Source organism: Burkholderia plantarii, assembly GCF_001411805.1.
GTDB lineage: Bacteria > Pseudomonadota > Gammaproteobacteria > Burkholderiales > Burkholderiaceae > Burkholderia > Burkholderia plantarii.
In genome coordinates this window covers 2225938-2341280 of record NZ_CP007212.1, presented here as the reverse complement: position 1 = coordinate 2341280, position 115343 = coordinate 2225938, and the positions used below count along the sequence as shown (strand labels likewise).

The 115343-nt window shown below is 70.3% G+C and carries 96 protein-coding genes and 4 pseudogenes (2 of these 100 only partly in view); 66 read left to right on the top strand and 34 right to left on the bottom strand.

Translation table 11 applies throughout. The annotated features are described in order from the left end of the window. The 4 genes from bpln_RS10005 to bpln_RS09990 all read right to left on the bottom strand — a co-directional run. Positions 1–1750, bottom strand: partial view of a xanthine dehydrogenase family protein molybdopterin-binding subunit gene (locus tag bpln_RS10005; RefSeq protein ID WP_055138722.1) — the 5' portion only. The gene continues 494 nt to the left of window position 1, outside the view; only the first 1750 of its 2244 coding nucleotides appear in the window; it begins with the start codon at positions 1748–1750; its stop codon lies off the left edge, out of view. Then, on the bottom strand, positions 1747–2172 hold the full coding sequence (locus bpln_RS10000) for a (2Fe-2S)-binding protein (RefSeq protein WP_042626628.1): 426 nt from the start codon (positions 2170–2172) through the stop codon (positions 1747–1749). The genes bpln_RS10005 and bpln_RS10000 overlap by 4 nt, the downstream gene beginning before the upstream one ends. A gap of 53 nt (positions 2173–2225) precedes the next feature. Then, positions 2226–3500 (bottom strand): cytochrome c, encoded by a 1275-nt coding sequence (locus tag bpln_RS09995; RefSeq protein ID WP_055139498.1) that lies wholly within the window; start codon positions 3498–3500, stop codon positions 2226–2228. A 141-nt stretch (positions 3501–3641) separates the two neighbouring features. Further along, positions 3642–4256, bottom strand: coding sequence for a P-loop nucleotide/nucleoside kinase family protein (locus bpln_RS09990; RefSeq protein ID WP_055138721.1), 615 nt, complete (start codon positions 4254–4256; stop codon positions 3642–3644). Between the two features lie 302 nt (positions 4257–4558). Here bpln_RS09990 and corA point away from each other — a divergent pair, with 302 nt between their 5' ends. Further along, on the top strand, positions 4559–5536 hold the full coding sequence (corA, locus tag bpln_RS09985) for a magnesium/cobalt transporter CorA (protein ID WP_042625095.1): 978 nt from the start codon (positions 4559–4561) through the stop codon (positions 5534–5536). A 58-nt stretch (positions 5537–5594) separates the two neighbouring features. Here corA and bpln_RS09980 read toward each other — a convergent pair whose 3' ends face one another. Beyond that, complete coding sequence (locus tag bpln_RS09980) at positions 5595–5882, bottom strand: YciI-like protein (protein WP_042625094.1); 288 nt, start codon at positions 5880–5882, stop codon at positions 5595–5597. Between the two features lie 209 nt (positions 5883–6091). On the opposite strand from bpln_RS09980, the gene bpln_RS09975 reads away from it, so the two are divergent. Continuing rightward, positions 6092–6535, top strand: a complete 444-nt coding sequence (locus bpln_RS09975) for a hypothetical protein (protein ID WP_055138720.1) — start codon at positions 6092–6094, stop codon at positions 6533–6535. Positions 6536–6610: 75 nt separating this feature from the next. On the opposite strand, the gene bpln_RS37315 is transcribed toward bpln_RS09975, so the two are convergent. From bpln_RS37315 to bpln_RS09960, 3 genes are all read right to left on the bottom strand, one after another. Next, positions 6611–6901, bottom strand: coding sequence for a hypothetical protein (locus bpln_RS37315; RefSeq protein ID WP_055138719.1), 291 nt, complete (start codon positions 6899–6901; stop codon positions 6611–6613). A gap of 130 nt (positions 6902–7031) precedes the next feature. Further along, positions 7032–7361 carry a hypothetical protein gene (locus tag bpln_RS36980; RefSeq protein WP_055138718.1) on the bottom strand — a complete coding sequence of 110 codons (330 nt, stop codon included), beginning with the start codon at positions 7359–7361 and terminating at the stop codon, positions 7032–7034. 134 nt (positions 7362–7495) lie between these two features. Continuing rightward, positions 7496–9925, bottom strand: coding sequence for a DUF3772 domain-containing protein (locus tag bpln_RS09960; protein WP_055139497.1), 2430 nt, complete (start codon positions 9923–9925; stop codon positions 7496–7498). Between the two features lie 696 nt (positions 9926–10621). On the opposite strand from bpln_RS09960, the gene bpln_RS09955 reads away from it, so the two are divergent. The 4 genes from bpln_RS09955 (at position 10622) to bpln_RS09940 (ending at position 17929) form a co-directional block, all read left to right on the top strand. Beyond that, positions 10622–12544 (top strand): acyltransferase family protein, encoded by a 1923-nt coding sequence (locus tag bpln_RS09955; protein WP_082465255.1) that lies wholly within the window; start codon positions 10622–10624, stop codon positions 12542–12544. 63 nt (positions 12545–12607) lie between these two features. Next, positions 12608–13426, top strand: coding sequence for an FkbM family methyltransferase (locus tag bpln_RS09950; protein ID WP_042626624.1), 819 nt, complete (start codon positions 12608–12610; stop codon positions 13424–13426). A 520-nt stretch (positions 13427–13946) separates the two neighbouring features. Beyond that, positions 13947–16535, top strand: coding sequence for a bifunctional lysylphosphatidylglycerol flippase/synthetase MprF (mprF, locus tag bpln_RS09945; RefSeq protein ID WP_042625090.1), 2589 nt, complete (start codon positions 13947–13949; stop codon positions 16533–16535). Beyond that, positions 16532–17929: an AcvB/VirJ family lysyl-phosphatidylglycerol hydrolase gene (locus bpln_RS09940; protein ID WP_055138717.1), complete on the top strand. Its 1398-nt coding sequence runs from the start codon at positions 16532–16534 to the stop codon at positions 17927–17929. The genes mprF and bpln_RS09940 overlap by 4 nt, the downstream gene beginning before the upstream one ends. 118 nt (positions 17930–18047) lie before the next feature. Here the strand turns inward: bpln_RS09940 and bpln_RS09935 are convergent, their stop codons facing one another. Next, a complete protein-coding gene (locus bpln_RS09935; RefSeq protein ID WP_123863513.1) occupies positions 18048–18569 on the bottom strand; it encodes a hypothetical protein in 522 nt (173 codons plus the stop codon). 244 nt (positions 18570–18813) lie between these two features. Continuing rightward, positions 18814–19608, bottom strand: a complete 795-nt coding sequence (locus tag bpln_RS09930; RefSeq protein ID WP_055138716.1) for an AraC family transcriptional regulator — start codon at positions 19606–19608, stop codon at positions 18814–18816. A 92-nt stretch (positions 19609–19700) separates the two neighbouring features. On the opposite strand from bpln_RS09930, the gene bpln_RS09925 reads away from it, so the two are divergent. The 8 genes from bpln_RS09925 (at position 19701) to bpln_RS09890 (ending at position 26001) form a co-directional block, all read left to right on the top strand. Continuing rightward, positions 19701–19952: a hypothetical protein gene (locus tag bpln_RS09925; protein ID WP_055138715.1), complete on the top strand. Its 252-nt coding sequence runs from the start codon at positions 19701–19703 to the stop codon at positions 19950–19952. Positions 19953–20041: 89 nt separating this feature from the next. Then, on the top strand, positions 20042–21004 hold the full coding sequence (locus bpln_RS09920) for a quinone oxidoreductase family protein (RefSeq protein WP_055138714.1): 963 nt from the start codon (positions 20042–20044) through the stop codon (positions 21002–21004). A gap of 252 nt (positions 21005–21256) precedes the next feature. Beyond that, positions 21257–22171, top strand: coding sequence for a LysR family transcriptional regulator (locus tag bpln_RS09915; RefSeq protein ID WP_042625084.1), 915 nt, complete (start codon positions 21257–21259; stop codon positions 22169–22171). Between the two features lie 198 nt (positions 22172–22369). After that, positions 22370–23053, top strand: coding sequence for a glutathione S-transferase family protein (locus bpln_RS09910; protein ID WP_055138713.1), 684 nt, complete (start codon positions 22370–22372; stop codon positions 23051–23053). A 236-nt stretch (positions 23054–23289) separates the two neighbouring features. Further along, positions 23290–23625 (top strand): DUF4148 domain-containing protein, encoded by a 336-nt coding sequence (locus bpln_RS09905; RefSeq protein ID WP_042625082.1) that lies wholly within the window; start codon positions 23290–23292, stop codon positions 23623–23625. Between the two features lie 93 nt (positions 23626–23718). After that, complete coding sequence (locus tag bpln_RS09900; protein ID WP_055138712.1) at positions 23719–24501, top strand: anti-sigma factor family protein; 783 nt, start codon at positions 23719–23721, stop codon at positions 24499–24501. A gap of 49 nt (positions 24502–24550) precedes the next feature. Continuing rightward, positions 24551–25069: an RNA polymerase sigma factor gene (locus bpln_RS09895; RefSeq protein ID WP_042625080.1), complete on the top strand. Its 519-nt coding sequence runs from the start codon at positions 24551–24553 to the stop codon at positions 25067–25069. Further along, positions 25066–26001, top strand: a complete 936-nt coding sequence (locus tag bpln_RS09890; protein WP_055138711.1) for an anti-sigma factor family protein — start codon at positions 25066–25068, stop codon at positions 25999–26001. The genes bpln_RS09895 and bpln_RS09890 overlap by 4 nt, the downstream gene beginning before the upstream one ends. Before the next feature lie 371 nt (positions 26002–26372). On the opposite strand, the gene bpln_RS09885 is transcribed toward bpln_RS09890, so the two are convergent. Further along, positions 26373–27563 carry an NAD(P)/FAD-dependent oxidoreductase gene (locus tag bpln_RS09885; protein ID WP_055138710.1) on the bottom strand — a complete coding sequence of 397 codons (1191 nt, stop codon included), beginning with the start codon at positions 27561–27563 and terminating at the stop codon, positions 26373–26375. Positions 27564–27806: 243 nt separating this feature from the next. On the opposite strand from bpln_RS09885, the gene bpln_RS09880 reads away from it, so the two are divergent. After that, the gene (locus bpln_RS09880; RefSeq protein WP_055138709.1) at positions 27807–28340 is read left to right on the top strand and encodes a GNAT family N-acetyltransferase; all 534 of its coding nucleotides are present in this window, start codon (positions 27807–27809) and stop codon (positions 28338–28340) included. Positions 28341–28521: 181 nt separating this feature from the next. On the opposite strand, the gene acuI is transcribed toward bpln_RS09880, so the two are convergent. The 3 genes from acuI to bpln_RS09865 form a co-directional block, all read right to left on the bottom strand. After that, the gene (acuI, locus tag bpln_RS09875; protein WP_042625077.1) at positions 28522–29508 is read right to left on the bottom strand and encodes an acrylyl-CoA reductase (NADPH); all 987 of its coding nucleotides are present in this window, start codon (positions 29506–29508) and stop codon (positions 28522–28524) included. Between the two features lie 21 nt (positions 29509–29529). Further along, on the bottom strand, positions 29530–30201 hold the full coding sequence (gene acuR, locus bpln_RS09870; protein ID WP_055138708.1) for an acrylate utilization transcriptional regulator AcuR: 672 nt from the start codon (positions 30199–30201) through the stop codon (positions 29530–29532). A 305-nt stretch (positions 30202–30506) separates the two neighbouring features. After that, positions 30507–31154: a GntR family transcriptional regulator gene (locus bpln_RS09865; protein WP_042625075.1), complete on the bottom strand. Its 648-nt coding sequence runs from the start codon at positions 31152–31154 to the stop codon at positions 30507–30509. Positions 31155–31438: 284 nt separating this feature from the next. Here bpln_RS09865 and bpln_RS09860 point away from each other — a divergent pair, with 284 nt between their 5' ends. The 9 genes from bpln_RS09860 (at position 31439) to bpln_RS09820 (ending at position 39618) form a co-directional block, all read left to right on the top strand. Beyond that, positions 31439–32572 carry a branched-chain amino acid ABC transporter substrate-binding protein gene (locus tag bpln_RS09860; RefSeq protein ID WP_123863617.1) on the top strand — a complete coding sequence of 378 codons (1134 nt, stop codon included), beginning with the start codon at positions 31439–31441 and terminating at the stop codon, positions 32570–32572. Positions 32573–32675: 103 nt separating this feature from the next. Continuing rightward, the gene (locus tag bpln_RS09855) at positions 32676–32957 is read left to right on the top strand and encodes a hypothetical protein (RefSeq protein ID WP_042625073.1); all 282 of its coding nucleotides are present in this window, start codon (positions 32676–32678) and stop codon (positions 32955–32957) included. A gap of 179 nt (positions 32958–33136) precedes the next feature. Further along, on the top strand, positions 33137–34096 hold the full coding sequence (locus bpln_RS09850) for a chlorinating enzyme (protein WP_042625072.1): 960 nt from the start codon (positions 33137–33139) through the stop codon (positions 34094–34096). A gap of 20 nt (positions 34097–34116) precedes the next feature. After that, positions 34117–34374 carry a phosphopantetheine-binding protein gene (locus bpln_RS09845; RefSeq protein ID WP_052498366.1) on the top strand — a complete coding sequence of 86 codons (258 nt, stop codon included), beginning with the start codon at positions 34117–34119 and terminating at the stop codon, positions 34372–34374. Further along, entirely contained in the window at positions 34371–35171 is an 801-nt protein-coding gene (locus bpln_RS09840; RefSeq protein WP_055138707.1) for a thioesterase II family protein, read from the top strand. Before bpln_RS09845 ends, bpln_RS09840 begins: the two co-directional genes overlap by 4 nt. After that, complete coding sequence (locus bpln_RS09835) at positions 35149–36714, top strand: amino acid adenylation domain-containing protein (RefSeq protein WP_055138706.1); 1566 nt, start codon at positions 35149–35151, stop codon at positions 36712–36714. Before bpln_RS09840 ends, bpln_RS09835 begins: the two co-directional genes overlap by 23 nt. A gap of 6 nt (positions 36715–36720) precedes the next feature. Continuing rightward, the gene (locus bpln_RS09830) at positions 36721–37194 is read left to right on the top strand and encodes a YbaK/EbsC family protein (protein WP_042625070.1); all 474 of its coding nucleotides are present in this window, start codon (positions 36721–36723) and stop codon (positions 37192–37194) included. 12 nt (positions 37195–37206) lie between these two features. Beyond that, a complete protein-coding gene (locus bpln_RS09825; protein WP_042625069.1) occupies positions 37207–38349 on the top strand; it encodes an acyl-CoA dehydrogenase family protein in 1143 nt (380 codons plus the stop codon). A 48-nt stretch (positions 38350–38397) separates the two neighbouring features. Further along, positions 38398–39618 carry a cation:proton antiporter gene (locus tag bpln_RS09820; protein ID WP_055138705.1) on the top strand — a complete coding sequence of 407 codons (1221 nt, stop codon included), beginning with the start codon at positions 38398–38400 and terminating at the stop codon, positions 39616–39618. Positions 39619–39793: 175 nt separating this feature from the next. On the opposite strand, the gene bpln_RS09815 is transcribed toward bpln_RS09820, so the two are convergent. The 5 genes from bpln_RS09815 to bpln_RS09795 form a co-directional block, all read right to left on the bottom strand. After that, positions 39794–40834, bottom strand: coding sequence for a succinylglutamate desuccinylase/aspartoacylase family protein (locus bpln_RS09815; RefSeq protein WP_055138704.1), 1041 nt, complete (start codon positions 40832–40834; stop codon positions 39794–39796). A gap of 162 nt (positions 40835–40996) precedes the next feature. After that, positions 40997–41896 carry a LysR family transcriptional regulator gene (locus bpln_RS09810; protein ID WP_055138703.1) on the bottom strand — a complete coding sequence of 300 codons (900 nt, stop codon included), beginning with the start codon at positions 41894–41896 and terminating at the stop codon, positions 40997–40999. A 97-nt stretch (positions 41897–41993) separates the two neighbouring features. Further along, the gene (locus tag bpln_RS09805; RefSeq protein ID WP_055138702.1) at positions 41994–43307 is read right to left on the bottom strand and encodes an MFS transporter; all 1314 of its coding nucleotides are present in this window, start codon (positions 43305–43307) and stop codon (positions 41994–41996) included. A gap of 439 nt (positions 43308–43746) precedes the next feature. Further along, entirely contained in the window at positions 43747–44580 is an 834-nt protein-coding gene (locus tag bpln_RS09800) for a metallophosphoesterase family protein (protein ID WP_055138701.1), read from the bottom strand. Next, the gene (locus bpln_RS09795; protein WP_420807337.1) at positions 44577–45545 is read right to left on the bottom strand and encodes a diacylglycerol/lipid kinase family protein; all 969 of its coding nucleotides are present in this window, start codon (positions 45543–45545) and stop codon (positions 44577–44579) included. The genes bpln_RS09800 and bpln_RS09795 overlap by 4 nt, the downstream gene beginning before the upstream one ends. A gap of 246 nt (positions 45546–45791) precedes the next feature. Here bpln_RS09795 and bpln_RS09790 point away from each other — a divergent pair, with 246 nt between their 5' ends. Then, complete coding sequence (locus bpln_RS09790) at positions 45792–46868, top strand: asparaginase (RefSeq protein WP_226993539.1); 1077 nt, start codon at positions 45792–45794, stop codon at positions 46866–46868. 155 nt (positions 46869–47023) lie between these two features. Here the strand turns inward: bpln_RS09790 and bpln_RS09785 are convergent, their stop codons facing one another. The 4 genes from bpln_RS09785 to bpln_RS09770 all read right to left on the bottom strand — a co-directional run bounded on the left by bpln_RS09785 (position 47024) and on the right by bpln_RS09770 (position 51427). Then, positions 47024–48559 carry an MFS transporter gene (locus bpln_RS09785; protein ID WP_055139496.1) on the bottom strand — a complete coding sequence of 512 codons (1536 nt, stop codon included), beginning with the start codon at positions 48557–48559 and terminating at the stop codon, positions 47024–47026. A gap of 304 nt (positions 48560–48863) precedes the next feature. After that, on the bottom strand, positions 48864–49184 hold the full coding sequence (locus bpln_RS09780; protein ID WP_055138699.1) for an EthD family reductase: 321 nt from the start codon (positions 49182–49184) through the stop codon (positions 48864–48866). A 37-nt stretch (positions 49185–49221) separates the two neighbouring features. Next, positions 49222–49971 (bottom strand): SDR family oxidoreductase, encoded by a 750-nt coding sequence (locus tag bpln_RS09775; protein WP_042625060.1) that lies wholly within the window; start codon positions 49969–49971, stop codon positions 49222–49224. Between the two features lie 49 nt (positions 49972–50020). Beyond that, a complete protein-coding gene (locus bpln_RS09770; RefSeq protein ID WP_082465253.1) occupies positions 50021–51427 on the bottom strand; it encodes an MFS transporter in 1407 nt (468 codons plus the stop codon). A 200-nt stretch (positions 51428–51627) separates the two neighbouring features. On the opposite strand from bpln_RS09770, the gene bpln_RS38165 reads away from it, so the two are divergent. Next, complete coding sequence (locus bpln_RS38165) at positions 51628–52224, top strand: NAD(P)-dependent oxidoreductase (protein WP_275472429.1); 597 nt, start codon at positions 51628–51630, stop codon at positions 52222–52224. Further along, positions 52167–52589, top strand: coding sequence for an NAD(P)-dependent oxidoreductase (locus bpln_RS38160; protein ID WP_275472428.1), 423 nt, complete (start codon positions 52167–52169; stop codon positions 52587–52589). The genes bpln_RS38165 and bpln_RS38160 overlap by 58 nt, the downstream gene beginning before the upstream one ends. A 281-nt stretch (positions 52590–52870) precedes the next feature. Here bpln_RS38160 and bpln_RS09760 read toward each other — a convergent pair whose 3' ends face one another. After that, positions 52871–53929 (bottom strand): LacI family DNA-binding transcriptional regulator, encoded by a 1059-nt coding sequence (locus bpln_RS09760; protein ID WP_042625058.1) that lies wholly within the window; start codon positions 53927–53929, stop codon positions 52871–52873. Positions 53930–54272: 343 nt separating this feature from the next. Here bpln_RS09760 and bpln_RS09755 point away from each other — a divergent pair, with 343 nt between their 5' ends. The 4 genes from bpln_RS09755 (at position 54273) to bpln_RS09740 (ending at position 57257) form a co-directional block, all read left to right on the top strand. Further along, the gene (locus bpln_RS09755; protein WP_055138698.1) at positions 54273–55172 is read left to right on the top strand and encodes a LysR family transcriptional regulator; all 900 of its coding nucleotides are present in this window, start codon (positions 54273–54275) and stop codon (positions 55170–55172) included. Between the two features lie 255 nt (positions 55173–55427). Further along, complete coding sequence (locus tag bpln_RS09750; RefSeq protein ID WP_042625056.1) at positions 55428–55958, top strand: DoxX family protein; 531 nt, start codon at positions 55428–55430, stop codon at positions 55956–55958. Between the two features lie 44 nt (positions 55959–56002). Beyond that, a complete protein-coding gene (locus tag bpln_RS09745; protein ID WP_055138697.1) occupies positions 56003–56629 on the top strand; it encodes a sigma-70 family RNA polymerase sigma factor in 627 nt (208 codons plus the stop codon). Continuing rightward, a complete protein-coding gene (locus bpln_RS09740) occupies positions 56616–57257 on the top strand; it encodes a DUF1109 domain-containing protein (protein WP_055138696.1) in 642 nt (213 codons plus the stop codon). The genes bpln_RS09745 and bpln_RS09740 overlap by 14 nt, the downstream gene beginning before the upstream one ends. 222 nt (positions 57258–57479) lie before the next feature. Here the strand turns inward: bpln_RS09740 and bpln_RS09735 are convergent, their stop codons facing one another. Continuing rightward, positions 57480–58181: a uracil-DNA glycosylase gene (locus bpln_RS09735; RefSeq protein ID WP_082465252.1), complete on the bottom strand. Its 702-nt coding sequence runs from the start codon at positions 58179–58181 to the stop codon at positions 57480–57482. 285 nt (positions 58182–58466) lie between these two features. On the opposite strand from bpln_RS09735, the gene bpln_RS09730 reads away from it, so the two are divergent. The 4 genes from bpln_RS09730 to bpln_RS09715 all read left to right on the top strand — a co-directional run bounded on the left by bpln_RS09730 (position 58467) and on the right by bpln_RS09715 (position 63165). Beyond that, a complete protein-coding gene (locus bpln_RS09730; protein ID WP_055138695.1) occupies positions 58467–58727 on the top strand; it encodes a hypothetical protein in 261 nt (86 codons plus the stop codon). A gap of 287 nt (positions 58728–59014) precedes the next feature. Next, positions 59015–60151: a glutathione-independent formaldehyde dehydrogenase gene (locus bpln_RS09725; RefSeq protein ID WP_042625052.1), complete on the top strand. Its 1137-nt coding sequence runs from the start codon at positions 59015–59017 to the stop codon at positions 60149–60151. 414 nt (positions 60152–60565) lie between these two features. Further along, positions 60566–62194 (top strand): glycogen synthase GlgA, encoded by a 1629-nt coding sequence (gene glgA / locus bpln_RS09720; RefSeq protein WP_055138694.1) that lies wholly within the window; start codon positions 60566–60568, stop codon positions 62192–62194. A gap of 494 nt (positions 62195–62688) precedes the next feature. Beyond that, entirely contained in the window at positions 62689–63165 is a 477-nt protein-coding gene (locus bpln_RS09715; RefSeq protein WP_055138693.1) for a hypothetical protein, read from the top strand. An 80-nt stretch (positions 63166–63245) separates the two neighbouring features. Here the strand turns inward: bpln_RS09715 and bpln_RS09710 are convergent, their stop codons facing one another. Then, positions 63246–64469: a hypothetical protein gene (locus tag bpln_RS09710; protein ID WP_209444921.1), complete on the bottom strand. Its 1224-nt coding sequence runs from the start codon at positions 64467–64469 to the stop codon at positions 63246–63248. 329 nt (positions 64470–64798) lie between these two features. Next, the gene (locus bpln_RS09705; protein WP_042625048.1) at positions 64799–66334 is read right to left on the bottom strand and encodes a S8 family peptidase; all 1536 of its coding nucleotides are present in this window, start codon (positions 66332–66334) and stop codon (positions 64799–64801) included. A 572-nt stretch (positions 66335–66906) separates the two neighbouring features. Between bpln_RS09705 and bpln_RS09700 the strand changes: the two genes are divergently transcribed. The 6 genes and pseudogenes from bpln_RS09700 to bpln_RS09680 all read left to right on the top strand — a co-directional run bounded on the left by bpln_RS09700 (position 66907) and on the right by bpln_RS09680 (position 74145). Beyond that, on the top strand, positions 66907–68019 hold the full coding sequence (locus bpln_RS09700; protein WP_055138691.1) for an acyltransferase family protein: 1113 nt from the start codon (positions 66907–66909) through the stop codon (positions 68017–68019). A gap of 68 nt (positions 68020–68087) precedes the next feature. Next, a pseudogene (locus bpln_RS33840) lies at positions 68088–68291 on the top strand (TolC family protein); the annotation flags it as partial. 318 nt (positions 68292–68609) lie between these two features. Beyond that, the gene (locus bpln_RS09695) at positions 68610–70166 is read left to right on the top strand and encodes a methyl-accepting chemotaxis protein (RefSeq protein ID WP_042625043.1); all 1557 of its coding nucleotides are present in this window, start codon (positions 68610–68612) and stop codon (positions 70164–70166) included. Between the two features lie 148 nt (positions 70167–70314). Beyond that, positions 70315–71049 (top strand): gluconate 2-dehydrogenase subunit 3 family protein, encoded by a 735-nt coding sequence (locus bpln_RS09690; protein ID WP_042625042.1) that lies wholly within the window; start codon positions 70315–70317, stop codon positions 71047–71049. A gap of 2 nt (positions 71050–71051) precedes the next feature. Then, positions 71052–72833: a GMC family oxidoreductase gene (locus tag bpln_RS09685; RefSeq protein ID WP_042625041.1), complete on the top strand. Its 1782-nt coding sequence runs from the start codon at positions 71052–71054 to the stop codon at positions 72831–72833. A gap of 13 nt (positions 72834–72846) precedes the next feature. Continuing rightward, positions 72847–74145 (top strand): cytochrome c, encoded by a 1299-nt coding sequence (locus bpln_RS09680; protein ID WP_063891212.1) that lies wholly within the window; start codon positions 72847–72849, stop codon positions 74143–74145. Positions 74146–74408: 263 nt separating this feature from the next. Here the strand turns inward: bpln_RS09680 and bpln_RS09675 are convergent, their stop codons facing one another. Genes bpln_RS09675 through bpln_RS09660 form a run of 4 tightly spaced genes read right to left on the bottom strand, consistent with a single transcriptional unit; the run spans position 74409 to position 78602 of the window. Further along, positions 74409–75878 carry an isochorismate synthase gene (locus tag bpln_RS09675; protein WP_082465250.1) on the bottom strand — a complete coding sequence of 490 codons (1470 nt, stop codon included), beginning with the start codon at positions 75876–75878 and terminating at the stop codon, positions 74409–74411. After that, positions 75875–76180, bottom strand: a complete 306-nt coding sequence (locus tag bpln_RS09670; RefSeq protein ID WP_042625040.1) for an isochorismate lyase — start codon at positions 76178–76180, stop codon at positions 75875–75877. Before bpln_RS09670 ends, bpln_RS09675 begins: the two co-directional genes overlap by 4 nt. Further along, on the bottom strand, positions 76177–76947 hold the full coding sequence (locus bpln_RS09665) for a thioesterase II family protein (protein ID WP_055138690.1): 771 nt from the start codon (positions 76945–76947) through the stop codon (positions 76177–76179). The genes bpln_RS09670 and bpln_RS09665 overlap by 4 nt, the downstream gene beginning before the upstream one ends. Then, positions 76944–78602, bottom strand: a complete 1659-nt coding sequence (locus tag bpln_RS09660) for a (2,3-dihydroxybenzoyl)adenylate synthase (RefSeq protein ID WP_055139494.1) — start codon at positions 78600–78602, stop codon at positions 76944–76946. Before bpln_RS09660 ends, bpln_RS09665 begins: the two co-directional genes overlap by 4 nt. Here bpln_RS09660 and bpln_RS37310 point away from each other — a divergent pair. The 10 genes and pseudogenes from bpln_RS37310 (at position 78601) to bpln_RS09615 (ending at position 97957) form a co-directional block, all read left to right on the top strand. Further along, positions 78601–78753, top strand: a complete 153-nt coding sequence (locus tag bpln_RS37310; RefSeq protein ID WP_209444920.1) for a hypothetical protein — start codon at positions 78601–78603, stop codon at positions 78751–78753. The genes bpln_RS09660 and bpln_RS37310 overlap by 2 nt on opposite strands. Positions 78754–78843: 90 nt before the next feature. Next, a complete protein-coding gene (locus tag bpln_RS09655; RefSeq protein WP_055138689.1) occupies positions 78844–79764 on the top strand; it encodes a helix-turn-helix transcriptional regulator in 921 nt (306 codons plus the stop codon). 141 nt (positions 79765–79905) lie between these two features. Then, positions 79906–84294 (top strand): non-ribosomal peptide synthetase, encoded by a 4389-nt coding sequence (locus bpln_RS09650; protein WP_055138688.1) that lies wholly within the window; start codon positions 79906–79908, stop codon positions 84292–84294. Then, positions 84291–89792 (top strand): non-ribosomal peptide synthetase, encoded by a 5502-nt coding sequence (locus bpln_RS09645; RefSeq protein ID WP_055138687.1) that lies wholly within the window; start codon positions 84291–84293, stop codon positions 89790–89792. The genes bpln_RS09650 and bpln_RS09645 overlap by 4 nt, the downstream gene beginning before the upstream one ends. Continuing rightward, positions 89789–90856, top strand: coding sequence for a Gfo/Idh/MocA family oxidoreductase (locus bpln_RS09640; RefSeq protein WP_055138686.1), 1068 nt, complete (start codon positions 89789–89791; stop codon positions 90854–90856). The genes bpln_RS09645 and bpln_RS09640 overlap by 4 nt, the downstream gene beginning before the upstream one ends. Further along, positions 90853–92589, top strand: a pseudogene (locus bpln_RS09635) (ABC transporter ATP-binding protein). The gene bpln_RS09640 and the pseudogene bpln_RS09635 overlap by 4 nt, the downstream one beginning before the upstream one ends. 108 nt (positions 92590–92697) lie before the next feature. Then, the gene (locus tag bpln_RS09630; protein ID WP_055138685.1) at positions 92698–94905 is read left to right on the top strand and encodes a TonB-dependent siderophore receptor; all 2208 of its coding nucleotides are present in this window, start codon (positions 92698–92700) and stop codon (positions 94903–94905) included. After that, positions 94905–95171 (top strand): hypothetical protein, encoded by a 267-nt coding sequence (locus bpln_RS09625; protein ID WP_055138684.1) that lies wholly within the window; start codon positions 94905–94907, stop codon positions 95169–95171. The genes bpln_RS09630 and bpln_RS09625 overlap by 1 nt, the downstream gene beginning before the upstream one ends. 1 nt (position 95172) lies before the next feature. Further along, positions 95173–96672, top strand: coding sequence for a PepSY-associated TM helix domain-containing protein (locus bpln_RS09620; protein WP_055138683.1), 1500 nt, complete (start codon positions 95173–95175; stop codon positions 96670–96672). 40 nt (positions 96673–96712) lie between these two features. Then, positions 96713–97957, top strand: coding sequence for a RhtX/FptX family siderophore transporter (locus bpln_RS09615; RefSeq protein ID WP_055138682.1), 1245 nt, complete (start codon positions 96713–96715; stop codon positions 97955–97957). A 207-nt stretch (positions 97958–98164) separates the two neighbouring features. On the opposite strand, the gene bpln_RS09610 is transcribed toward bpln_RS09615, so the two are convergent. After that, entirely contained in the window at positions 98165–98770 is a 606-nt protein-coding gene (locus bpln_RS09610; protein ID WP_208459476.1) for a LysE family translocator, read from the bottom strand. 145 nt (positions 98771–98915) lie between these two features. Between bpln_RS09610 and bpln_RS09605 the strand changes: the two genes are divergently transcribed. Further along, positions 98916–99866, top strand: coding sequence for a LysR substrate-binding domain-containing protein (locus bpln_RS09605; RefSeq protein ID WP_082465249.1), 951 nt, complete (start codon positions 98916–98918; stop codon positions 99864–99866). A gap of 144 nt (positions 99867–100010) precedes the next feature. Here the strand turns inward: bpln_RS09605 and bpln_RS09600 are convergent, their stop codons facing one another. Next, positions 100011–100610 carry a TetR/AcrR family transcriptional regulator gene (locus bpln_RS09600; protein WP_208459475.1) on the bottom strand — a complete coding sequence of 200 codons (600 nt, stop codon included), beginning with the start codon at positions 100608–100610 and terminating at the stop codon, positions 100011–100013. Positions 100611–100681: 71 nt separating this feature from the next. Between bpln_RS09600 and bdcA the strand changes: the two genes are divergently transcribed. The 6 genes and pseudogenes from bdcA to bpln_RS37670 all read left to right on the top strand — a co-directional run. Next, entirely contained in the window at positions 100682–101422 is a 741-nt protein-coding gene (gene bdcA, locus bpln_RS09595) for an SDR family oxidoreductase (RefSeq protein WP_244132054.1), read from the top strand. Next, positions 101422–101769 (top strand): EthD family reductase, encoded by a 348-nt coding sequence (locus bpln_RS09590; RefSeq protein WP_244132053.1) that lies wholly within the window; start codon positions 101422–101424, stop codon positions 101767–101769. The genes bdcA and bpln_RS09590 overlap by 1 nt, the downstream gene beginning before the upstream one ends. Next, positions 101766–102839 carry an alpha/beta hydrolase family protein gene (locus tag bpln_RS09585; protein ID WP_158512020.1) on the top strand — a complete coding sequence of 358 codons (1074 nt, stop codon included), beginning with the start codon at positions 101766–101768 and terminating at the stop codon, positions 102837–102839. Before bpln_RS09590 ends, bpln_RS09585 begins: the two co-directional genes overlap by 4 nt. After that, complete coding sequence (locus tag bpln_RS09580) at positions 102836–103702, top strand: NAD(P)-dependent oxidoreductase (RefSeq protein ID WP_055138679.1); 867 nt, start codon at positions 102836–102838, stop codon at positions 103700–103702. The genes bpln_RS09585 and bpln_RS09580 overlap by 4 nt, the downstream gene beginning before the upstream one ends. Before the next feature lie 71 nt (positions 103703–103773). Next, positions 103774–103962: pseudogene (locus bpln_RS38265) on the top strand (hypothetical protein); the annotation flags it as partial. Between the two features lie 703 nt (positions 103963–104665). Next, positions 104666–104953, top strand: a pseudogene (locus bpln_RS37670) (TonB-dependent siderophore receptor); the annotation flags it as partial. A gap of 336 nt (positions 104954–105289) precedes the next feature. Here the strand turns inward: bpln_RS37670 and bpln_RS09570 are convergent. Then, on the bottom strand, positions 105290–106357 hold the full coding sequence (locus tag bpln_RS09570) for an alpha/beta fold hydrolase (RefSeq protein WP_042625026.1): 1068 nt from the start codon (positions 106355–106357) through the stop codon (positions 105290–105292). Between the two features lie 1564 nt (positions 106358–107921). Here bpln_RS09570 and bpln_RS09565 point away from each other — a divergent pair. The 8 genes from bpln_RS09565 to bpln_RS09530 all read left to right on the top strand — a co-directional run. Further along, positions 107922–108635, top strand: a complete 714-nt coding sequence (locus bpln_RS09565; protein ID WP_042625025.1) for an autoinducer binding domain-containing protein — start codon at positions 107922–107924, stop codon at positions 108633–108635. A 290-nt stretch (positions 108636–108925) separates the two neighbouring features. Then, on the top strand, positions 108926–110794 hold the full coding sequence (locus tag bpln_RS09560) for a hypothetical protein (protein ID WP_226993534.1): 1869 nt from the start codon (positions 108926–108928) through the stop codon (positions 110792–110794). Then, entirely contained in the window at positions 110794–112353 is a 1560-nt protein-coding gene (locus tag bpln_RS09555) for an AMP-binding protein (RefSeq protein WP_055138677.1), read from the top strand. Before bpln_RS09560 ends, bpln_RS09555 begins: the two co-directional genes overlap by 1 nt. Further along, positions 112350–112607, top strand: a complete 258-nt coding sequence (locus tag bpln_RS09550) for a phosphopantetheine-binding protein (protein WP_052498323.1) — start codon at positions 112350–112352, stop codon at positions 112605–112607. Before bpln_RS09555 ends, bpln_RS09550 begins: the two co-directional genes overlap by 4 nt. Positions 112608–112623: 16 nt before the next feature. Then, a complete protein-coding gene (locus bpln_RS09545; protein WP_042625022.1) occupies positions 112624–113211 on the top strand; it encodes a GNAT family N-acetyltransferase in 588 nt (195 codons plus the stop codon). Continuing rightward, positions 113186–114298 (top strand): C45 family autoproteolytic acyltransferase/hydrolase, encoded by a 1113-nt coding sequence (locus bpln_RS09540; RefSeq protein WP_055138676.1) that lies wholly within the window; start codon positions 113186–113188, stop codon positions 114296–114298. The genes bpln_RS09545 and bpln_RS09540 overlap by 26 nt, the downstream gene beginning before the upstream one ends. A 96-nt stretch (positions 114299–114394) precedes the next feature. Then, positions 114395–114730: a ferredoxin FdxA gene (fdxA, locus tag bpln_RS09535; protein ID WP_042625020.1), complete on the top strand. Its 336-nt coding sequence runs from the start codon at positions 114395–114397 to the stop codon at positions 114728–114730. Between the two features lie 16 nt (positions 114731–114746). Next, positions 114747–115343: the beginning of an MFS transporter gene (locus bpln_RS09530; RefSeq protein ID WP_052498322.1), read on the top strand. The gene runs 894 nt beyond the window's last position; 597 of the gene's 1491 nt are visible here — the first part of the coding sequence; the start codon lies at positions 114747–114749; its stop codon lies beyond the right edge, outside the window.

Genomic DNA, 115343 nt, shown 5'->3' with positions numbered 1-115343 from the left:
CGGCGGTGAGCCGGATCACGTCGATCGCGCGCGCGTCGCCGAGATGCGCGAGGCGGAACGCGACGGGGTCGGCGTGTGCCGCGTGCGCGAGTTCGTCGATGAAGCTCTCGGTCGAGAACACGTTCATGTAGGCGCCGAGCCCGCGCATCGCCGAGACGCGGATCGGCGCGGTCTGGATGAAGTGGTCGGTCACGACGAGGTTCGGGATCGTATAGAGCGGGACGCTGTTGCGGTCCGCGCCGCCCTCCGGCATCGGGATCTCCTTTTGCGGCTTCGGCGTGAACGGTTGCGCGAGCAACCAAGTCGGCATCAGGCGCCCGGCGTTCTCCACGCGGTTGTTGTGGCCGTTGCTCCACAGTTCGTAATGCCAGCCGACGATGCGCCCGGCGGCGTCGAGCCCGGCCGAGACGCGCGTCGTCATGGCGGGGCCGAACGGCTCCCAGCCGTGTTCCTGCTCGCGCATCCACTGCACGCGCACCGGCCGGCCGGGTACGGCGCGTGCGATCAGCGCGGCATCCGCGGCGGCGTCGTCGGCGCCGTTGTGGCCGTAGCAGCCGGCGCCTTCCACGTGGATGCAATGGATCCGCTCGGGCGGCATCGACAGCATCTCGGCCAGGCCCGCGCGCAGCGGGAACACGCCCTGCGTGTGGGTCCAGACCGTCAGCGTGTCGCCGTCGAGATGGGCGACGGCGCAGGACGGCCCGATCGAGCCGTGCGAGAGATAGGGCTTGCGGTAGCGGGCCGAGCGCGTGGTCACGGCGGCGCCGGCCGGCGCGGCGCGCCCGGCCACGGCGATGTCCTCGGCGGGAAACGTCATCAGCAGGTCGTGGACGGTGGCCTGGTCCGGCAGCGCGGGGCCGGGCCGCCATTGCGCCGACGCCGACAGGGCGCGCATGGCTTGAATGGCTTCCCATTCGTCGCGGGCCACCACCGCCAGATAGCTGCCGTCGCGCACCACCGCGATCACGCCCGGCATCGCCCGCACCGCATCGAGATCGGCCGAGATCAGGCTCGCGCCATACGCGGGCGGGCGCACCACGCGCGCATGCACCATGCCGGGCAGGCGCAGGTCCTGCACGTAGCTGGGGCCGCCCGAGACCTTGCCCGGGATGTCCACGCGCGGCACCGGCTGCCCGACGACGCGCCAGGCAGAGGGCGCGCCGAGATCGGTGCGCGCGGCGGCGTTGCGATGCAGGTTCACGTCACGTACCACTTCGGCGTAACTCAGGGCGCGGCCGTCGTTCGCGACCACCTTGCCGTCGCCGGCGCGCAGCTCGGCGGGCGCCACGCCGAGCTTGTGCGCGGCCGCCTCGACCAGCAGCTCGCGGGCCTGCGCGGCGGCGTTGAAGATCGCGGTGCCGCTGTCGGCGATCGAATGGCTGCCGGCCGTGTAGCCCTCGTTCGGCGTGAGCCGCGTATCGGCGGTGACGAGCGTGACGGCATCGACGCCCACCCGCAGCTGCTCGGCCGCGAGCTGGATCATCGCCGTGCGGATGCCGGTGCCCAACTCCACCTTGCCGGTGCAGACGGTGATGCCGTGTTCGTCGATCCGGATCCAGGCGTCGAGCAGCGGCGCGAGCTTCAGGCTGCCGGGCAGCGTCGGCGCGCTGGCGGTGAAGCTGCCGGCCTCGGTGGTGGTCTTCTGCGCCACGGCGCGCAGCGCGGGCGCCAGCGTGAAGCCGACCACCAGCGCGCCCTCGGTCAGGAACCGGCGGCGCGCGGCGCTCGCCGGCGTCGCGAGCGGCTTCACGCGCCGCTCCTCGGCGGACGGGCGGCGGCGCCGGCCACGTCGCGCACGGCCGCGAGGATGCGCATGTGGGTGCCGCAGCGGCACAGGTTCGGCTGCATGTGCTCGCGGATTTCCGCGTCGCTCGGATGCGGATTCGCCTCGAGCAGCGCCTCGGCGCGCATGATCATGCCGGCGATGCAATAGCCGCACTGCGCGGCCTGCCGGTCGATGAAGGCCTGCTGCAGCCGGCCGGGGCGCGCGGCCGTGCCGAGCCCCTCGACGGTCCGGATCGCGCGGCCCGCCACGGCCGAGACCGGCAGCAGGCACGAGAACACGGCGTCGCGTTCGAGCATCACGGTGCAGGCGCCGCACTGGCCCAGCCCGCAGCCGAACTTGGCGCCGTTCAGGTCGAGATGATTGCGCAGCACGTACAGCAGCGGCATGGCGGGATCGACGTCCACCGTGCGCGGCTGGCCGTTGACGCTGAGGGTGAGGTTCACGGAGCGGTCTCCTTGCGCAGCCGCGCGACATACGCGGCGTCGAGGTCGGGCCAGGATTGGCCGGAGCCATGGCGATCATGCACGTAGCGCGCGAGCTGCGCGATCTGTTCGTCGGTCAGCAGGTTCGCGAAGCCCGGCATGTAATAGGCGCCGTGGCTGCCGTCCCAGCCGTTGCCGTCGAGGATCATCCGCACGGCGTTGCGCGGCGAGCCGGCATGCAGGCTCGTCGCGTTCGACAGCGGCGGCCGCGCGCCCGCGATCTGCATCGGCGAGCCGGCGGCATGACAGGACGCGCAGGCGCCTTCGAACAGCGGGTTCGGCGCGAGCGAACGCGGGCCGGGCGCGGGCGAGGGTGGCGCGGCCGGGCCGGGATCGAGCGACATCAGGTAGGCGGCGATCGCTTCCACCTCGGCGCGCGGCACCTGCCGCAGGCTGTCCGTGACCGGCCGCATCGGCCCGGCCGCCGCCCCATGCGCGGACGAGAAGCCGTCGTGCAGATAATCGGCCAGCTCGCTCGCGGTCCAGCGCGGTGCGCCGCTGCCGCCGCTGTTCAATGCGTTCAGCGCGGGCGCGTCCCAGCCGTCGATCAGGCCGCCGCGAAACGCGTGCGACGACTGCTCGGCGCCGAGCTGGTTCATCGGCGTATGGCAGGCGCCGCAGTGGCCGAGCGCGTCGACCAGATAGCGTCCGCGGTTCCAGTCGGCCGGGCGGGCCGGGTCCGGCGGCTGCGGGCCTTCATGGAGGAACAGCAGGTTCCAGAACGCGACGAGCGGCCGGTGATCGAACGGAAACGCCAGATGGTTGCGCGGCGGCGGCGCGACGGCCGGCCGGCGCGACATCAGGAACGCGTAGAGCGCCGCGATGTCGGCGTCGGACAGCTTCGTGAAGTGCGGATAGGGAAACGCCGGGTAGAGGTGGTGTCCGTCGCGGGAAATGCCGCGGCGCATCGCCCGCGCGAACGCTTCCACAGACCAGCGGCCGATGCCGGTGTCGGGGTCCGGCGTGATGTTGGTCGATTCGATCGCGCCGAACGGCGTGGCGAGCGGCCGGCCGCCCGCGTAGGGGCTGCCGTTGCGCGCGGTATGGCAGACCATGCAGTCGCCGGCCGCGGCCAGCACGGCGCCGCGCCGGGCCGGCTCCGACTGCGGCGACACCACGGGTACGCTCGCCAGCGCGTCGATCGGCCGGGGCCGCGCGAACCACCAGGCGACACCGGCCAGTACCACCAGGCAGGCAGCGAGCCACATCACCGTGCGCCATCTCGATCGCATCGTGTCTCCGTTGGTGGCGGCCATCGCAGGCCGGTGGCATGCCGGCCGCGCGGGCGCATCCCGTGCCGGGTGTGACCTCGATCGCGGCGCGCCGGTCCGGCACCGGCCCGCTTCGGCGCGAAGCGGGTGCCGCAATCGTGCCTATGCCGGCAGCGGCGGCACCATCGCGCCTCGCGCGGGCGGCACGATGCGGTGCATCAGCGCCTCGATGTCGGCACCGCCCGGCGCGCTGTTGTCGAACCTCAGCAGTCCTTCGCAAGCGGCACCGTCGGGCACGAAGCGGCGCTGCCGATATTCATCCCAATGCGCGAGCTTGTAGGCATCGTTCGGATTGCCGCGCGCGATGATGCGCTCGCGCGCGGTGTCCTCCGAGGTTTCCACCCACACCACGCGCAGCTCGATGTCGTGGCCGATGCCAAGCCATTGCCGGTTCAGCAGCCGCCCGTCGCGGATCTCGCGCGACAGCGGCGCCACCACCAGCACGCTGATGCCGAGTTCGAGGTTCTCGCGCGCGGTGTCGAGCAGGCCCTGGTACTCGGGGTCGCGCAGATGCTGCAGGTAGAGCGGGCTGTCGCGATCGTTCGGGTCCTGCGTGAGCGCGCCCATCGCGGCCGAACTGTAGCGGCCGTACAGCGTGTCCTTGTCGAGCAGGCAGAACGCCTCGCCCGTGGTCCGCATCAGCGGGCCGATCAACTGCTTGGCGAGCGTGGTCTTGCCGGTGCCGGCGTGACCACAGAAAAACACCAGGTATTTCACGAGCGCGGGCCTCCGGAAGTGGCGGCGGCAAACCGAACGGGAACGGCACGAACGCCATGACGACGGTGAATGCGAGACATGCGGGTGACGCGCGCCGCTTCCGGCCGAAAGCGCGCCGCATCCGCCGTGTCGGCGAAACGAAAGTCGCGGCCGGCCGCGCCGCCATGCATCCGCGATCATGACCGCGAACGGCGGGCCGTGCAAGCGCGCGCGGCGCGATGCGGGCGCCTGCGCGCGGGGAGGCAGAGCCGCTAAACTAGCGGATCGACTTCAAGACCGAAACGGACGTTTCCCACGACACAATGTTGATCAACTGCGTTGCGTATCAGAACGGCCAGAAGCTGGCCGACATCGAAATCGACGACATCAGCGACTTCGTCGCGCGCCCCGAGTGCTTCGTCTGGGTCGCGCTCAAGGAGCCGACCCCGGAGGAGCTCGAGCGCATGGGCGAGGAGTTCGGCCTGCACGAGCTGGCGCTGGAGGATGCGCGCAACGGTCACCAGCGCCCCAAGATCGAGGAGTACGGCGATTCGCTGTTCGCGGTGATGCACACGGTGGAGTTCGATGCCGACGACGAGTTCGAGGTCGGCGAGCTCAACGTGTTCGTCGGCTCGAACTACATCCTGTCGATCCGCAATCACACCTCGCACGGCTTCCAGGACGTGCGCCTGCGCTGCGAGCGCGAGCCGCACCTGTTGAAGGAGGGCTCGGCGTTCGTGTTCTACGCGCTGATGGATCAGGTCGTCGACCGCTACTTCCCGACCATCGAGCGGCTCGGCGCGGAACTGGAGGCGCTCGAGGACCGCATCTTCGACAAGTCGTCGCCGGCCGCCGCGCGCGCGGTCATCCAGGACCTCTATTCGCTCAAGCGCCGCCTCATGACCGTCTACCAGCACACGGCGCCGCTGCTCGAACCGCTCTCGAAGCTGGTGGGCGGGCGCACGCCGCAGGTCTGCAGCGGCATGGAGCATTATTTCCGCGACGTGTACGACCACCTGCTGCGCATCACCAAGACGCTGGAGGCGCGGCGCGAAATGGTGGTGACGGCGGTGCAGGTGGACCTCGGCATGATCTCGCTCGCCGAGAGCGAGGTGACCAAGCGGCTCGGCTCGTTCGCCGCGCTGTTCGCGATCCCGACCATGGTCGCCGGCATCTACGGGATGAACTTCAACAACATTCCGGAGCTGCACTGGCGCTTCGGTTTCTATGCCTGCCTCGGCGTGATGGCGGTGGCCGATCTCGCGCTGTGGTGGCGCTTCCGGCGCGCCGGCTGGCTGTGAGCGCCGGCGGCCGGCCCGCCTGGGCGGGGGGCGGGCACGGGTGGCGTCGGGCGCGCGATCAGAGCTTCGCGTAATGGCCGGCGGCGACGTTCCAGAGCCGCACCTGCCACTGCCGCACGAGCCCGTTGCGCACGTAGGGGTCCGCCGCCGCGAACGCCTCGGCGGCGGCCGGCGTGTCGCCCGTGAACAGCAGCACCGCGCAGTCGGCCGGGTCGGCAAGCGCGCCGCCGAGCAGCAGCTCGCCGCGCGCGGTCGCGGCCTCCGCGAGCGCGAGGTGTTCCTCGCGATACATGCCGCGGCGTTCGGGATAGTTGTCGACCAGATCGTAGGTCAGCAGATAGAACATCGGGCCTCCTGTGGCGGGATCGGGGCGGTGGTGCCGCGGGCCGGCCGGCGGCCGGGAACGTCCAGTATAGGCGCCGCGCCGGTGCCGGCGAACAAATGCTTACGATTCGATACGGCAGCGCTCCGCGTGCCGGGGCACACTGCGCCCGCAGCCCGGCCGGGCGCGTCGCGAGGGGCGGCGCGCGGCGGGCGGCTCGAAGGATCCAGTCGATGAAAGTTCGTACCCTGTTGCTCGCCGGCGCGCTCGCGCCGCTGATGGCCGCCTGCGGCTGGTTTCACGACGGCCCCGCGCCGGCCGATATCGACGCCGCGGTGCGCCAGGCGCTCGACGCCGAGAATCACGGCCCCGTGAACGCGTTCCTCGGGCGGCCGCTGCCGGTGGCCGCCGACATCGCCTCGATCCGCGAGGACGGGCCTTGCCGCAAGACGGCCGAGCACGCCTATACCTGCGAGGTGGTGATCGCGTGGCACTCGGGCAAGGCCGACGACGCGTCGTCGGCGCGCGCCTCGCTGGTGTTCTCGAAGAACGGGCAGGACGAGTGGCAGACCGATGGCGTCGATACGGCGATCGTGGCGGGCGCCGCGCAGGCGCTGGTCGACGGCGTCCGGCAGGCGTTGCCGGGCAGCGCGGCGTCGGGGGCCGATGCACGGTAGCGCGAGGGCGTCCGGCGCGGTGATTCGCGCCGGACGCCCGTGCATGCCGATGCGCCGGATATCCGGCGCGTTGCGTCAGTGATGCGAGTAGGCGGGCGGCGGCGCGGCGTGATGCGTGCGGCGGGCCCGATGCCGGCTGCGCGCATGCGTCGGCCGATGGGCCGGTGCACGATGCGCGCCGGGGGCCGGCTGGGGCCGCGGCCGCGCGGCGTTGCCGTCCGCGTGCTGGCCCGGCAGCGTCGACTGGCCTTCGCCGAAATGGAACGTCCGGGTTTGCGCCGACGCGGCGTGACTCGTGGCCAGCGCGGCCAGCGTGGCGAACGCGAGCAGCGTGCGCAACAGCGGATTCAGGGTGGGGAGGGTCATCGCGGGAGTGGAAGGAGCGGGTCGGGAAGGCAGGCGCGACGCGCGAGTTTCATGACGAACGAAGCGAGGCGCGCGAGAGGGGTGGTCGGTCGGGCCGGCGCCGAACGTTCAGGCCGGCCCGCCGCGATGCTTACCAGCGATGGTCGTCGTGGTCGTGATCATGGCCGTGGTCGTCGTGGCCGCGATCGCGGTCGCCGCCCGGCGGATGCGAGCGGTTCCACTCGTCGCGGCCCCAGTAGCGGCGGCCGTCCCAGTAGCGGTCGCCGTGCCAGCCGACGCTGACGTCCACCACGGCCACGCCCGGCTGCGCATAGCCCGGCTGCGCATAGACGGGCTGCGCGGCGTAACCGCCGCCACCGCCATAGCCGCCGCCGTAGGCCGGGCCGGCCGGATACGCGACGCAGCCGGTCAGCAGCGAGCCGGCGGCGAGCGCCGGCAGCAGCAAGGTGAGCTTGTTCATGGCATTCCCCCAAAGGTGTTGGCTTGATGACCGGAGCATAGAGGGAGCGATCGTCACATGCGGTAAAGGATTGCAACCGTGTATGACGACCGTGAAAGCCGCCTGGACGGCGCGTGTCAGGTGTGCCGCCGGCCTCACTGCCGCTGGACCGCGGCCGCGTCGCCCACGGGGAGGGCGCCCGGCGCGTTCTGGATCATCAGCATCTGCGGGCTCGACAGCGTGATCGAGGCGGCACGCAGCTGTTTCAGGATCTCGAACAGCAGGTCGCTCTTGGTCGATACCGTCACGCGCGGGCTGCTCACGTAGCCCGTCACGCTGAGCGTGATGCCGTCCGGCGTGAGCTGGCTGAAGGTCACCGACGGCGCCGGCTTTTCCAGGATCCCGGGGTGCGCCTGGTAGGCGTTCAGCAGCAGGTCGCGCACCTGTTCGGGATCGGTGTTGAGCGGGAAGGTGAGCATCAGCGTGGCCACGCCCTGGGTGCTGTTGCCCATCGTCACGTTGCGCAGGTTCTGCGAGATCAGCTGCGAGTTCGGCACGATCACGGTGGAGCGGTCGGCGAGCTGGATCTCGGTGGCACGCACGTTGATGCGGCGGATGTCGCCTTCCACGCCGCTGATGCTGACCATGTCGCCCACCTTCACCGGCCGCTCGGTCAGCAGGATCAGCCCCGACACGAAGTTCTTGACGATCTCCTGCAGGCCGAAGCCGATCCCCACCGACAGGGCGCTGACGATCCACGCCAGGCTGCTCCACTGCACGCCGAGCAGCGACAGCGTCATCAGCACCAGCAGCACGTAGCCGAGGTTGCTGAACAGCGTGACGAGCGAGGCGCGCATGCCCGGGTCCATGCCGAGCGTGGGCAGGAACTCGTCGTCGAGCCAGCGGCGGATCGAGCGCAGCAGCCAGAAGCCGATCACCAGCGCGAGCACCGCGTTGACGATGCGGTCGGGCACGATGTTGAGGCTGCGCAGCCGGGTGCCGCCGAGCATGGTCAGCAGGCTGTCGAGCAGGTCGCTCGGGGTGGTGCCGAAGCCGCCGGTTACCAGCGACAGCGCGGCGAGCAGCACCAGGATCGCGACGCCGAGGCCCGACAGCAGCGTCGAGGCCTGTTCGAGATGGTGATCGGCGAGCCCGAACAGGTGCTTGATGGTGTTGCCGCTCGCGTAGCTGGTGGAGAACAGGCTCGCGCAGGCGTCGCGCGTGATCTGGGTCAGCACGTAGAAGCTGCACAGCACGATCTCGAACCAGACCAGCTCGTAGGTGATGAAGCGCGCCACCGTGACGTAGCCGATCAGCAGCGCGGCGAGCGAGGCGATCACGGCCAGCGTCACGCCGGCGTGGATCAGGCCGGTCAGCGTGGAGCGCGATTCGGGCGGCTCGCCGGCGGCGGCCAGCGCGGCGCGCGCGCGGTTGGCGCGCAGCAGCGAGGCGCCGATCGTCAGCGCCACCACCAGCGCGACGATGCCGCGTCCGAACACGGTAACGGGCAGGCTCGTGTCGGCGATCCGGTTCAGCTGTTCGAGCGTGCCGGAGACGAGCAGCAGCGCGGCCAGGACGGTCGGGAAGCGCCGCATCGCGAGCGCCACCGGATCGGCGATGGCGGGCAGCCGCCAGCTCGGGTGGCGCGTGCAGAGCAGCGCGCGGCCGAGGCCGGCGATCAGCGCGCAGGTCAGCGCGAGCTCGGCGAACTTGGCGGCGAAATCGTCGAGCGCGGGCGTGAGCGCCTCGCCGCGCGTGAGCGCGAGCAGCAGCAGCTGCACGGCGATGCCGGTGGCCAGCAGCGTGGCGAGCGCGGTGGTCAGCGCCAGCGCGCTGCGGCGCAGCCGGGTGGGCGGCAGCCGGTTCAGGCAGAACCACGAGAAGCCGCGCTCGAGCAGGCGCCGGCCGGCGCTCCAGATCGCCACGGCGAGCACCAGCATCACCAGCGTGCCGACGCGCCGCTCGGGGTCCCAGGCGAACGCGAACTGCTCGGCGATCTGACCGGAGAACGCGTGCAGGCGCTGGCGGTCGTCGGGCAGCGGGGTGTGCAGCGGCGCCCAGAAGGTCGGTCCGAACAGGCTGCCCGAGCGCAGCGCGAGCTGGTCGCGCAACAGTCCGCGCCGCAGTTTCGCGAATTGCTGGTTCAGGTTCGTGAGGTCGGTCTTCTCGGCGGCGGCCTGCTTGAGCACCGCGTCGAACTGGTCGCGGCGCGCGGTGAGATCGGCGCGCTGCCGCGCCACGGCCGGCGTTTCGGGCGCCGCGCCGGCCGCGGGCGGCGGGCCGAGCACGTCGAGCTGCGCCTGCAACTGCGCGCGTTGCGGGGTGAGCGCGTCGAGCAGGTTGTCGACGTTGGTGACGAGCTGCTCGGCGGCGGCGTCGAGCGTGTCGAGCTGCTGGTTGCTGGTGGCGGCCGAGGTCTGCTGCTTGATGCGGTCCTGCTCGGCCTGCAGGCGCTTGAGCGAGGCCACGGCATCGTCATAGGAGATCGACGGCGCGGCGGCGCCGCTCGCGGTGGCGGCCGAGGCGGCGAACGGCGCGGCCTGCGCGGCGGGCGAGAGCGGCACGGCGACGAGGCCGAGCAGCATCCATGACAACGGCGCGAGCAGGCGCGCCAGTCGGGCGGTCAGGGGCATGGACGAAAAACCTTTTTCTTGTCGGCGGGGCCGGCGACGGCCGGTGATCCGGGGCGCCAGCTTGCCACGAAGCGCGGGATCGAGATGTTACCGGCTGCGTGCGCGAATGGGGAGCCGGATGTGTACGACGGGCCGGGGCGGCAGCGGCGTGGGCGGCAACCGCGTGGGCCGCCGGCCAGGGCGGTGGCGCGGCCGGGGCCGCCAGCGCGTCGCGCGAGGGGCGTGCGGCGTCACAGATGGTTACGCGCGTTACATCGCGGACGCGGGCGGCGCGCGGAAGGCGGGGCGAGATGATGGCCTTCGCGGCCTTCGCGGCGTGGCAAGGCGGTGGCGAGACGGCGGAAAGGCGCCCCGGACGCCGCCGGCTGCCGGGCCTTCCGCCGGCCGCTTCACCGACACCTGGGCCGACACCTGGGCCGACACCAGCGCCGACACCAGCGCCGACCCGTTGCCCGTGCGTCCACGCTCCGGCTAGCTTTTCGCCGTCGATCATGCGTAGAATCGCGCCTTTCGCGCGCATGGGCGGCCGGGGGGCCGCCGTCGTCGCGTCGCGGGTGAGTTTGCCGTGCGGGCGAAAACCGGAATATCCATGACAAATCGGCCTGCCGCGCAGCGACGCGCGGGGCAGGCCGCCCGACGTGTTTCGCCATGACCGAATCCACCTCCGTCGCCGCGGCGACGCGCGACGCCCGCCCGCCCGCGGCCGCGCCCCAGGCAGCGGCCGGCTATCGGCCCGACATCGACGTGCTGCGCGCGCTGGCCGTGCTCTCGGTGGTCGTGTTCCACGCGCTGCCGGCGGCGCTGCCCGGCGGCTTCGTCGGCGTGGACGTGTTCTTCGTGATCTCCGGCTACCTGATCACCTCGCACCTGCTGCGCGATCTCGGCGAGTCGCGTTTCTCGCTCGCCGCGTTCTACGGCCGGCGCATCCGCCGCCTGTTTCCGGCGCTGCTGGTGGTGCTGGTCGGCGTCTACCTGTTCGGCTGGTTCAACCTGCTGCCCGACGAGTTCAAGTCGCTCGGCAAGCACATCGCCGGCGGCGCCACCTCGGTGGCCAACCTCGTGCTGTGGTCCGAGGCCGGCTACTTCGACGCCTCCGCCGACCACAAGCCGCTACTCCATCTCTGGTCGCTCGGCGTCGAGGAACAGTTCTACCTGGCCTGGCCGCTGCTGCTGTGGGCGGCGAGCCGCGCGCGGCGCGGGCCGCGGTGGACGGTGCTGGTGCTCGGCGCGCTGTCGTTCGCGGCCAACCTCGCGATCGTCGGGCATGCGCCGACCGCGGCGTTCTACTGGCCGGTCACGCGCGCCTGGGAGCTGATGATCGGCAGCCTGCTGGCCTGCCGCGAGGCGCGCTCGCCGCAACCCACGCCGCGTCATCCCGAACTCGGCGTGCTGGCCGGCCTCGCGCTGCTGCTCGGCTCGATGGCGCTGATGAACGCACGGCTGACGTTTCCGGGCGGATGGGCGCTCGCGCCCACGCTCGGCGCGGCCCTGCTGATCCACCACGGCCGCACCTCGCGGCTGATGGCGCGGCTCGCCGCGCGGCCGGTGCTGCTGGTCGGCCTGATCAGCTACCCGCTCTACCTGGTCCACTGGCCGATCCTGTCGTTCCTGCGCCTGATGTCGATCGGCGTGCCGGCCTGGTATCTGCGCGTGGCCGGCGCGCTCGCCGCGGTGCCGCTCGCCTGGCTCGTCTACCGCTGCGTCGAGCGGCCGGCCCGCCGCTCGCGCCGGCCGCGCCTCGTCACCGCGCTGCTGCTGGTGCTGGTGCTCGCGATCGGCTATCTCGGCTACAACACCTACCGGCGCGACGGGCTGGCGTTCCGGATGTCGCGGCTCACCGAGCGCTTCGCCGGCGGCGCGCATTTCGACCTCGACCACGACTGGCGCCGCGGCACCTGCTATCTGGAAGGCGCCGACCAGGAGCGCTTCGCTTCGACCTGCGTGGAGCCCGGTAGCGCGCCGCTGGTGTTCCTGTGGGGCGACTCGCGGGCCGCCGCGATCTACCCGGGCTTCGTCGCGCAGCAGGGCCGCTTCGGCGTGCGGCTCGGCGAGTTCAGCGCCTCGGGCTGCCCGCCGCTGCTGGGCGGCAACGATCACTGCGGGCGCATCGCCGCCGGCGCGCTCGACGCGCTGCGCTCGGCCCGGCCGCATACGCTGGTGCTGACCGCGAACTGGGACGCCGAGCGCCTCGCCGCGCTGGACAGGACCGTGGCCGCCGCCCGCGCGGCCGGCGTCGAGCGAATCGTGTTGCTCGGTCAGGTCGCGACGTGGCAAAGTTCGTTGCCGACCCTTTACTGGGTCTACTGGCGTGCGCACCATGTCGAGCTGCCCGAGCGTTCGGATTTCGGCATCGACCCGGCGGCGCGCCGCTTCGACCTGCTCGGCGCGGCCACCGCGCGGCGGCTCGGCATCGACTACGTGTCCGCCTACGATGCGATGTGCAACGCGGCCGGCTGCGTGACGCGCTCGGGCGACGGCCGCGGCAGGATCGTGTCGTTCGACGGCTCGCACCTGACGCCGGACGGCGCGCGCGACGTGATGAGCCGCATCGCCCCGCAGTTGCTGCACTGAAGCGCGGGCACCATGGCGGCGCATCGATCGCCGGCATTGATTACCTTGACGGAGGGCATCGAGATGGCATTTCCGAACCGGCCGATCGCTTTCGTTCTGGCGGCTTCGAATCACGGCACGATGATCGTGAACCGCCACGATCACAACACGGCCGCGGAGGGCTACACCTACGGCGTCGGGCATCAGATCCTGCAGAACGGCTGCTTCGACGCGAGCGAGATCGGCTTCGTGCTGGCCATGCTCACGCGCCGCCGCGAGCTGCACGGCGACGGCATCGTGGCGATCGACGGCGGCGCCAACATCGGCGTGCATACGATCGAATGGGCGCGGCACATGCACGGCTGGGGCAGGGTGCTGAGCTTCGAGGCGCAGGAGATCGTGTTCTACGCGCTGGCGGGCAACATCGCGCTGAACAACTGCCTGAACGCGCGCGCCAAGCTGGCCGCGCTCGGCGAGCGCTGCGGCGAGCTGGTGGTCCCGCAGCCCGACTATCTCTCGCACGCGAGCTTCGGCAGCCTCGAGCTGCGCCGCCGCGACGGCAACGAATTCATCGGCCAGGTGATTTCGTACGACACGGCGGCCGGCACCACGGTGCCGATGGTCAGCATCGATTCGCTGGGGCTCGCGCGCGTGGACCTGATCAAGCTCGACATCGAGGGCATGGAACTGGAGGCGCTCACCGGGGCGCGCGACACGCTGCGCCGCTGCCGGCCGATGCTGACCATCGAGGTGCTCAAGACCGACCCGGTGCTGGTGGAGCGCTTTCTCGACGAGTTCGGCTATCGCTGCGTGCCGGCCGGGCTGAACATGATCGCCGTGCATCGCGACGATCCCGTCTCGCCGCATCTGCAGCAGGGCGACGGTGTGGTCTACATCAGCTGAACGGCCGCCGTCCGGAAGCGCGGCGGGCCTGCCACCCCGGCGCCGCGGCCGCGCCCGGCCGGCGCAGTCGCGCATCGTCGGCATTTGGAAAACAACAAGTAAGACAAATGTCAAAACCGTGCGCGTTTCGGAATCCTGCCGATGCCGCGCGCGCGCGTCGTGCCGAAGCCGCGCGCGCCCACCGCGGAAGGCTCGCCCGGACCCGTGAAAACCCGCTAGGGGCTTGCCTTTACGTAGTCGCCGCGAGGGGCGCCGGCGCGCTTTTCCAGTATCATGAGCGAATTCCGGCGTGGCGCGCGCTCGCCGGCCGGGGGCGGTTCGCCCGCCGTTCGTCAGAACCCGGTCGGCTTGCGAAAAACAATTTGTAATGTCGCTCCGGTAGACTCGCGCATCCCTGACGCCGGCACGGGCCGGACGTCATGCTTGCGAAGACCGCGTCCGGGGACGCGGCCGCATACGACGATGACAACGGCTGCAGCGTCAATTCTCGCGACAGGTTTCAGCCTGACATTTCAGATTCATGTCCTTCAGTGATTTACCGCGGCGCGCGACGGCCACGATCGCGCGCGTTCGCCAGTCCGTCCCGCTCGATCGGCTCGTCTCGCCGCTGCTCGCGCTCGGCATCGGCATCGCGCTGCTGTTCGTGTTCCAGCACCTGTCGGAGACCGTCGACTACAAGTCGGTGATCCGCAACCTGCGCCATCTGGCGCCGGGCGAATGGGCCGGCGCGCTCGGCGCCACCGCGCTCAGCTACGTCGGACTGGTGGCGCGCGACGCGATCGGCCTGCGCTACGTGGGCGCGAAGGTGCCGCGCGTGCCGCTGTGGATCGGCACCATCGCGGGCACCGCGCTCGGCAACGCCACCGGCTTCGGCGCGCTGACGGGCGGCGCGGTGCGGGTGCGCGTGTACGGCGCCTCGGGCGTGACCGCCGCGCAGATCGGCCGGATGACGGTGTTCATGGGCGGCACGCTGGTGCTCGGCATCGTCGGCATGACGGCGCTCGGCATGGTGGGCGGCTCCGGGCCGCTGGCCTCGATGCTGCCGGTGGCGAGCGGCTGGCTGCGCGCGGCCGGGGCGGCGCTGCTGGTGCTGCTGGCGGTGCTGATCGCCTGCTGCGGGCCGGCGCCGCGCCAGATCCGCTCGCGCTGGCGCTGGCTGTCGTTCGACATTCCGTCGCGGCGCGACCTGGCCGGCCAACTGGTGTTCGCGGTGGTCGACGTCGCCTCGGCCGGCCTCGCGCTGTGGTCGCTGCTGCCGCACGGCCACGTCGATCTCGTCACCTTCCTCACCGTCTACGCGGCCGCGCTGCTGCTCGGCATGATCGGCCACACGCCGGGCGGGATCGGCGTGTTCGAGGCGGCCATGACGTTCGCGCTCGGCGGCGCGGTGCCGCCCACCTCGATGCTGGCGGCGCTGATCGCCTATCGCGCGATCTATTTCGGCGTGCCGCTGGTGCTGTCGGCCGGGCTGCTGGCCGTGTTCGAGGGGCGCGCGGCCAGCCAGCGGTTCGTCTCGTCGCAGGCCGCCCAGGTCTCGCAGCTCGCGCCGCTGTTCCTGAGTCTCGTCACCTTCGCGGTGGGCAGCATGCTGGTGGTGTCGGGCGCGACGCCGGCGTTCTGGCAGCGCATCGCGGTGCTGCGCAACGTGATCCCGCTGTGGGTGCTGGAAGGCTCGCAGGTGCTCTGCAGCGTGCTCGGCGTGTCGCTGCTGTTCGTCGCGCGCGGGCTGCTGCGCCGGCTCGACGCCGCCTGGTGGATGGCGCTCGCGCTGACGCTCGCCAGCCTCGCGCTGTCGTTCTCGAAGGGGCTCGCGTTCGTCGAGGCCGGCGTGCTGGTGACGCTGCTGGTGCTGCTGCTGGTGTCGCGGCGCCGCTTCAACCGCCATTCCTCGCTGTTCGCCGAGCCGTTCACGGTCAGCTGGTTCATGTCGGTCGCGCTGGTGCTGATGCTGGCGGTGTGGGTGCTGCTGTTCGCGTTCCGCGACATCCCCTACACGCACGAGATCTGGTCGCAGTTCGCGTTCGACGAGCGCGCCTCGCGCGCGCTGCGCGCCACGCTCGCGGCCGGCGTGTTCGCGGCGATGGTCTCGCTCTGGCAGCTGCTGCGCCCGGCGGCCGGCCGCTTCGTGGTGCCCGAGCCGCAGGATCTGGCCGACGCCGCGCGCATCATCCGCGCGCAGGAGCGCAGCGACGTGGGCCTCGCGCTGATGGGCGACAAGAGCTTCCTGTTCTCGGCGTCGCGCGAGGCGTTCCTGATGTACGCCAAGCACGGCCGCACCTGGGCCGCGCTCTACGATCCGGTCGGCCCGCGCGACGAGTGGGCCGGGCTCGTCAACCAGTTCATCGCGCTCGCCCATTCGCACGGCGGGCGCGCCGCGTTCTACCAGGTGCGCGCCGAGGCGCTGCCGCTCTATCTCGACGCCGGCCTCACGCTCGTCAAGCTCGGCGAGGAGGCGCACATCGCGCTCGACCGCTTCGACCTGAAGGGCTCGAACCGCTCGCACCTGCGCTACGCGCTGCGGCGCGGCGACCGTGACGCGATGTCGGTGGAGGTGATCCCGCCGCACGGCGTGCCCGACATGCTGCCGGTGCTGCGCGAGATCTCCGACGACTGGCTCGACAGCCGCGACGCGCGCGAGAAGAGCTTCTCGATCGCCGCGTTCCACGACGGCTATCTCGCCACCCAGTCGGTGATGCTGGTGCGCCAGAACGACGAGCCGGTGGCGTTCGTCACGTTCATGACCACCGACCTGCACACCGACGCCACGGTGGGCGTGATGCGCCACGTGCCCGAGGCCTCGCCGTATGCGATGGAGTACCTGTTCACGCAGCTCGCGCTGTACCTGAAGGAGGCCGGCTTCCGGCGCCTGAGCCTCGGCATGGCGCCGTTCTCGGGGATGGGCACCGCGCCGATGTCGTCGGTCTGGCACCGGCTCGGCCGCGTGGTCTGGCGCTTCGGCGGGCGTTTCTACAATTTCCGCGGCTTGCGCGCGTTCAAGAGCAAGTTCGAGCCGCAATGGGAGCCGCGTTATCTCGCGGCGTCCGGATCGGTCGGCGTTTTCGTTACACTCGCCGATCTTTCCTTGCTGGCGGGAGGTCGGCGTTCATGATGGCTCAGGGTTGGAAGCGGCTCGCGGCGATGGCCGCGGCCGGCATCGCGTTCGCGCAGGCGCCGGGCGCGTTCGCGGCACAAGCGGCAGCACAGGCGCATGCGGCGCATGCGGAAACGGGCAGGGCGGCCAGCGGCGCGCTCGCGCCCGCCGCGGCGGCGAGCGCCGCCTCCGGCGCGACGCTCGCCGGCCGCAGTTCGGGCCGGCTGCCGGGCGGGCGCTACGGCGACGTGACCGTGGTGCGGCCGGACGGCGAGGTCCACGGCTTCGTGGTGCTGTATTCGGCGGCGGGCGGCTGGAGCGCGGCCGACCAGGCGACGGCCGAGGCGCTCGCGAAGGCGGGCGCGCTGACGGTGGGCGTCGATACGGCGCGCTACGCCGCGAACCTCGCGAAGACGAAGGAAAGCTGCCATCAGCTGGTGGGCGACGCCGAGGCGGTCAGCCACCAGCTCGAACGGCAGCTGAAGACCTCGCGCTATTTCGCGCCGATCGTGGCCGGCATCGGCCAGGGCGGCACGCTTGCGCGGCAGGTGCTCGCGCAGGCGCCCGAGAACACCATTTCGGGCGCGGTGACGGTGGCGCCGGCCGCCACGCTCGATCCGCGCTTCAAGATGTGCCCGCCGGATCCCACCGTGAGCCGCCGCAAGACCCCGGGCTTCGTCGACACGGCCGCCAGCGGCGACGTCGCGCGGCTCGTCACGCTGCTCGCGCCGCATCTGCGCGACGGCAGCGCCGACGAACTCGACGTGTCCGACCTGCCGCTCGTCGAGCTGCCGGCCGCCAAGGGCGGCGCGGCGGGCGGCAACGGCCTGCTCGCGATCGTGATTTCCGGCGACGGCGGCTGGCGCGATCTCGACAAGACCATCGCGGAAGCGCTGCAGAAGGACGGCGTGGCGGTGGTCGGCTGGGACAGCCTGCGCTACTTCTGGAGCGAGAAGACGCCGGCGCAGACCAGCCACGATCTGGCGCGCGTGATGCAGACCTACATGGCGCGCTGGCATGCCTCGCATGTCGCGCTGATCGGCTATTCGTTCGGCGCCGACGTGATGCCGTTCGCCTACAACCGGCTGCCGCAGCCGCTGAAGGACAAGGTCGCCGTGATTTCGCTGCTCGGCTTCGCGCCGGCCGCCGATTTCCAGATCCGCGTGACCGGCTGGCTCGGCATGCCGGCGAGCGACAAGGCGCTGCAGGTGCGGCCCGAGTTCGACAGGCTGCCGCTCGCGCAGGTCCAGTGCTTCTACGGCGCCACCGAGGAGGACACGCTGTGCCCGGCGCTGGTGAAAAGCGGCGCCGAAGTCATCAAGACCGGCGGCGACCACCACTTTGGCGGGGATTACGTCGCGCTGGAGCGGCGCATTCTCGACGCGCTGCGCAGGAACGCGGCGGGGCACTGAGGCGGGACGCGGGCGGGCTGAAGCGGCAACGGGCGGCGCGCCGCGTGGCGTGGCGGCCCGTTTTCTGCGAGGTCGGCCGGTCGTGCCAGGCCGGCGCGCGCGGCATGGCATCAGCGAATCAGAGATTCACGTTGAACGGCCCGATGTGGAATTTCTTGAACGGCCAGATTTTCCCGTCGCCCTCGAGGGTCAGTTCGACGCCGTCCGAAAAATCGATCGAGAAGGTCATGGTGATCTTGACCGGCCCGGCGCCGACGGTTTCGGTTCTCGTCGCCTTGCTGTTGGTCAGCGTGATCAGGGAACTGCTGATCTTGAAGCCGGCGATCTTGAAGGTCGCGAGAATCGTGTATTCATTCGTGTCCGGGTTTTCGATGTGGATGTCCATCGAACCGACCACCAGATTGAAATTGAAATCGATCGGGAAATCGACGAAACCGCGGGTCGTCGGCGGCGTGTCGGGCTCCGTCACTTCAAACGGCTCGCCGGATCGATATTCCTCGAGTAGCGCCTGCGTCAAGGCTTCGACCGTGTCCTCGCCATCGTCGAAGTCGGGGTACTGTTCCCGATATTGCTCGATGACCTTTCCCGCGAAAAATCGCGCCAACTCTTCCTGCTCGGTGACTTCGAGATCGTCCGACATGGTCTTCTCCTTATCGCGTTTGAGGTGGAGCCGCAATCGATTGAATCGTGCGGCCGAGTGACGATAAGGGATTTATTTGGCGATGCGATATGCCGTATGAATATTCAATGATATTCAACATTCCGTCCGTGCGATCGCGATGAACCGTAATCCGTCGCGATAAATCGCAAATCGACATTGAGGCCGCCAATACGTGATTGCAATGGTGTTTCGATGAATTGAACGGACGCGGCGGCCCGCTGCTTCACGCCGCCGCCAGCGCCGGCAGCCCCGCCGCATATTTCCCCGGCGTCACGCCAAGCACGCGCCGGAACATCTCGATGAACGCGCTGACGTTGTCGTAGCCGAGTTCGAGCGCGATGGTGGTGACGGGCGTGCCGTCGGCGAGCCGCTCCAGCGCGCGCAGCACGCGCGCCTGCTGGCGCCACTGCGCGAAGCTCAGGCCGGTCTCCGCGACGAAGCGCCGGCTCAGCGTGCGCGGCGCGATGCCGGCCCAGCGCGCCCAGGCCTCGGCGCCGCGGTTGTCGGACAGGTCGGCGGCCAGCGCGTCGGCGATGCGCGCCACCCGTGCCTCCACCGGCCGTGGCAGGCCCAGCGCCTGGGCCGGCGAGGCCGCGATCTCCGCGAGGATCAATTCGGCGATGCGTGTCTCGTCGTGCCCGAGCGGGCCGCCCGACCAGGTGGCCGCGCGTCGCGCCGCCTCGCGCAGCAGCGGGTTGGCGCGAATCGCGCGCGGCGCGGCCGGCAGCGCCGCGCAGGCCGCCTCCTCGATGAACACGCTCCAGCCCGAGAACGGCCCATACGAACGCAGCGAATGCAGATGGTGCGGCGGCACCCAGATCGCATGCGTGGCCGGTACCACCCACTGCTGCGTCTCGAGCCCGACCGACAGCAGCCCGCTCAAGGCCCCCACCAGCTGGCCGCGTGGATGCCGGTGCGCATCGGTGGCGCGCGCGGCCGCCTGCGTCAATTCCGCAGCCGCAACTAACGGTCCGCCCGATTCGAGCACGAGAGGGGGCGGAAGCAGTGAATCATGCATGGCCGAAATTCCGTATCGATTGGCTTTCATGCCGGAGGCCGGCCGATTGTATCTCGATAAAGTGACGGCATCGACCAACCCGGAGGATCATCATGCGAGCCGAACAACTGCTGCCCGACGGCACCAACGAAGTGGAACTGAACGGCGTGACGGTGCGCAAGGGCACGGTGGGCGCGTTCCTCGCCAATGCCCGCGTGCTGGGCACGCCCGATGCGCCGCGGGCGGCGCGCGAGGCGGCCCGGGCCGACATCGCGGCCGCGCTGCCGGCGCTGCGCGTGCTCGGTCTGTTCGAGGTGCTCGAGATTCGCGACCCGGCGCTGCGTGCGTGGGTCGAGGCACACTGAACCCGGTGGACCGGCCCGGTGCGCGTGGCGCGTAACGCGTGGACCCGGCCGGCGCCCAACACATGGAGGAGTCCGCAATGAACCCCAGCATGAAAGCCGCGATCGTGAGCGCGGCCGGGCAGCCGCCCGTCTATGGCGAGTTCGACGCGCCACGCGCGGCCGAGGGCTGCCGCACGATCCAGGTGCGCGCCTCGGCGCTGAGCCACGTCGCACGCTCGCGCGCCGCGGGCGTGCATTACACCTCGGAGAATTCGACGCACGGCCTGCCGTTCGTGGCCGGCATCGACGGCACGGGGGTACTCGACGACGGCCGGCGCGTCTATTTCTTCGGCCCGCTGGCGCCGCACGGCGCGCTGGCCGAATACACCGTGGCCGCCGACGCGCACTGCCTCGCGCTGCCCGACGCGCTCGACGACGTGACGGCCGCGGCGCTCGCGATTCCGGCGATGTCGTCGTGGGCCGCGCTGACCGAGCGCGCGCGCTTCGAGGCGGGCGAGACGGTGCTCGTGAACGGCGCGACCGGTTCGTCGGGACGGCTCGCGGTGCAGATCGCGAAGTATCTCGGCGCGGGCAAGGTGATCGCGACCGGGCGCGACGCGACCTCGCTGGCCGAACTGGCCGCGCTCGGCGCCGACGTGCTGGTGCCGCTGACGGGCGACGAGGCGCAGGCCGACGCGCTGCGCGGGCAGTTCGCGCGGGGCGTGGACATCGTGCTCGACTACCTGTGGGGGCCGAGCGCCCATGCGCTGCTGGTGGCGGCGGCGCGCGCGCTGCCCGATCTGGCCGTGCTGCGCCACGTGCAGATCGGCGCGATCGGCGGCTCGGAGATCTCGCTGCCGGCCGCCGTGCTGCGCTCGACCGCGATCACGCTGCTCGGCAGCGGGATGGGCAGCGTGCCGATGCCGAAGCTGATCGAGTCGCTGCGCATGGTGCTCGACATCGCGCCGAAGGCCGGGCTCAGGATCGATACGCGCGCGGTGCCGCTCGCGCAGGTCGGCGAGGCGTGGGCGAAAGCCGACAGCCGCACCCGCACGGTATTCACGATCGGTTGAGGCGGGGTGGCGCGGCGCGGTGTGCCGCGTGTGGTTCGCATGCCTGGTGCGCGGGTGCTGCTCGCGGAACGCACGCGTTTCGCTTCCTGAACGGCGTGCCATGCCATTTACCCGCCGCGCCTGACGTGAAAGCGCCGTCGGACATTGCCCAGGACGCGTTACGGGTCGGCCCGCAACCCGTATCGAGTCGATCAATCATGCGGATGTTTACCGCTAAGATGGCAAGACCATCGACTCGAATTCGTTTTCCGGATGAATGACCGATTCCAATCGCTGCAGCTGTTCGCGCGCGTCGCGCGCACCGGCAGCTTCTCCGCGGCCGGCCGCGAACTGGGCATGTCGCAGCCGACCGTGTCGCGGATCGTGGCCGCGCTCGAAAAGCAGGTGGGCGCCGCGCTGTTCACGCGCACCACGCGCGCCGTCATGCTGACCGAGGCGGGCACCGACTATCTGGCGCGCATCGAGGCGATCCTTGCCGCGCTCGACGAAGCCGATCACGCGGTGCGCGGCACGGGCGAACTGCGCGGCGTGCTGCGTCTCGCGCTGTCCACCTCGTTCGCGGTGCGCAGCGTGATTCCGCGCATCGAGCGCTTCACGAGCCGGCATCCGCAGCTGCGCGTGGAATTCATCCTCAACGACGAGATGCAGGACCTGGTCGGCGACGCCGTGGACGTGGCGCTGCGCGTGGGCCACCTCGGCGATTCGACCGCCGTGGCGAAGAAGCTCGGCGTGGTCCACCGCGTGCTGGCCGCCTCGCCCGACTATCTGGCGCGTGCCGGCACCCCGCGCGTGCCGGCCGATCTCGCCCGCTTCTCGATCATCGTCGGGCCGGCCGGGCGCGGCACGGAGGGCTGGGCGTTCCGCAAGGACGGCAGGACCACCTCGGTGCGCGTGGACGGCCGCTTCATCCTGAACGGCGGCGAGGGCGCCACGGCCGCGGCGGTGGCGGGGCTCGGCATCATCTCGGCCGGCTCGCTCGGCATGCTGCGCGAGCTGCAGAGCGGCCAGCTGGTGCGCGTGCTGCCGGACTGGGAAATGGGCAGCGCCGAGATCCACGCGATCCTGCCCGCCGGCCGCGCGGCCAAGCCGTCGGCGCGCGCGTTCGCCGACTTCATCGGTGCCGAACTCGGCGAGATGGAGGCGGCCCGCCGCGAACTGCGCTGCTAGGAAGGCGGCGCCGGTTCGGGTCAGTCCAGCCTTGTTCGCATCCATTCGGGAATCGGATGGATGAAAGTCGATTCTCGCGGCTACCGCGCCATAAGCGAACCAAAGATCATCTCCTCGGTGCTGCGAACGCGGCCGATGGCCGGGCCGAAAGCCGCCGCACCCTTGAACCGGACGACCGAATCAACAAGGAGCATGATCATGCTGGACCTCTATACCGATGCCACGCCGAACGGCCTCAAAATCTCGATCGCGCTCGAGGAACTGGGGCTCGACTATCGCGTCCACCGCGTCTTTCTCGGCGGCGAGCAGAAGACGCCCGAATTCACGCGGCTCAATCCGAACCGGAAGATCCCGGTGCTGGTGGACGACGGCCTGGTGGTGACCGAATCGGGCGCGATCCTGATCCACCTGGCCGAGAAGGCCGGCAAGCTGCTGCCCGCCGGGCCGGCCGCGCGCGCCGCCGTGATCGAGATGCTGATGTTCCAGATGGCCTCGATCGGGCCGATGCTGGGCCAGCTGCTGGTGTTTCGCGGCCCGTGGCGGAACCGGGCGCCGGAGGTGTCGAACCGCTATTTCCAGGAAGCCAGCCGGCTGTACGGCGTGTTGAATACGCGGCTCGCGGGGCGCGACTACCTGGCCGGCGACGCGTTCTCGATCGCCGACATCGCGCTGCTGCCGTGGATCCGCACCGGCTCGCTGGCACCGTTCACGGCCGACCTGCCGCTCGACGCGAATCCGCACCTGAAGGCCTGGTTCGAGCGCGTGATGGCGCGCCCGGCGGTGCAGAAGGGGCTGACGATTCCCGAGCCGTTTCCGCCCGAAAAGCAGTTCGAGGGCTTCATCAAGGCGACGGTCGGCCTTGGCGACCTGCACGCGGCCTGAGCGGCAAACCCGGGCGCGCCCGCCGCGGCTGCGCGCGCCCGGCCTCGCCGGTTGCGGCGCAGCCGGCCGCGAGGCCCGCGCAGGCAAGCGCCGGCGCGCGCGCACGCTATCGCCGCGATAGCGACAATTCCGAGAAGAAATCCGCACCGGCCGGAATAAGCCGGCATCGCTCGTGTTCACCTTGATGCAAGCCCCTCAACATTCGAATCGCTCGAATACCCGTCAAGGAGTCGAACATGAAGACCCAGATCGCCCGTCTCGTCGCGTTGTCCGCCGTCGTGCTCTCGTCGCTCGCGCATGCGCAGGGCCTCACGCGCGCCGAAGTCCGCCAGCAGTTGATCGAAGCCGAACAGAACGGCTCGCTGAACTACACCGACGCGTCGTACCCCGAGGTCAATCCGGCGTTCCGCCAGGGGCTCGCCGCCGGCGTCGGCGCACCGGCCGCGTCCGCCTACGGCAGTGCCGCGGCGGCGCGCAGCGAGGGCGGCCACCGTGCGATGCCGCCGGTGGCGGGCACGCCGTCGGCCTGTACCGGCCCGGCCAGCTTCTGCAACGTCTACGCCGGCTCCTGATGCCCCTCGGCGCCACGTCAAGAATATTCTTTCGGCGAGGGAATAACGGACGGCGCGCGGTGTTCGCCGTGTCGTAACCCTCTCCGTTTCGCCATGAACTCCGCACCCGAACCGATCCCGACCGAGCAGGACATGCAGGCCTACGCCGATGGCCGGCTCGCCGCCGAGCGGCAGGCGAGCGTGTTCGCGTACCTGGCGCGACGGCCCGCCGAGGCGCGCCGCGTCGCGTTCTACGCCCGCGTCAACGCGCAGTTGCGTGCCAGCTTTCCCGACGACGGCCAGGGCGCCGGCGGGGCTCTGGCGGCCATCCCGCCGACACCCGGCCGGCACGGCACCACGAAGCCCGCCCGCCGCCGCCCGTGGCGCACCGTGCTGGCGGCGCTCGCGGCCGCGATCGTGGCGGCCAGCCTGCCGACGCTCGCGCGCGTGCCGGACCGCCGGCTCGACGCGGCCGCCTACGACACGCTGGTCGCGCTGTCCGCCCACGCGCCGGCCTCGCCGGGTGAGGGTGCGGCCGCAAGCGTGTCGTCCCCGCTCGCGCCGCTCGTCTCGCCGCGCTTCACCCCCGCGCCGCCGGCGCCGCTCGACACGGCCCCGGACCTCAGCGCGGCCGGCTTCCGGGTTGCCGATGCCCGCCGGCTCGAGATCTGGCCGTTCGCCGGCGCGAACGCGTTCGTCTACCGCAACGCGGCGGGCGAGCCGGTGGTGCTGGTCGCGCCCGGGCCGCCCGACGGCGGCGGGCGCTGGCAGGCGCGCCGCGTCGGCGCCGCCCGGCTGCTGGCGTGGACATCGCGCGCCGGACGACATATCGTGATCGCCGGCGACGCGCGCACGCGCGGGCTGATGCGGGCCGCCGACCTGCTGGCCGGAGACTGAACGTGCCGCCGAACCTCCTGAGTGTCCGTCATCGGGCCAACCTGCTGCCATGACCATACGAGACGAACTGATCGACCATGTCCCGCGCCTGCGCCGCTACGCGCGGGCGCTGATCCACAACCGCGAGCTCGCCGACGATCTGGTGCAGGACACGCTCGAACGCGCGCTGCGCCATACGGAGCAGTTCCAGGCCGGCACCGACCTGCGCGCGTGGCTGTTCACGATCATGCACAACGTGTTCGCGAACCAGGCGCGGCGCCCCGGCGCGCGCGCCGAGCACGTCTCGGTGGACGACGATTCGCTGCCCGAGGCCGCGCTGGCCGTGGCCGGCGCGCCCACGCGCTCGCTCGAAGTGCGCGATCTCGACTACGCGTTGCAGCGTCTGCCGCTCGACCAGCGGCAGGTGGTGCTGCTGGTCGGCCTCGAGGAACTCAGTTATGCCGAGGTGGCGCTCGCGCTCGGCATTCCCGTCGGTACCGTGATGTCGCGGCTTTCGCGCGGCCGCGAGCGTCTGCGCACGCTGATGTCCGGAACCCAACCCAGCGCCAATCTGAAGGTGGTGCGATGAACGACCCGACCACGCCGATCACCGAATCGGAACTGCACGCCTATGTGGACGGCACGCTCGACGAAGCGCGCCGCGCGCGGATCGACCGCCTGCTCGAAACCGACGAGGCGCTCGCCGCGCGCATCGGCGACTTTTTCTCGATCAACGCGATGCTGCACGAGCGCTACGACCGCGTGCTCGACGAGCCGCTGCCGGCCCGGCTGCTGCCGCCCGAGGATTTCGCGCCGGCCGGCGAGGGCACCGCGTCGTCCGATTCCTCCGCTTCCTCCGCCGCGCGGGCGCTGCCGCCGGGCGTGACCACGGTGGCCGGCGCGGCACGCCCGGCGGCGAACTGGAAGCGCTTCGCGGGGCTGGCCGCGGCGCTCGTGATCGGCATCGGGATCGGCGCGGGCGGCATGCTGAGCCCGGTCGGGCGCGGCGTGATGAACGGCGACGACGGCGGCCCGTCGATCCTGCGCGCGTCGTATGGCGGCGAGGCGCTGGCGCGGCAGTCGGCGATCGCCTACGTCACCTACGCGCCGATGGTCACGCGCCCGGTCGAGGTCGGCGCCGATCGCGAGCAGGAACTCGTGCAATGGCTGTCGAGCCGGCTCGGCACCGACGTGCGGCCGCCCGTGCTCACGCGCGCGGGCTACGAGCTGATGGGCGGGCGCCTGCTGCCCGGCGACGACGGCCCGATCGCGCAGTTCATGTATCACAACGCGCTCGGCGAGCGGATCACGCTGAACATCTCGCACCGCAAGCTCAGCTCGGACGTGACGGCGTTCAAGCTCTACCAGAGCGGCCCGGTGAACGTGTTCTACTGGGTCGACGGCCGCTTCGGCTACGCGGTGTCGGGCGGCATGGACCGCCACGCGCTGCTCGACCTCTCGCACGAGGTGTACGAGCAGCTGACCGCGAGCGGCGGGCCGCGCCCGGCCAACGCCAACTGAGCGAACCGGCGTCGCGCGCGGTTTCGTCGGCGCGGTGTGACGATGGCCGGGCCGGTAGCTTGGCCGGTAGCTTGGCCGATAGTCAGGGCGGTAGTCAGGCCGGTAGTCGGGCCGATTGCGAGGCGCGGCAGTGGTTCGACAGCACGCGGCGCAGCGGGTCGGTGCCAGGGCTGGCGGCGAGACGCGTTTGCGGCGCGGCAGCGCGTGCCGTGGCGGCCACGGCGCCGGGCCGCAGTCCGGGCTGTCACCGGGCGGCGGCCGGATCCAATCGCGTCGCCGCATGAGGCGGGCCGCTATCGTCGAGCGACGCGCCGCGGGCCCGAACCACGGCCCGCGGCGTCGCTATCGCGCCACGCGCCGCGAGCTTCGTCTCATTGCTCGGCCGGAAACGACACCGACGCGACCGGCGAAAATTCACCGGGGTCGCGATTCAGCAACCGGTCGGGCGCGAAATCGGCGAGCAGCGCCGCCCGCTGCCCCGTCACGAGTTCGTCGGCCACCAGCCGCCCGAGCAGCGGGCCGAGCGTCATGCCGCTGTGGGTCGCCACCACGTAGGCGCGCTGCCGCGGCGTGACGAAGCCGACCGCCGGCAGCCCGTCGGCGGGGCGCGAGCGCTGGCCCACCACCAGCCGCTCGATGCGCGCGTGGGCGGTGTGATCGAACCAGGCGTGCAGCCGGCGCAGCAGCTCCCGCCCGATCTCGCCGTCGGGCGCGGGCGGGGCGGCCGGATCGGCCTGGTCGTCGAGGTCGGTGGCCTGCAGCAGCAGGCGGCCGCCGCCGTCGGGCCGCACGTTCAGGTCCGGGCCGATCAGGTTGCTGCGCAGCTGGACTAGCTGCGCGTCGGTGCTGGCCAGGAACCCGCAGGCGACCCGGTCGCGGCGCTCGGCGTCGACCATCGCGAGGCCGATGCCGAGCGTGGCGACGAGCCGCGAGGTCCAGCGTCCGGTGGCCAGCACGCAGTAATCGCCTTGCCAGCTGTCGTTCGCACCGAATCGCAGCGTCACGCCGTCGGCGCGTTCGCTCAGGTCGCGGATCTCGGCCTGCTCGTGCAGGACGGCGCCGGCCGCGCGCGCCTGCGCCCACAGATAGGCCATCAGCACCGATGCGTCGAGCAGCCCTTCGCTCGGGAAGTGCCAGATCTGGCCGGTGCCGGGCGCGAGCCGCAGTTCGGGAAGGCGCGCCTGCACGAACGCGTGCGAGACTTCGGCGGTGGGATAATCGAGCGCTTTCAGGCTGCTCACGCGCTGCTCCAGCCGTCGCTGCGCGGCCGCGTCGCTCGCCCATTCGAAGGTGCCGGACGGATCGAACCAGCGCGCCTCGCTGTGGGCCTCCTGCTGCAGCGCCGCGTGCTCGGCGATGCCGGCGCAGTTGAGGCGGTGATAGCTCGGTGGAGTCTTGCCGTTCGAGTTGACCCACGCGTAGCTGGTCCGGCTGGTTCCGGCGCCCAGCCGCGCCTGTTCGAACAGCGTTACTTGGGCGCCGCGCCGCGCCAGCGCCCGCGCGATCGACAGGCCGATGACGCCGCCGCCGACGACCGCGATGCGAGGAGAGGATGTCTGCATGTCAGGGTCCGGGACGAAGGAGGAAAACGCCGGCCCGCGCCGCGGCCGCCGGTTGCGGGCGGAACACGGCGCGCGGGGCCGGTGCGGTCTGGCGACATTATGGACCGCCGAAATTCGCGCGGGGCGCGGGGCGGGCCGCATATCCAGGGAGGCAGTCATGAGCATTACCGTCGTGCGCCGGCCGATCGCGGCGCGACCCGGGCTGGCCGGCGCGCAGCGAGGCAGCGGCTGCCGGAGCTGGCGATGACGCTGCGGATCCGCCGTTTCGCCGTCGGCGACGAGGCCGCGCTGCTCGCGGTGTTCCGCGCGTCGGTGCACGGGCTCGCGGCGCGCGACTATACGCCGGTGCAGATCGAGGCGTGGGCGCCCACCGACGCCGATGCCGGCTATCACGCGCAATGGGCACGACGCATGCAGGCGCTGCGGCCATGGGTGGCCGAGATCGACGGGCGGATCGTCGGCTATGCGGACCTGCAGCCGTCCGGCCAGATCGACCATTGTTTCGTCGCGGCCGAGTTCGCGCGGCGCGGCGTGGGCCGCGCGTTGCTGGCGCAGCTCCATTGCGTGGCGCGCGGCGCGGGCATTCGCACGCTGTGGGCCGACGTGAGCCTGAGCGCGCAGTCGTGGTTTCGGCAGGCGGGCTTCGCGATCGAGCGCGAACAGGTGGTGAGCGTGCGCGGCGTGGCGCTGCGCAACGCGCGCATGAGCAAGCGGCTGGCAGCCGGCGATGAAGCCGGGGTCGCAGGCAGCGGCCCGGCCGCGACCTCGTGCGATTGAGGCAGGCGCGCGCGTGATGGAGGGCTACCGTGCGACCCGCGCCGCGCTTGCATGAGCAAGCAGCCGCGATGAAGCCGGGGCCGCAGGCAGCAGCCCGGCCGCGACCTCGCGCGATTGAGGCAGGCACACGCATGGCGGAGGGCGGCCGTGCTGCCCGCGTCACGCGCCCGCCACGGCTACGTTACCGATTCACGTCCACCACGAGCCGCCCGCGCACCTGCCCGGCCAGCAATTGCGCGGCGGCCGGAATCGCGTCGGCCAGCGCGATCTCGCGCGTGATGGTGTCGAGCTGCGCCAGGTCGAGCGTGTCGGCCAGCGCGCGCCAGGCCGCCTCGCGTTCGGCGTAGGGGCGCGTGACGCTGTTGATGCCGAGCAGGCTCACGCCGCGCAGGATGAACGGCGCGACCGTGGCCGGGAACGCCATGTCCTGCGCGAGCCCGCAGGCGGCCACCGCGCCGTCGGCGCGCGTCGCCGCGCAGACGTTGGCGAGCGTCGCGCCGCCCACGGAGTCGATCGCCGCGCCCCAGCGCTCCTTCTGCAGCGGCTTGCCGGGCTCGGCCAGCGTGGCGCGATCGATCACCTCGGCCGCGCCGAGCGCGTGCAGGTAGTCGGCCTCGCGCGTCTTGCCGGTGGACGCCACCACGCGGTAGCCGCGCCGCGCCAGCAGCGCGATCGCGAAGCTGCCCACGCCGCCGCTCGCGCCCGTCACGAGCACGTCGCCGTGCGCGGGGCCGATGCCGTGGCGCTCCAGCGCGAGGAGGCAGAGCATCGCCGTGTAGCCGGCCGTGCCCACCGCCATCGCCTGCCGCGCGGTGAGCCCGGCCGGCAGCGGAATCAGCCAGTCGCCGTTGACGCGCGCCTTCTGCGAGAGCCCGCCCCAGTATTGCTCGCCCACGCCCCAGCCGTTCAGCACCACCGCGTCGCCGGGCCGGTAGGCCGGATGCGCGCTGTCGGCCACGGTGCCGGCGAAGTCGATGCCGGGCACCATCGGGAAGCGCCGCACCACCGGGCTCTTGCCCGTGATGGCGAGCCCGTCCTTGTAGTTGAGCGTGCTGTAGGCGACCTCGACCAGCACGTCGCCGTCGGGCAGGCGGGCCTCGTCGAGCGTCTCGACGCGCGCGCGGCTCGCGCCGTCGGCGTCCTGGTCGATCAGAAGACAGTGGAACATGGTGCGTCTCTCGTTGGGAAATCAGTCCGCTGGCGGACGGGCGGGCGCCCGGGCCGGCCGCGAGCGCGGCAGGCCGGCGAGGAACCCGTTGAAGAACGTGTCGAGCGGCGTGGCGTTGCGCACCAGCCGCGCGCGCAGCACCGCGCCTTCCCAGCCGATCCAGAAGAACGCGGCGAGCGCGTCGAGATCGGCGTCGGCCGCGAGCACGCGCTCGTGCTGCGCGTCGCGCAGGCAGCGCGCGATGCGGGCCTGCCAGCCCGCGAAGATCCGCTCGAGCGCTTCGCGAAAGCCGTCCGGCAGCGCGCCCACCTCGAGCCCGAGATTGCCGATCAGGCAGCCGCGCGTGAAATCGTGGCGCGCCATGCCGGCCTTCGCGTCGTCGACGAACGCGGCGAGCCGCGCGAGCGCCGGGCGGCTCGCGTCGAGCAGCCAGTGGTCGAGCTTCGCGGCGAAGTAGGCGTCGTAGGCGTCCATCAGCTCGCGGCCGAACGCCTCCTTGCTCGCGAAGTAGTGATAGAAGGAGCCCTTCGGAACGTCGACGCGCTTGAGCACGGTGTCGAGCCCGGTGGCCGCGAAGCCCTGCTCGGTCAGCAGTTCCATGCCGGCGCGCAGCAGCACGGCGCGCGTGTCGGCATGGGCCTGCGGGTTTTTCGGGGGGCGGCCGCGGCGCGGCTTGTCGGGTGGCGTGAGCATGCGGCGGATTTTAGACCGATCGTCTATAAAATTCAACGACGGGACGGAGATGTGACGAGGGCGGCCGCGCGCGGCGGGTGCCGGGCGGACGAAAAAAGGCATGCATGGGGGAGCGGCGCCGTCGCGAGGGAAATCGCAGGGGCCGTGATTCGACGTGAAGCGGGGCGCGGTCGGACGGGGCGCGGCGCAACGCGGGCGGCCCGCCGGCACCGTCATGTCGCGTTGGGGGGGCGCGTGCCGGCCAGCCGGCACCGCTCGATTCGCCTGCCCACCGCGCCCGCCGCGCCGGCGCGCGGCGGCGTCGCTCACGCCTCCTCGACGGCCGCGTTGCGCAGCGCCGTGACGAGCTTGCGCCCGGCGTCTTCGATGTGCCGCACGAGGATCGCGCAGGCGCGTTCCAGATCGCGCCCGCGCAGCGAGTCGATGATCTCCATGTGCTCGGCGCGGCTGTTGGAGCTGTGACTCATCACGTCGTACTGGAACCGCAGATACCGGTCCGCCTGCAAATGCAGCGCGTCGAGCGTGATCAGCAGGCGATGGCGCTGGCCCTTCTCATACAACGTGCGGTGAAACAACCAATTGACGTGGCTTTGTTTCGCGGGGTCGTTGCCGATGTGTTCGACCTTGTCGATCAGGTCCTCCGCTTCGCCGAGCACGCTCTTGGTCAGGAACGGGAACGCCATCTCCAGCGCGAGAGGCTCGAGGCGCGAACGCATCATCCACAGATCCTCGGCCTCGTCGGCCCGCAGCGGCGCTACTGTGAGGCCGCGCTTGCCCTCCTGGCGGGCGAGTCCGTCGGCCTCCAGGCGCACCAGCGCTTCCCGGATCGGGATGCGGCTCACGCCGTATCGGGCCGAGAGATTTTCCTGGATCAGCGGCGTTCCAGGCGGCAATTCCCCGCGCAGGATGTCCTCGCGAATGGCGTCCGCTACGAGCGTGTTTGGGGGTCGCAATACCCACCTCCGGTTCAATTTTTTTGTTCTTGCCAATTGTATCTTGGCAACGATATGCTACGAATGTATCCAAATATGAAATATGGATACATAGGAAGATTTGAGGCATTGCATCGTCCTCGCCGAAAGCGGCGAATCCGGGGCGCCGGGCGTTGCCGGACGGGCTGTGATCGAAGGGCGGGTAGTGGTTCAAACAAGGCCCGGCCAGCCGGGCACTACGGGAAGCCCCTAAAAAAACACTCGCAGGAGAGCACCAGTTGAAACGAGCTAATTCATCCAGCGTTCTGAAGCTTTCGCTCACGGCCACGGCCACGTTGTTGGTGCTTGCCGCCACGACGGCAGCGAGTGCCGATCAGGTCGTCGTGAAGATCGGCAGTGTCGAGCCGCTGACGGGCGGTATCGCCCATCTTGGTAAGGACAACGAAAATGGCGCGCGCCTCGCGGTCGAGGAAATCAACGCGAAGGGGCTGACGATCGGCGGCCAGAAGATCACGTTGCAACTCGATGCGCAGGATGACGCAGCCGACCCGCGCACCGCCACGCAGGTGGCGCAGAAGCTGGTTGACGACAAGGTCGTGGCGGTGATCGGCCACCTGAATTCGGGCACCTCGATCCCGGCCTCGAAGATCTACAGCGATGCCGGCATCACGCAGATCTCGCCGTCCTCGACCAACCCGGTCTACACGCTGCAGGGCTTCAAGACCACCTTCCGCGTGGTGGCCACCGACGCGCAGCAGGGCCCGGCGCTGGCCAACTACGCGAAGAAGCTCGGCACCATCCATCGCGTGGCGATCGTCGACGACTCCACCGCCTACGGCCAGGGTCTCGCGAACGAGTTCGAGAAGCGCGCGAAGGAACTGGGCCTCACGGTGCTGTCGCACGACGCCACCAGCGACAAGGCCGTCGACTTCCGCTCGGTGCTGACCAAGATCAAGGGCGAGAACCCGGACGCGATCATGTACGGCGGCTCGGACTCCACCGGCGGCCCGTTCACGAAGCAGGCCAAGCAGCTCGGCCTGCGCGCGAAGGTGTTCACGGGTGACGGCGTCTGCACCGAGTCGCTCGCCAACCTGGCCGGCGACGCGACCGAGAACGTGGTGTGCTCGCAGGCCGGCGCGGCGATCGAAACGATGCCGGGCGGCGCCGAGTTCCAGGCGAAGTACAAGAAGCGCTTCGGGCAGGTGGTCGAGTATGACGCGCCGTTCGCCTACGACGCGGTGAACATCATCGTCGACGCGATGAAGCGCTCGAAGTCCACCGATCCGGCCAAGATTCTGGCCGCGATGCCGTCCACCGACTACAAGGGCGTGATCGGTGAAACCACCTTCGATTCGCACGGCGACCTCGCGCATGGCGTGATCTCGCTGTACGTCTACAAGGCGGGCAAGAAGACCTTCCTCGATCAGGTGAAGATGTAAGCCGGCCTGGGCCGGGATCGCGGAATCGAGAAATTTTGCACGGCGGTCCGGCCGAGGCCGGACCGCGCGCGGATCTTTTTCAAGGAGAGCCGTTGTGTCCGTAATGACCTATTTCGAATTCCGCGACCAGCTCAAGCGGGCGCGGCTGACCGCGCGGGAATTCGCGAATCTGGTGAAGATGAATGAAAATTCGATCACCAATTATTCACAGAAGGGCGTGGTGCCGTCGCATCTCGCGGTGATCGTGTTATTGATGGGCGAGATGGCGGAGCATCAGGTCGAGTTTCGCGACATCATCGAACAGATGGAAATCGAGCAGAAGAAGCCGCGCGGCGCGTCGGTCAAGTTCGGCATCGGCGCGACCAAGGCTGCCCTGCAAGGTTGAGTCGTCATTCCGCTTTCGGTTCGCGGCACGCGTGTCGCGGACCTTCCCGCAGTTCGCGGTCCCTCCCCGGCAGTCAAATCAAAATAAAACAATAATAAAAACAAAAATAATCTCACCTTGTCATTGAATTATTCTGGATATAAAACATTATCTCCAATCCGAGGGCCGGAGAAATAACCGTGAATAATCAAATCGAGGTAGCTGCATCCCAATTCGCCCTGAGCCAGGATGAGTTGGCGAGTTTCCATCGCAATGGCTATATCGGGCCGTTCGATCTTTATCCGGGCGATGAAATGGAGGCGAATCTCCAGGCATTGCGTCCCAAGTTGCTCAATACCAAGAAAGCCATTTACAGCCAGGAAAAATCGATTTCCGGCGTGACCAATCTGGCCAATTACGATCGTCATCTCGATGTCGATTTCCTGGCCTCGCACATCACGCGCCCGGAGATCGCCGACCGGGTGGCGAGCATCCTCGGTCCGGACGTGCTGTGCTGGCGCACCGAGTTCTTCCCGAAGTATCCGGGCGACGAAGGCACCGACTGGCACCAGGCCGACAACTTCTCGAACGTGGCCGGCTCCAAGCACCCGCAGATCGTGTGGCCGGAGGATGCGGAGTTCGGCGGCACCATCACGGTGTGGACGGCGTTCACCGAGGCGAACGTCGAGAACGGCTGCCTGCAGTTCATTCCCGGCACGCACCGCACCATGAACTACGACGAGTCGAAGGTCATGGAATACCGCGAGGACGCCATCAACAACCTGGAGAAGCAGGGCGTGCGCCGCGGCTTCTTCGGCTACGACTACCGCCAGCTCCAGAAGGATCCGGACTGGAGCCCGGACGAGAGCCAGGCCAGGTCGATGGTGATGCGCCAGGGCCAGTTCATCATCTTCTGGTCGACGCTGATGCACGCCTCGCACCCGCACAGCGGGCTGACCGACAAGATGCGCCTGGGCTTCGCCGCGCGCTACCTGCCGAACTCGGTGCGTGTGTACCCGTATTCCAACACGCTGGAGGAGTTCGGCGGCAGCGCCAATCTCGACAAGTTCGGCTGCGTGCAGGTGGCGGGCCAGGACGCGTTCGGCCACAACCGTTTCGTCGGCGAAAACGTCAACGGTTTCCGTTTCCAGTCGCGTTGATCCAGGAGCAGGCAAACATCATGAGCAATCGCAACGACATCAAGGACGTCCAGGCATGGCTGGTCGACGCCTGCGGCGCGCTGGGCCTGCGCATCGAGAGCGCGGATAGCGACTTCTTCGAGGCGGGCGGCACCTCGATCACCGCGGTCAAGCTGCTCTCGCGCGTGGAAGGGCACTTCGGCGAGGATGCGCTGACCCCGGAGGCGCTGTTCGAGCAAAGCCGCCTGTCGGACATCGCGAGCCACATCGTGAAGCACGGCGAGACGCGCGCCTCGTGAGCGACGCGCGAGCCCGGCAACGGGCCGCCGATACGGCACGCTGGTGCCTGATTCCGCGGCCCGTCCCCAAGCCTCGTCTGCGGCTGATCTGCTTTGCCTATGCCGGCGGCAGCGCCGACCTGTTCCGCGACTGGGTCGATCTGCTCGATCCCGACGTGGAGCTGGTGGCGGTGCGGTTGCCGGGCCGCGGCATGCGGCTGCGCGATCCGCTCTACGACGCCTGGCCGGCGCTCGTCGAGGACTGCGCGTTCGCGCTGGCGCCGTACCTCGCCGAGCCGCACGCGCTGTTCGGGCACAGCTTCGGCGGCCGGCTCGCCTACGAGATCGCGCAGCAGGTCCGCCCGGCGATCGAGCCGGGCACCTGCCGGCGCCTTTTCATCGGCGGCTGCCGCAGCCCCGACCACCCGCAGGCGCGGCCCTACCTGCACGACCTGCCGGAGCCCGCCTATCGCGTCGCGGTGCGCGCGATGGGCGGCACGCCGGCCGAAGTGTTCGACGACGAGCGCCTGATGCAGCTGGTGCTGCCCACGCTGCGCGCCGACATGCGGCTCGCGGAGCTGTGGGGCAACTGGCACGCCACGCCGCTCGAGGTGCCGCTGCACATCTACTACGGCCATGCCGACCCGACCGACGGCGCGGCCAGCGTGGCCGGCTGGCGCGGCTTCACCACGTCGCGATGCGAGCTGGTCGGTATCGACGGCGCGCATTTCTTTCTCGATAGCCATCGCGAACCGTTGCTCGAGCACATGGTCGCGCGTATGAGGAGCCAGTCCGATGAAACCGCTTCGCTGCGATGAAGCCGCCCTGTCGCTTCACGAGCGGATCAACCAGACGTCCGTGGCGTATCCGGACGACCTGAGCGTCGCCGCGCTGTTCGAGGCCGCCGCGGCGCGCTGGCCCGACGAGCCGGCCGTCGTCACGGCGGCCCGGAGCTGCAGCTATCGCGAGCTCGACCACGGCGCCAACGTGCTGGCGTGGCGCCTGATCGAGCAGGGCGTGCGGCCCGGCGACGTGGTCGCGCTGAGCCTGCCGCGCGGCGCGGACCTGATCGTCGCGCTGGTGGCGATCCTGAAGGCCGGCGCGACCTACCTGCCGCTCGACGCGGCCTGGCCCGCCCAGCGGATCGCCCACCTGCTCGGGCAGACCGGCTGCCGCCACGTGCTGTGCGCCGCCGCCGGCCTGACCCATCCGGCGCTCGAATCCTGCCGCGCGCTGCCGGTCTCGCTCGACGCGCTGCGCGAGGCCGGCCGGCGCGAGGCGCCCGCCGGACTGGCCACGGCCGGCTCGATCGCCTACATCAACTTCACCTCGGGTTCCACCGGCCAGCCCAAGGGCGTGCCGATCGAGCATCGCAGCATCGCGCGGCTGGTGTTCGGCGCCAGCTACGCGCGGCTCGATCGCGACAGCCGCGTGCTGCACATGGCGCCCGTCACGTTCGACGCGGCCACCTTCGAGATCTGGGGGCCGCTCCTCAACGGCGGCGCCTGCGTGGTCTACGAGGACGGCTTCGTGCGCGCCTCGCGGCTGCGCGAGCTGATCGAGCGCCAGCGCGTCAACCTGCTGTTCCTGACCACGGCGCTGTTCAACGCGCTGGTGGACGAGGCGCCGGCCACGCTCGCGAGCGTGGCGACCGTGCTGACGGGCGGCGAGGCGCATTCGCTGCGCCACATGCGCGAGGCGCTGCGCCGCTACGGCACGGAGCGCATCGTCAGCGTCTACGGCCCGACCGAATGCACCACCTTCACCACCTGGTATCCGGTGCGCGAGATCCGCGCCGACGAGACCATGCTGCCGATCGGGCTGCCGATCCAGAACACGCGGCTGTACCTGATCGAGGACGGCGCGCTGTGCGGCGCCGGCGAGGCGGGCGAGATCTGCGTGGCGGGGCCGGGCCTGACGCCGGGCTATCTCGGCATGCCGGAGATGACGCGCGAGCGCTTCGTCGAGTACGAGATCGGCGGGCGCCGCGAGCGCCTCTACCGCACCGGCGACATCGGCTACCTGCGCGAGGACGGCGTGCTCGTGTTCAAGGGGCGCCGCGACGACCAGGTGAAGATCAACGGCTTCCGGATCGAGTTCGGCGAGATCGCGTTCCACCTGCAGAGCCGGCCCGAGGTGCGGCGCAGCTACGTGACGGTGCACGACAACGGCATCGAGAAGCGGCTGGTGGCGTTCGTGGTGCCGGTCGACGACGGCTGCCGCCCCGAGCAGATCCGCGCCGCGCTGGCCGAGGTGCTGCCCGCCTACATGGTGCCGGCGCAAATCCATCTGTGTGACGATCTGCCGATGTCGGCCAACGGCAAGATCGATCATCGACATCTCAAACAGTCACTGGAGTGATCGAGCATGAGCCTGAGCAAACGCGCCCAATATTTCCAGGAAGTCCTGGCCGAACGTGGCCTGGAGATGGAAGTCCTCGAACTGCCCGCCTCCACGCGCACCGCCGACGATGCCGCCCGCACGCTCGGCTGCGAGAAGGCGCAGATCGTCAAGTCGCTGGTGTTTCGCTCGCTGGCCGACGACCGCCCGGTGGTGGTGCTCGCGAGCGGGCCGAACCGCGTCAACGAGGAGGCGATCTCGCAGCTGATCGGCGCGAAGATCGTCAAGGCCGACGCCGATTTCGTCAAGGAGGCGACCGGCTTCGCGATCGGCGGCGTGCCGCCGCTCGGGCACCGGCAGGAGGTCGCGCTGCTGGTGGACGAGGACCTGCTCGAGTTCGACGAACTCTGGGCGGCGGCCGGCACGCCGAGCGCGGTGTTCAAGATCGCGGGCCGCTTCACCGACATCCTGCCCGCGCACCGCGTGGTCTCGGTGAAATGACCGGACGCGCCCATGTCTAGTCCCTATCCGGCCGAGTCGTACCGGACCTTCGCCGGCGAGGTGCGCGAACGGCTGCGCGCCTGCCTGCTGCCCGAGGCCGAGGGCGCCGAGGCGCGCGGCCATCTTCCGCGCGCGACCTGGCGCACGCTGGCCGGCGAGGGCCTGCTCGACCTGCCGCTCGAAGGCGAGGGCTTCGTGCGCAGCGCGGTGTTCCTCGAGGAACTGGGGCGGCTCGGCTATGCCGGCGTGCGCGCCGCGATCGGCGTCCACGCGTTCATGGCGGCGTCCTACCTCGCCTGGTTCGGCAGCGAGGCGCAGCGCGAGCGCTACCTGGCGAGGATGCGCGACGGCACGGCGGTGGCCGCGCTCGCCATCACCGAGGACCAGGCCGGCAGCGACCTGAGCAACCTGCAGTGCCTGGCCGAGTCGGACGGCGACGCGTGGCGGGTGAACGGCACCAAGCGCTTCATCTCGAACGGCTCGCAGGCCTCGCTGATCGTGGCGCTGGTGCGCAGCAACGCGCAGCGGCACGCGCTGGGCGGCTGCAGCCTGCTGCTGATCGACGCCGACGCGCCCGGCGTCACGCGCACGCCGCTGAACCTGCTCGGCTGGCGCAGCGCCGACGTTTGCGACATCGGCTTCGAGCAGGTCGCGGTGCCGCGCGAGAACGTGCTCGGCAAGCCCGACAAGGCGTTCACCTACCTGATGCGCTGCCTCGACTTCGAGCGCATGGTGGCGGGCATGCTCGCGCTGGGCGGCGCGGCGCACGGCATCCGGCTGGTCGACCGCTTCGTGCGCCAGCGCGTGGTGCGCGGCGCGCCGCTGAGCGCGAACCAGTCGGTGCGTCACGAGCTGGCCGAGCTGATCGCCGAACTGCGGCTGCTGCGCTGCTTCGGCTACCAGCTGGTCCTGCAATACGCGGGCGGCAGGCTCGGCAGCGGCGACGCGTCGATCCTGAAGCTGCGCAGCACCGAACTGGCCAAGCGCGCCGCGCATCGGTGCGCGCAGTTTCATGGCGCGCGCGGCTACCTGTCGGAGTCGGAGGTCGCGCGGCTCTATCGCGACGCGACGGCGGGCACGATCGCCGCCGGCGCCAGCGAACTGGTGCGCGAGATCGTTTTCGACAGTGTCGACGCGGAGGCGCTGCTCGATTAGCATGCCGGGCCGCGCGGCGGCGGTTCCTTTTTTTGCACGGAGCACGGGATGTGGCTGATACAGGTAGCGCTCGTTGTGCTGGTCTGCAACGGCTGCGGCGTGATCGCCGAGCGCATGGGGCAGTGCAGGGTGATCGGCGAGATCGCGGGCGGCATCCTGCTCGGCCCGCTCGCGCTCGGCTTCGTCACGCCGTCGCTCTATCACGAGCTGTTCGCGCCCGGCACCACCTCGGCGATCAGCCAGTTCGGCGAGATCGGGCTCGCGCTGCTGATGTTCGAGATCGGCCTCGACGTGCGCCTGCCGTCGCAGCGCGCGCTGCTCGGCCCGGTGCTGATCGCCGTGCCCGGCATGCTGCTGCCGTTCGGCGGCGGGCTCGCGGTGGGCTGGTTCGCGCACGACGCCATCGCGCCGCAGCAGCCGTTCTGGCCGTTCGTGCTGTTCTGCGGCGTGGCGCTGTCGGTGTCGGCGGTGCCGGTGATGGCGCGCATCGTCACCGACCTGAACCTGACGCGGCATCCGGCGGCGGCCTCGGCGCTGTCGGCGGCGATGGTCGGCGACCTGCTCGGCTGGTGCGCGCTGTCGCTGATCATCGGCTTCTCGCGTCACGACGCCGGCTGGCGCGCGCTCGGCATCAACCTCGCGCTGCTGGCCGCCTACGTGGGGCTGCTGGTGGTGGCCGCCAGGGGCGTGCTGCTGCGCGCGGTGGAGCGCTCGCTCGCGCAGGGCTGGTCGCGCTACACGGTGGTGGCGCTGGCCTGCGCGGTGCTGGTGTCGGGATGGATCACCTCGCGGCTGGGCTTTCACAGCGCGTTCGGCGCGCTCCTGATCGGCATGCTGCTGCGGCGCGTGCCCGGCGTGCGCGAGCAGTTCGACCGCCTGCTGGGCGGCTTCCTGCACACCATCCTGATGCCGATCTTCTTCGCCTGCGCCGGGCTGAGCCTGCAGTTCTTCGACTTCACCGCGCATTCGCAGTGGCTCTGGCTGATGGCGTTCATCGTGGCCGGGTTCGCGGGCAAGTACCTGGGCGTGTTGCTGGCGGCGCGCGCGACCGGACACGCGCGCGCCGACTCGACCCTGATCGCCACGCTGATGAACGCGCGCGGCCTGATGGAGCTGATCTTCCTGTCGATCGGGCTGCAGTTGCGGATCCTGCCGCAGAACGTCTACACGATGCTGGTGATCTTCGCGCTGTTCACCACCGGCGTGACGGCGCCGTTGCTGCGCCGGCGGATGCGCCCGGTCGCGGCCGGCGCGACCGGGTCGGCCTGAGCGCGGGGCGGCGTCGTTCGCGTGACGGGTTTGGAGGGATGAGGGGCGCGTGCCGGGCGGCGCCGGGCACGCGAGATGGGGGGGAGACGCGGCGCCGGGCGAAGGGCGGCGGTCCGGCCGGGCGATGCGCCGGGCCGCCGCATCGCGCCGGTCGGTCGAGCGGTCGGTCGAGCGGTCAGTCGAACGTCGTGTCCGCGGCGAGCAGCACCAGGCAGTCGCCGGGCTCGACGCCCGCGAACGAACGGATGCAGACCACGGTGCCGTCGGCGTCGAAGCGCAGCTCGCGCGGCGCGGCCCAGGGCGCGTGCGGATCGAACACGCGCCCGGCCGGCTGCTGCCGGCTCACGCGCTCGCCGAGCCGGACCGCCGGTTCGAAGATGCCGGCCACGGGCGAGAACACGTAGTGCTGCTCGCCTTCCACCTGCAGGTAGCGCGTGGGCTGCTGTACCGCGGGCGGCGGCGACAGCGGCGGCGGCGCGTCCGGTCGCACGATGCCGAGCGTGGCGAGCAGGCGCGCGAGCCCCGCCTCGACGATCGCGAGGCCGTCGGGGTTGCAGGTGCCGAAGCCGCCGAATTCGCCGCACAGGAACAGCTTGCCTTGCCGCTCCACGGCCGCGCCGTAGGTGCGATCCTCGCCGAGCATGTCCATCACCATCGCGTAGGGCGCGGCGAACGCGCGGACCAGGCGCAGGTAGGCGTCGCGCAGCGCCGGCTCGCGCGGCGGATAGATCAGCAGCGTGGGCAGGTGGTTCAGCGACTGGCCGCCCGAATGGATGTCGAACACGACGTCGGCGCGCGGGAACAGTTCGGTGTCGGCGTAGTGCGCGATCAGCTCGGTGATGGTGCCGTCGCGCTTGCCGGGGAACACGCGGTTCATGTTGGCCTGATCGATCGGCGAGGTGCGCCGGCCGGCGAGGAACGCCGGGAAGTTCAGGCCGGGCACCACGATCACGCGGCCCTGGATGGCGGTGTGCGGCAGCTGCTGCAGCCGCTGCAGCAGCTTCATCAGCGCGATCGGGCCTTCGTATTCGTCGCCGTGGTTGCCGCCCGTGAGCAGCAGCGTGGGGCCGTCGCCGTGCTTCATGACCGCGATCGGCACGGGGATGTGGCCGTAGGCCGAACGATCGACCGAATGCGGCACGCGCAGCGTGCCGGTCTGGAAGCCGTCGTCGTCGAAGCGGAGGGAGGTGGTGATGCGTGATTTCCGTGCGTCCACGCTGGATGGCCCGATCGGTTGAATGAAGGGCGGCGCGCGGGCGCGCCGGGCTGCCTGCATGATCGATCAGGCCGGGGCGCGCGTTCCAATGCCGTTTGCTGCGCGCGGCGATGCTTGCGCGGCATCACCGCGTCGTGCGTCGGAAATCGGGATCGGGCGCGGCTAGGCGGGCACGCCCGCGTGCAGCGATGTCAGCATCTCGATGAAGCGCGCGAGCGTCGGATTGCGGTTGTCCGCCCGGTAGGCGAACACCAGCGGAATTTCCATCTCCAGGTCGGGCAGTTCGAGAAACTGCACGCGTGCCGGCTGGCGGCTGCGGTTCGCGGCGTTGACGATGGCCGCGCCGATCCCCGCCGCCACCAGCGACAGGATCGACGCTTCCGTGCCGACCTCCTGCACCACGTTCAGCGTGAGCCCGGCGCGTGCGCAAGCCTGCACCAGATAGTCGTGATAGGCCGGATAGATGTTGCGGGGAAACGAGATCAGCGGCGTGCCGTTCAGCTCGCCGGCGCGCACGGCCTTGCCGTCCGGCCACTGCCAGCGGCTCGGCACGGCCAGGATCACGCTGCGGCTCAGCAGCGCGATGCTGACGATCCCGGCCGGCAGTGCCTCGAACATGTAGAGGAAGCCGCCGTCCACGCGGTCGGCCATGATCGACTCGATCTGTTCGGGCGAGCCTTGCGGCAGCAGTTCGAGATGGACGTCCGAGGCCTGTGCCTGGTAGCGCGCGAACATGTCGGGCACCAGCCCGTCCCAGCTGCTGTTCTCGACGAAGCCGATGCGCAGGTTGCCGGCCAGGCCCCCGGCGACGCGTCGCGCCGAGAGCGTCGCGGCGCGCAGCGCCGACAGCACCGTGCGCACTTCACGCAGGAACAGCTCCCCGGCCGGCGTCAGCACCGCGCCCGCCGGCGTGCGCTGGAACAGCGCCACGCCGATCTCGGCCTCGAGGTATTGAATCTGGCGCGTGATGGCCGGCTGCGTGATGTGGATGCGCTCGGCCGCGACACGGAAGCTCTGGTTTTCGGCCACGGCGATGAAGTAACGCAGATGACGCAATTCCATGTCGAGTCCGTGCGGGGGCAAAGTGGCGACGTCCCATTATCGGGCCGCGTCGTTGCGTTCGAGCGAGGAAAATGCATCGTGCGGCCGGGCGCACGCGCTAACGCCGGCCAACAGATTCAGCCAGCTGACCCGACTGCGAGGCCGGTTCGTCACGCGCGCCGAGCAGCAGGCTGCCGACGATGCCGAGCGCCGCGCCGAACAGCAGATAGAACGCGAGCGAGAGCGGCGAGCCGGTGATGTGGAGCAGCAGCGTCAGGAAGAACTGCGCGAAGCCGCCGAAGATCATCACCGTGATGTTGTAGCTGATCGCCATGCCGGTCGAGCGGATCCGCGCCGGAAACTGCTCCGCGAGCGCCGCCGCGTATGGCCCCAGGAACAGGCCCAGCACGCAGCACAGCACGGTCTGCGTGATCATCAGGCGCATCGCGCCGGGGGCGGCGAGCAGCCAGCCGAACAGCGGCAGCAGCAGGAGGAAGTAGCCGACCAGCGAAGCGATGATCAGCGGGCGCCGGCCGATGCGGTCGGACGCGGCGCCGGCGAACGGCGTGACGAGCGTCATCGCCAGCACGGCCACGCACTGCGAGCCGAACGCGGCGTCGAGCGCGATCCCGAGGCTGCGACTGGCGAAGGTCGGCATGTAGATCACCAGCACGTAGAAGGCGATCGTGACGGACGCGGTGAGCAGCGCGCTCGACAGCAGCGCCCGGCCGTGGCGGCCCAGCGCCCGAGCCATCGGCAGCGGCGCGTCTTGGGGCCGCCGGGGGGCGCCGGCCGAGGCATCCGGTTCCTGCAGGTGGCGGCGAATCCAGAACCCCACCGGCGCGATCAGCAGGCCGATCGCGAACGGAATGCGCCATCCCCAGGCGTGCAGTTGCAGGGGCGAGAGCAGGTGCGTGATGAGCGCGCCGATCGCCGTGCCGGCCAGCAGCGCGAGACCCTGGCCGACCATCTGCCACGAGCCGTACAGGCCGCGCCGCCCGGCCGGCGCCAGTTCGATCAGCAGCGCCGTCGAGCTGGCGAACTCGCCGCCGGTGGCGAGGCCCTGCAGCATGCGCGCGACCACCACGATCAGCGAGCTGCCCACGCCGATCGCCGTGTAGGGCGGCGCGAACGCGAGCAGCGCGGTGGCCAGCGCCATCAGCGCGATGATCAGTTGCAGCGCGGACTTGCGGCCACGGCGGTCGGCGTGGATGCCGATCAGGATGCCGCCGACGGGACGCATCACGAAGCCCACGCCGAAGCTGGCCGTGGTCAGCAGCAGCGCCGCGTAGGCGTCGCCGGCCGGGAAGAACACCGGCGAGATGATGGCGGCCATGAAGCCGAACACGATGAAGTCGTACCACTCCAGCGCGTTGCCGATGACCGCGGCCGCCACCTGCCGGAGATGCGTTTCGCTGCCTGTCGATGCCATGTCTGGAGTCCTGGAAGGGGCGGGACCGGACGAGGTCCGGTGACGTCGCGAGCGCGCCGGCGCGCCGCCGCCCGGCGCAGGCGGTGGCGCCGGGCCGGCCGGTCGGCTCCGCTTACTGTCCCCCGCGGAAAACAGGATTTCAAATGCCGATTGGTGTCGTTCGCGATGCCTGGCCGGCATCGCGGGCGGCGGGTCGGCAGGCGCGGGCGCGGCGGCCGGCGAGTGACGGGCCGAAGCCGGCGTGGCAGCGTGGCGGGAAGATCGCGCGGTGGGGGGCCGGCGGGTTGCGTGTCGTATCGCCCGAGCGGACCGGCACGAGCGATCCACTCGAGCGGTTGGCCCGAACGGTCAGCCTCGGCGACCCGTCCGGGCGATCAGCCCGCGCAGTCAGCTCGAGCGATCAGCCCGAGCAGTCAGCCCGAGCAGTCAGCCCTGGCCGTCAGCGCTGCTCGGAAGCGCCGTCCGCCGCCGGGGTGAGATCGAGCACGCGCGTTTCGCTCGCGACGAACCGGCCGCCGGCCGCGTCGTGGTCGTAGCGCGTCACGAGCACGCGGCGCGCGCCCGTCGAGGCGCCTTCATACGCGATCAGGTTGACCGAGTTCGGCCGGCCGTCGCGCACGCGCCGCGACACGGCCGTGCCGCCCTGGATCGCGTAGATCCTGCGCGTCGAACCCGCCATCTCCACCGCGTTGATTTCCGGCCGGTGCGTATGCCCGCCGAGGATCAGGTCGACGCCGGCATCGGCCCAGCGGCGCAGCGCGGCCTCGCTGCCGTGCAGGCGGTCGCGGGGCTTGCGCGGCCCGGCGCCGGCGATCGGCTGATGCACGACCGCCACGCGCAGTTGGGCCGGCTGCGCGAGTTCGAAGCGCCGCGCGACGCGTTCGATCTGCGCGGCGGAAATCTCGCCCGCCGTGTGGCGCGCGGGCCGCGTCGTGTTCACGCCCTGGACCAGCAGCGCCGGTGCGTCGAACACCGGCTCCAGGTCGGCGCCGAACGCGTGCCGGTAGCGCGCGTAGGGCCGGCACAGCCGCGCGACCGGATCGAACAGCGGGATGTCGTGATTGCCGGGAATCGCGAGCAGCGCCTGCGGGCCGAGCCGTTCGACGAACGCGCGCGCCGCCTCGAACTGGCGGCGCCGCGCGCGTTGCGTCAGGTCGCCCGACAGCACCACGAGATCCGGACGCAGCGTGGCCGCGAGCGTCACCAGCGCATCGACGGCGGCCGGCCATTCGGCGCCGAAATGCGGATCGGAGACCTGCAGCAGCGTGCTCATGCGCGGTTGCGCTCGGCCACGTCGGGCTCGGGCTTGAGCAGGCGCAGCGGCCGGTCGGCCACGCGAAACTCGAGCGGCAGGTCGAGCCAGGCGATCTCGCCGTCGGTGGCGACCTTGATGCGGCGGTGCCGCCGCGAGGCGCGCGCGACGGTGAAGCGCGTGAAGCCGAAGCCGATCACGTCGTCCGCGTCGCGCACCCGGCTGAACGCGCCGCGCAGCGACAGCAGGATCTGCGCGAGCCGCCCGTGCGCGAGCGGCGCCAGCGCCACCAGCATGCCCTGCGCGAGCAGCGGCGCCTCGGCCGCGCCCACCTGCTCGAGCTGGAGCCGGTTGTTGGCGACGAACAGCGTGGTGGTGCGCAGCTCGCGCGCGGTGCCCTCGTGATCGACGCGCAGCCGCAGCAGCCGGTGCGGACGCAGCAGCGTGGCGATCGCCGAGCCGAGCGCCACCAGCCGGCTGCGGCCGAACTGGCGCTTGTAGGCCTCGCGCTGTTCGAGCAGCTTCGGATAGAGCCCGAGGCTCGCGTTGACGAGGAACAGCGCGTCGTTGACGAAGCCGACCTGCACCGGATGCACGCGCGCGGTGAGCAGCAGCGCGATGGCCTGTTCCGGATCGGCGGGGATGCCGTGGTCGCGGCTGAAGTAGTTGAAGGTGCCGCGCGGCAGCACGCCGAACACGCAGCCCGCGTCGAGCGCGGCGCGCGCCACCGTGCGCAGCGTGCCGTCGCCGCCCACGCCCACCAGCACGCCGCCGCGCGCGAGGTCGGCCGCGCGCGCCACGCTCGCCTCGAGCCGCGACGGTTCGGTGACGCTCACGAGTTCGTAGCGGCGCCCGGCGCGGCCGAACGCGTCGTCGAGCCGGGCGACGAGCGCGTCGAGTTCGCGCTGCCGCCCCGAGCCGGCGTTGACGACGAACACGAACGGCGCGTCGGCGGTGGGGGCAGGTTCGCAGGCAAGGTCGGGCATGGATCGCGGTGCGGCTGGGTGGGACATCGTGGCGGCCCTCGCGGCAGGTGGATGCTTACGATTGTATTTCAGTTGCCGGGCGCCGGGCGCCGGGCGCCGGGCGCCGGGCGACTGCGTTGCCGATGCGCGTTCGCATCGCCAAGCCGGTCTCGCCCCGATACACTGGCCGGCGAACCGGTCGCGCGGCGGCCGGAGCGTCGCGACCGGCCGCGGGCCGCGCGGTGTCATCGACAGGAGATGCAAGACATGAACGGCATGAAGGCGACCGGGGCGGACGCGATCGCGGTGACCACCTGGCGCGGCGACGCGCTGGAGAACTCGCATCGCGCGCATATCGCGGTGGTCGATGCGGGGGGCCGGCTGCTGGCCGGTTTCGGCGATCCGTTCCGGGTCACGCTGGCGCGTTCGGCCGCCAAGCCGGCGCAGGCGCTCGCGGTGATGGAGACGGGCGCGCTCGAGCGCTTCGGCTTCGACGCGGCCGATCTCGCGCTGATGTGCGCGTCGCACAGCAGCGAGCCGCGCCACGTCGAGCGCGCGCGTGCGATGCTGGCCCGGCTCGGCGCCGCCGAGAGCGACCTGCGCTGCGGCCCGCATCAGCCGATCTCCGACGCTGTCGCGCGCGACTGGATCCGGCGCGGCATCGAGCCGAGCGCCGTGTGCAGCAACTGCTCGGGCAAGCACGCGGGGATGCTGGCCGGCGCCCGCGCGCTTGGCGCGACGCTCGACGGCTACCACCTGGCCGAGCATCCGATGCAACTGCGCGTGAAGCGCACCATGGCCGAGCTGTGCGGCCTGCCCGAGGACGGCGTCGGCTGGGGCATCGACGGCTGCAACCTGCCCACGCCGGCGTTCCCGCTCGATCGCCTCGCGCTCGTCTATGCCGGGCTGGCGCAGGCGGCGGACGCCGTCGCTGGCGGCGTCGACGAACCGCGCCCGGCGGCGCTCGCACGGATCCACCACGCCATGACGCGCCACCCGGAGATGGTGGCCGGCGAGGGGCGCTTCTGCACCCGGCTGATGCAGGCGTTCGACGGCGCCGTGGTGGGCAAGCTCGGCGCCGACGGCTGCTACGGGATCGGCGTGCGGGCCTCGGACGACACGCGGCGGCTTGGCGCCGACGGCGCGCTCGGCATCGCGGCGAAGATCGAGGACGGCAACGTCGCCGTGCTCTACATGCTGGTGAGCGAGGTGCTGGCGCGGCTGGGCATCGGCAGCGAGGCGCAGCGCGGCGCGCTGGCCGCGTTCCATCGGCCGCCGATGCGCAATACGAAGGGCGTCGAGACGGGGCGCGTGGCGTTTCCGTTCGAACTTCTGGCGCACTGAGCGCGCAGCACCGGGCGCGGTGAGTGCGCGGTTGGCGGCGAGGTCGCCTCGCGCCTCGCGCCTTTCGCCTTTCGCCTTTCGCCGCCACGCCGCCACGTCAAGCGTGTTCTCGCCAGGCCCGCGCGACACACTTCACGGCGAGACGTGCAAACCGCTCACTCCGGCCCGGCGTCGCTGACCTTCGGCGCCCGATGCAGCCGGATATGCGAGATCCGCCGCACCTGCCACGCGGCGGCCACCGCCACGCAGCCGGCCAGCGCGATGCCGATGTGGATCGACTGCACCATCACGCGGCGCGCGGCCTCCAGCAGCGCCGGGCCGTCGAGGCCGGCGGCGCGCAGCTGGCCGAGCAGCGTCTCGCCGAGCGCCGGATCGACCAGCACGCGCGGATCGGCCAGATGCGGCACCCACTGCGCGGCCACGCCGCTGCCGAGCACGCTCATCGCCTCGCTCACGCCGGCCGCGTAGTGGTGGTGGACGATCGTCGCGAGGATGCTGGTGCCGAGCATGCCGCCCACCATCCGCGTCGATTGCAGCAGCGCCGTGGCGATGCCGAAGCGCTCGCGCCCGGCGATCTCCTGCGCGAACACGTTCAGGTTGTTGAGGATGAAGCCCAGGCCGATGCCCACCGCGGCCATCGCCAGCTCCAGCACCGGATGCGGCGTGAGCGGCCCGGTCAGCGCGAGCGTGACGGAGGCGGCGGCGAGCAGGCCGAAGCCGACCGAGAGGATCAGCGTGGGCCGCTTCAGGTGCATCACGATGCGGATGTTGATCAGGCTGCCCAGGGCGATGCAGGCGGCGATCGGCGTGGCGAGCAGGCCGGCCGTCTCGGGATCGAGGCCGAAGCCGCCCTGCAGCAGCAGCGGCGCGAAGAAGATCAGCGAGAACATCACGAAGCCGGCCAGCGTCGAGAGCGTGAACAGCGTGACGAGCTGCGGATCGCGGAACAGGTCGAGCGGCACGATCGGGTGCGTGGCGCGGCGCTCGCAGACGAGGAACGCGCCGAACGACGCCACCACCACGGTGGCCAGCGCCGCGGTGCCGGCGCCGAAGCCGCGCGCCGGCAGCGCCTCGATCAGGAACTGCAGGCAGCCGAGCGTGATCGCCACCAGCACCGCGCCGACGTAGTCGATGCGGACCTTGCCGTCGCGCGGACGCAGGAAGTGCGGCAGGTGTTTCCAGATGAAGTAGAGCGCGAGCACGCCCACCGGCACGTTGATCAGGAACGTCGAGCGCCAGCCGAAGTGCTGGCTGAGCCAGCCGCCCAGCGACGGCCCGGCCGCCGTGCCGATCCCGTAGGTGGCGGCCATCACCACCTGCCAGCGCACGCGTTCGCGCGGATCGGGGAACAGGTCGGGGATCGACGCGAACGCGGTGCCCACCATCATCCCGCCGCCCACCCCCTGCAGCGCGCGCGCCACGGCCAGCATGCGCATGTCGGTGGCGAGCGCGCACAGCACCGAGGCGACCGTAAACACGATCACCGCCGCCACCACGAAGCGCTTGCGCCCGAAGTAGTCGCCGAGCCGGCCGAAGATCGGCACCGTCACGACCGAGGCGAGCAGGTAGGCGCTGGCGATCCAGGCGTAGTACTCGAAGCCGTGCAGGTCGGCGACGATCGACGGCAGCGCCGTGCTGACCACGGTCTGGTCGAGCGCGACCAGCATGTTGACGAGGCCGATGCCGAGCATCGCGAGCAGCGCGTTGCGAAACGGCAGGGAGGGCGAGGAGTCGTTCACGGGAGAGGCGCGCGCGGGGCGCGGTGCGGCGAAAGCCTGTCACGATAGCGACGCCGCGCGCGCAGCGCAACCGTTTCGCGCCGCCTTGCGCCGTTTCGGGTCGGGTTGGCGTGATCGCGGATGCCGATGCCGGCGGGCGGCGCGGGCCGACCCGAAGGCCCGACCCGAAGGCCCGGCCCGCGCCGCGCTTGCCAGTCCCGCCGCCTGCCGGCGCCCGGCCGCCCGTCATCCGCCCCGGGCATCGGCCGGCCCGGCTTCACACCGTTGCGGCCAACACGGTATGGAACACCACCCCGTCGACCATCTCGATCGGCGCGCGCGATTCGGCCTGGCTCTCGCGCCGCATCGGCGAATCCAGCGCGGCGTCGATCGCGGCCTGATCGGCGAAGCGCATCGAGATCACGAGCGCGAACGCCGGTTCGCCGGCGTCGCCGTGCTGCCGGCGCGGCACGCGCACGTCGCGGGCGCCGGGCAAGCGCGTCCGGAGCGGCACGAGCCGCGTCCGGACATGCTCGTCGAAGCGCGCCTCGAAGCCGGGCCGGACCCGGCCGCTGAAGAACGCGCAGCGCGTCAGCACGGCGGCGCCGCCGCGGCCCGGCCGCAGCGCGGTGCCATCAGCCGCGCCCCACGAACGGCATGTGGCTCGCCATCACCGTCATGAACAGCACGTTCGCGTCGAGCGGCAGGCTGTCCATGTAGAGCACCGCGCGCACCACGTTGTCCATGCTCATGCGCGGCTCGACCTGCAGCGAGCCGTCGGCCTGCAGCGTGCCTTGCGCCATCAGGCTGCTCATGTCGCTGACCACGTTGCCGATGTCGATCTGCCCGCAGGCGATGTTGTAGGGGCGCCCGTCGAGCGAGGCCGCCTTGGTGAGCCCCGTGATGGCGTGCTTGGTGGCCGTGTAGGCGGCCGCCTGCGGGCGCGGCGCATGCGCCGAGATCGAGCCGTTGTTGATGATGCGCCCGCCGCCCGGCTGCTGTTTCTTCATCAGGCGGAACGCGCCCCGGGTGCAGAGGAACGCGCCCGTCAGGTTGATGTCCACCGCCTGCTTCCAGTGCTCGACGGGCATCTCCTCCAGCGAGCACTGCGGCGTGAACACGCCCGCGTTGTTGAACAGCAGGTCCAGGCGCCCCCAGTGCGCTTCGATGCGCTCGAACAGGCCCTGCACGGCGGCCGCGTCGCCGACATCGCAGCCGACGGCCAGCGCGCGCTCGGGCGCGCCCGACTCCTCGGCCACCGCCTGCAGCGCCTCGACCTTGCGCGCCGCGAGCACCACGCGATAGCCGGCCTGCAGCAGTCCCAGCGCGACGCTGCGGCCAATGCCCGAACTCGCCCCGGTAACGAGGGCAACCTTGTCGTTCATGTGTTTCTCCCTGGTTGAGCGCCCGTGCCGTGCGGCCGGGCCGGTTTCTTCAGTGGATCGCGTCGTCGAGGTCGGTCAGGTCGCGCCCGCGCGTCTCGGTGGACATCGCCACGCCCGCGAGCGTCAGCGCCGAGAGCACCGCGGTGTACAGGCCCATCACCCAGAACGCGCCGCCCGCCAGGCCGATCAGGTAGATGCCGAGGATCGGCGCGAGGCCGCCCGAGAGCACCGCGCCGATCTCGCGCGAGAGCGCGACGCCCGAATAGCGGTAGCGGTTGCCGAACAGCTCGGCGAAATGCGCGCACTGCGCGCCGAGCATGCTGTTCGCGCCGATCGCGAGGCCGCCGAACATGGCCACCGCCACCCACACCGGCTCGCCGGTGCTGACCATCCACCACGACGGCACCGACCACAGCAGCATGAACACGGCGCCGCAGCGGTAGACGGTGCGGCGGCCGAAGCGGTCCGACAGCGCGCCGAACAGCGGCGTGGTGATCACGCTGGCCAGCGTGGCGATCATCGCACAGCTGGTGCCGATCCTCGCGAGCTGCGCGGCCGGCACGCCGAGCCGGTTGGCCACGGTGCCGCCGAGGAACGCGATCACGATGGTGGTGTAGATGGTCGAGCCGCCCTGTTCGGCAAGCCGCATCAGCACGGCCGCGGCCACCGGCCGGCGCGCGTCCTTCAGCACCAGCCGCATCGGCGAGCGCGCCACCTGGTGGCCGCCCTCGAGCGCGGCGAACGCCGGGCTCTCGCGCAGCCGCAGCCGGATCCAGACCGCCACCGCGATCAGCACCACGCTGGCGAGGAACGGGATGCGCCAGCCCCAGGCGAGGATCGCGGCGGTGTCCAGCAGATGCTGCAGCAGGCTGAAGGTGGCGGTGGCGATGCCGAAGCCGGCGAAGATGCCGACGAACGGCAACGCCGCGAAGTAGCCGCGGCGCGGCGCGGGCGCGACCTCGGCCATCAGCGTGGAGGCGCCGGCCTGTTCGGCGCCGGCGCCGAAGCCCTGGATCAGCCGCAGCACGATCAGCCCCACCGCGCCGAGCGGGCCGGCCGGCAGCAGGCCCACCAGCGTGGTGGACACGCCCATGATCGCGATGGTCATCAGCAGTACGAACTTGCGGCCCTTGCGGTCGCCGAGCGAGCCGAAGAACAGGCCGCCCAGCGGCCGCGCCAGAAAGCCCACGCCGTAGGTCGCGAAGCTCGCGAGCAGGCCCGCGTGGGCGTCGAAGCTGGAGAAGAACACGCGGCTGAAGATCAGCGCGGTGGCCAGGCCGAAGATCGCGAAATCGTAGTACTCGAGCGCGCTGCCCACCGCGCTCGTCAGGATCGCGCGGCGCAACTGCCTGGCCGATACCGGCGCCGCCGCGCCGTCTCGGGAGGGCTCGCCCCGCTGCGGGGCGTGGGCGCTCGCCGCCGCCGCGGGCGTGAGCGCGTCTCGGTGGATCGTCATCTGTCTGTCTCCATGTTCCGTCTTCTTGCGCGCACCCGCTTCCCGGGGCGCGTCCGGCTGGCCGAACGGCGGCCGCGCCCGCGTGGCGGGGCGCCCGCCGGCGCTGCCTGGCGCTCGAACGACTTACCGGGCGGCGTGGCTTCGGCTACACTTGGTTATCGGTAACCATGCCTATCAAAATCTAACATGAGGAGATGCGGATGTCCAAGGAAGCCATATTGGTTGTTACCCGATATCCGGAGGCCGACATGGTCGCGCTGGGTGAACGGTACGAACTGCACGTGCTGGCCGAGGCGCCCGATCGCGCCGCGCTGCTGGCCGGGCTCGCGCCGCGCGTCAGGGTGCTGGCCACCAACGGCGAAGCGGGCGCCGACGCCGCGCTGATCGACGCGCTGCCGAAGCTGGAGATCATCGTCTCGTATGGCGTGGGTGTGGATGCGATCGACCTCGCGCATGCCGCGCGGCGCGGCGTGCGCGTGACGAACACGCCCGACGTGCTGACCGAGGACGTGGCCGACATGGGGCTCGCGCTGATGCTGGCGGTGGCGCGCGAGATTGTGCGCAACGACGCGCGCACGCGGGCCGGCGAGTGGGGCCGCGAGGCGTTCACGCTGACCTCGCGGATGTTCGGCAAGCGGCTCGGCATCGTCGGGCTCGGGCGCGTGGGGCGGGCCGTGGCGCGCCGCGCGGCCGCCTTCGAGATGCGCATCGCCTATACCACCGGCAGCGCTTCGACGACGTGCCGTATGCGTTCCATGCGAGCGCGGTCGAGCTGGCGGCGCAGGCCGACTACCTGATGGTGTGCGCGGCGGCCGACCAGATGCCGCGCGGCGCGATCGGCCGCGAGGTGTTCGACGCGCTCGGGCCGGACGGCTTCCTGATCAACATCGCGCGCGGCAGCATCATCGACGAGCCGGTGCTGATCGACTATCTCGGCGACGGCCGGTTGCGCGGCGCCGCGCTCGACGTGTTCTGGAACGAGCCGGCCATCGACCGGCGCCTGCTCGCGCTGCCGAACGTGGTGCTGCAGCCGCACCGCGCGAGCGCGACCGTGGAGACGCGCGCGGCGATGGCCGGGCTGGTGCGCGCGAACCTGGAGGCATATCTCGAGGGCCGGCCGCTCGTCACCGAGTTCACGGCGCATCTGGCCAAGGCGGGCTGACGACGGGGATTGCCGCGAGAGCGGCCGTGCTTCGCGCCGGCCGCCGTGATGCGACGGCGGTTGGCGTGCGAGGCGGTGATGATCCTGCGACGACCGGCTACGACGGCTACGACCAGCGACGACCGGCTACGACCAGGCGGGCGAGGGGCCGGCCGGCATCGGCTTCGAGCGCGCCGGTTCCAACCGGGCGGCGCCGGCGGCGCGCCCGAAGCGGGGCGCAGCATGTTGCACGTCGCGCCGTGTGTCGGGCCGCCCGTCCGGCCGCCCGCCGCGGCCTCGCCTTACGCGCTTTCGCGCGCGACCACCTCGTAGGGAATCCGGATCAGCGGCGGCGCGTCGTGCTGCTGGCGCTGCGCCTGCACCGAGGCGATCTCGCGGCGCGAAACGTTGGGCCGCTCCGAGCCGTCGATCGCGGCGAGCAGCGACTGGCCCGTCGAGTGACCGATCCCGTAGGCATCGACCGAGATCGTCGTGATGGTCGGATAGCAGTGGCGCGAGACCTCGAAATCGCCGAAGCCGGCCACCGCCAGGTCGCCCGGCACCGTGAGCCCGAGCCGGTGGCAGGCCATGATCGCGCCGAACGCGTGGATGTCGCTGGTACACATCACCGCGTCGGTGTCGGGCCACTCGGCCAGCAGCTGGTTCAGCGCGGCGCTGCTGTGGCCCATCGCGGCGCCGTGCGCCATGTCGTTGGCGGGGGTGGGCCGCACCACGTCGCGCGGCGCGTGCAGGCCGGCTTGCTCGACCGCCGCCAGATAGCCGTTGCGCCGCGCGATGCCGCGCAGGTCCAGCAGCGAGCTGCTGCCGATGAAGCCGATCCGGCGATAGCCGCGCTCGTACAGATAGCGCGTCATGGCCTGCGCGGCGTCCTCGTTCGAGAAGCCGACCACGCGGTCGATCGGCCGTCCCGGCAGCTCCCAGGTCTCGATCACCGGGATGCCGGCCTGCTCGAGCATCGCGCGCGCCTCCGGCGTGTGGTGGCCGCCCGTCACCACGATGCCGCGCGGCTGGTGGCTCAGCAGCGAGCGGATCAGCGATTCCTCGCGCTCGGCGATGTAGTCGGTGTTGGCGAGCAGCAGGCGCAGGTTGCGCGTCTCGACCACGTCGTTGATGCCGCGCACCGTGTCGGCGAAGTTCGAACTCGACAGCGACGGCACCACCACCGCGATCACGTTGTTGCGGCCCGACGAGAGCGCGCCCGCCACCGCGTCGGCCACGTAGCCGGTCCTGCGTACCGCGTCCATCACGCGCTCGCGCGTGACGTCGCTGACGTGCTGGCCGGTCAGCACGCGCGATACCGACATCTTCGAGACGCCGGCGAGCCGCGCGACGTCGGCCATGCGGACCGGCGCGCCCGGCTCGGGCAGGGAATCGTGGTTTGCACTCATGGGTTCTGGAAACTGCCGTTCGGGTCGGACGCCCGCGTGCTGCGCGGTGGTCGCGGCATCGCGCACCGCCCCCCGGCGCGCGACGCCCGCGGGACGGGCGACAAGCGCCAATTGTAGCGTCCCCGCCCGCAGCTTCCGGCGCGGCGCGCGGAATCCGGCCGGGTGGGGCGGCGATTCGCGGACGTGAGGTGGATGGTCGATGCGCGGTGGGCGCCGCTTGCCCGCCCGGCTTCCATATCCATCGGCCGGGAAACTGAGTAGAGTGACGATCCTTTCCGATCGATCGACGCCGCGCATGAATACAGCTGCCTGGTCCGAAGCGCAGACCTTCCTGTCGGTGGCCGACGCCGGCGGCTTCGGCGCCGCGGCGCGCGAACTCGGCGTGACCCAGTCCACCATCAGCCGGCGCGTGGCCGTGCTCGAGGCGCGGCTCGGCGTGCGGCTGATCGAGCGCACCACGCGGCGCGTGGCGCTGACCGAGGCGGGCCTCGCCTATGCCGCCGAGCTGCGCGAGATCCTGCTGCGGCTCGAACAGGCCGACGCGCGCGTCCAGCAGGGCGCGCCCGAGCCCGAGGGGACGCTGCGCGTGACGATGCCCACCGGCTACGGGCGCGCCCGCGTGCTGCCGTGCGTGACGCGCCTCGCGCGGCGCTATCCGAGGCTGCGCTTCGAGGTGGACCTGTCGGATCGCTACGTCGATCTGCTCGACAGCGGCTACGACGTGGCGATCCGCGCCGCATCCACCCCGCAGTCGGGCGTGATCGAGCAGCGCATCGCCTCGGTCGGCATCCTGCTGTGCGGCTCGCCCGCCTACGTGGCCGAGCATGGTCATGTGGCGCGGCCGGACCAGCTGATCACGCACGACTGCCTCGCGCTGCGCACCTACGCGCCGCGCACCAGCTGGCGCGTGACCTGGCGCGGCGAGCCCGCCGAGGCCGCGATCGCGCCGAAGATGCTGGTCAGCGACGTGTTCGCGCTGCGCGACTTCTGCGCGGCCGGGCTCGGCCTCGCGGTGCTGCCGATGTACGCGGCCGACACGGCGCTGGCCGACGGCAGCCTCGTGAACGCGGCGCCCGAGCTGCGCTGGGCCGATCTCGACATCTATGCCGCCCATGCGCGCGACCGTGCGAGCCTGCCGAAGGTGCGCGTGCTGATGGACGCGCTGCTGCATCCCGAGGACGCCGCCGCGCCTTGAGCCGTGCGGCGGGCGATGTGGTCGTATCGATTCCCGCGTCCGTCCCGCGTTCATCCCCGCATTCGTCGCCATCGCGCGTGTCATTCCGGCCCCGTTCCGCTCCCGCCGGCCGTCTACAAGAAAATCCCGAAGCGCCTGTAACCGTTCGGCGCCGCCGAACGATCTGATCCATGACAGGCGCGACACGACCGTGCGCGCGCCGATCACGGATCTCGCGGCCCCCTCGCGGGCCGCCACCCGATACAGGATGCCTTCATGACGCCGCTTCGCTCGCTGTTCCCTCTCGCCGATCCCGCCTGGCTCGCCGCGCGGCTGCAAAGCTGGGCGCCGCTGCCGGTGCGCCTGATCGTCGGCTACGGGTATGTCGCCCACGGCTACGCGAAGATCGTCAAGCATCCCGAACATTTCGCGGCGATCCTGCAGGCGCTCGGCGTGCCGGCGCCGCACCTGATGGCCTGGGCGACCATCGCGATCGAGCTGCTGGGCGGCCTCGCGGTGCTGGCCGGCGCGTTCGTGCCGGTGGTGGCGGTGCCGATGCTGGTGGTGCTGGCGGTGGCCTCGCTCACCGTCCACCTGCCCTACGGCTTCACCTCGATCAAGCTGATGGACGTGGTCCATGGCGTGCCGCAGTTCGGGCCGCCCGGCGTCGAGACCGACCTGCTCTACGTGGCGGGGCTGCTCGCGCTGGTGTTCGGCGGCGCCGGACCGTTCGCCGTGGACGGCCTGCTGCGCGGCTGGTACGCGCGCCTGCATGCGCCGCGCGCGGCCGGCCGGGTATCGGCCTGAGCGCGGCGGCAAGCGGTGTCTCGAACCTGTCCGCGCGTGTCTTCATGACGACCGGCGACGCCGATTGCGCCGCCGGGCGCGATGTGCCGGCGCCCGAACCGGCCTCGGCCGCGAGGCCCGACGCCGAACGGCGGCTCACGGCGCTGCTGCTGCGCGCGCTCGACGGCGACAAGGCCGCCTATCGCGCGTTCCTCGTCGACCTGACGCGGTTCCTGCGCGCGCGGCTGCGGGCCAGGCTGCGGCGCCGCGACGAGGACGTGGAGGATCTGCTGCAGGAGGTGCTGATCGCGGTCCACCACGGCCTCGAGACGTTCCGGCCCGACGTGCCGCTGACGGCCTGGATCAGCGCGATCGTGCGCTACAAGGTGGCCGACCACCACCGCGCACGGTTTCGCTGGGACGCGCTGCACGCGCCGCTCGACGACGACGGCGAGCTGTTCGTGGAATCGGACAGCGAGGCCGCCGACGCGCGGCGCGACCTGCAGCGCCTGCTGGCGACGCTGCCGAAGGGGCAGCGCGAGCCGATCGTGCATACGCGGCTGTGGGGCATGTCGGTGGCGGAGACGGCGGCGGCCACCGGCATGTCGGAATCGGCCGTGAAGGTCGGCGTGCATCGCGGGCTCAAGGCGCTCGCCGCGACAATACGAGGAAAAGGCGATGAACACCGATGAACTGATCATGACGCTGATCGATGCGCCGCGGCCGCCCGGGCGCGCCGCGGTGAGCCGGCGGCTCGGGCTCGCGGCGCTGGCGGGCATCGTCGTCGCGCTGCTGTTGCTGCCGGCGATTCGCGGCGACACGATGCGGCTCGCGCATGCGCTCGGCACGCCGCTGTTCTGGGTCAAGGTGATGTTGCCCGCCTCGATGACGCTCGCCGCGCTGCGGGTGGCCGCGCGGCTGGCACGGCCCGGGCTGGCGGTGGGGCGCGCCTGGCTCTGGCTTGGCCTGCCGCTCGCGGCGGTGAGCGTGGCGGCCGTCGCGGTGCTGGCCGCGGCGCCGCCCGAGCTGCGGCCGGCGCTGGTGCTTGGCCATACGTGGCGCACCTGCTCGCTTTATATCGTCGGACTGTCGGGCGTGCCGCTCGTCGTGCTGCTGCACGCGATGCGCGGGCTGGCGGCCACGCGGCCGAGCGTGGCCGGCACCGTGGCCGGGCTGCTGGCCGGCGCGATCGGCACGCTCGCCTACAGCTTCCGCTGCCCCGAGACGGCGGTGCCGTTCTGGGCGGTCTGGTATTCGCTCGGGATGGCCGTGCCGGCGCTGATCGGCGCGCTGGCGGGGCGGCGCGCGTTGCGCTGGTGAGCCGTTGCGTCGTGCCTCGCGGCGCGTCGAGCGGCCGGCACCCGAGGCCGGCGCGTTCGCGATGAAGCGGGCCGCATGCCGAAGGCGGCGATGGCTTGGATGGCGTTGAATCGCATCGGGAGCGCTGAACGCGCCGATCGCATCAGGTGCGCCAACCCGCCAACCCGCCAACCCGCCAACCCGCCGGCAGCACCAACAGCATCCCGCTCCCGCCCGGCGCCCTCAGGCGAGCCAGGCCGAGCCGCCGCGGGCCGGATCGATCCACACCGCCGACGGCACGCGAGGCTCGCCGCCGCCCGGCGGCGCCGCTTCGTCGGCCGCCTGCGCGAGCCGGCGCGCCGCGCGCAGCGCCTCGACGATCTGCTGCCACGCGCGTTCGCGCGAATCGGCGCCGCGCGTGCGCAATACCTGGGCCGGCGCCAGCGTCGCGATCACGCGTTCGCCGCCGGGCAGCCGGTACGGCAGCGGCATGCGATGCACCACCGCGTCCGGATCGTCGAGCACGGCGCGCAGCGCGACGGCGCCGAACGCCACGATCACGCGCGGCGCGACGCTGCGAATGTCGCGTTCGAGCCAGTAGCGGCAGGCGTCGATCTCGTGCCGCGTCGGCGTCGCGTCGCCGACCTGGCTGCCCGGCGCGGCGCGCTGGATGTGCTTGAGCGCGTAGGTGGCGTGAATTTCGCTGCGCGCCAGCGACGCCTCCGTCAGCGCGCGGTCGAGCAGGCGCCCGGCGGTGCCGCCGAACGGCCGGCCCGTGCGGTCCTCGTGCTTGCCGGGTTGCTCGCCCACCAGCATGATCGCGGCACGGCGCGGGCCGGCGCCCGCCACCGGCCGGGTGGCGGGCTCCCACAGCCCGCAGCGCCGGCAGACGTCGAGCGTGGCCGGCAGATCGGGATCGGCGGCGGGGAAGATCGGATCAGACATCGGCGGCCTCCGTGCTGCGGGAAAGGGGCAGGCGCGACGCGACGGGCGGCCGGCCGGCGGCGAGGGCGAGGCCCGGCGGGACGACCCGGCGGGGGGCGTGTGGTGCGGGTGGCGAAGATGGTCCAGGCGTCATGTCGAGGTCGTCTCCCGGGGCGGGTGCCAGCAAGCAGCAATCCGCGTGCCACGCGTGTGACGGCTTCGAGTCGACCGCGCGACGGCCGGGGAATGGGTTTGCCGCGCGGGGGAACCGAACCCGACCGAACCTGTTTTCTCGCGAGGCCCGCAATGATCCCGGGTACGAAGCCGTGGCCCCTGCCGCCGCGGGCGCGGGTCCGCCGCGGCCAGCTCACCGGCGTGCCGAGCCGCGAACAATGCCACCAACGTCTCGCCGCGCGTTTTCACGACCCGACGTTCCGCGCCGAGGACGCCACGCCCGCGCGGCTCGAGGCCGGGAACGTGGCCGAGGTGGTAGCGAACCGGATTCAGCAGCTGCGCGCGGGCGCGACGGCGCCCGACGCGGGGCTCGCCACGCGGCGCGCGAAGTGAGGCGGCGGCTGGCAACGCGGTCGCCGCCCTTGCCGGGTGCCTTCCAGCCGGGTCCGCACTCGTGCCGCGATCGAACCGCATCGATTCGAGCCCGGCGGCGCCTCGTTACGCGGTTTGCAGTTTTTCCCCGCCCGCGTCGCCGGCCCGGCACCGGCTGCCGGCGCCGCCCCGAGCCCGCCGCCGGCCGGCGCGGCGGCTCCGCGCCCGCGCGGCACGTCCGATGCTGAAGCGAAGGGGGCTGCCGTGCGCAGCCGTCCCGTTTCCCAACCCTGCAAAGGAGTCCCCCGATGAAAGCGCTGGTTTACGAAGGGCCGCGAAAGGTCGCCATCAAGAACATGCCGGATGCGCGGATCGAGAAACCCACCGACGTGCTGGTGAAGATCACCACCACCAATATCTGCGGGTCGGACCTGCATATGTACGAAGGCCGCACCAACATGGAAACCGGCCGCATCCTCGGCCACGAGAACCTCGGCGTGGTGGTGGAGGTCGGCGGCGGCGTGGAGCGCGTCAAGGTGGGCGATCGCGTCTGCCTGCCGTTCAACATCGGCTGCGGCTTCTGCAAGAACTGCGAGCGCGGCCTGACGGGCTTCTGCCTGACGGCGAACCCCGGCATGGCGGGCGCCGCCTACGGTTTCGCCGGGATGGGGCCCTACAGCGGCGGGCAGGCCGAACTGCTGCGCGTGCCGTTCGGCGACTTCAACTGTCTGCTGCTGCCGCCCGACGCCGAGGAGAAGGAAAACGACTACGTGATGCTGTCCGACATCTTCCCGACCGGCTATCACGCCACCGTGCTGGCGGGCGTGGAGCCCGGCGACAGCGTGGTGATCTACGGCGCCGGGCCGGTGGGCCTGATGGCGGCGATGTCGGCGCAGATCCGCGGCGCGAGCCGCGTGATGGTGGTCGACACGCACGCAGACCGGCTGGCGCTGGCGCGCAAGCTTGGCGCCGAGCCGATCGACGACAGCGACGGCTCGGCCGTGGAGCGCGTGCTGGAACTGACGGGCGGCGAGGGCGCGGACCGCGGCTGCGAATGCGTCGGCTACCAGTGCAGCTGCCATGGGCGCGAGGTGCCGCACGCCACGCTCAATTCACTGGTGAAGACGGTGCGCCCGACCGGCGGGATCGGCGTGGTGGGCGTGTTCGTGGCCGAGGATCCCGGCTCGCCCGACGATCTCGCCAAACAGGGCAAGCTCGCGTTCGACTTCGGCCCGTTCTGGATGAAGGGGCAGCGCATCGCCACCGGCCAGGCCAACGTGAAGGCCTACAACCGCAAGCTGCGCGACCTGATCGCCGCCGGTCGCGCCCAGCCCTCGCGGATCATCTCGCACGAGTTGCCGCTCGAACGCGCGCCCGAGGGCTATGCGAACTTCGACGCGCGCAACGACGGCTGGACCAAGGTGGTGCTGAAGCCGGCCGCCTGATCGACGGCGGCGGGGCGCCCGCGCCCGTCCGTGCCCGAACATGCCGGCCCGCCGACGACGCCAGCGCCGACGGTGCCATCGACGGCTGGCAGAGGCCCGCCGGGCCGGGCGCTGGCGAAAACTACAAGCGTCGATCGGCGTGATGTCAAAACTACATACGGGTATCGGGCGCGCGCTGCGCCTTGGCCTGTTGCTGCCCGGTGCCGGCGATTCGGACCCCCCATGTATGGCGCGCCGTTTGGTGCTCTGCAGCAGATTTTCTCCGCGTGCGCGCAAAGCTGGCTTGGAGATTGCTAAATACCCACTGTCCAGTTTCGGGAGCGGCCCCTGTCGAGCGACCGCTCCCCGATGGCGGGCTGATACATGCCGCGCCCGCATCGAATTTCATTCAACCGAACCCAGTGGGGAGTTACCTTGTCGCTTAACGTCCTGATGGTCGCTGCCGAAGCTGCGCCGCTTGCCAAGAGCGGCGGCCTCGGCGACATGGTCAGCGCTTCGGCGAGCGCACTGCGTCAACGCGGCATCGACGCATCGATCCTGTTGCCCGGTTACGAATCCGCCTTCGATCGCGCGATCGCGCCGACTCCGCTCGGCACCATCCGCGATCTGCCCGGCGGCGACGCGCGATTGTGGCGCGCCGCGATGCCCGACTCCGACGTGCCGGTCCTGCTGCTCGAAATGAAGCATCTGTACGGACGGCGCGGCAGCGGGCTCTACCAGGACGAATGCGGGCGCGACTACGTCGACAATTTCGTGCGCTTCGCCTCGCTGTCGGCCGCCGCCGCGCGGATCGCCGCGGGCGTGCGCGGCGTCAAGCGCCCGCGCATCGTCCACGCGCACGACTGGCATACCGGCCTCACGCCGCTGCTGATGAAGCTGGCCGGTTCGCCGGCGCGCAGCATCTTCACGATTCACAACCTCGCGTTCCAGGGCAACTATCCGCCGGGCCTCGCGCCCTATGCGGGGATTCCGTCCGAACTGCTCGCGCCGGCGCCGCACGAGCCGCACAGCATCGAGTTCTACGGCGCGCTGAGCTGCATGAAGGCGGCGATCGTCTACGCGGACCGCCTGACCGCGGTGAGCGAGCGCTACGCGCAGGAGATCCTCACGCCGCACTTCGGCAACCGCATGGAAGGCGTGCTGGCCGCGCATGCCGGCAAGCTGTCGGGCATCGTCAACGGCATCGACGACGCGCTCTGGAATCCGCGTGACGACGCCGCGCTCGCGCAGGGCTATGGCGTGGACGATCTGGTTGGCAAGCACGCCTGCAAGCGCGAGCTGCAGCAGAGCTACGGGCTGCAGGTCGATCCGTTCGCGCCGCTGGTCGCGATCGGCAGCCGGCTCACCGGGCAGAAGCTGGCCGACGTGGTGTGCGAGGCCATTCCGGCCGCGCTCGCGCGCTGGCCGCGCGCGCAGTTCGCGGTGCTGGGGCAGGGCGATGCGGCGATCGAGGCGGAACTGCGCCGGCTGGCCGCGCAGTGGCCGGGGCGGCTCGGCGTCCACATCGGTTACGACGAGACGCGTGCGCACCGGCTGCACGCGGGCGCCGACATCCTGCTGCACGCGAGCCGCTTCGAGCCGTGCGGGCTGACCCAGCTTTACGCGATGCGCTACGGCACCGTGCCGGTGGCCTCGCGCGTGGGCGGCCTGGCCGACACGATCACCGACTGCCTCGCGGCACCGAGCGCCGACGATGCCGACACGCCGCAGATCGGCGAGGCCACCGGCTTCCTGTTCGACGGCGAGCACGTAAACGACGTGGTGCAGGCGCTGGGGCGTGCGTTCGATCTGTTCGCGCAGCCGAAATCGTGGCGCGTACTGCAACGCAACGCGATGAATCGCGACTCGAGCTGGGAAGGGCCGGCCGCGCGTTATATCGAGCTCTATTGCCAACTGGCCGGCGTGCCGGTGCCGCGCGCGACCGCCGTGCAGGCGTCGGCCACGCATCTCGAGACGGTCGTGCGCGAGCGCGCCGCTCCGCGCATGAACGCGGTGGCCACGCGACGCGCGCGCGTGCCCGCCGAGGCGCGCAGCAGCGCCTGACGAGGTGCCGGCAGGCATGCGCGGAAGGGAGATGGCGGGGCGATTCGCACTGCGAAATGATGGATCGATGCGGCTCGGTGCATGACGGCCGTGCGCGGCGGCTCGCGTTGCCGCGACACGCGCCGCCGCCGCCGGCTTGCCGCCGATCCCCCGCAGCGTCGCATGCGTGTCGAGCTTTCCATCGCCTTCCCATCGTCGCCATGAACCCGGCGTGCATCGGCCATCGAGGCCGACGATCCACCGTGTTTCGATGAACTTTCCCCGCGTCTTGAACGCCCGTTGACGGTCGAGCGACACGCAGCCCGCGGCTTCGGGAAAACGGTGCGGTGCCTTGATGCCGATGCCCCGGACCGACGCGCCCCGTTGCCACGACGCATCCGGTCCCGTCGCCCGACGCTGCCGGCCACGGTCCATGGCCGGCTCCGGCAGTCCTCTCCGCCATTGCGCCCACGATCTCGCATCGCCCTCGATGCGTCTTACCGGAGGTATTTTCCGTGCGAATCCTGACAGTCGTCTCCGTCTTTCTTTTCACGCTGCTGACAGGTTGCGCCGCGTATCGGACCCATGAGGCGCGCGAGGTACAGGACGGCAAGCTGGTCGGCTCGAATGTGCTCGATCTGGTGCAGTCGGTGGGGATTCCCGACAAGACGATGAAGCTCGTCGATACCGGCGGCTCCGGCGATCGCATGACCGCGCAGTGGAATTTCTCCAACGCCGACGCGGCGCTCGATCTGAACGTGATCGTGCTCGACCTGAAGGTGGGCGGGGCCGGCAAGTGCAGCATGACGGCCACCGTGGATCGCTGGGGCGGCAAGGTGCTGGCGGTGAATTTTCCGCAGGCGCACAGCGACAGCATCGGTTCGGACTACAGCGCCTGCGAGCCGCTCGTCGAGGAAGCGCTCACGCACATGCCGCATACGCCGATCGATCCGAAGTACGACGCGTTCGCGCTGGTCGGCGCGGCGAAGTGAGGCGGGGCTGCGCCGCGGTGTTGCGCGCGACCGCCGCATGGCCCAGGTCGGCGGCGCGCGCTGGTTGCGCCGGCATGCGTCTACAGGCAGTGGGCCATGTCGGCCAGTCTGGCATCGGTATAGCCGGCCTGGTTCGCGGCCTGCTTCAATGCGTCGGGCGTGACGGGCGCCGTGGCGACGCCGTTCTTCATCGGCAGGCTCGCGTTGCCCAACACGATCATGGTCACGCCGCTCCCGATACCCGTGTAGGCGCGCACGTCGGCGGGGCTCCGCCGCTTGCCCGGATCGTCGCAACGATCGTTGGCGGCGTCGGGCCGCGACGTGTAGGGTGCCTTGATCGCGAGTTCGGCGTCGTGGCAGCGATTGGCCACGCTGATCGGGCCGATCTTCGGTGGCGTCTGCAGCGCGCCGTAGCGCAGCATCTCGTGCAGCGCGATCGAACCTTCGCCGAACGCGGGCCCGGTGTCGTTGACGACCGCCAGCGTGGAGCGACCTTGGTAGGCAGCGTAGACCACGCGCCCTACCAGGTCCGCATGCGTCCTCGGTACCACGATGCCGGGGACGGTCAGCGAATCGATCGCCTGCGGTTTGCCGTCGACGAGCTGGTTCAGCCGCGTCATCGACACGTAGTAGCCGATTCGTCCGCCTTCGATCCGGTCGAGTCGATCGGCGCCGAGGCGCGGGCGGCCTTTGCCGTTGCCGATGGTCTTGGCGCCGTCGCCGCGGCAGACGAGCGTTTTCGTGGCTGGCGGAATCGGATCGACCTCGATCGCGTAGACGCAGAACTCGGGCGTGCCGGGACCGAATTGACCGTCCTCCGCGGTGCGAAAGGCTTTGGCGCAGTCCGTCAGGTGTTTGCGGCAATCCACGGCGGGGTTGAGCCGGTTCATGCCGTTGGCGATATAGGTGAAGCCGCGATCGTCCTGCGTGTACGACGCCTTGGCGCCGTCCGGATTGACGTTCAGCGGGCCGGTCACGCCGAAACTGCCGTCCTCGAACTGCGCGCCTGGCAATCCGCCGATGGTGGTCCGGCCCGGACAGGTCAGCGATTGCGCGGCGCCCGTGGCGGCCGTGAGCAGCGAGAGGGCCGTGAGGCCCGCCATCAGCGAAACCCCGCGGATGAAGCGTGATGCCGTTTTCATGAGGATCCCCGGTTGGTTGACTGCCTGTTCGACGTTGAAGGTCTGGCGTGTCGCTTGTCTCGGCGCGGAAGTCCGGTGGTCGCGAAGCGTTGGCGTCACCATCGAGCGCGCCCGGCGAGTTTGACTTGAGATCGATGGCGGTGACAACAAGGTAATCGTCAATATTCGGTAATTCAAACGTCTGTTTGGTGTGGGGAGGGTGGGGATTTTTCGTGTCGACGTCCGGGTGGCGATCGGATGTCATCGTCGTAACGTTTGCGCCGGAGAAATCCGGCCGGTGCGTGGCGTGGTGTCGGTTTTTTCGTGGATGGCGGCGAGGCGGTGACGGAGCGGATCGTGCCAGCCGCGAGCCGGCCGATCCTTTGGTGAAAACCAGGAACGATCGACCGGCGGCGGTTTTCTTCCCGGGCAGGCGTTGCCGCCGGTCGCCGGATTTGCCGTGCCGGGCGGCGGCATCCGTGCGGCACGGCTGATCGAGTGCGCGTCGCCCGCTATTGCCGCGCTGCGCTGACGGCCGCGCCCGCATCGAGCAGGCCCGCGCCGCAGGTGCTGGTCGAGCAGCCGGAGCCGCTCGGGAACGGCCGTGCCGACGCCTGCAGCTTCTGCAGCACCTGCGCGGGCGTGAGCGAGCCGTTCGCCGCCAGCATCAGCGCCACGGTGCCGGCCACGTGCGGCGTGGCCATGCTGGTGCCGTTGTAGGACGCGTAGCTGTCGGCGGCGGGCGAGGTGGCGCCGCTGTTGAGCGTCGAGAGGATGTTCACGCCCGGTGCCGCGATCTTCACGGCCGTGCCGAAGTTGCTGAAGCTCGCGCGTCGTCCGTTCACGTCGGTGGCGGCCACGGCGATCACGTTCTGGCAGTTGGCCGGCTGCGAGGTGGAAACCTGCGCGGCCTCGTTGCCGGCCGCGACCACCACCGTCGCGCCGGCGCCGACCACCGCGTTGATCGCGCTCTGATAGGTGCGGCTGCAACTACCGCCGCCGCCGAGGCTGAAGTTCAGCACGCGCGCCGGCGTGCGGTTGGCGGGCGCGCCCGGCACCGCGAGCCCGGCGGCCCAGCGCATGCCGTCCGCGATGTCGCTGAGCGTGCCGCCGCATTTGCCGAGCACGCGCACGGGCAGGATCTTCCCCTGCCACGAGATGCCGGCCACGCCGCGGCCGTTGTTCGAGACGGCGCCGATCGTGCCGGCCACGTGGGTGCCGTGCCACGAGCTGTCGCTCGCGAAGGTGCGGCCGAACTGATCGACCTGGCAGCGGTAGAACGGGCCGTCCGGATCGTCGACTTCGCGCTGCGAAACCCAGTCGCCAGGGTCCGAGGCGTCGCTGTCGCGGCCGTTGCCGTCGTTCGCGCCGTCCGGGTCCGAGATGAAGTCGTAGCCGGGCAGGACGTTCGCGGCAAGGTCGGCGTGGGGGCGATAGCCGGTGTCGACCACCGCCACCACCACGTTCGCGGAGCCGGTCGTGAGGTCCCACGCCTTCGGCAGGTTGGCGCCGCCGATGCCGCCCGCGTAGCCCCATTGCTCGCCGTAACGCGTGTCGTTCGGCACCAGCAGCGCGTGCATGCGTGCGTCGGGCTCGGCGTACTCGACCGCCGCGTCGGCCGCGAAATCGTTGGCCAGCGCGGCGGCGTCGGCGGCCGGCAGGTTGCGCTGCAGGCGCAGCACGGTCGCGCCGTCCGCCATCTCGCGCTTCACGCCGATGCCGGCGGCGGGGTCGCTCGCGTTGCCGGGTGCCGAGGCCGCCGCCGCGCCGAATGCCCGCGTCGTCACGCGAGCACGGCGCGCGGCGAGCACGCGGTCGATCACGCCATGGATATCGGGCACCGCCGCTGCCGTCGCGATCGACGCCGCGCCGCGCGCCGCGACCGCAGCCGGTTTCAGCTTGACGATCAACTGGTTGACGCTTTCGGACGCGGCGCCGGCGGCAGGCACCGAGGGTGCCTGGGACTGTGCCTGCGCGAGCGACGCGCAGGTTGTCGACACGACGCAAGCGACAGCCAGATAAGAAGTAGTGCGAACAGATTTTTTCATGTCATGCCCCAAAGAGGATCGAATGGAATGCGTGTCGGGAATCAGACCGCTGCTGAATTGCGTTGCTGCTTTACCGCAGAGGCGGTGAGGCGATGAAGCAGGCGCGCGAATGCGCGTCATGATGCCGGCCGCATGCGTGAAGCATGCCGCCGGTGGAATACGCTCAGGTTCGTTTGTCTGGGCACTGCCGCCGTGCCGGAAAGCGACACGACGCCGGAACAATGATCAGGATTGCTGATGGAACTGGATGCGAATCGGCATGGCGCCGGATGTGGCATCCCCCTCGTTGTATCGTTGTCTTTCTACTGGCTTGCGCAAAATTATCTTGCCGTAGGCTGTGTGTCAAACTTTTTTAATGAAAAGATAAAAAAGTTAGCTCGGCAGGATAGGTGCCGGATGGCGCGCGTGATGCGGCACGGCGGCGGGTGCTTCTCTGCGGCGGGGCTGAGTGCGGTGGCTGGCCGTTCCGGATGCGCCGCGTCTCGTTGGACGATCGCCGCCTGCACACCCATTGTGAGTGGCAGGTGGACGACAATGCGTATTCGCCCGACAACGAACGACACGGAGACACGATGGAGTTGAACGCGCGCAGTCATGGAGTGGACCTGCTGCGAGGCACGGCGATCCTGCTCGTGCTGATCCTGCATTTCCACCTGACCTACCGGCTGGACGTGCTGCCGTTCGACCTGCCGTGGCTAGCCGACGCGATCCGCGCGGTGGCCCGCAACGGCAACTATGGCGTGACGATGTTCTTTACCGTGTCCGGATATCTGATCACGTCCACGTCGCTGCGCCGGTTTGGTTCGCCACGAGGGATTCGCTTCGCGACGTTCTACCGTTTCCGCGCCGCGCGGATTTTGCCGTGCCTCTTGCTGGTGCTGGCGATCATGGTCGCGCTCGCTTTACTCGGCCTGCGCTCGTTTGTCGACAAACCCGGCACCGTGAGTTTGCCGGTGGCCGTGCTGTCGGTGCTGACCTTCTGGCATAACGTGCTGATGGCCAGGGTCGGCTATTTCAACTACGCGATGAATATCCTCTGGTCGCTGTCGGTGGAGGAGGTGTTTTATCTGGGGTTTCCGTTGGTTTTCGCGTGGTTGCGCCGGCCGCGGTATATCGCATGGTGGTTGCTCGTGCCGATCGTGTTTGCGCCGGTTTATCGGTATTGGCATCGCGATGACGAGATCGTCGCGCTTTATGGGTATTGGGCATGTTTCGATGCGATCGCGATGGGGTGCTGCGTCGCGTTGATGCCGGGGGTGCGGATGCGGCGGGAGTGGCGTCTGGTGTTGCAGGGCGTGGCCATCGGGGCGATGGCAATCACTTATCTGTGCGGGCCGATCATGCGGCATGTGGTGTGGGGTGTGTCGGTGATGGCGTTGGGTTCCGCGGTGCTGTTGGTTTGCTTCAGGATCGGGCAGGAAGAAGGGCGGCAGGCGGCATCGTCATGGGTGCCGCGCGTGATTCGCTGGTTCGGGCAGCGCAGTTATGAGTTGTATCTGTTTCACATCGTCGTGCTCGGTGTGTTGCGCGAGTACCTGACGCGCGAAAGCATTGGGGTGCATGCGAAGCCGCTTTGGCTGGTGGCTTACGCTGGATTGGCGGCACTGGTTGCCGGGGGCGTGTTTCGGTGGTTTTCCGAGCCGGTGAATCGGGCGCTGCGTCGGGATGGTGACCTGCCTGTCTGATCCCGACACGGTTGACGAAGCATGGTCGATTCGGGAACCCCCCATCCCTAACGTCCCCAATCCATCTCGCGCAGCAGTCCTACGCGGCGGCCGAGCACCGCTACCAGATCGGCGTGGGCAGCATCCTGGAACTGCTCAATACGCAATCGGCGCTCGCCAACGCGAAGAAACAGCGGATCCAGGCGCTGACGGACTGGCGTTCGGCGCGGCTGCAGCTAGCCTCGAAGCTGGGCCGCCTCGACATGGACAGCCTGGCGAGCGCGATGCGCTGAGCGCCGACGGGCGGCGCCCGCCGCCGCCCGATCGACGGCCCTGCCCGCGCAGCCGGCCCTCCGCCGGGGCGAGCCCGAGCCCGAGCCCGAGCCCGACTCGCTGCCGAGAGCCGCAAGACGCCTCTCGCGCCCCCGTCTCGTGTTGATCTTCGCCCCTCTGCCCCCCGTTAGGCCACCCTCGGCAGGCCGGCCCCACCCCGATTGATCGAATCCCTCAGTTTTTTGATCGATTCCCTCAATTCGTCTAAAGATAGTTAAGTACCTGCCGTATACCCGTAGTGCATGGTGCTCAAATACTAGATATCCAGGAAAAAATCGATGAATGGGGTAGGGGTGAAGGCGGCGTTTACGCTGCAGGCGCGCATTGCGCTGACGATGGGTTTTCTCGCTGTGCTGATGGTCGCGATCGGGGTACTCGGCTTGCTGGGAACGAGCCGGGCGAATCGAGCCAACCAGGACACCTACAAGAACAAGCTGACCGCCGCAACCAACATCGGCAACGCCGAGATCTACATCGCCCGCACGCGCCTCGTGCTCGACCGCCTGGCGCTGCACCCCGAGGACGCGAAGGCGCAGGAGCAGATCGACCGCGCCACCGGTTTCTTCGCGAAGTCCGACGAGTGGTGGCAGACCTTCGTCAACCAGCCGCACCAGCAGAACGAGGCCGACCTGATCGGCGACGCCACCGAGCGCCGCAAGGCCATGCGTGACGCGGTGTCGTCGTTCGTCGACGCGATCCGCGCCAGCGACACCGCCAAGGTGGACCACATCGCGATGACCGAGCTTTCCGCGCTCTACAGCCAGATGAGCGCGGCCAACGACAAGGTCAAGCAGGCGCTCTACACCAACGCGAAGAACAACTACGAAGCGTCCGAATCGAGCTTCCACGTCTATTTCAGCGTGTCGGTCGTGATGATCGTGATCGGCGTGATCGCCTCGGTGCTGAGCTGGCTGTCGCTGCGCCGCGCGATCATGGCACCGCTCAACGACGCGCTCTCGCACTTCGAGGCGATCGCCGCGGGCCACCTGAACCGCCGCATCGACGCGCACCGCAACGACGAGATGGGCCTGCTGCTGCGCGGCGTGGCCGAGATGCAGACCAGCCTCGCGCGCACCGTGCGCGAAGTGCGCACCAGCACCGAATCGATCGCCACGGCCACCCAGCAGATCGCCTCCGGCACCATGGACCTGTCGGTGCGCACCGAGGAGCAGGCCGCCTCGCTCCAGGAAACCGCGGCGAGCATGAGCGAGCTGACGGCCACCGTGAAGCAGAACGCCGAAAGCGCCCGCACGGCGCGTTCGCTCGCGGACAACGCCTCCGACGTGGCCGCGCGCGGCAACGACGTGGTCGCGCGCGTTATCGGTACCATGGGCGGCATCGATCAAAGCTCGCGCAAGATCTCCGATATCACCGGCATCATCGAGGGCATCGCCTTCCAGACCAACATCCTGGCGCTGAACGCGGCCGTGGAAGCGGCGCGCGCCGGCGAGCAGGGCCGCGGCTTCGCGGTGGTGGCGAGCGAGGTGCGTTCGCTCGCGCAGCGCTCGTCGGTGGCGGCCAAGGAAATCAAGGAGCTGATCTCCGCGTCGGTGCAGACGGTCGCCGAGGGCAGCGAACTGGTGGCCGACGCGGGCCAGACGATGCAGGAAGTGCTGCGTTCGGTGCGTGACCTGACCACGCTGATGAACGAGATCGCGGCGGCCGCCGAACAGCAGCGCATGGGCATCGAGCAGGTCGACACGGCGGTCAGCCAGATGGACTCGATCACCCAGCAGAACGCCGCGCTCGTCGAGCAGGCCACGGCCGCGGCGCAGGCGCTCAGCGAGCAGTCCACGCGCATGCGCGGCCACGTCGAGACGTTCCAGCTCGCCTGAGCGGCCTGGGCGGGACCGATCGGGCAGTGCCGGTTCCGGGCAGTTCCGGGCAGGCGCCCCGCCGAGGGCCTGCCGGGTGCAACGGCGGCATGCCCGCGCGGCACGCCGGCACGCCATTCCAATCCATTCCCCACGACAACTTTCAATCATGACAGAAGCGAAAGATCGCAGTCGACGGAGCTTTCTCAAAGGCTCCATCGCGATCGCACCGATAGCCGTCGTCGGTATCTCGGGCGCCGTAGCGAACCAGGGCCAGCCGGCCGTCGCGCGCGGCATGCCGCCCGCCGACCAGCCCACCGCCAGCCAGTACACGCCCGGCTATTTCACGCCGGAGGAATGGGCCTTCATCAACGCGGCCTGCGACACGCTGATCCCGAAGGACGACGTCGGGCCCGGCGCGGTCGAGCTCGGCGTGCCGCAATACATCGACCGCCAGATGCAGACGCCCTATGGCGACGCGACGCGCTGGTACATGCAGGGGCCGTTCCTGCCGGCCGCCCCCGAGTTCGGCTACCAGGCCAAGCTCACGCCGAAGGAGCAGTACCGGATCGGCATCCGCGCGATCAACGCCTACACGCGCGCGCATGCCGGCGGCAAGGCCTTCGCCGACTTCACGCCCGCGCAGCGCACCGCCTTCTTCAAGGGCATCGAGTCGGGCGAGGTCAAGACCGACGACTTCAACTTCAAGACCTTCCTCGGCCACTTCCTGCTCGTCAACGTGATGGAAGGCTACTTCGGCGACCCGTCCTACGGCGGCAACAAGGACATGGCCGCCTGGAAGATGATCGGCTACCCCGGCGTGCGCGCCGATTACCTGGAGTTCGTGGGTGAGGCCAAGCCTTATCCGTATGGTCCGGTCAGCCTCTACGGCAAGCGAGGATAAGCATGGCAAGCATCAAGAAAAAGCCGGTCGACGCGGTGATCGTCGGCTTCGGCTGGACCGGCTCGATCATGGCGATCGAACTGGCGAACGCGGGGCTCGACGTGGTCGCGCTCGAGCGCGGCGACGCACGCGAGACGGTACCCGATTTCGCGTATCCGCAGATCGTCGACGAGATCAAGTACTCGGCGCGCCAGGCGTTGCTGCAGAACCTCGCGAAGACCACCGTCACGAACCGCCACACCAAGGACCAGACGGCCGTGCCGTATCGCCAGATCGGCTCGTTCAAGCCGGGCGAGGGCGTGGGCGGCGCGGGTTCGCACTGGTCGGGCGTGCAGTCGCGCGTGATGCCCGACGAGCTGCGCTACAAGAGCCACATCACCGAGCGCTACGGCGCGAAGTTCATCCCGGAAGGCATGAACCTGCAGGACTGGGGCGTGACCTATGACGAACTGGAGCCGTCGTTCGACCGCTTCGAGCGCGTCTGCGGCACCTCGGGCAAGGCCGGCAACCTGAACGGCAAGCCGCTCGAGGGCGGCAACCCGTTCGAAGGGCGCCGCTCGGGCGACTACCCGCTGCCGCCGCTGGCCGACCATCCCACCGGCAAGCTGTTCGCGGCCGCCGCGCGCGGGCTCGGCTACAAGCCATTCGCGCTGCCGGCCGGCAACGCCTCGGGGCCGTACACCAACGAATACGGCTGCCAGCTCGGGCCGTGCAACTTCTGCGGCTTCTGCAGCGACTACGGCTGCCTGAACTACTCGAAGGCCTCGCCGCAGACGGCGATCATCCCGGCGCTGCTGCGCAAGCCGAATTTCGAGCTGCGCGTGAACTCGCACGTCGTCAAGGTCAACACCGACGCGAGCGGCAAGCGCGCGACCGGCGTGACCTACATCGACGCGCAGGGCAACGAGGTCGAGCAGCCGGCCGAGATGGTCGTGCTGGCCGCGTTCCAGCTGCACAACGTCCACCTGATGCTGCTCTCGAAGATCGGCCAGCCGTTCAACCCGGACACCAACGAGGGCGTGGTCGGCCGCAACTTCTGCTACCAGCTGCTCAACAGCGTGAACATGTTCTTCGACAAGGACGTGTACATCAACCCGTTCATGGGCGCGGGCGGCGGCGGTCAGGCGATCGAGGAATTCAACGCCGACAACTTCGACCACTCGCAGCTCGGCTTCATCGGCGGCGGCATCATCTGGGGCCGCCAGACCGGCAACGGTCCGGTGCGCGGCATTCCGCTGCCCAAGGGCACGCCGAAGTGGGGCACCGAGTGGAAGCAGGCCGCGAAGGACAACTTCCTCCACACCGGCCGCATCGAGTCGCAGTGCAGCAACATGGCCTACCGCAACTGCTTCCTCGACCTCGATCCGAACTACCGCGACGCCTACGGCTCGCCGCTCATGCGCATCACGCTCGACTGGCAGGACAACGACCTGCGCGCCTCGGAATACGTGGCCGGCAAGATGATGGAGATCGGCCGCGCGATGAATCCGAAGTCGATCTCGGGACGCATCATCAAGCCGGGCACGCACTGGGACACGCGCGCCTACCAGAGCACGCACATCAGCGGCGGCACGGCGATGGGCGCGGATCCGAAGACGAGCGTGGTCAACAAGTACCTGCAGAGCTGGGACGTGCCCAACCTGTTCGTGCTCGGCGCCAACGTGTTCGCGCATGGCATCGGCTACAACCCGACGGGCCTGGTGGGCGGTCTCGCCTACTGGGCGGCGAGCAACATCCGCTCGCAATACCTGAAGAACCCCGGCGCCGCGATGGTGCAGGTCTGAGGCGGCGACGATCATGCGAAAACTGGTAACTGGAATCGTGGCCGCCGGGGTGGTGGCCGTGGGGGCGTTGTGGGCGTTCGCGTCCGTGACGCCGGATGTCAAGCTCGATGCCTCGGTGGCGAACCGCAAGGGCGACGCCGTGCATGGCGCGTATCTGGCGCGCGCCGGCGACTGCATCGCGTGCCATACGACCAAGGGCGGCACGCCGTTCGCGGGCGGCCTGCCGTTCGCGACGCCGGTGGGCACGATCTATTCGACGAACATCACCGCCGACCGCGAACACGGCATCGGCGGCTACACGTTCGACGAATTCGTGCTCGCGATGCGCGAGGGCGTGGGCAAGGGCGGTAAGCGGCTCTATCCGGCCATGCCGTTCACCTCGTATGCGAAGGTGTCGGACGCGGACCTGCAGGATCTGTACGCGTACCTGACCACGCAGGTACCGGCCTCGCCGCAGGCGAACCGCGCCTCCGGCATCGTGTGGCCGCTCAGCATGCGCTGGCCGCTCGCCTACTGGAGCCGCGCCTTCCATGACGACACGCGCTTCGCGGCCGATCCGGCCCGAAGCGTCGAGTGGAATCGCGGCGCCTATCTGGTGCAGGGCCTCGCGCATTGCGGCACCTGCCATACGCCACGCGGCGCGGCGTTCCAGGAGCTCGACGTGAGCGGCAAGAGCGAGCTGTACCTGTCCGGTTCGTCGCTCGACCATACCGCGCCGATCAACCTGCGCTCGTCGGCGGGTGGCGGCCTCGAGGCGTGGTCGGTGGACGACGTGGTCGCGTCGCTGAAGACCGGGCGCAATCCGCATTCGGCCGTGTCCGGGCCGATGGGCGAGGTGGTCGAGAACAGCACGCAGTACCTCGGCGATGCCGACCTGAAGGCGATGGCCGTGTACGTGAAGAGCCTTGGCGCGCCGCCGCAGGCCCCGAGCTTCCATGCCGACGACGGTACGCTGCACGACATCCTCGCCGGCAAGGCCACGAGCCGCGGCGCGCAGGTGTATCTCGACAGCTGCTCGGCCTGCCACCGCATGAACGGGCGCGGTGCCTCGGGCGTGTTCCCGTCGCTGGTCGACAATCCGGTGGTGGCGCAGGCCAACCCGGATTCGCTGATCGGCGTGATCCTCGCGGGCTCGCGCCTGCCCTCGACGCGGGCGGCGCCGTCGCCGCTCGCGATGCCGCCGTTCGGCTGGCGCTACGACGACGAGGACGTCGCGCAGCTGGCGACGTTCGTGCGGTCTGGCTGGGGCAATCACGGCCCGGCGGTCACGGCCACGCAGGTCGCCGCCGTGCGCGCGAAGGTGGGGGGCTGAGGGCGGTCGCCTGATGCTGGATGCCTGATGTCGGTGCCGAGCCGGTGTCGGTGTCGTGAAGCGGCCCGCGTCCGGCTGGATGCGGGCCGCTTTCCATCCGCCGCGCGATGGCGGGGCGACGTGGCTGGTGAACGCGATGGGGGTCACCGAGGCTTTCGCATTGCGGTTCCGCGCCTGCTCCGTCGCCTGGCCTTGCCACCAATGGCCATCAATGGCCACCCATCCCCGCCTGGCGTCGCCGCCAAGCGGGGCCGTGGCCGTCGTCAGCCCGGCGTCGGCGAGTCCTCGGGCGACTCGATCGCCGCCTGCATGCCGGACAGCTTCAGCGCGGTTTCCTGGTATTCGCGTTCCGGGTCCGACTCGGCGACGATCCCGCATCCCGCGAACAGCCGGCAGGTGTTCGCCACGATCAGCGCGCAGCGCAAGGCGACGCAGAAGTCGCCGTTGCCGTGCGCGTCGATCCAGCCGAACGGGCCCGCGTACCAGCCGCGGTCGAAGCCCTCGACCATGCGCAGCCAGGCGAGCGCGGCGGCGCGCGGGTGGCCGGCCACGGCCGGCGTCGGATGCAGCGCGGCCACCAGCGCGAGCGGCGTCGCGCCGGCGTCGAGCGTCGCGCGGATCGGCGTGCTCAGGTGCTGCAGGCGCGGCAGCAGTTGCAGCACCGGCCGGTCCGGCAGCTGCAGGTCGTGCGTGTGCGGCGCGAGCGCGGCGACGATCGCCTCGACGACGATCGCATGTTCGAGCCGCTCCTTGCGGTCGGCCATCAGTTCGGCACCGAGCGTGCGATCACGGTCCGGGTCGGCGTCGCGGCGCGTCGTGCCCGCCAGCGCCTGCGTATGGACCAGGCGCTCGTGTACGCGCACGAGCCGCTCCGGCGTCGCGCCGACGAAGCAGCCGTCGCCGCGCCGCGCGGCGAACAGCTGCGCGTTCGCGTCGCGCCGGCGCAACCGCGCCAGCAGCGGCGCGATCGCGACCGGCGCCGGATAGCGCCGCGGCACGTCGCGTGCGAGCACCACCTTGCTGAACGCGCCGTGGCGGATGGCGTCGGTCGCGTCCCGCACTTTGCGCTTCCAGACGCCGGCGTCGAGCGTCGCCGTGTCGAGCGCGCCCGATGCGCCGCGGCCGTAAGCCGGCGCCGATACCGGCATCGCGCTATCGAGCCGGCCGATCCACGCCTCGTACCGGCGCGCGACCGCCGCGCCGTCGTCGTCCGGCGCGGCCACATGCTGGCAGACCAGCCAGTGGTCGCCGCGCTCGCGCACGACCGACAGCCGCGGCAGCATCATGCTCGCGTCGGCAAACGCTTGCCAATGCGCCTGCCGTGCGGCCGCCGGATCGAAGCGAAAGCCGCCGACGAGGCGCGGCGGCTGATCGCCGCAAACGATGCCGGTGCGGACCAGTTCCCGCCAGCGCGTGTCGATCTGCGCGAAGCGCGCGTCGCCGTGGCCCGACAGTTCCAGCGCGCAATCCCAGCCAAACAGCGCGAACGACGGCGTGACCGTCTCGTGGAAGGCCCACGGCGTGACGCCGTCGTCCCAGCGTCCGATCAGCGCGGGCAGATCCAGCGGCTTCAGCGGGAACGACATCGAGGCGAGCACCGGCGCGCCGCTCGCCGCGGCCTGACGCGCGGCGCGCGTGAACGCGCCGGCCAGCACGTCGGTGAAGGCGTCGGCGAGCGGGGCGCCGAGCGCCTTGGCCAGTGTCTCGCTCGGCGTGGTGGCGGACGTGCTCATTCGAGCCCTCGCTGCCGCCGCCAGAAGTGCGTCTGCTGTTCGATGTACCAATGAATGATCTGCGTAAACAGTGTTTCGACGAAGCCGCCGTCGAGCCCGACATGCTCCGCCCAGACGCGCCGCGCCGGCAGCATCGCCGCGACGCGTTCGGGCGCCGCGATGCTGTCCTGGCTCGGCTTGAAGCGCGAGGCCGCCAGCACGTAGCGCATGCGCTGGCCGAGCGCCGCGATGATGTCGGCATCGAGGCGGTCGATCGCCACGCGAATCTCGTCGAGATTCGCGCAATCGTCCGGCTGTTTCATGGCAACTCCTTGGGAGCGGAAAGGGTGAGATCGATCTGCCGGCTCAGCCAGGCGATCAGGGCCGGATACTGCTGCTTCAGATAGAAGTGGCCGCCCTCGAACGCGGCCCACCGCGATGCGCCGCGCGTGACCTGCTGCCAGGCGAGCGCTTCGTGGCGATCGACCTCGGTGTCGTCGAGCGGCAGCACGATGTCGAGCGGCGTGTTCAGCGTGGTGGGCCGCGGGCATCGGTAGGTTTCGATCGCCTGGTAGTCGCGGCGGATCATCGGCAGGTACACCGCACGCAGTTCGGCGTCCTCGAACAGCGCCCGGCTGTCCGGCGAGAGCCGCGTGATTTCGGCCAGCAGCGCCTGGTCGGACTGCCGGTGCAGGTCGGTGCGGCGCTGCCGGTGCGGCGCCGGGTGGCCGGAGACGAACACGCGCAGCGGCGGGTGGCCGGCGCGTTCGAGCCGCACGGCGACTTCATAGGCGAGCACGGCGCCGAGGCTGTGCCCGAACAGCACGAGCGGCCGGTCCGTGTAATGGCGCAGGGCCTCGGCCACGGGATCGGCGAGCGCCTCGATCGTCGCGACGCCCGGTTCGGCGAAGCGATCCTCGCGCCCCGGGTACTGCACGGCGAGCAGGTCGAGGTCCCAGCGCAGATGGCCGCGCCAGTTGCGGAAGAATCCCGCGCTGCCGCCCGCGTGCGGCAGGCCGACGATCCGCGCACGCGGGCCGGGCGACAGCTGCAGTTCGCGGATCCAGCGTGCGTGCGGCGCCGTGCTCATCGGACGGCCTCGTCGAGTTCGCGCCGCAACGCCTCGCGCAGCGATTTCTTGCTGGTCTTGCCGATGCCGGTTTCCGGGAAGCGCGTGACGAATTCGATCCGGTCGGGAACCTTGAACGCGGCGAGGCCGCAGGCGCGCAGATGCTGCTTGAGCTGCATCGAGGTGGGCGCGGGCGGGCGCGCCACGACGAACGCGCAGGTCTGCTCGCCGAGCAGTGCATCGGGCAGCGCGACCACGGCCGCGTCGTGGACCTGAGGATGCGTGAGCAGCAGGTTTTCCAGTTCCTCGGACGAGACTTTTTCGCCGCCCCGGTTGATCTGATCCTTGTCCCGGCCCTCGACGACCAGGTAGCCGTCGGCCGTCTGCGATACGAGGTCGCCGCTGCGATAGAAGCCGTCCGCCGTGAACGCTGTTGCATCGTGTTCGGCGCGCGGGTAGTAGCCGCGGATCGTGTACGGGCCGCGCACCTGCAGCTCGCCGATCTGGCCGGGCGCGACCGGTTTGCCGTGCGCATCGACGACGCGGATTTCATCGGCCTCCGATACGGGGCGTCCCTGCGTGTCGTGGATGCGCTCGGGCGGATCGTCGAGCCGCGTGCAGCAGACGAGCCCTTCGGCCATGCCGAACACCTGCTGCAGCCGGCAGCCGAGCGTGGGCGCGACACGTTCGGCCGCATGGCGCATCAGGCGCGCGCCGCCCACCTGGAGCAGGCGCAGGCTCGACAGGTCGGCGTGAAGGCGGTCCTGCGCGTCGAGCCAGACCAGCGCCAGCGGCGGCACCAGCGCCGTATGCGTGACGCGCTCGCGCGCGATCAGCGCGAAGCAGCTGTCGGGATCGGCGCGCCCGGCTGCCACCACGCATCCGCCGTGCAGCAGCGTGCCGATCACGCCCGGGCAGCAGAGCGTGAAGTTGTGCGCCATCGGCAAAGCCGCCAGATAGACCGTGTCGGAGTCGACGGCGCTCGCCGCCACGCAGGCGCGCACGTTGTACAGGTATTCGTCGTGGCGGCGCGGGATCAGCTTGGGCGTGCCGGTCGTGCCGCCCGAGAGCTGGAAGCAGGCGACGTCGCCGGCGCGCGCGTCGCAGGCATCGCGCGCGGGGCCGTCGTACAACGCGTCGAACGCGACGAAGCCGGCCGCCGCGCCGCCCGTCACCACGTGTTCCAGCGCCGGGCACCTCGCGCGCAGCGCCTCGGCCAGCGGGCGGCAGTCGAAGGTGTCTTGGTCCGCGCACAGGTACGCGCGTGCGCCGCTGAAGCGGCAAAGTGCTTCGATTTCATGTTGCCGGTGCGCGGGCAGCGCCAGCACCGGCACCACGCCGAGCTGGAACAGCGCGAAGCAGGTCTCGATGAAGCGCAGGCCGTTCGGCAGATGGACGACGACGATGTCGCCGCGCCGCAGGCCGAGCCCGTGCAGGCCGCCGGCGAGACGCCGGACGCGTTCGAGCAGCTCGCGAAAACGATGGCGGCGCGCCTCGCCGTCGACGATCGCGATGGCTTCGGGCGTGCGCCGGGCCTGCTCGCGCAGTGCCTCGAAAAAGGTGGTGTCCTGCCAGTAGCCGGCTTTGCGATAGCGCCGGATGAAGGCGGCCGGCCAGTTCGGACAGTCGGGCAGAGAGGCGGAGGATGCAACGGTGTCGCAGCGGGAAGGAAGCATGAGTTCGGCCAAGGTTCGACGTTATTTTCAAATAATAATGAGAGTCATTATTGTTTGTGGACGTTACGCTTTCAACGGCCCTTCTTTTGATTCCCCGGCTTTTTCATTTGATCCGATACCTGGCGCGGCTTCGATTCGTCGTTCGATGTGAATCGGGGGGCGGGCCGGCGGCACTTCCTCCGCGGTTTGACTTCCGGCGCCGTCGCGCGGCGGCGCGTGGCGCACCGATGACACCATCTTGATGACCTCGATCCCGTTCGTCCCGTCCCGAATCGATCCGGCGCCGTTGCCCGGCAGCCGTCCCGACCTCATGCATGTCGACGCCGGCATGACGCTGCTCAGCGGTACCGTCGATACCGCGAGTCCCGGCTGGCACGAAGGGCCGCTCGAGCAGGGGCTCAAGCTGGTGCTCGTGCAAAGCGGACGCCTGTGTTGCCGCGTGCCGGGCCAGCCCGAACACTGCCTGAGCGGGCCGAGTCTGTACCTCATCGTCAACGACGCCGGGCGCACCACCGAGCAGCTCCATTGCCGCGACGCACCGCTGCGCTACACGATCGTGCAGTTCGGCATCGAGACGCTCGGGCAGGATGTCGGCCTGCTGCCGGCGCATCCGCGTCCGGCGGCGGGCGGGCCGCGCATGATGAGCTGCCCGGCATCGAAGGCCTTGCAGGCGCTGGCCGCGCAGATCGCGACCTGTCAATTCGAGGGCGCCGTGCGCGCCTACTACCTGAAGGGCAAGGCGCTCGAGCTGATGGCGCTCGGCGTGCAGCTGATGGCGACGCGGCGCGAGTCGTTGCCGGCCGGCGTGCGGGTCACGTCGTCGGACGTCGAACGGATTCACGCGGCAAGCGAGATCCTCACGCACGATCTGGAGCGCCCGCCGACGCTCGACGCGCTGGCGACGCGGGTGGGCCTGAATCCGCGCAAGCTGACGGCCGGGTTTCGCAAGGTGTTCGGCACCAGCGTTCATGCCTACCTTCAGGAATGCAGATTGAAGAAGGCGCACGGCATGCTCTGCGACGAGGATTCCAACGTATCGACCGTCGCGTACCGGGTGGGCTACAGCCCGGCGCATTTTTCGGTGGCGTTTCGCAAGCGCTACGGCGTTTCGCCGAGGGAGATCCGCGCGTCGTCGAGCGCGCGTGACGAGCCTGGCGGGTGACGCCCTGGAATCGAAAGCAACACACCGGCAGCCGAAAGCAATCGACGCGGCGCATGACGGCGGATGCGATAGATTTTCATCTGTCGTTACCGCAATTTTCCAGGCGGGAACATTCATGCCGATCTCATGCGAGGGGTTCCGATGCGCGCATCCGCTATCGATTCACGGCTCTCGGGAAACCTGTCCCGCCGATGGTTCGTCGAGCGGCTGGCCGAGTTGCTGGGCGAGTCGGTCGACGACATCACGGCGCTCGACGACGACGAAAACCTGCTCGGATGCGGGCTCGATTCGATCCGGCTGATGTCGCTGCTGGCGAGCGTCAACCGCGCGGGGCATGCGCTGACGTTTGCCGACCTGGCGCGCCATCCCAGCCTGGCGGCCTGGCGTGCGCTGGTCGCCGAGTCGCCCGCGCGGCGCGGCGCGGTGGAGGCGTGCGATGGCCGGGACGCTGCGGGACTCGATCCGGGACTCGACACCGATCCCGCCGTGGACATCCATGCGCCGTTCGATCTGTCCGCCGTGCAGCAGGCCTATTGGCTTGGTCGCGGCGACGAGCAGGTGCTTGGCAACGTCGCTTGCCACATCTTCATCGAATTCCGCTGCCGGGCGATCGACGCCGAGCGACTCGAAGCGGCATGCCGGCTGGTGCGCCGACGTCATCCGATGTTGCGCGCACGCTTCGAGGCGGGACGGCAGCAGATCGTCGACGAGCCAGACGTGCCGGTATTCGATCATCGCGACTGGCGCGGCGACACGCCCGAGGCGGCCGAGGCGGCGTGGGCCGAGTTGCTTGCGCAACGGTCGCACGAACGTCTTGCGGTCGAGCGAGGTCAGGTGTTCCTCGTCGGGCTGGCGGCAATGCCTGACGGCAGCGATCGGGTGTGGCTGAGCCTCGACTTGCTGGCGGCCGACGTCGACAGCGTTCGGCTCGTGATGAAGGAGATCGGGCTCGCCTATGCCGATCCGGCGTCATTGCCGGCCGAGCCGTCAACCTCGTTTCCGGCCTATCTTGCGCGACGCCAACGCCTGTCCCGGGTGGCTCGCGACGAAGCGCACGCGTACTGGCGCGAACGGCTGCCACAGCTGCCCGGTGCCCCGATGTTGCCGCTCGCCTGCGCGCCCGAGACCATCCGCGCGCCGCGCTTCGTGCGCCGCGCGTTCACGCTCAGTCATCCCGAACTCGAACGGCTGCGGCAAGCGGCAGCGCGGCATGGCGTGACGCTTTCCTCGGTGTTCGGGTGCGCGTTTTCGTTCGTGCTCGCGCGCTGGAGCGCGCAGGACACGTTTCTGTTGAACGTCCCGCTGTTCGACCGGCATGGCGACGAAGCCGATCTCGCCGCGATGGTCGCCGATTTCACGACGCTGTTGCTGGTCGAGTGCCGGGTCGAGCCGGCCGTCTGCTTTGTCGACGCCGTGCGCGGTTTCCAGCGCCGTATGCATGATGCGATCGCGCATGCCGCGTATCCGGCGCTCGACGTGCTGCGCGAGGCGCGCCGGCAGGGCATGCCACGCGCCGCGCCGGTGGTGTTTTCCAATAACCTCGGCGGCGATACGTTCGTTCCGGCCGAGTTCGGGTGCATCTTCGGCGATCTGCACGAGATGATTTCGCAGACGCCCCAGGTGTGGCTCGACCACCAGTTGTACCGCGTGACCGATGGCGTGCTGCTGGCGTGGGACAGCGTGGACGGCCTGTTCGCGCCGGGCGTGATCGATGCGATGTTCGATGCCTATCTGGAACTGGTGCAGGGGCTGTGCGATCGCGACTGGCAATCCCCGGCCGCGCTGCCGTTGCCGCTCGATCAGCAGCGCCGGCGGGACGCGGCGAATTCGGCCGCGTTTTCACCGGCACCGCGCACGCTGCATCACGATGTCTTTCGGCAGGCGCACCGCCGGCCCGACGCGATCGCGCTGCGCCATGGCGAGCATGTCGTCACGCGGGGCGAGCTGGCGGCCCGCGCGCTCGCGATCGCAGGCGGGCTGAAGGCGGCGGGCATCGGCCTCGGTGACGCGGTGGAGGTCAGCCTGCCGCGTGGCCCGGAGCAGATCGCGGCGGTCCTCGGCGTACTCGCGCTCGGCGCCTGCTACGTCCCGCTCGACGTCGGGCAGCCGGTTGCGCGCAAGGCCCTGATCGAGCGGGCCGCGGGCGTGCGGGCCGTGATCGGCGCGACGGCGGCCATCGACGGATTGCGCTGCCTCGACGTCGCGCGGCTGAGCGAGGTCGATCCGTTGCCCGCGCCGCTCGCCGTCTCGCCGCGGCACACCGCGTACGTGATCTACACGTCCGGGTCGACGGGCGTGCCGAAAGGCGTGGAGATGTCGCACGGCGCGGCGATGAACACGATCGACGCCGTCGCGCGATGCGTGGGCTTGACGGCTGACGACCGGCTGCTCGCGGTGTCCGCGCTCGATTTCGATCTGTCGGTATTCGATCTGTTCGGTGTGCTCGGGGCGGGCGGCAGCCTGGTGATCCCGGAGCAGGACGAGGGGCGCGATGCACGGCGCTGGATCGAACTGCTGGCGCGCCACGAGGTGACGGTCTGGAACTCGGCGCCCGCGTTGCTTGAGATGGCGCTTGCCGCGCATCGCGCGGGAGACGGTTTTCGTGGCTTGCGCGCCGTGTTGCTGTCGGGAGACTGGATCGCCACCGACTTGCCGGCGCGGCTGCGCGCCCATGCCGGCGACCACTGCGTCGTGCATGCGCTCGGCGGCGCGACGGAGGCCGGCATCTGGTCGAATCTCCAAGCCGTCGGCGCGACCCAGCCCGACCACTGGCGCTCGATTCCTTACGGCGCGCCGTTGCCGGGGCAGGCCTATCGCGTGGTGGACGGCCACGGCAACGACCTGCCCGATCACGTCGCAGGCGAACTGTTGATCGGCGGCGGCAGCCTTGCGCGCGGATATCGCAACGATTCCGAGCTGACGGCGCGCCGCTTCGAATCGACGCCACACGGCCGCTGGTATCACACCGGCGATCGCGGGCGTTACTGGTCGGACGGCACGCTGGAATTGCTCGGTCGCGCCGACCTGCAGGTCAAGATCCGGGGGCATCGGATCGAGCTCGGTGAAATCGAAGTGGCGCTGGCCGAGCATCCCGATGTGGAGAGCGCTTGCGCAGCCGTGTCGCCGGGCGAGATCGCGCGCGTGATCGCCTCGCTCGTGCCGGCTACTGCGCAGCCGCAGGCCGGCGGCGAGCAGCCGGCCGAAGTGGCGCTGGCCAGGCTGCCCGACACCGCCGGCGCCGAGGCTGCCGTAACCGGGTTCGTGTTGACGCAGTTGCTGGCACAACCCGAGTCGGTGGTGCCGGCCGCGCTGCGCGCGCGCTGGAGTGCCTGGCTTGCCGACGCGCGCGCGGCGGTACCGACGGCGCTTGACGATGCGCTGTCGCGGCTGGGATGGTCGCGCGAATCGCTGGCGGACCTCGTCCCGGCGCTGCTCGATGTGATCGGCGACGCCGCCGGTGCGCAGCGCCTGCTGCTCGACGCGCGGCTTGCCCCTCAGGCGATGGCACTGCAACTGCCGGGCGGTCGGCTCGCGATCACGCAGATCGGCCGCGCGCTGGCCCGGCAGATCGGGGCGGGCAAACCGTCGAGCGTGGCCGTGCTCGACGTTCGCGGCGGTCAGATGCTTTCGCCAGGCCTGGCCATGCTTGACGATCCAGGCGTGCGAACCACCTTGTTCGATTCTTCGGCCGGGCTGCTGCGTGAGGCGGCGGCTCGCTTCACGCGGTCCACGCCCGCACTGCAAGCGCTGGAGGGCGGCCTGCTGCCGCTGCGCTATCTCGGGCAGTTCGATTGCGTCGTCAGCTTCGCCGCCGCGCATACCCGCGAGAGCCTCGATGACCTGTTCTGGCAAAGCGCCATGCTGCTGGCCGAAGGCGGCTTCCTGTTGCTGGCGGACCTGATGCGCGATTCGCCGCTGCGTCAGGTCAGTGCCGGATTGTTCTCCGATGCGGCGCCGCGCTTTGCCTTGTGGGACGAAATATCGGCCGCGGCGCGGCGCCACGGTTTCGTGCTGGCACCCGACAGCTGGCACGACCCGGCGTTCTTCCTGATCGTTGCACGGGCCGGCGGGACGAAGCTGACCGAGTCGCGGCTCGCCGAGTGGCTGCGCGACCGGTTGCCCGAAGCCATGCGCCCCGAGCCGATCTGGTGTCGGCGGTGCTGGCCGCTCAACCCGAACGGCAAGATCGACCGGCGCGCGATCGCGGACGCGATGCAGCGAGCGGATGGCGAATCACGTTCGTCGAGCGCGGCCTTCGTTCCGGCCAACGAGCGGGAGGTGTCGCTGCTGGCGTGTTGGGAACAGGCGCTCGGGCATCCGGGCAACGCGAGCGAGGCCAGCTTCTTTTCGCTCGGTGGCGACAGCCTGCTTGCCACGCGCTTCATCGCGCGACTGCACGAGCGGCTCGGGGTGCGGATCGGCATGGCCGAGTTCTATCGCCGGCCGACGCTGTCGGGCATGGCGGTCAGGCTGGCCGCCTCGGCCAACGCCGGCCCGGATGGCGCGGGGCTCGAAGAGGGCGTGCTATGAATCTCGAAGACGTGCTCGAGCTGTGTCGCGAGCGGCAGATCGAACTCTGGAGCGAAGGTGGCCGGTTGCATTACCGCGCGCCGGCCGGCTCGCTGGATACGGCGCTGGCCGAGACGATCCGCACCCGGCGGCGCGCGCTGATCGATTTTCTTTCCGAGGATGTCTGGCAGCCGGATCCGGCGAAGGCCCACGAGCGGTTTGCCCTGACGCCGGTGCAGGCCGCCTATGTGCTCGGCCGCAATCCCGCGTTCGAGTTCGGCGGCAACGCCTGCCATCTCTACGTCGAGTATCCGCTGCCGGCTTCGCTCGACGTCGCGCGCTTCGAGGCGGCCTGGAGCGCCTGCGTCGCGCGGCATCCGATGCTGCGCGCCATTGTCGAGGGCAGCGCATGGCAGCGCGTGTTGCCGGACGTGCCATGGCAATCGCTGGTTGTGCATGAACTGCGCGAGGCCGATGACGCGTGCTTCGCGGCCCATCTGGCCGCCGTGCGAAGCCGGCTCGATCATGCGGTCCACGCGCTCGACCGCTGGCCGGTGCTACGGCCGGAGCTGAGCTTCGGCCGGACCCACGCGGTCCTGCACATGTCGGTGGATTTCACACTGATCGATTACGCGAGCCTGCAACTGCTGTTGAGCGAATGGCGCCGCCGCTACGACGAGCCGCATTGGAAGCCGGACGCGCTCGACGTCACGTTTCGCGATTACGTCGTCAACGAGGCGCGCGCCCGCGATCGCAACCGGCACGCGCAGGATCGGGCATGGTGGCTGGCGCGTCTCGAAGCGCTGCCGGGGCGCCCCGACCTGCCGGTCGTGCCGGCGCCGGCCACCCCGGTGTCGCCGCGTTTCACGCACCTTCATGCCCGGCTCGGCGACGGCTCCTGGGGCGCGCTGTGCGCGACGGCGAGCCAGCGCGGCCTGAGTCCGGCCGGCGTCGCGCTGGCCGCCTTCGCGGAAGTCGTCGGGCGCTGGAGCCAGACGCCCGCGTTCTGCCTGAATCTCACGGTACTGAGTCGCCCCGACGTGCATCCACGTATCGGCGAAGTCCTCGGTGACTTCACGGCGTTGAGCCTGCTCGCCGTGGACGTCACGCAAGGCGGCGACTTCACGGAACGCGCGCGGCGCATCGGGGCGCAGATGTTCGACGATCTCGAGCATCGCGGTTTCACTGGAATCGACGTGATGCGCGAGCTTGCCCGGCGGCGAGGCAAGGGCACCGATCTGATGCCGGTCGTGTTCACGAGCGGAATCGGCAGTGTCGGGCGATTGCTCGACGGCCAGGGCGCGCGGCTCGACCGGCCGCTCGACATGATCAGCCAGACGCCCCAGGTCTGGCTCGACTGTCAGGTCACAGATCAGTTCGGTGGCCTCGAAATCGGCTGGGACGTGCGCGAGGCGCTGTTTCCCGCCGGCATGCCCGAAGCGATGTTCGATGCGTTCGTGGCGCTGCTCGGACGCCTCGCGAGCGACGATTCATGGTGGACGCGGCGCGGCGATCTGGTGCTGCCGACGATGGCTGAGGCCGAGCCGCCACCGGTGACCACGAAGCCCGACGCGCATCTGGCGGCCGGTTTCGCGGCCCGGGCGCTGTCCACGCCGCAGGCGACTGCGATCGTCGATCAGGCCGGCTCCCACAGCTATCGCACGATCGCGCAGCGGGCGGTCGCGCTGCGCGATGCGCTCGAGCGCGCTGGCGTCGACGCGGGAGACCGGGTGGCCGTGCTGTTGCCGAAGGGCATTGGGCAGGCCGTGGCGGTGCTCGGTATCGTGCAGGCCGGCGCCGCCTACGTGCCGATCGACGTCCGTCAGCCGGCCCTGCGGCAGCAGGCAATTCTGGAAAGCGCGCAGGTGCGGGCGATTGTGACCGACACGACGCAGGCCTGCGAGGTGGGGGCCGCCGTGCGCATCGACATCGACAGGCTCGGCGCGGATCCCGGCTGGCCGCCCCGTGCCGCGCGTCCCGTCGGCGGTGATGCGCTGGCCTACGTCATCTACACGTCGGGGTCCACCGGCGAGCCCAAGGGGGTGATGCTGAGCCACGCGGCTGTCTGCAATACGCTCGATGACATCAACCATCGCCACGAAATCGGTCCCGACGATGTGGTGTTGGGCCTCGCGGAGCTGAGCTTCGACCTGTCCGTCTACGACTTGTTCGGTGCGATGGCACAGGGCGCGCGCGTCGTGCTGCCCGATCCGTCGCGCCATAACGATCCGTCGCATTGGGCAGAATTGATGACGTGCCATGGCGTGACCGTATGGAACTCGGTGCCCGCGCAAGGGCAGATGCTGACCGATTACCTGGAGAGCGAACCGGATCGGCGGGTACCCGGGCCGCGCTGCGTGCTGTGGTCGGGTGACTGGATTCCAGTGAGCCTGCCGCTGCGCTGGTGGCGGCGCTGGCCGCAGAGCGAGCTGTTCAGCCTGGGTGGTGCGACCGAGGCGGCGATCTGGTCGATCGAGCACCGGATTCGCCGCGATGACACGCAGCTTGCGAGCATTCCCTACGGCCGGGCGCTGGCGGGGCAGACCGTCGAAGTGCTCGATGCGCTCGGCCGTCGCTGTCCGGCCGAGGTGCGCGGCCAAATTTATATTGGCGGCGTGGGGCTGGCCGACGGTTACCTGAACGACCCGGGTCGGACCGCCGAGTGCTTCGTCCGCGATGCGGCCGGCGGGCGACGCTATCGTACCGGCGACCTCGGGCGCTATCGGGCCGACGGCTTGATCGAATTCCTCGGCCGTCAGGACGATCAGGTCAAGATTCGCGGCTATCGCATCGAGCTGGCTGAGATCGACGCGGTGCTGACTGCCCATCCGCTCGTGAGCGCCGCGGCTACCGTCGTACACGGTGACGCGCAGCAACGGCATCTGGTCAGCTTCGTCACGCTCGGCGGCACGGCACCCGAACACTGCGATCATGCCGAAGCGCTGAACGACGTGGCCGATCGCGTGTCCGCGGTGTGGGCCTCCGAGGCATGGCCGGCGTTGCCGCAGATACGCGAGTCGGTGGCCCGGCTCGAGGCGGCCTGCGTGGCCTCGCTCGCGATCTGGATCGGCGAGATGCGCGAGCCTGTCGATTTTCCGGCGCTTTGCGCGCGGCTTGCCGTACCTGCCGGACGGCAGCACCTGTTGCGGCATTGGCTCGCGCTGCTGCAGGACCATGGATATCTGGATGCGCTGCCGTCGGGCGTGTGGCAGGCCCGCCCCGACGCGCCGACGGCCGGGGCCGACGCGCAATGGGACCGCTTCGCGAGCGACGCACCGGCCAGCCTCTGGCCGCCTGACCTGATCGAATACTTTCGTCGTAGCGCGGCTTGCCTCGGCGAGCAGCTGGGCGAGCGCGTCTCGCCCGCCGCGCTGATGTTCCCGCAAGGTACGACGCATATCGCGGAGGCGATGTATAGCGCGGGCCTGCATGCGCAGGCGCTGCATCGCGGCATGGCCGAAGCTGTGCGCCGCATCGTCGAGCGCGAGCCGCGGCGGGTCTGGCACGTGCTCGAGATCGGCGCCGGCACCGCCGCGGCGACGCGCGTGATCGTCGATGCACTGGCCCCGCTGGTGCAGGCGGGCATCGGCATCGACTATCTGTTCACCGACGTGTCGAGCTATTTCCTGGCCGCGGCGCGTGAGCGCTTCGCCGCCTGCCCTTGGGTGCGCTTCGCGCGTTTCGACATGAACGCCCGCTTCGAGGAGCAGGGCATCGCCCCGCACTCCCTCGACATCGTGATCAGCTCCGGCGCGCTCAACAACGCGCGGGATACGGTTGCGCTGCTCGACGGCATGCGCGAGATGTCGGGGGCTGACGCGTGGTGGGTGATTCAGGAGCTGACCTGCGAGCATCCGGAAATCAGCGTCAGCCAGGCGTTGATGATGGCGCCGCCCGACGACGCGCGCGCCGCGCTCGGGCAGCTGTTCGTGCATCGCGAGCCATGGCTCGCCGGGCTGCGACGCGAGGCGGCGGATTGCGCGACGGGCTGCACCGGGCCGGACGATCCGCTGCGCGCGCTCGGCTACGAGGTGTTTGTCGCGCGCGTGAGGGCCGGCGCGGTGCGGATCGCGCCCGACGAACTGCGGGCGTTCATGGCGCAACGTCTGCCCGCCTACATGCTGCCTGCGCGAATCGGCGTGCTGGAGCGACTGCCTACCACCGCCAACGGCAAGATCGACCGCCGCCGTCTAGGGGCGATCGCGTCGATTCAGGCGCCGCCGGCGGTGGCTCGCGCCGTCGTACACGCTGTTGCCGCGGATGCCCTCGAAGCGCGCCTGATCGCGCTATGGGGAGCCGTGCTCGATATCCAGGGCGTCACGGCCGAACAGGATTTCTTCGCCGCAGGCGGCGATTCGCTGCTGATTGCTCAACTGATCGGGCGTTTGCGCGCCGACGAGCCGCTGGCACGCGCCCATTCTTTCGATCGCCTGTTGCGTTGCGCGCTGAACCGGCCGACCCCGGCAGCCGTCGCCGCCTTTCTGCGCAACTGCGACGGCGTGGGGGAGGCGCAAGCCCCGCGACTCGAAACAATAGCGACAGAGGAAGCGGAACAAGGCGGAGCCGGTGAGGGCGAGCCCGCGAGCCCCAGCGCCGGTCGGCCGGCGCTGCGCCGACGCCGCGTGGAACCGATCCGCATCGCAGCGGGGGAAGGCGTGCCGCGCGTGCTGGTCCACGAAGGGCTCGGCACGCTTCACGCCTATCGGCGCGTCATGCCGGCGCTCTCGACACTCGGGCCGCTACTCGGCTTCGCCGTGGATGACACCGACGACTATCTCGCGATTCCGGCGCGCCATGTGAACGCGACGCTCGGCGCCCGCTATGCCCGGGCCCTGGCACGCGAGGGCTTGGATGAGGTCGATCTGCTCGGCTACTGCTCGGGCGGCCTGATCGCGATCGAGATGGCGAAAGCACTGCTGCAACTCGGCGTGACGGTGCGTTCGCTCGATATCGTGTCGAGTTATCGCATTCCGTATCTGATCGAGGACGAGCGGTTGATCCTGTTCAACTACGCGAAGACACTCGGCCTGTCGGCCGAGCCGTTCGGCTATCCGCCCATCGATCTGCTGGCCGACGCGTTGGCGGAGGCGTTGAAGGCCGACGGCACGCGTCTGGCGGCGGGCGCCCTCGAGGCACAGCTCGGAATGTTCGGCGACACCTGCCCGCCGCTCGACGCCGTGCGTACCGGTGTGCTGCGCGCGGCGGCCGGATTGCCGCCGGACAGCACGCAAGACGGGCCGCAAGACGAGTCGCTCGTCGCGCAACGCGAGCCGCTGTACCGGGTGTTCTCGCATTCGGTCGCGGCGAGCCATTGGGCCGCAACGGCGCCTTACGTGGCGGGCCTGCGGCTGTTCGTGCCCGAGCGCTGCAATCCGTTGATTCCGCAGCAGCGCGCGGTGCTGCTCGACTATTGGCAAACGCAGGCGCTCGGCAAGGTCGCGTTGATCGATCTACCGGGAGGGCATTTCGATTGCCTGAACGACACATTCGTCACGAATCATCTGGGGAGGCAGCGATGAGCAGGGACGCGTTGCCGGTCGTGGTGGCCGGTTCCCGCTTCGGACAATTCTATGCGGCGGGCCTCGCCGGGTCCGGCGATTATCGGCTGGCCGGCATCCTCGCCAACGGCGGCGCGCGCTCCGCGGCGCTGGCGGCCAAGGTCGGCGTGCCGTTGTACGAAACTCCGGAGGCGCTGCCGGACGATGTACGGCTGGCGTGCGTGGCCGTGGGCGGCGCGGCGCGCGGCGCCGCGGGCGGCGAGCTGGCGCGCCGCCTGATGATGCGCGGCATCGACGTGCTGATCGAGCATCCGCTGTTGCCGGTCCAATGGGACGACCTGCTGCGCGAGGCCGGACGTCATCGGCGGCGCTGCCTGCTGAACGGTTTCTATCCGAACCTGCCCGTCGTCGCGAAGTTCATCGACGTCGCGCGACGGCTCGGCCGGCAGCGCGGCGCCGTGCATGTCGATGCGACCTGCTCGGTGCAGCTCGGCTATGCGTTGCTGGAGGTGCTCGCCGGCATGCTCGAAGGTGTAGGGCCATGGTCGATCGAGCCGGAGCGGGCCGGCCGGTCGTCGATGCGGGCGTGTTCGATGATGCTGGTGGAAACGCCTGTTTCGCTGCGCGTCCACAACGAAATGGCGGCCGGCGATGACGGCCGCATGCAACTGCTGTTTCGGATCGCGCTGCAGGTCGATGGCGGCACATGGACGCTGGCGTCGCCGCACGGCCCGCTGCTGTGGGAGCCGGCGATCCGCGCGCCCGGCACCGATGCGCGGGGGCTCTTCCCGATCTTTGATGGCGCCGCCGGCGTTTCCGGCTTGCCGAGCGTCCAGCTCTACGAGGCGAGGCCGCCGGGCTGGGAACACATCCATGCGACGGTCTGGCCGCAGGCGGCGGTACGCGCGCTGGCGCCGCTCGTCACGGGCCACGGCCTGGCGGCCGCTAACCAGCGCAGCACCGAAGTCACGCGGCTGTGGCAGCGCCTGACCGGCGTGCTCGGTTTTCCGGCGCAGCCGCTTCACGACCTGCCCGGCGAAGCGTTGGAACAGGCGCTCGAACACACACTGGAGCCGGCGGAATGACGCCGCCACTGCATCAGATCTTGTGGCCGTTTCTGCTGCCGCTCGCGGCGGCGATCGGCCTGCAGGCACTGGCCGGGATCGCATCGATGGTGCCGTGGGTGGCGCTGGGGCAGATTGCCGGCCGCTGGCAGACGCATACCGGCGCGGAGCGCGGCGTCGCCGGCTGGCTGGGCGCGGCCGTGGTCGCCAGCGTGACCTGAATGGTCGGCCAGACACTCGCGCAGCATCTGACGCATCGTGTCGATGCCGATCTGGGCGCGCGGCTGCGGCGGCAGCTGGCCGATCATATGCAGCGGCTGCCGCTCGGCTGGTTCGTGCAGATGGGCCGCGACCGCGTGGCACGTTATGTCGATCGGGACGTCCGCGCCCTGCATCAACTGGTGGCGCATGCGCCGACCGACCTGACGCGCCTGATCGTGGTGCCGCTCGCCGCCTGCGCCTGGCTCGTCCGGCTCGATGCGATTCTGTTCGTGTGGACGCTGGTGCCGCTGCTGGCGGCAGTCGGCATCTTCCACTGGTTGCGCTCGGCGCATTACGGGCCGGTGTTCGCGCAGCGCGATGCTGCGCTCGAACGGCTGATGGGCGACTATGCCGAACTGGCGCGGCATCCCGTGCTGGTGCGCCGGTATCCGGCCGCCGGTATCGAGGTGGCGGCGCTCGACGCCGTGGCGCGTTTCGAGCAGGCGTTCATGACGTTGGTCGGCCGAATCGGCAGATGGAGCGCGCTGACGCAGGTGCTGCTGGGCACGCCGTTCCCGCTTGCGTGGGTCGTATGCGGCGCGGTGTGGTTCGCGCGCGGGCCGTTGACCGTCGCTCCGCTCGCTACCTTCGTGCTGCTCGTCTGGGCGATCGCGGCGCCGGCACGCGCATTGGGTCATGGCGCCGACGCACTGCGCGAGGCGCGGGCCGCCGCGCGGCGCCTGGCCGAGCTGTTCGCGCTGCCGGCGTTGCCGGAGGGAAGCTCGGCGCAGGCACCGCGCGACGCGTCGATCGACATCACGGGCACGACTGTCTCAATCGACGGCACTACGATCCTCGATGGTATCGACGCACGCATCGAGGCCGGCGTGACGACGGCCATCGTCGGGCCGTCCGGCGCGGGAAAGAGCACCTTGCTGATGCTGCTGGCGCGCTTCATGGACCCGGACCATGGCTCGATCCGCCTGGGCGGCGTCGAGTTGCGCGCGCTGCCGGGCGAGGTCCTGCACGCACAGGTGGCCGTGGTGTTCGAGCACGCGGCGGCGCTCGACCTGTCGCTGGCCGCCAATATCGCGCTGCATCGGCCGCGGGCGCCGCTCGATGCGATCCGCGTCGTGGCGCGTCAAGCCTGCATCGACGCGCGGATCGCCGCGTTGCCGCGTGGCTACGACAGCGTGTACGGCCGCGACGTGACGTTCTCGGGCGGCGAATTGCAGCGGCTCGCGATCGCGCGCGCGATGCTGTCGCCGGCGCCGGTGCTGCTGCTCGACGAGCCGACGGCGAATCTCGACGAACTGAGTACGCGCCGGGTGAGGGACAGCCTTGTCGCGATGCGCGTGCGCCGCTCCTGCATCGTCGTGACGCATAGTCCGATGTTGGCGCGGGAAGCGGACCGGATCGTCGTGCTCGACGCAGGCCGGGTGCGGGCACAAGGCTCGCATCGGCAGCTGCGCGCGGCCGATGCCTGGTACCGGGCCTTCGCACGCGACGAATCCGCAGGCGGCCCTGATCTCGCATCGGGCGCGAATCCGTGAAGCAAAAATTCGCTGGTGCCGGAGATCGATAGAGAAACGCCGAAGACCGAAAAATAGCTTGCCTGGTTAAATTGATAATAAGAACTACTATCAAATAAGAGGGCGCATATGGTGCATCAAGCTACAAGAACGAGCGTGTCGTCACGGGGCGCGAGCGCGCCACGATTCAGGCACGCACGCTGGCGATCATCGTTGTATGTCGGGCTGCTGCTGGCGGCCCAGCCTTGGGCCTCCGCGTTTGCGGAAGCGCCGTGGGCCGACGATACGAAGCACCCGGCAAGCTCCCGTTCGACGAAAGCGAAGGCGCTGCCGGCCATCGAGGTGAAGGCGGCGAAGACGCATGACATTGATCCGTCGGTGGCCACGCTCGGCAAGATGCCGCTCGAATTGCGCGAGATTCCGCAGTCGGTCAGCGTCACGACGCGTGAGCGCATGGAGCAGCAGAACCTGTTCAGCCTCGACGAGGTGATGCAGCAGTCGGCTGGCGTGACGGTGCAGCCCTACGTGCAACTGACCACGGCCTATTTTGTGCGCGGTTTCAAGGTCGATTCGTTCGAGCTAGACGGCGTGCCGGTCGTGATCGGCGATACGGCGAGTTCGCCGCAGGACATGTCGGTATTCGAGCGCGTCGAGATCCTGCGCGGTGCCGACGGTCTGCTGCATGGCTCCGGCAATCCGGCCGCAACCGTCAATCTCGTGCGCAAGCGGCCGCAGTATCACTTCAGCGCGAACGCATCGGCGAGCTTCGGCAGCTGGGACCGCTACCGCGGCGAAGCGGATATCGGCGGGCCGCTCAACGCGGCGCGCACGTTGCGGGCGCGGATCGTCGCGGCCTATGAGGATCGGCATTTCTTCTATGACCATGCCAGGCAGGGCACGCGCTCGATCTACGGCGTGGCCGAGGCCGATCTGACGCGCGACACGCTGCTGACCCTGGGAGCGCAATACCAGACGATTCGCGCGGTGCCCGACATGTCGGGCGTGCCGATGACGCGCGACGGCAGGAGTCTCGGCCTGCCGCGCTCGACCTATCTCGACGCCGCCTGGGACGATGAAAACTGGGATACCACGCGAGCGTTCGGTTCGCTCGAGCAGAAGCTCGGCAACGGCTGGCGGGCCAAGCTGAGCGGAGAATATCAGGCGGCGACGGCCGACCTCAAATACGCCGGTTCGTTCGGCGCGGTCGATCCGGTCACGGGCGCGGGCGGGGCCTTGACGGGCGGAGCCTACCAGTTCAGCAGCTACAGCCGCAGCATCGACGCGAACGTTCAGGGCCCGGTGCATCTGTTCGGCCTCGAGCATCAGTTGCTGTTCGGCGTGACCTGGGCGAACAGCACCGGCGGGCAGCTGGCCGCGCCGTTGCTGAGCGGCATGGGGACGCCGGTGAATGTCTATCGATGGGATCCGGACAGCGTGCCGGAGCCTGGCGTCGGGCCTTATCGGCAGACGAGCCAGACCAGCATCTCGCAGGAAGGCCTCTACGGGCTCGGCCGGATCAAGCTCGCGAAGCCGCTGACGCTCGTGCTCGGCGGCCGCTACAGCTGGTGGAGCCAGAACAATCTCACCGCTCACTACAACCCGGGCGGCCAGTTCACGCCGTATGGCGGCCTGATCTGGGATTTCGCGAGCGACTGGTCGTGGTATGCGAGTTACGCGGAAGTGTTCCAACCGCAAACGAAACTGACCGCGAGCGGCGACATCCTCGAACCGACCAAGGGCAAGACCTACGAGACCGGGGTCAAGGGTCAGTTGGCCGGCGGCAAGCTCAACCTGTCGTTCGCCGTGTTCCGCATCGATCTCGCCAACAATCCGCAGGTCGATCCGGCTTATCCCTGCGCCGGCGCGAGCTGTTACTACGTCAACGCCGGCAGCGCGCGCAGCCAGGGCTTCGAGTTCGAAGCCAACGGCCACATCACACCGTGGTGGAGCGTATGGGCGAGCTATACGTTCGATTCCACCACTTACCCGAGTAACAGCGCCAGTGTCGGGCAATTCGGATCGTTCAGCCCGCACCACCTGTTCCGGCTGTGGACGCACTACGCTCTGCCGTGGCAGGAGCGGCGCTGGAGTATCGGCGGCGGCGTGCAGGCGCAGAGCAGTTATTCAGTGATATCGGGCGGCACGACGCTGCGGCAGGGCGGCTATGCGCTGGCGAGCCTGCAACTCGGTTATCGCCTCAATCGATACTGGCAGGCCGCGCTCAACGTCAACAACCTGTTCGATCGGACCTATTACCAGAGCCTCAGCAACGTTGGCTGGAATAACCGCTATGGAGAGCCGCGCAGTGTCATGCTGACCGTGCGCGGCACCTATTGATGCGATACGCGTGGCCATGGCGGGCCTGCGTCGCGGCCGGCGGAGCCGCGCTCGGTGCGGTGGAGCTGGCCGTGACGCTGGCCCGGCATTATCCGTCGCCGGATGGCCTGACCCGGCTGTTTGCCGCGATCTTCGTGGCACTGGTCGCCTGCGTGGCGGTGCTCACCTGGGCGCTGCTTGCGCCGGGCTGGCGCCAGCTGGGCTGGCGCTCGCTGGCGTGGCTGGTGGTTCTCACACCGTGCGTGATCTTATGGGGAGCGTCCTGAGATGCTGGTGCCTTTGCGCGACCGCTGGCGCGACGTTCACCGCGGTGCCGGCTTGCTGGCCGGCGTGGTGCTGTTCGTGATCCTGTTCAGTGGCACCTGGAGTCTCGCGCAGGAGTCGATGGCGGGCTGGTGGCGCCGCGCCGCGCTGTCGGACAGCGCCGGCGTGCCGCCGCTGAACCGGCTGATCGGCACCGCATCGGCGCAGGGCTTCGACCTGCGCGACGCACGGATCACGTTGCCGCGGCCGGCCGATCCGGCGGTCCGGTTTCGTGCCGCGCACGCGCCACGCTCGCTCGTGCTCGATCCCGCCACCGGACAGGCGGCGGCCACCGGAGCGGTACGCGGGCAGTGGCTCGTCACGCTGCACAAGACATTGTTCGCGGGTTTCCCGGGCCGCATTGTCGTCAGCCTGTGGGGCATCGTGCTGTTGCTGCTCGTGATCGCGGGGATCGTCGTGCATCGACGGCGCTGGCCCGGCGCGGCCAGAATCCGCTACGACCGCGGGCGGCATCTCCTGCTGTTCGACCTGCACGCGTTCGTCGGCCTGTGGAGTTTGCCGTGGCTCGTCCTGTTCGGTTTCACGGGCGCCTTCTCGGGCCTGGGGGCGCTCGGCATCGTGGCGCTCGCCTCCGCCGCGTATCCCGGTCATCCGAAACAGGCGTTCGCCGAACTGACGGGGCCGCCGCCACCGGCCGCCATGCAGGTTGTCTGGCAGCACCCACCGGACGTCGAATCGATCCTGCGGCTCGATGCGCGGCGCTCGCCCGGTTTTCGCCCTGAAATCGTGACGCTGCATCACTGGGGCGACGCGGCGGCCAGTGTCGAGATCGCCGGCATCACTTCGGGCCTGGCGAGCACCGCGCTGTTCGAGCGACACCTGTATCGCGCGGCCGATGGCTTCCCGCTGGCCCGGCGCACCGTGCGCGGGCGCGGCTTCTGGCTGCGCGCGTTCGTTGCGATGCAGCCGCTGCATTTCGCGCGGTACGGCTGGGTGCCGCGCATCGCCGGCGAACTGCGGGCGCTGCATTTCCTGACGGCGATCGGTGCCTGCGGGCTTTGCGTGAGCGGGCTGTATCTGCGCGCTCGGCGGCGGCAGGGCCGCTCGGGCGGCTGGCGCGCGCGCGGGCTCGCCGCATCGGTCACCGGGGTGTGCGGCGGCCTCGTGCTGGCGGCCGGATTATCGCTGCTGGCCGGCCGCCTGTTGCCGGCCGGCGCGCGCGACGACGCTTTCCTGCAGCGCCTGCCCTGGTACCTCTGGGGCGGCAGCGTGGCGTGCGCGTGGCTCGCGCCGCGCCGGCTGCCGGTCGGACGCTGCCTGAGCGCAGCCGCCGGGGCCGCCTATCTGCTTGCCGGTCTCCTGCACCTGTTCATCACGGTGCGCGACACGGGCCATCCCTATTTCTGGAACGTCGACGCCGTGCTCGCGGGCGGCGGCGGTTTGCTGCTGGCGCTGGCCATATGGCCGCCCGGCGACGCGCCGGTGCGCGCCGCCGGGCGATGACCGGCATCCCTCACTCACTTTCAGGCAACCGGAGGCCGCGGTGCGCGATCTTTATCCTCATCGTCGTCTGGTGATCACCATCACCGTGCTGTACCTGTCGCAAGGCATCCCCATCGGCATCGCGATGGATGCGATGCCAACCCTGCTGCGGCATGACGGGGCGCCGCTCCATGCGCTCGCGTTCCTGCCGCTCGTCGGCTTGCCCTGGGTCGTCAAGTTTCTGTGGGCGCCGTTCGTCGACAATCACTGGTCGGCGCGCATCGGGCCGCGTCGCAGCTGGCTGCTGCCGATGCAGATCCTCGTCGTGCTGTGCCTGCTCGGCCTGGCCTGGGTGCAGATGTCGGTCGCGACCGCGGGGCTCGCGGTGGGACTGCTGGCGCTCGCCTCGCTCGCCAGCGCGACCCAGGACATCGCGAACGACGGCATGGCGGCCGAGCATTTTCGCGGTGCCGCGCTGGCCAGGATCAACGCGATCCAGGTGGGGGGAGTGATGGTCGGCTTTTTCGCCGGAGGCGCCGGCACGCTGATCCTGAGCGGGATGGTGGGGCAACGCGTCGCGTTCCTGCTGCTGGCCTGCGTGCCGCTCGCTAGCCTCGCATGCGTGATCGGCCTGCTGCCGGGCGGCACCGCCAGGCTGCCCGATGGGGAAAGGTCTCATGCCAGCCTGCTGCGTTTCGCGAAGCGTCCATTCTCGTTGTCGTTGCTGCTGCTCGCGCTGCTGTCGGCAATGACGGCGGTATCCGGCTTCGGGCTCTCGAAGCTGTTTCTGAACGACGCCGGCTGGTCGCTCGATGCGATCGGCCGACTGGGCATGGCGGGCGGCGTGGTGACGGTCGTGCTCGGCTGCGGCGGCGGCGCGTGGCTGGTCCGAGGTCTGGGGCAATGGCGCGCGTTCATGGTCGGCGTCAGCCTGGCCGGGGTGGGCGCGCTGCTGTGGGGCGCGCAGGCCGGCGGCTGGCTGCCGGCCACGGTGCATCTGGCCTGGGCCTGCACCTTGCTCGGTTCGCTCGCCACGGGCATCACGTCGGTGGCGATCATGACCGCCGGCATGAGCTTTGCCGGCCATGGCGATCAGGCCGGTACCGACGTCACCGCGGTGCAGAGCACGCGTGATCTCGGCGAGATGATCGCTTCGTCGATGATGCTGACGCTGACGGCGAACCTGGGTTATGGCGGGGGATTTCTCGCGGGGGCCGTCCTTGCGGTGGTGTCGTGCGTGGTGGCGGCGCGCTTGCGGCGCCGCGAGTCGGCACTGCGTGCGCGTGAGGGCGAAGCGGCGGCCTGATGTTTGGCGGGCGGTTTGGCGGGCGGCGGCAAGCGGGGCACCCGCTCGACAGATCGGGCCGGCGTCATGCCGATTCGATGCGTGGAGGCGATCCAGTCAGGCCGTGGTCTGGTGCATGGTGAATCGCGCCGGAGCAGGCGGCAAACCAGGCGGCAAACCACAGGCGGCCAATCCCGCCCGCATGGTCCACCCGGCGCCGCCCGCCGCTCAGGTCCACAGAAACACGGTGCAACCCGCCGTCACCGCGCCGGTAGTGATCGCATAGAGCCGCCAGCGCAGCGGCGTCGACAGGACGCCGCGCAGGCTGCGTCCCGCAAGCGCCCATGGGCCGTTGGCGAGCAGGCACAACGGCGGCACCAGCAGCAACACGGCCGCCGGCAGCCACGGGTGGCTGCGTGCCGGCACCAGCACCAGCGAGGCGAGCGCGATGGTGGCGGTCACGGCTTTCGGGTTGGCGAACTGGAACAGCAAGGCGGCCATGAAGCGCATCGGCCGCGTATCGTCCGAAGGGCCGGTGCCGAGGCTCGCGCGCGCCATCCGCCAGCCGATTCGCAGCAGCCACACCGTGCCTGCCAGCTTCAGCAGCAGCACGCCGCGCGGCCATGCGTCGATGACGGGCGCGAGCGCCAGGATGCCGATCGCGCTCAGCAGCAGCGTGCCGGTCAGGATGCCGAGCAGTTGCGGCAGCGTTCGCGCGAGGCCGAAACGGGCGCCCGAGTACATCAGCATCATGTTGTTCGGCCCCGGCGTCGCCCACATGGTCAGCGCGACGACGACGAACGGAAGCAGCGGGGCGAGGCGGGTCGACATCATCGGAGATTCCTTCAGGGCAGCAGTGGCTATTGAATGGTTTTGCAGTCTATGGAACTGACAGCCTTTTCAATAGCTAGGATTTCTCGCAGAATGCCGTTAGAAAAATTCACGTCCCTGATGTCCGCTCCAAGCTCCGTCCCCGATCATGCGCCGCCTGCCTCCGCTCAATGCCCTGCGTGTCTTCGATGTGGCCGCCCGCCGGTCGAGCTTTTCCGCGGCGGCCGACGAACTGTGCGTGACGCACGGCGCCGTCAGCCACCAGATCCGCGTGCTCGAGGACTGGTTCGGCAAACGGCTGTTCGTGCGCCACGCGGCCGGCGTGCGGCTGACCGCGGCGGGCGAGAGCCTGCATGACGCGGCCGGTCATGCGCTCGGCACGCTCGAAAGCCGCTGCGCGGAGATCGCCGGACGCGCCGCGTTCGCCGAAATCGTGCTCGGCGCGCCCGGCAGCTTCCTCGCGAACTGGCTGATTCCGCGCTTCGAGCGCTTCGAGGCTGCGTATCCGGCGATCCGCGTGCGCCTGCAGACGAGCGCGGCGCTCGCGGACCTGCAATCGCAGGCGGTGGACGCGTTGATCGTCAGCGGTCGCGACTGGCCGCGCCAATTCGAGGTGACGGCGCTGCTGGAGGAGCGGATCGGTCCGGTGTGCGCGCCGGACTGGCCGCATCGCCTCGATGCACCGCGCCGGCTGGTGGGGCAGGCGCTGCTGCACACGCGCTCGCATCCGCAGGCGTGGCGCGAGTGGGCCGCGGCGCAGGGGCTCGATGCGACCGGCTTCGACGGCGGGCGCCAGTTCGATCATCTGTCGCTGATGCTGGAGGCGGCCGCCGCGCGGCTCGGCGTGGCCGTGGCGCCGGCGCTGCTGGTGGAACGCGAGATCGTGGGCGGCCGGCTCGTCGCGCCGCTCGGCTTCGTGGCCTGCGGCGGCGCGTTTGCGTTTTGCACGCTGCGCGGCCGGCAGGCGGAGGGCCTGGCCACGCTGCGCGACTGGTTGAAACAGGAAGCGCAGGACGCGCAGGACGCGCAAGCGAGGCGGCCCGTCGCAGCGAAACCGCGGCGACCGCGAGCGCCCCGGGCGCGGGCACCGCAACGCTAGCGCGGCGATCCCGTCGCGCGTTCGCCGCAGCCGCGAGCCGGCCCGAATCAAACCGCTACCGCGCCAACCGACAGTCGCAACGGCATCCCGTCGCGACGGCCCGGCGACGCCGCTCCCGACCCACCCCGCGTTGCGGCCGCACCATTACGCCAGCAACCGATACAAACCCTCCGCGGCCGCCCGCGCAACCGCACCGAGCCGGGCCTCATCCATCCCTTCGCGCGCACAGCCCGACAGCCCCGACATCACGACCGAGACATAGTCGGTCGCGACACCTGCCAACGCCGGATGCGTCGCCTCGACGAACGCGCGGACCTGCGCGCGCCGTGATTCGGCGACCTCGCGTGCGAGTGCGGCACTCTCGCTCGTCTCTCCGCCTCGCGCGGCTTCCAGCACGAGGCAGCCGGTGCGCTCGGGATCGCGCGCGTAGGTGCATGCCGCGCGCCCGATCAGGTCCGCCAGCGCCTCGGCGGGCGGCCGGCCGGGCCGCAGGATCTCGGCCAGCGTCAGCTCGGTGCGCGCGTAGCGCTCCAGCACGCGCCGGAAGAACGCGGCCTTGCTGCCGAACGCCGTGTAGAAGCTCGGCGGCTTGATGCCGAGCGCATCGGTCAGCGCGCTGAGGCCCACCGCTTCGTAGCCGGCCTCATGGAACATGCGCTGGCCGACCACCAGTGCCGCCTCGGGGTCGAATCCGCGCGGCCGTCCACGCCCGGGGCGTGCCTTGTCATTTAAATTAGTGACCACTACAAAAATTCCTTGCCATGTCGTAGCCATGAAATTTATAGTGATCGCTAATTTAATTCAAGGAGTTCGACGTGACATCGAAAGACGAATCGAAAGACGATGCCGCCTGGCGCGGCAAGACGGTGATGGTGGTGGGTGGCAGCCGCGGCATCGGCGCGGCGATCGTGACCTGGTTCGCGGCAGCGGGCGCGACCGTGTCGTTCAGCTATGCGGGCTCGCGGGAGGCGGCCGAGGCGCTGGCCGCGAGCACCGGCGCGCGGGCGCTGCGCGCCGACGCGGCCGATCGCGACGCATTGCTCGCGACGGTGCGCGAGGCCGGCCCGCTCGACGTGTTCGTCTACAACGCGGGGCTGCTGCTGAGCGGCGATCCGCTCACGCTCGACGCCGACGCGGTGGATCGCCTGATCGACGTGAACCTGCGCGGCGCCTATCACGCCTGCGTGGAGGCGGCGCGGCGCATGCCCGACGGCGGGCGCATCATCGCGATCGGCTCGGTCCACGGCGACGTCATGCCGTTCGAGGGGATCACCGCCTACGGCATGAGCAAGTCGGCGCTGCAGGGCATGGCGCGCGGCCTCGCGCGCGATTTCGGCGCGCGCGGCATCACCGTCAACGTGGTGCAGCCCGGCCCGACCGATACCGACATGAATCCCGCCGACGGGCCGCTCGCCGGGCAGATGCACGACCAGATGGCGATCCGCCGCCACGGCACGGCGCACGAGGTGGCGAGCCTGGTCGGCTATCTGGCCTCGCCGCCGGCGCGTGGCATCACGGGGGCGATGCATACCATCGACGGAGGCTTCGGCGCGTGATGGAGACCTCTCCCGCCATGGCGCACGACGCCGCCGTCACGATCCACGTGACCTATCACGGCGAGGCCGGCGCGCGTTTCGACCGCGCCTACTACGTCGATCATCATTTGCCGCTCGTGATGCGGCACTGGCGGCCCCACGGCCTGCTCGGCGTCGCGGCGTTCTTCCCGGCGCTGGCGCGGGACGGCACGCTGGCGATCTGCGAATGCCGTTTCCGTGACGAGGCGGCGCTGCGGACCGCGCTCGCCTCGCCCGGGACGGCGGCGGTGATGGCCGATCTGCCGAATTTCACCGATCTCGCGCCGCGCCGCTCGCGCGCGGCGCCGCTCGCGGAGGACCTTGCATGAACGATCGATTCACGCCCTGGGCGGCGGTGCCGGCCCGTACCGTCCGGCGCGGCCATTTCTGGATGCCGGGCGAGCGCGTCGAGGCCGGCGGACGCACCGTGCAACGCGGGCCGATGTACGTCGAGTGGGAGGCGCCGCCGACGGTCACGCGCGAATGGCCGATCGTGTTGATGCATGGCGGCGGCTTCCAGGGCACCGAGTGGTTCGACACGCCGGACGGCCGGCCCGGCTGGGCGCAGCGCCTGGTGGAGGCCGGCTACGCGGTGTTCGTGGTGGACCGGCCCGGGCACGGCCGCTCGCCGTACCACGTCGACGCGCTTGGGGCCATGGGGCCGCCGTTCTCGTACGAGGGCGGCCGCGAGATCTATTTTCCCGGCGACGACGCGCGCCACACGCAATGGCCGTTCGCGGCCGACGACGCAGCCGCGATGGACGCCTTCATCGCCGGCTACGGGCCGCTGCCGGCCGATCTCGAGGCCTCGCAGACGATGGACGCCGATCGCACCGCGGCGCTGCTCGCGCGCATCGGCCCCGCGATCCTGGTCACGCATTCGGCGTCGGGGCCGGACGGCTGGCTGGTGGCGGACCGCTGCCCCGGCCTCGTCAAGGCGATCGCGGCGATCGAGCCGATGGGGCCGCCGTTCGCGACCATCCCGAACATCGGCCCGCTGCGCTGGGGGCCGGCCGCCGCGCCGCTGCGCTTCGAGCCGCCGGTGAGCGATCCCGGGCAACTGCGCGCGGCGCGGCCGGGCGATTTCCGGCTGCCCTCGCTGGCGGGGCTGCCGATCCTGATCGTCACCGCCGAGGCGTCGGCGTTCGCCGCCGCGAGTCCGCCCACCGCCGCGTTTCTCGACGGCTGCGGGGCGTCCACCGAACTGCTGCATCTGCCCGATCACGGCGTGCGCGGCAACGGGCACGGGCTGATCTACGAGCGGAACTCGGACGCCGCGCTCGCGGTGGTGCTGGCGTGGCTCGTGCGGCGCACGGAAGGGGCCGGCGCCACGGGAGAGGTGGACGAAGCGGCAGCGGTCGATGCCGGGAACGTCAATGCACAAGGAGGTGTGCGATGAGGATCGGCGTGATCGGTCTGGGTGCGATGGGCCGCGCGATGGCGCGCAATCTGGCGCACGCGGGCCATGAGGTGACGGCCTGGAACCGCTCGGGCGGCGAGGTGGAGGGGGTGACGCGCGTGGCCACGCCGGCCGGCGCGTTCGGCGGCGACGCCGTGCTGACCATGCTCCCGGACGACGAGGCGATCCGCCAGAACGTCCTCGTACCCGAGGTGCTGGCCGCCGCGCGGCCGGGGCTCGTCCATGTGGTCAGTTCGACGATCTCGGTGGCGTTCGCGCGCGAACTGGCCGGATGGCACGAGGCGGCCGGGATCGGCTACGTGTCGGCGCCGGTGCTCGGGCGGCCCGACGTGGCGGCGCGCGGCGAGCTGAACGTGCTGGCGGGCGGGCGGCCCGAGGCGGTCGAGGCGGTGCGGCCGCTGCTCGAGGTGATCGGCGCACGCATCTGGGACATGGGCGCCGACGCGCCCACCGCGAACGCGGCCAAGATCGCCTGCAACATGATGATCACGATGGCGATCGAGGCGATGGCCGAGGCCGTGGTGCTGACCGACGCGAACGGCCTGCCGCGCGAGCGCTTCTTCGAGCTGATCCTCGGCACGCTGTTCGGCAGCCGCTCCTACCAGGTCTATTCGGCCAACATCGCGGCGCGGCGCTACGAGCCCGGTTTCAAGGCCTCGCTCGGGCTGAAGGACCTGCGGCTCGCCTCGGAAGCGGCCGACGCGGCCGGCCGCGCGCTGCCGATGCTGGCGGCCGTTCATGCGCGGATGGCCGAGACGGTGGCGGCGGGCCTTGGCGACCGCGACTGGTCGGTGATGGCGGAACTGACAGCGGGCAGCCTCGACACGCCGCCGATCGGCTAGCGGCGCGCTCCGTCCGCCAGGGCGGGCCGTCACGGCCGCCGCCGCCACCGGCACGCCCGATTGAACGGTTCATGGCGGACACGCAGGCGCGCACGCTGTCCGGCGTGGTGACCAGCGAAGCCTCGGCGCGCACGCCGAGCACGGCCGGCGGCTTCCAGGAAACGTTCCGGATCCGCGGCTTCCCCGGAGCGGCGGCCGGCGTCGCGCGCAACGGCCTGCACGGGATGGTGTCGCCGAGCCACATGCCGGTGAACCTGCTCGAACCGGTCGACGGGCTGCAAGGTCCGCGTGCGCTGATCTGTGGCGTGGGGCCGTCCGGCAGCATCGGCGGCGCGATCGACATCGTGCCGAAGCACGCCGACGACAAGCCGCTCACGCGGCTGACGGCCACCTGCCAGTCGCGCGCGCAGTTCGGCGTGGAGGCCGACGTCGGCCGGCGCCTCGGCGACGAGGACCAGTGGGGGATTCGCGTCAACGGCCCGTTCAAGGACGGCCGGGCCTCGATCGCGCACGGCAACCCGCTGCAGGGCAACGGCTCGGTCGGCATCGGCTGTCGCGGCCGCAAGCCGCGCTGGTCGTTCGACTTCTGCCACGTCGCCGAGAACCCCGGCGAGTTCCGTTCGCAGGCCCTCGCCGTCGACGCCTGTTCGCCCACCACCGGCGCGCGGACCAGCGCCTACGACAAGCAGGGCATCTCGCCGCTGGCCGGTATCGTGGTCAAGCCGCTCTCGAACGTGTCGGGGTCCGGCAACTTCACCTCGGGCCTCGCGCAGGGGCCGACCGCGCCGATGACGGCCGTCAGCGGCGGCCAGGTGTTCGAGCCGTATCAGTCGAACCGGTACGAAGCGCGCGTGAAGGTGGACTGGGGCCGCGTGATGACCTCGGCCGCGGTGTGCCAGACCTCGCGGCCGAACGGCGTGACCGGGGGCCGACCACGTCTACCGCCCGAGCGGCACCACGCGCGTGCTCGGGCTGGAACCGAACGCCTGCGGCGAGGTGGTGCCCGGGCTGCGCCTGATGGCGAGCGCGACGTTCCGCGACGCGAAGCTGCAGGGCACCGCGGGCGGCGCGACCGGCGGCGACCAGCCGGCCGGGATTCCGGAATACGCGTTCAACCTCGGCGCCGACCGGGACCTGCCGTGGGTGCCGGGCCCGGGCGTGAACGGGCGCGTGATCGTGACCGGCGCCGAGAACTACGACGCGGCCAACACGCTGCACCTGCCGTCGCGGACCCGCTACGACGCGGGGCCGCGCTATCGCACGCGGATCGCCGGCAAGCGCGTGGTGTTGCGCGCCAACCTCGAGAACGTGGTCGGCAAGCGTTACCGGGTCATGCGGCACACCTGCCCGATGGACGCGGCGCCGCGCACGGTGCTGCTCTCCGCGCGGATCGACTTCCGACGCGCGGGCGAGCCGCGACGTGAGGCACCGGGCGCCTCATGCTCATGCCGGCCGCCACCACACGGCAACGCGACAACCGGGACGGATCGGCAACGACGTCCCGGTTTTCCTTGCGTTGACGGCATGCGCGATCGGAGCGCCGCCGCGATGTCACCAAAACCCCTGGAACTGCCCCGGGCATCGCGCTCACGGCGCGCCGCGCTTCGCGTTCAGGCCTTGCAGCAGCGCCGCGTGGAAGCGGTCCGGGTCCTGCATCTGCGGGGCGTGGCCGGCGTCCGGGAACTCGACGAGCGTCACGTCCGGGATCGCCGCGGCCGTGGCGCGCGCGAGCTGGCGGTAGTTGCCGAGCGTCGGGCGGATCGCGGCGGGCGCGTATTCCTTGCCGATCGCCGTGGTGTCCTTGTCGCCGATCATCAGCAGCGTCGGCACCTTCAGCTGCGGCAGCTCGTAGACCACCGGCTGCGTCAGGATCATGTCGTAGAGCAGCGCGGAATCCCATGCCACCTGCTCGCGGCCCGGGCCGCGATACATGCCCGCCAGCATCTGCACGGCCGGCTCGTAATCGGCGCGCCACTGGCCCGCGAAATACGTGCTGCGCTCGTAGTTGCGGATCCGCTCGGCGCTGGTGCCGAGCTCGCGCTCGTACCACTGGTCGACCGACACCGGCGGCACGCCCTTGGCGCGCCAGTCCTCCAGGCCGATCGGATCGACCAGCACCAGCCGGTCGGTCTCGTGCGGATATTGCAGCGCGTAGCGGATGCCGAGCATGCCGCCCGTGGAGTGGCCGATGATGATGGCGTGCTCGATGCCGAGCGAGTGCAGCAGGTCGTTGGTGTTGCGCGCGAGCTGCTGGAACGTGAACTGGTAGCGCTCGGGCTTGCTCGACTTGCAGAAGCCGATCTGGTCCACCGCGATCACGCGGTAGCCGGCCTTCGACAGCACGCGCGCGGTGGGCGCCCAGGTGGCCGAGCAATAGTTCTTGCCGTGCAGCAGCACGGCCGTCCTGCCGTTCGCGGCGGCCGGGTCGGGGGCGATGTCGAGGTAGGCCATCTGCAGCGCCTGCCGTTGCGAATGGAAGGTGAAGCGCGACACCGGCCACGGGTAGTCGAAGCCTTGCAGCTCGGGGCCGTAGGCCGGGCCGTCCGGCGCAGCGGCGTCGGACGCGCCTTGCGCGCTGGCGGCGCCGGACAGCGCCAGCGAGGCCGTCAGGAGGCAGGCAGCGGCGGCGGGCACGAATCGTGGGTAGCGTTTCATCGGGGAATCGGAGTCGGGAAAAGGTGGCGATCGGTCGACGGCAGTCGGCCGGACCGCGAGCGTGCGGGCATGACGCGATGCCGGCGCGGCCGCGGCTTCCCCGGCATTGTGCCCAGATTTCGCCGATCCCGACGCGTCGCGCGCGGCCGGCGCGATCGCCGCCGGCCGCAAGACGAGGGCGCGAGGCCGGCGCGGCAGGGCGTGCGGCCGGTTCGCCGCGCCTGCCGGGCATGGCGGCCATGCGCGCCGCGCCGCGAGGGGCGCGCCGCCATCGAGGCGCACCGGGCGCGGACCGGCTGTCAGCGAGGCACCCGGCGAGCGGCGCGGCGACGACGCGTACCACCCCGTCGATCAGCCGGCGATCGAGAGGCGCCGGCGCGGGTCGCCTCTCGATCGCCGGGTCCGGCCCGAGCGCGTCCGCCGCGACGTGATATTCGTCAATCGATAAATAAGGCCATTGCAAATAATGGAAAATGGATTGAATGTTATTCGTGATTGAATGGGAGGAAAATGCAATGAAAATCGGCATGGCTGGTTGTGCGCGCGACCGACTCCACAGTGCGGCCTGACCATATTGACATGATTATGTGGTGCGCCCGCCCGTCCCTCGTGCTTGTATGCCGAATATCACATTTCCGGTTATTGACCCAAGCGAATACGACACTGTACGATCTGCGTGGCAATTTGGAACCCGCCATTTATGGTAGGTATGGCATGCGAGCACTCGCCCTATAATCATTCAGGCAAACGACATGAGTGCCCTGGCGTTACCGGAGTCCGGCCCGGCTATCAATTGGAAAACCGTGCGGCCGGCACGCTCCGGAAAAGGCACAAACCACCCGTCACACGATACCCGGCATCGGCAAAACCGACGCGTGGTAGCGGTTTTTGTCGTTTGCGGCGCTATCGTTTGCGCTGCATTCCTGAGCATGCAAACGTATGAGTATTTACCCTGAAACCGATACCACGGGAGTTTCCTGCATTGGTGAGCGGCTGTTTAATTGCGTGGCCTGCCCGCGGGCGCCGCGGATGCCCGCCGACATTGCCGGCCCCGGCCGGCGGCGCCGATTCGCCGGGGCGGCGATCGGGGCGTGCCGGCCCCCCGGGAAAGGGCAAAGAAATGCTGAGGAAAATTGCGTTGTTATTTTCGGAAAACTGTTATGTGATGACTGTAAAACATCTGTATGCTGGCCATTCATGTGAACGCTGCGAAAAAGTAATTTGAAGCAATCAGTGCGCTCGCGTTCAATGTGACGGCGCTGACGCGAATTCCGCTAAATCAGCAATTCAATCGCTTGGAAATTCCTCCGCTGTACAACCCACAATATACCTTCCGATATTCGAAGAGGGCAGGAGTCACCATGACGCTCATGAGAGAGGGCGTCGTCAATATCACGCAATTGCGCTTGCGCGCCGACGATCGGCATCGATCGGCGGTGCACTCTTCCGTATCAAAATAGCCGGACTGACGCGGCACGCGGAATCGCCCAACCTGGTTGACCGACGCCTCGGGCATTGTCCGCGGTACGTGGCGGCCGGCACGGACATTCCACGAGGAGGCGAAATGTACGATTGGGCTGGGGAACTCTTGTCCGGACTCGAGGGCGCGAGTTCGGAACGAGAGATTTCGATATTGATCGAGGACGCGGCGAATCACCTCGGTTACGAATTCTGCGCATACGGCTTGCGGATCCCATGGCCGGTATCGCGGCCGAAAATCTACTTGCTCAGCAACTATCCCGAGGCCTGGAAGCAGCGCTACATGGAGGCGGGCTACATCGACATCGATCCGACCATGAAGCACATGCGCCGCTTCCAGACGCCGGTGGTCTGGACCGACGCGTTCTTTTCCCGCACGCCCGAGCTGTGGCGCGACGCGCAGGCACACGGCCTGCGTCATGGCTGGTCGCAGTCCACGTTCGACAGTTGCGGGGTGTCGGGCATGCTGACGCTGGCGCGTTCGGAAGGCCCGGTCACGCCGGTCGAACTCGAGCACAACGAATTCCGGATGCGCTGGCTGGTCAGCACCACGCATCTGGCGATGACGCGCGTGCTGATGCCCAAGCTGATGCCCGACACCGAGCGCGGCCTGACCGATCGCGAGGTCGAGGTGCTGAAGTGGGCGGCCGACGGCAAGACCTCGGGCGAGATCTCGACGATCCTGCGCATCTCGGTCGATACCGTCAATTTCCACGTGAAGAACGCCGTCGCGAAGCTCAAGACGGTCAACAAGACCTCCGCGGTGGTGCGTGCCGCGATGCTCGGCCTGCTGAGCTGAACCCGCGTGCCCTGGCGCCGCCGCCGGGCCGGGACATCACGTTTTCGCGCGGCGCGCCGCCATAACAATGAATCGGACTCCGAAGTTTGGTAGTTGTCACGCCACGTAGCAAACGCTGAAATCAGCTATCGGCGATCGCGCGACGGCCACCGGCGGCAAGCCCGTCACTTCCGCGCGTCGGGCGCCGCGTTTCATCCAGTCGATACGAACCCAGCACCTGGCGGGTGCCCGTCGCGAGCCGCGACGCGCCCGCCATCCGATCACGTTTCTTTGGCCGAAGAGAGGTAGGGATGATGGACCCCAGAGCACACACGCCGACGCAAGACCACGCATCGCACAGCCTGTACGGTTTCGACATGACCGAGTACCTGCGTGGCGAATCGTATGCGGGCCGCACCGCCTACGACGTCGCGGTGTCCGCCGCGACGCACGGCGGCATCTATCCGCTCGACCAGGCGCGCCTCGCGCTCGGTGTCCAGGAGCGCGCGGCGCTGGCGGTGCTCGAACGGCACCCCGAGCTGCGCGTCCAGGCGAGCGCGCCGACGCCGGCCGACACCACGCTGCTGCTCTACGCCAACTCGCTGGGCCGCCTGCACATCCGTCCGGCGGCCGAGCCGAAGATCGCCTACGACGAGGCGGACAGCTGGGTCGAGCTCGGCTTCGTCGACGCCGGCGCGGCCGTGCTGGCCGCGATCGAGGCCGAGGCCGAGGCATGGCGTGCCGTCGAGCGCGAGAGCATGAAGGAAGTGCGCGCCGCGCTCGATCGCGTCCACGCCGAGGGGCAGCTGCCGCGCGTGCTCGACGAGGTGATCGACCACGTCGAGCACGTCGAATCGGTCTGCTTCTACGTCGGCGACCGCTTCTTCGCGCTGATCGACCGCTACGTGAACCTGATCGACAGCAAGAGCGGCGGCGGCTTCCTGAGCGCGCTGCGAAAGCGCGACTACGCCGACTGGAGCGACGACGAACGGCTGGTGGTGGCGGCGCTCCACGCGCTGTTCCTGTCGGGCCGCTCGGTGCGCTTCGAGGAATTCAACGGCGCGATGCTGAGCGCGCGCGACGTGGTGGGGCGCCTGAACCAGCTGTCGGACAGCTATACCAAGGCGGGCTGCGAAGTGACGGTGCCGGCCGAGCTCGACCTGTTCGAGCGCGCCGCGCTGATCCGCGAGCAGACGCTGTGCGCGATCGGCAAGCCGTGGCTGCGCTATCGCTGGATCTACGGCCTGAACTTCCAGAAGACCGAGCGAATTCTCGATTCGACCGCCTCGACCGAGGCCGCCGACCAGTGGTATCGCGAGTTCGGCGACGACTTCCGCGGCCTGGTCTCGCCGCACGGCGAATTCCAGCCGCCCGAGTACGTGGCGATGGCGCTGCTCGCCAACGCGGCGATCGCGCGCGACGTGGCCGGCATCGGCTGCGACGCGGGCAGCGCGGCCGTCACCAGCTGGACCGAATACCTGATCGAGAAGACGGTGGCCTCGGCGGTGCTGGCCACGCGCTCGGACTACGGCATGTCGAGCTCGCTGCGCGACATCGGCCAGCTCGTCACCTACGACGAGCCCACGCTGATCGACACGATCCACGCGCTCACGCCGGCCAGCTTCTTCACGGCCTACGTCTCGCACCGCACGATCGAGCGCTACGGCGACGCCGAGAGCACGGCGATCGCGAGCTCGGTGCAAAAGCGCATGCAGTTCAACCGCTGGCACTTCATCCCCGGCAATCTCGACCGGCCGCTGGTGCGCCAGTCGCGCCACTGGTACTACCCGCCGCTCGTGCCCGACATCTCGGCGCATTCGGACATGCACCGCGCCGCGCACAACCGCGCGCGCGTGAAGTTCTCGATCCGCGTGCCGGGGCCTGACATGTCGCGCCCGCCGCTGAACATCGCGGGGCGCCGCTATCGCGGCTTCTACGACGTGCGCGTGGTGCGTGCCGACGGCGCCGAGTACGGCACCGAGGACATGCTGCGCATCCGGCGCCGCACGCTCTGGCTCGAGGCGCTCTACACGGCGCTCGCCAACTACCTGATGACGCCCGACGCGAAGCGGCTGACGATCCAGGGCTTCGTGGCCGGCACCTACCGCAACCTCGCCGCCGACCGCCTGCCCGAGCCGGCGGTGGCGCGCGCGGCCACGCTCACGGAGGGCTCGGTCTGATGACTCGCCCGCCATCGGTGATCAACGCGGTGGCCGCGAACGGCGGCAAGCACGACACGCGGCGCGTGACGTTCTTCCAGCAGGGCGGCCGCATCGAGCTCACGCACGCGCAGCTCGACGCGCTGGCCGCGCGGCTCGCGCTGCGCCTGCGCGAGGCGGGCCTGAAGCGCGGCGCGCGGATCGGCATCGTCGCGCGCAACGGGCTGGCCTGGGTGCTGCTCGACCTGGCCGCGCTGAAGGCCGGCTACGTGACGGCCGGCTTCGAGTTCGGCAAGTTCGAGGCCAACCGCGAGCTGGTCGAACGCTATGCGCTCGACGCGATCCTGGCCGACGGCGTCGCGCCGTTCGCCGTGCGCGGCGTCCACGACCTGCGCGAGCTGGTCGAGGCCGCCGTGGCGGAGGCCGGCGACGGCCGCGAGGTCGATCCGGTCGCGCCGGCGTTCGACACGGCCGTCTATGCCGACGACGACGTCACCACCATCAAGTTCACCTCGGGCAGCTCGGGCGAGCCGAAGGGGCTGGCCGCGCGCGCCGGCAGCATCGACGCCTCGCTCGCGGCGGTCCAGCAGATCTACGCGCACGGCCCCGACGACGACGTGCTGGTGTTCCTGCCGCTGTCGCTGCTGCAGCAGCGCTACTGGATCTACTCGGCGCTCGTGTTCGGGCACGACACCACCGTCACGCGCTTCGAGTACGCGCTCGAGATCGCGCGCCAGCAGCCGCCCACCGTGGTGATGGGCGTGCCCGGCTTCTACGACGGCGTGAAAAAGCGCATCGAGCGGCTCACGCCGGCCGGCGACACGGACCTGGCCGCGCGGCGCCTGCGCATCGACGCGCTGCTCGGCGGCCGGATCCGCTACCTGTGGACCGGCTCGGCGCCCGCGAACCCGGAGACGCTGCGCTTCTTCGAGGAAGCCGGCGTGCCGATCTTCGAGGGCTACGGCATGAACGAGACCTGCATCGTCAGCAAGAACCATCCGGGCCATGCGCGCACCGGCAGCGTCGGGCGCCTCCTGCCCGGCAAGCGCGCGCGCATCGACGAGCACGGCGTGCTGGTGGTGGGCGCCGAGCAGCCGGTGAACACGCGCTATCTCTACAGCGCGCCGGGCGCGAGCGAAAAGATCTTCCTGCCGACGGGCGAGGTGAGGACCGGCGACCTCGCGCGCATCGACGAGGACGGCTTCCTCTACATCCTCGGCCGCGCCGACGACCTGATCGTGCTGGCCAACGGCAAGAACGTCCACGTGCGCAGCCTGGAGGAGCGCGTGAAGGCGCACCAGGGCGTGGAGGAGTGCGTGCTGTTCGGCTCGGGCAAGCCGTTCCTGGTGGCGGTGGTATCGCCGCAGGACGCGCGCGCTGACCACGCCGCGATCCGCGCGCACCTGAGCGAGCTGAACGCGAGCCTCGCGCCCGACGAGCGGATCGTGCGCGCGTTCATCACGCCCGAGCCGTTTCGCGGCGAGACGCGCTTCGTCACCTCGCAGTTCAAGCCGAAGCGCAACGAGATCTTCAACGCGTTCCGGCAGGAAATCGACCAACTCTATGGAGCTTCAGCGTGAGTGAAATTGAAACGATCGTCCGGCGCCACCTCGCCGAAACGGCGGGCAAGGATGCCGCCGCCGCCGCGGCGCTGCCGCTCGACGCGGACCTCGTCTACGACCTCGGCCTGACCTCGCTGGACCTGATCGTGCTGATGAGCACGGTCTGCGAAAGCGCCGGCGTGCCGCTGACCGAATTCACCGAGGACGATCTGGCCGCGCTGCGCACCGCGCGCGACATCGTCGGCCTGCTGTCCTCGAAAGCCGTGACCTGAGCCCGACGGAGAAGCTATGACCTGGAACATCCCCGCGATATTGAACACGACGCTCGAGAACGAGGTGGTCACGCTGCGCCGCATCGGGCTCGACGACAAGGACGGCTTCGCGCGCATCGCCTACGACCCGGAAAGCTGGACCTACATGGTGTCGGTGGTCCAAGACGAGCCGAGCCTGGTGGCGTTCCTCGAACGCGCGATCGCCGATTCGCTGGCCGGCACGCGCGTGGTGTTCGCGATCATCGACCGCAAGAGCGGCCAGTTCGCCGGCACCAGCGCGTTCGGCAACCTGGCCGCCGCCGACCGCCGCCTCGAGATCGGCTGGTCGTGGCTCGGCAAGCCGTATCGCGGCACCGCCGTGAACCGCGCGGCCAAGGGCCTGCTGCTCGACTACGCGTTCGGCGAGCTTGGCTGCGAGCGCGTCGAGTTCAAGACCGACGTGCTCAACGAGCGCGCACGGGCCGGCCTGCGCGGCATCGGCGCGACCGAGGAAGGCGTGCTGCGCAGCTTCAACTTCATGCCGAGCGGCCGGCGCCGCGACGCGATCTATTACTCGATCCTCAAATCGGAGTGGCCCGATGTCCGCGCAACCCGCTTTCGCTGATCCGGCGGCGACGTCGTCGTTGCCCGCCTCGCCGTTCCTGATCGACGCGGACGTCGACGCCTCGCGCCGCCTGCGCCTCGCCGGCTCGCGCCACGAGGTCGGCCGCCAGCACGGCGCGGCGCTGCGCGAGCCGATCGCGCGCTTTCTCGGCGATCGCGTCACGCGGCTCGAACCGCTCGTCTCGGCGCGCCGCCTGCACGAGTTCGCGCCGCTGATCGCGGGCCACACGCGCGAGATCGAGCGCGTGCTGCCCGAGCTGGCCGAGGAGATCCACGGCCTCGCCGACGGCGCCGACATCGCCACCGAGGACGCGTTCCTGCTGCAGCTGCGCCGCGAGCTGTCCGGCTTCCAGCGGATCCCGGCGCGCGGCGACTGCACCACGTTCGGCCGGCATGCCGGCGGCGAATCGATCGTCGCGCAGACCATCGACCTGAACGGCGACATGGCCGGCGAGCTGAGCGTGCTCGAGATCGACGGCGGGCCGGCCGGCGACGGGCCGGCCAGCGTGGCGCTGCTCAGCTTCACGGGCCTGACCGGCTACCTCGGCATCAACGACCGCGGTCTCGCGATCGGCCTGAGCCTCGTGCTCGGTGGCCACTGGCGGCCCGGCATCCCGGGCTACCTGGCGATCCGCCATCTGCTCGACCGCTGCGCGAGCGTGGACGAATGCCTCGACACGCTGCGCGCGCTGCCGCTCGCGAGTTCGCGCGCGCTGACGATCGCCGACGCGGCGCGCGTGGTGACGGTGGAGTACACGCCCGACGCGCTGGTGGTGATGGAAGGCGCACAGCACGCGCACACGAACCACTTCCAGCACCCCGAGCTGGCCGCCGACGACGCGCTCAATCCGTTCGCGCGCACCTCGTCGCTGCGCCGGCTCGAAGCCTGCCGCGAACTGCTGGCGAGCCTGCCGGCCGGGGCCGACGCGCGCGCCTGCCTGGACGGCCTCGGACGCGCGCCGATCGAGGTGCTGCCCACCGGCGACGTGCGCCGCGAATGCACGGTGGCCTCGGTGGCGATGTTCCCGGGCCGCCGCGCGCTGCACGTGCGCGGGCGGCCCGCCACGGCGGCCGCGGTGCGGGCCTGAGGCCGGCAGCGCGCACAACCCCGCACGCAACGACGGATCCAGCAACGCACCGAACGCCGTACCCAACGAAACCCAATCGTCCCCAGGAGAAATTCGATGACCTATGTCGTGACCGAGAACTGTATCCAGTGCAAGCACACCGATTGCGTCGACGTCTGCCCCGTCGACTGCTTTCACGAAGGCGAGAACTTCCTCGCGATCGATCCCGACGAATGCATCGACTGCGGCGTCTGCGAGCCCGAATGCCCGGTGGACGCGATTCGCCAGGACAGCGCGCTCGCGCCCGAGCAGCGCATCTTCCTCGACCTGAACCGCGAGCTGGCCCAGAGCTGGCCCAGCATCACCAGCACGCGCGCCGCGCTGCCCGACGCCGCGCGCTGGAAGGACGTCGAGGGCAAGCTCGAGCACCTGAAGCGCGACGTGATCGCGTAAGGCGAGGGAGCCGGTCATGTCGAATTCCTCCACCCTCGCGCCGGGCGCCGCCGCCAGCGCCGCCCCGGTCCGGCCGCATCGCCGCATGCTGCCGCTGCTGTTGATCGGGCAGGGCATGGCGGCGATGGATACCTCGATCGTCAACGTCGCGGCGCCCGCGCTGCGCAGCGATCTCGGCATCTCGGGCGCGCTGCTGCAGCTCGTGGTGGCCGGCTACATCCTCGCCTACGCGGTGTTCCTGATCACCGGCGCGCGCCTGGGCGACGATCACGGCTACCGGCGCCTGTTTATGCACGGCCTGGCGATCTTCACGATCTCGTCGCTGGCCTGCGGCCTTGCGCCCGACACCTGGCTGCTGATCGCCGGGCGGCTCGCGCAGGGGGTGGGCGCGGCGATGCTGGTGCCGCAGGTGATGTCGCTGATCCAGCGCAGCTACGAGGGCCGCGAGCGGGCGCGCGCGATCGGCTACTACTCGATGATCCTCGGGCTCGGCTCCACGGCGGGCCAGGCGCTCGGCGGCCTGATCATCACCGCGAACCTGGGCGGCCTGTCGTGGCGCCCGGCGTTCCTGATCAACGTGCCGATCGGCATCGCGCTGCTGGTGTACGCGCCT

Coding starts and splice junctions, on each gene's coding strand:
- bpln_RS09925 (WP_055138715.1), top strand. CDS start 19,701: ATGCGAGCCGAACAACTGCTGCCCGACGGCACCAACGAAGTGGAACTG.
- bpln_RS09785 (WP_055139496.1), bottom strand. CDS start 48,559: ATGCTCGGCATCGGCCTCGTCAACATGCTGGTCGCGCTCGACCAGACC.
- bpln_RS09675 (WP_082465250.1), bottom strand. CDS start 75,878: ATGAGCACGTCCGCCACCACGCCGAGCGAGACACTGGCCAAGGCGCTC.
- bpln_RS09955 (WP_082465255.1), top strand. CDS start 10,622: ATGACCGAATCCACCTCCGTCGCCGCGGCGACGCGCGACGCCCGCCCG.
- bpln_RS09540 (WP_055138676.1), top strand. CDS start 113,186: ATGTCCGCGCAACCCGCTTTCGCTGATCCGGCGGCGACGTCGTCGTTG.
- bpln_RS09685 (WP_042625041.1), top strand. CDS start 71,052: ATGGCAAGCATCAAGAAAAAGCCGGTCGACGCGGTGATCGTCGGCTTC.
- bpln_RS09930 (WP_055138716.1), bottom strand. CDS start 19,608: ATGCATGATTCACTGCTTCCGCCCCCTCTCGTGCTCGAATCGGGCGGA.
- bpln_RS09805 (WP_055138702.1), bottom strand. CDS start 43,307: ATGGCATCGACAGGCAGCGAAACGCATCTCCGGCAGGTGGCGGCCGCG.
- bpln_RS09905 (WP_042625082.1), top strand. CDS start 23,290: ATGAAGACCCAGATCGCCCGTCTCGTCGCGTTGTCCGCCGTCGTGCTC.
- bpln_RS09775 (WP_042625060.1), bottom strand. CDS start 49,971: ATGAACGACAAGGTTGCCCTCGTTACCGGGGCGAGTTCGGGCATTGGC.
- bpln_RS10000 (WP_042626628.1), bottom strand. CDS start 2,172: ATGCCGCTGCTGTACGTGCTGCGCAATCATCTCGACCTGAACGGCGCC.
- bpln_RS09740 (WP_055138696.1), top strand. CDS start 56,616: ATGAACACCGATGAACTGATCATGACGCTGATCGATGCGCCGCGGCCG.
- bpln_RS09980 (WP_042625094.1), bottom strand. CDS start 5,882: ATGTTCTATCTGCTGACCTACGATCTGGTCGACAACTATCCCGAACGC.
- bpln_RS09700 (WP_055138691.1), top strand. CDS start 66,907: ATGGAGTTGAACGCGCGCAGTCATGGAGTGGACCTGCTGCGAGGCACG.
- bpln_RS37310 (WP_209444920.1), top strand. CDS start 78,601: ATGAGTTCGGCCAAGGTTCGACGTTATTTTCAAATAATAATGAGAGTC.
- bpln_RS09680 (WP_063891212.1), top strand. CDS start 72,847: ATGCGAAAACTGGTAACTGGAATCGTGGCCGCCGGGGTGGTGGCCGTG.
- bpln_RS37315 (WP_055138719.1), bottom strand. CDS start 6,901: ATGACCCTCCCCACCCTGAATCCGCTGTTGCGCACGCTGCTCGCGTTC.
- bpln_RS09880 (WP_055138709.1), top strand. CDS start 27,807: ATGACGCTGCGGATCCGCCGTTTCGCCGTCGGCGACGAGGCCGCGCTG.
- bpln_RS09745 (WP_055138697.1), top strand. CDS start 56,003: ATGACGACCGGCGACGCCGATTGCGCCGCCGGGCGCGATGTGCCGGCG.
- bpln_RS09795 (WP_420807337.1), bottom strand. CDS start 45,545: ATGCCCGACCTTGCCTGCGAACCTGCCCCCACCGCCGACGCGCCGTTC.
- fdxA (WP_042625020.1), top strand. CDS start 114,395: ATGACCTATGTCGTGACCGAGAACTGTATCCAGTGCAAGCACACCGAT.
- bpln_RS09975 (WP_055138720.1), top strand. CDS start 6,092: ATGAAAGTTCGTACCCTGTTGCTCGCCGGCGCGCTCGCGCCGCTGATG.
- bpln_RS09750 (WP_042625056.1), top strand. CDS start 55,428: ATGACGCCGCTTCGCTCGCTGTTCCCTCTCGCCGATCCCGCCTGGCTC.
- bpln_RS09890 (WP_055138711.1), top strand. CDS start 25,066: ATGAACGACCCGACCACGCCGATCACCGAATCGGAACTGCACGCCTAT.
- bpln_RS09825 (WP_042625069.1), top strand. CDS start 37,207: ATGTCTAGTCCCTATCCGGCCGAGTCGTACCGGACCTTCGCCGGCGAG.
- bpln_RS09915 (WP_042625084.1), top strand. CDS start 21,257: ATGAATGACCGATTCCAATCGCTGCAGCTGTTCGCGCGCGTCGCGCGC.
- bpln_RS09695 (WP_042625043.1), top strand. CDS start 68,610: ATGAATGGGGTAGGGGTGAAGGCGGCGTTTACGCTGCAGGCGCGCATT.
- bpln_RS09620 (WP_055138683.1), top strand. CDS start 95,173: ATGCTGGTGCCTTTGCGCGACCGCTGGCGCGACGTTCACCGCGGTGCC.
- acuR (WP_055138708.1), bottom strand. CDS start 30,201: ATGCTCACGCCACCCGACAAGCCGCGCCGCGGCCGCCCCCCGAAAAAC.
- bpln_RS09885 (WP_055138710.1), bottom strand. CDS start 27,563: ATGCAGACATCCTCTCCTCGCATCGCGGTCGTCGGCGGCGGCGTCATC.
- bpln_RS09935 (WP_123863513.1), bottom strand. CDS start 18,569: ATGTCGGACGATCTCGAAGTCACCGAGCAGGAAGAGTTGGCGCGATTT.
- bpln_RS38165 (WP_275472429.1), top strand. CDS start 51,628: ATGTCCAAGGAAGCCATATTGGTTGTTACCCGATATCCGGAGGCCGAC.
- bpln_RS09655 (WP_055138689.1), top strand. CDS start 78,844: ATGACCTCGATCCCGTTCGTCCCGTCCCGAATCGATCCGGCGCCGTTG.
- bpln_RS09730 (WP_055138695.1), top strand. CDS start 58,467: ATGATCCCGGGTACGAAGCCGTGGCCCCTGCCGCCGCGGGCGCGGGTC.
- bpln_RS09580 (WP_055138679.1), top strand. CDS start 102,836: ATGAGGATCGGCGTGATCGGTCTGGGTGCGATGGGCCGCGCGATGGCG.
- bpln_RS09665 (WP_055138690.1), bottom strand. CDS start 76,947: ATGAGCACGGCGCCGCACGCACGCTGGATCCGCGAACTGCAGCTGTCG.
- bpln_RS09645 (WP_055138687.1), top strand. CDS start 84,291: ATGAATCTCGAAGACGTGCTCGAGCTGTGTCGCGAGCGGCAGATCGAA.
- bpln_RS09725 (WP_042625052.1), top strand. CDS start 59,015: ATGAAAGCGCTGGTTTACGAAGGGCCGCGAAAGGTCGCCATCAAGAAC.
- bpln_RS09625 (WP_055138684.1), top strand. CDS start 94,905: ATGCGATACGCGTGGCCATGGCGGGCCTGCGTCGCGGCCGGCGGAGCC.
- bpln_RS09910 (WP_055138713.1), top strand. CDS start 22,370: ATGCTGGACCTCTATACCGATGCCACGCCGAACGGCCTCAAAATCTCG.
- bpln_RS09800 (WP_055138701.1), bottom strand. CDS start 44,580: ATGAGCACGCTGCTGCAGGTCTCCGATCCGCATTTCGGCGCCGAATGG.
- bpln_RS09590 (WP_244132053.1), top strand. CDS start 101,422: ATGGAGACCTCTCCCGCCATGGCGCACGACGCCGCCGTCACGATCCAC.
- bpln_RS09820 (WP_055138705.1), top strand. CDS start 38,398: ATGTGGCTGATACAGGTAGCGCTCGTTGTGCTGGTCTGCAACGGCTGC.
- bpln_RS09545 (WP_042625022.1), top strand. CDS start 112,624: ATGACCTGGAACATCCCCGCGATATTGAACACGACGCTCGAGAACGAG.
- mprF (WP_042625090.1), top strand. CDS start 13,947: ATGTCCTTCAGTGATTTACCGCGGCGCGCGACGGCCACGATCGCGCGC.
- bpln_RS09650 (WP_055138688.1), top strand. CDS start 79,906: ATGCGCGCATCCGCTATCGATTCACGGCTCTCGGGAAACCTGTCCCGC.
- bpln_RS09610 (WP_208459476.1), bottom strand. CDS start 98,770: ATGATGTCGACCCGCCTCGCCCCGCTGCTTCCGTTCGTCGTCGTCGCG.
- bpln_RS09845 (WP_052498366.1), top strand. CDS start 34,117: ATGAGCAATCGCAACGACATCAAGGACGTCCAGGCATGGCTGGTCGAC.
- bpln_RS09900 (WP_055138712.1), top strand. CDS start 23,719: ATGAACTCCGCACCCGAACCGATCCCGACCGAGCAGGACATGCAGGCC.
- bpln_RS09810 (WP_055138703.1), bottom strand. CDS start 41,896: ATGGAATTGCGTCATCTGCGTTACTTCATCGCCGTGGCCGAAAACCAG.
- bpln_RS09760 (WP_042625058.1), bottom strand. CDS start 53,929: ATGGCCGACGTCGCGCGGCTCGCCGGCGTCTCGAAGATGTCGGTATCG.
- bpln_RS09670 (WP_042625040.1), bottom strand. CDS start 76,180: ATGAAACAGCCGGACGATTGCGCGAATCTCGACGAGATTCGCGTGGCG.
- bpln_RS09660 (WP_055139494.1), bottom strand. CDS start 78,602: ATGCTTCCTTCCCGCTGCGACACCGTTGCATCCTCCGCCTCTCTGCCC.
- bpln_RS09755 (WP_055138698.1), top strand. CDS start 54,273: ATGAATACAGCTGCCTGGTCCGAAGCGCAGACCTTCCTGTCGGTGGCC.
- bpln_RS09640 (WP_055138686.1), top strand. CDS start 89,789: ATGAGCAGGGACGCGTTGCCGGTCGTGGTGGCCGGTTCCCGCTTCGGA.
- acuI (WP_042625077.1), bottom strand. CDS start 29,508: ATGTTCCACTGTCTTCTGATCGACCAGGACGCCGACGGCGCGAGCCGC.
- bpln_RS09705 (WP_042625048.1), bottom strand. CDS start 66,334: ATGAAAAAATCTGTTCGCACTACTTCTTATCTGGCTGTCGCTTGCGTC.
- bpln_RS09585 (WP_158512020.1), top strand. CDS start 101,766: ATGAACGATCGATTCACGCCCTGGGCGGCGGTGCCGGCCCGTACCGTC.
- corA (WP_042625095.1), top strand. CDS start 4,559: ATGTTGATCAACTGCGTTGCGTATCAGAACGGCCAGAAGCTGGCCGAC.
- bpln_RS09830 (WP_042625070.1), top strand. CDS start 36,721: ATGAGCCTGAGCAAACGCGCCCAATATTTCCAGGAAGTCCTGGCCGAA.
- bpln_RS09555 (WP_055138677.1), top strand. CDS start 110,794: ATGACTCGCCCGCCATCGGTGATCAACGCGGTGGCCGCGAACGGCGGC.
- bpln_RS36980 (WP_055138718.1), bottom strand. CDS start 7,361: ATGAACAAGCTCACCTTGCTGCTGCCGGCGCTCGCCGCCGGCTCGCTG.
- bpln_RS09735 (WP_082465252.1), bottom strand. CDS start 58,181: ATGTCTGATCCGATCTTCCCCGCCGCCGATCCCGATCTGCCGGCCACG.
- bpln_RS09920 (WP_055138714.1), top strand. CDS start 20,042: ATGAAAGCCGCGATCGTGAGCGCGGCCGGGCAGCCGCCCGTCTATGGC.
- bpln_RS09960 (WP_055139497.1), bottom strand. CDS start 9,925: ATGCTGCTCGGCCTCGTCGCCGTGCCGCTCTCGCCCGCCGCGCAGGCC.
- bpln_RS09895 (WP_042625080.1), top strand. CDS start 24,551: ATGACCATACGAGACGAACTGATCGACCATGTCCCGCGCCTGCGCCGC.
- bpln_RS09630 (WP_055138685.1), top strand. CDS start 92,698: ATGGTGCATCAAGCTACAAGAACGAGCGTGTCGTCACGGGGCGCGAGC.
- bpln_RS09605 (WP_082465249.1), top strand. CDS start 98,916: ATGCGCCGCCTGCCTCCGCTCAATGCCCTGCGTGTCTTCGATGTGGCC.
- bpln_RS09690 (WP_042625042.1), top strand. CDS start 70,315: ATGACAGAAGCGAAAGATCGCAGTCGACGGAGCTTTCTCAAAGGCTCC.
- bpln_RS09940 (WP_055138717.1), top strand. CDS start 16,532: ATGATGGCTCAGGGTTGGAAGCGGCTCGCGGCGATGGCCGCGGCCGGC.
- bpln_RS09570 (WP_042625026.1), bottom strand. CDS start 106,357: ATGAAACGCTACCCACGATTCGTGCCCGCCGCCGCTGCCTGCCTCCTG.
- bpln_RS09950 (WP_042626624.1), top strand. CDS start 12,608: ATGGCATTTCCGAACCGGCCGATCGCTTTCGTTCTGGCGGCTTCGAAT.
- bpln_RS09855 (WP_042625073.1), top strand. CDS start 32,676: ATGACCTATTTCGAATTCCGCGACCAGCTCAAGCGGGCGCGGCTGACC.
- bpln_RS09565 (WP_042625025.1), top strand. CDS start 107,922: ATGTACGATTGGGCTGGGGAACTCTTGTCCGGACTCGAGGGCGCGAGT.
- bpln_RS09790 (WP_226993539.1), top strand. CDS start 45,792: ATGAACGGCATGAAGGCGACCGGGGCGGACGCGATCGCGGTGACCACC.
- bpln_RS09995 (WP_055139498.1), bottom strand. CDS start 3,500: ATGCGATCGAGATGGCGCACGGTGATGTGGCTCGCTGCCTGCCTGGTG.
- bpln_RS09835 (WP_055138706.1), top strand. CDS start 35,149: ATGAAACCGCTTCGCTGCGATGAAGCCGCCCTGTCGCTTCACGAGCGG.
- bpln_RS09770 (WP_082465253.1), bottom strand. CDS start 51,427: ATGACGATCCACCGAGACGCGCTCACGCCCGCGGCGGCGGCGAGCGCC.
- bpln_RS09560 (WP_226993534.1), top strand. CDS start 108,926: ATGATGGACCCCAGAGCACACACGCCGACGCAAGACCACGCATCGCAC.